Consider the following 115,343-nt stretch of genomic DNA (forward strand, 5'->3'; position numbering starts at 1 on the left):
GAGGGTAGCCCGTAGGGGAAACGTGAGCGAAACGTGGTCCGTCGGGTGAGACGTGGTGCGGGACGCCCGACGGGGTACCGCTTCCCAGGTGCGCGGGGTGCTACCTCGCAGGTATGACGGGATGTTCCTTGGGGGATCTTGAACCGCTCGACCGCTGTTCTGGGGCGCCCGGCCTGATTTCCTGTACCCATGCCGAACCTGGAAGCGGATCTGCGCAAGGCCCTCCGAGGCGACGTCGGCTTCGACACCACCTCCCGCGCCCTGGTCACCATGGACGCCTCCAACTACCGGCGGGTCCCGGCCGGGGTGGTGGCTCCGAAGGACGACGCCGACGTGGCCGCCGCCCTGGAGATCTGCCGGGAGCACGCAGTACCCGTAGTACCCAGGGGAGGGGGCACCTCCATCGCCGGGCAGGCCACCGGGACCGGGGTGGTGCTTGACTTCACCCGGCACATGAACCGCGTCCTCGACCTGGACCCCGCCACCCGTACCGCCGTGGTCCAGCCCGGCCTGGTCCTCGACCGCCTCCAGGACGCCGCCGCCCCGCACGGCCTGCGCTTCGGCCCCGACCCCTCCACCCACAGCCGCTGCACCCTCGGCGGCATGATCGGCAACAACTCCTGCGGCTCGCACTCGGTGGCCTGGGGGACGACCGCCGACAACGTCCTCACCCTGGACGTCGTCACCGCGCGCGGCGCCCGGCTGACCCTCGGCCCGGACTGGTCCGGTACCCCCGAGGGACTACGCCGGCTGGTCGACACCGAACTGGCCCGCCTGCGCACCGGCTTCCCCGAACTGCCCCGCAGGATCTCCGGGTACGCCCTGGACGCGCTGCTCCCGGAGAAGGGCGCCGACACCGCCCGCGCCTACTGCGGCTCCGAGGGCACGCTCGCGGTCCTCACCCGGGCCGCCGTGCGCCTCGTCGAGTCCCCGCGCGCGCGGGCCCTCGCGGTCCTCGGCTACGGCGACGAGGGCGGCGCGGCGGAGGCGGCGGCCGGGCTGCTGCCGTACGGGCCCCTGACGGTCGAAGGTATGGCGGCGGACCTCGTACCCAGGGCCTACGGGTTGCCCCGTGGGGGTGCCTGGCTGTTCGTCGAGACCGGAGGGGAGACGGCGGCGGAGGCCCGCGCGCGGGGCGAGGCGATCGTGCGGGCGGCGGACGCCGTCGACGCCGTGGTCGTGACCGACCCCGCCCGGCAGCGCGCCCTGTGGCGCGTCCGCGAGGACGCGAGCGGCACCGCGACCCGGATGCCGGACGGCACGGAGGCATGGCCCGGCTGGGAGGACTGCGCCGTGCCCCCGGCCCGCCTCGGCCCCTACCTGCGCGGCTTCCGGAGCCTGCTCGCCGCGCACGGACTACGGGGCACCCCCTACGGGCACTTCGGTGACGGCTGCATCCACGTCCGGATCGACTTCGACCTCCTCACCGGCCCCGGCATCGCCCGCTTCCGCCGGTTCTCCGAGGAGCTGGCCGACCTCGTCGTCGCCCACGGCGGCTCCCTCTCCGGGGAACACGGCGACGGCCAGGCCCGCGCCGAACTACTACCCAGGATGTACGGGGAGGAGATGGTCGCCCTCTTTGCGCGCGTCAAGGCCCTGTGGGACCCCGACGACCTCCTCAACCCCGGAGTACTCGTACGCCCAGCCCCGCTCGACGCGAACCTCCGCTTCGCCCCGCTGCCCCGCGAACCCGTCCCGGTCGTCTTCGGCTACCCGGACGACGACGGCGACTTCTCCGCCGCCGTCCGCCGCTGCGTGGGCGTCGCGAAGTGCCGGACGACGACGGCGTCGGGCCCCGCCGTCATGTGCCCGTCGTTCCGCGTGACCGGCGAGGAGGCGCACTCCACGCGGGGCCGGGCGAGGCTGCTGCACGAGATGCTCGCCGGTGAACTCGTCACCGACGGCTGGCGGTCCACCGAGGTCCGCGACGCCCTCGACCTCTGCCTCTCCTGCAAGGGCTGCCGCTCGGACTGCCCCGTCGGCGTCGACATGGCCACCTACAAGGCCGAGTTCCTTCACCACCACTACAAAGACCGGCGCCGCCCCGCCGCCCACCACAGCATGGGCCGACTGCCCCTGTGGCTGCGCTGGATCGCACGCACCCGCACCGCCCGACTCGTCAACTCCCTGGCCGCCGTATGGCCGTTGGCCGCGCTGGGGAAGTGGCTCGGCGGGGTCGCGCCCGAGCGGGAGGTCCCGCGTGTGGCGCCGGAGCCGTTCAGCCGCTGGTGGCGGCGCCGGTTCAAGGCGCTGCTGAAACGGGGGCGGACCGAGCGGCGGCTGCCGGGCGCGTGGCGGCAGCCGGGGGCGATGGTCGTCCTGTGGCCGGACACCTTCACTGAACACCTGTCACCAGACGTCGGCAAAGCGGCAGTTCGGGTGCTCGAAGCCGCCGGGATGACCGTGCTGCTGCCGCCGACCGTGCGCTGGAAGGGCGGAACGGCGCCGTGGACGGTGCGGCGGGGCAAGGTGTGCTGCGGGCTGACCTACGTCTCCACCGGCCAACTGGACCGGGCGCGTACGGTGTTGCGGGAGACGCTGGATCTGCTCGACCCGTACCTGATCCCGCCCGAGGAGCTGCGGGAGGAGGCAGGCGGGGGGTTCGGCGAACTCGGCGGCGAGGGCAGCGGCTTCGGTGAACTCGGCGGTGACGGCAGCGGCTTCGGTGAACTCGATGGCGAGGACGACGACTTGGCGCTCCCGCCCTTCGTCGTCCTGGAGCCCAGTTGCGCGGCGGCACTCCGCACCGACCTCCCCGAACTCCTCCCCGACGACCCGCGAGCCGCCCGCCTCGCCGCCCGCGTCCTCACCTTCGCCGAGGCGCTGGAGAAGCACGCCCCCGACTGGACGCCGCCCCGGCTCGGCCGGCCGGTCGTCGGGCAGACCCACTGTCACCAGCACGCGGTCCTCGGCGACACCGCCGACCGGCGCCTGCGTGAAGTCGCGGGTCTCAGCGGGGAACTGAGCGGTGGATGCTGTGGCCTGGCCGGTAACTTCGGCTTCGAGAAAGGGCACTTCGAGGTGTCCGCCGCCTGCGCCGAGGAGCAACTGCTGCCGTCCGTACGGGACGCGCCCGAGGACGCGGTCGTCCTCGCCGACGGCTTCTCCTGCCGGACCCAGCTGGAGCAACTGGCCGGGGTGCGCGGGAGGCACCTCGCGGAGGTGCTGGCCGAGGCGCTGGACGCGGAGAGGGACACCAAGTGACGTACGAGGAAGCCGAGTCGGTCGCCGTCCTCTCCGACATCCACGGCGTGCTGCCCGCCCTCGAAGCGGTGCTGGCCGAACCGGACGTCGCCGCAGCCGACCTGATCGTCCTCACCGGGGACATCGCCGCAGGGCCCCAACCCGCCGAAGTCATGGACCTGTTGAGGGAACAGGGTGACCGCGTGCGGTGGGTCTCGGGCAACGCCGACCGGGAACTCGTCGAGTACCGGCGCGGCCTCCGCGACGAAATCCCGGACCCCATAGGCCCGTTCGCGGCACACGCCCTGACCGAGGAGCACGTCGACTTCCTCGCCTCCCTCCCGACGACCCTGACACTCACCGTCGGCGGCCTGGGGAAGACCCTGTTCTGCCACGCAACTCCCCGCGACGACGAGGAGGTTGTCCTCGTCGACTCCCGCCCCGCCCGCTGGACCGAGGTCTTCGCCGGCCTCGATCCCGACGTCCGCACCGTCGTCTGCGGCCACACCCACATGCCCTACCTCCGCCTCGCCGAGGGCCGCCTCGTCGTCAACCCCGGCAGCGTCGGCATGCCGTACGGGCGCGCGGGCGCCCACTGGTGCCTCCTCGGGCCGGGGGCGGACCTGCGGGTGACGCCGTACGACGTCCCGGCGGCCGTGGAGCGACTGGTCGCGGAGTGCGGGTATCCGGGAATTACCGAATGGGCGGACACCTATCTGCACGCGCGGGTGACGGACGCGATGGCTATGGAGGCGTTCGGGCCGCGCGACGGGCGGCGGTCGCAAGGCGGCTGACAGCCGCAGGGCGGACGATAAAGGAAACACCCAGCTTTTCCAAGGGGATTCACAGTGCGTCTTTGCCAATTTTGCCGTTCAGGCGCGTGAGGGGCGTGTAGGTTTCTTGGTATCGGGTTCCGGACGCGGAATTCGACGAAATCGAAGGTACAGCGCAATCCCCCAAGGAGTCGGAATGAGCTTCAAGAAGCTTGCCCCGCTGCCCCCTAAGCCGAAGTCGAAGCAGCTCCCGCCGCCGCCCCCGCCGAAGCACAAGGCGAAGAAGAAGCCGCTGCCCAAGCCGATCCCCCGCCAGGACGGCTGATCCCAGCTGAACCCGAAAGGGGCCGATGGTGCACTGTCGGCCCCTTTCTCAGTTCACTCGCCCACCATCCGCAAATGGTGGGCCGGTGGTCAGGAAAGGGCGTGTCATATGGCCTACAGGAATAAGGGTGGCGGCGATCTCGATACCGATTCAGAATTCGAGGAATACGAATACGACACCCCGACCATTCCGTCCCGCGTCGCGTTCCGCCGTTTCTGGCCGCTGACCAAGGGCCTGCGGAAATGGCTGCTGCTCGTCTGGGTGTGCACGATCGTCGCCGCCCTCGCCGAGACCGAAGCCATCCTGCTCTTCGGCGAGTTGACCGACAATGCCCTCAACAAGGGCTCCCTGGACGCCTTCCGGGCACCGGCCGCGAAATGGCTGGCCGTCGCGATCGTCGGCGCGCTCGTCGCCTACGCGGGCAACTCCCTCGCGGCCTGGGCCACCGAACGCTTCGTGATGAGACTGCGCGAGCATGTCTTCGACCACGTCCAGCAGTTGCCCCCGCACTTCTTCCAACTCCACCGCCAGGGCGACCTGTTGTCCCGGCTCACGAGCGACGTCGAGGCGATCGAGACGATGGTCGTCTCCGGCCTCGTGGGCGCCGCCTCCGCCGGATTCAGCGCTCTCTTCTACGCCGCCGCCGCGTTCTGGCTGCGCTGGGACCTGGCCACCGCGACCTTCGTCCTCGCCCCGCTCTTCTGGCTCGCCGCCCGCCGCTTCTCCGGCTCCATCAAGGACGTCTCCCGCGCGGGCCGGGTCGCGGACGGCGCGATCACCTCCGTCGTCGAGGAATCCCTCGGCAACATCGTCCTCACCCAGGCGTACGGCCGCCGCGACGCCGAGCGGCGACGGCTGCACGAGGAGGCGACGGCGTGGTTCCGCGCCTCCGTCCGCTCGGCCAGGCTGAACGAGGCGTACGAGCAACTGGTGCAGGTCATCGAGACGGTGTGCGTGCTCGCGGTGATCGGGATCGGCGCCTGGGAGATCTCCACCGGGCGCATGACGCTCGGTCAACTCCTCGCGTTCGCCGCCTTCTTGGGCTACCTCTACCCACCCGTGCGCGGACTGGCCCAGCTCGGCCTCACCGTCACCGCGGCCACCGCAGGAGCCGAGCGGCTGATCGAGATCCTCGACGTGCGTCCCTCGGTCGCCGACCCGCTCCACGCCGCCGACACCGGCCGGCCGGACGGCGCGATCGAAGTCCGCGACGTCTCCTTCCGCTACCCCGGCGCGGAGCGGGACGCCCTCAAGGGGCTCTCCTTCCGCGTCAGCCCCGGCGAGCTGGTGATCGTCACCGGCCCGAGCGGCGCCGGGAAGTCCACGGTCTCGAAACTCCTCCTCAGGTTCTACGACCCCGACTCGGGAGACGTCCTCCTCGACGGCGTCCCCCTAAGGGGTTTCCCTGTCGCCCGGCTGAGGGAGTACGTCACCCTCCTCCCCCAGGAGACCCTGGTCCTGCACGACACCGTCCGCGCCAACATCGCCTGCGGCCGGCCCGGCGCCGGCGACCGGGCGATCGAGGCGGCGGCGCGGGCGGCCGACGCCCACGACTTCGTCGTCCGCCTCCCCGAGGGCTACGACACGAGGATCGACCCCGGCACCGCCCGGCTCTCCGGCGGCCAGCTCCAGCGGCTCGCCATCGCCCGCGCGATCCTGCGCGACGCCCCGGTACTGGTCCTGGACGAGCCGACGACCGGCCTCGACGCGATGTCCGCCCGCCGCGTGGTCAAGCCGCTGCGCCGGCTGACGGCCGGGCGGACGACCCTGATGATCACCCACGACCTCAACCTCGCCCCCGACGCCGACCGCATCCTCGTCGTCGACCGGGGGCGGGTCGTCGAGACCGGCCGCCATGACGAACTGCTGGCGCGCGGTGGCGCGTACGCGCGGCTGCACCGGTCGCAGAACAACGCGGTGATGGACACGGGGGAACTACGGATGCCGGTGTTCGCGGAGGAACCGGTGTTCGTGGAGGAGGGGACGGGCGGTGGCGGCGAGGGCGCCGGGTACTACGGGTACGACGCCTCCCCGCCCGCACCCGGCGGCATCCCCTGCACCCCGTACGACCCGTACAACCCCTACTACGGCCACGTCCCGCCCGCTCCCCAGGGCGACGGCACCTGGCCCGGCGCCTGACGGACATCTCACGCTCCGAGACAGCGGCAAACGTGGTTCACACGCCTGACCGAGTCCATTACCGTGGACTTGGAAGTGCACCATGATGAACTCAAGCCGAGCACCGGGACCGCCAGTGACCACCCCTGAACCGACGATCACGACCCCTAGTGGTGTACCCGGAGGACTCCGGAGGGACGGCGGCACCCCGGGCCGGGGTACGGCGCGCACCGGCGGAGCGGGGACGCTCGGCCCCATCGGGCTGGTGCTGGCCGGCGGCGTCTCGGTGCAGTTCGGCGGCGCCCTGTCCGTGCTGCTGATGCCGAAGACGGGCGCGCTGGGCGTGGTGACGCTGCGGCTGGTCGTGGCGTCCGTCGTGCTGCTGCTGATCTGCCGCCCCCGGCTGCGCGGCCACTCGCGCGCGGACTGGGGCACGGTGATCGTCTTCGGCGTCACGATGTCCGCGATGAACGGCCTCTTTTACCAGGCCCTCGACCGCATCCCCCTCGGCCCGGCGGTCACCCTGGAGGTCCTGGGTCCGCTGGCCCTGTCGGTCGTCGCCTCCCGCCGCGCGGTGAACGCCGTCTGGGCGGCCCTCGCCCTCGCCGGGGTCTTCCTGCTCGGCGGCGGGAGCTTCGACAGCCTCGACCCGGTCGGCGTGGCGTTCGCGCTGGCGGCGGGCGTGGCGTGGGCGTCGTACATCGTCTTCAGCGCCCGTACGGGCCGGCGCTTCCCGCAGGCGGACGGGCTGGCCCTGGCGATGGCTGTAGGGGCCATCCTCTTCCTGCCCCTGGGGATCATGGACGCGGGCACGAAACTGCTGCACCCGCAGACCCTGGGACTCGGCGCGGCGGTCGCGATCCTCTCCTCGGTCCTCCCCTACACCCTCGAACTCCTCGCCCTGCGCCGCCTGCCCGCCTCCACCTTCGCGATCCTCATGAGCCTCGAACCCGCCATCGCCTCGGCGGCCGGCTTCTTCATCCTCGACCAGACCCTCACCACGCTCCAGGCGCTGGCGATCGCCCTGGTCATCGCCGCCAGCATGGGGGCGGTGCGGACACAGGTGGGGCGGGGGAAGGCGAAGGTGGGTGGGGGCAGGGCGAAGGTGCCGGACGGCCCCACCGTCGGCTGAGCCGGCGGGGCCGTCCCCTACGGGAGTACCCGTATGACGTGAGAGGGCCGGACGGGATCTAGGTGGTCGGATGTGATCGAGGCGGCCGGCCACTCCGCGCCGGCCCCGGTGGACCGGCCGTCCCCTGCGGGGCGTACCCCGTAGGACCAGCGGGCGTACCCGTAGGACCGGAGAGGGACGGCCGGTACCCCTGGAGTACCGGGCTCAGCAGCCCCGGACGTCCTTCGTCAGCACCCCTTGCTCGGTCGCGAGCGCGTGGTCGTAGCAGACCCCGGGCCCGCGGACCCGGTAGCGCTCACCCGTGGTGGCGACGGCGTGCCGCTGGTCGCGGGCCACGCCGAGCGTGAAGGTGGCGTCGCCGCGGTACTCGTCGTCGGTCCGGGTCGCGCCGAGCGTCGCGCGGTCGCCGACGGACATGACCACGCGCAGCCGGTTGGCGCTGTCGATGGTCGCGCGCCCGTCGAGCGCGTAGGCGCGGTCGGTGCGGGAGACGCGCCCGCCGGTGGTCATGGCCTGGTGGTCGGTCCACTTGCCGGTCTGGTCGTCGGAGTTCTCGTCCGGCGTCCACGTGTGGTCGATCGCGGTGGTGAGGGTCCGCTCGACCGTCGTCGTGACCCGGCCGTGGGAGGTGTCGACGTACCCGGTGACCTTGAGCCGGTCCGCGCCGGAGGTCACCAGCTCGCGCCGCGCGCCGTCGGTGTAGTGGTTGCTCACCGCCGGCCCGGTCCGCTTGTACGACGTGACGGCGCCGGTCACGACCGCCTTGTGGGCGTCCTGCCAGACGAGGACGTTCGTCGGCGCGCTCCACCCGGTCTGCCCGGCCGGCACCCCGATCACCGACACGTCGACCTTGTGCGCCTTGCCGTCGTTCAGGACTCCCGCGAACGGCGTCAGGTCGTACACCAGAGGACGTACATCGAAGGAGTGGGGCGAGGGGATCACCGACCAGAGGTAGGGGGACCAGCCGCCGGTCCACACGTTCGGGTACGGGGAGGCGATCCCGGCGACCTTCCCGTCGACGCTGATCAGCACCTCGCGGTACGGCCCGTCGTCCCCGCCCTTGCAGGAGTACGACGCCGACGGGGTGACCGCCGAGTACCAGAACTCCTCGCAACCGCCGCCCGATCCGGTGGCGTACACCTCCGCGAGAATCCGCTCGGAGTTGCGCGGAACGGTCAGCGAGGCACCCGTCGTCACACTGTTGCCGTCGCTCAGAGGTATGACGCGGTCGGGAGCGGAGGAGGTACGGCCGGGCCGCGGGGCGTAGAACGTGAGAGTGACCTTGACATCGAGGACGCCCGTGTAGGTGTCGTCGACAACGTTGCCGATCAGCATGTCGACGGGCTGCGGGGTACTCAGGGTGTTCCCGTACTGGGTGACGTCCTTCTCGACGGACCAGTCGATCCCGTCCTGCGACGGCTCGGGCGTCGAGGTGCGCAGGACCTGGACGCCGCCGATGTCCAGGTACCCGAGCCGGTCGAACTGCCGCCCCTTCACGCTCCCGTCGAGGCGCAGCACGACCTTGGACCAGCGGCCGGGGGTGCCGCAGCCGGTCGGCGGGGTGTAGGTGCCGGTGTAGGGGGTGAAGTCCTTGAAGCGCGTCTGCGCGACGGTGACCGTGCAGGACCTGGTGTGCGGGGCGGCGATCGGCGGGGCGGCGGTGACGGGGTCGTGGTAGTCGGTCCCGAACTCCGCCGGCACGGTGGCGGCCGAGGCGCTGCCGAGGGACAGGCCGAACGCGGCGACCGCCGCCGTCAGCACGGTGACCGTCCGGGCCCGCCGGGTGCCCGGCCGGGCGGGGCCCGGGGCTCTGGCGGGTCTCATGGCTCGTATGGCTCTCATACGGCGCAGTGAACTGCCGGGGCGGGGCCGGGGCCAAGGGGAGTTGGGGAGGTATTGACCAATTTCGGGGTGTAAGCCGACCGAGCGGCAACGCGGCCGTGATCCGGCGCGGGAAATCCCGTACCCCGTGAGTACTACGGGAACTACAGTCGTCGGTCATGCCCGCACCCACCAGGACAGTCGAAGCCGCCGCCCTCGCCGACGCCTACTCCCTCGGTCCCGGTCCCTGGAGCGTCACCCCTGTGACCCGCGGTGCCCTCGGGCAGATCTGGAAGCTGACCGGCGCCGGCTCGGCCTGGGCGGTGAAGGAGATGCTGTTCGGGTGCGACGAGGAGCAGGTCCGCCGGGAGGCGGCGCTCCGGGACGCGGCGGAGCGGCTGGGCATCTCCGCGCCCCGCCTCCACACCAACCGCGACGGCGTCCACGTCACCCGGCTCGGCTCCTCCGCGTCCTCCGCGGTCAAGCTGTACGACTGGGTGGAGGGCGGCACGGCCGACGCCTCCGACCCCGCGATCCTCGACTGGTTCGGACGGACGGCGGGACTCATCCACCGCGCGGGGGAGGGCGCCGAGGGGCCGGTGGACGACTGGTACGAACGGTGCCCCGACGACGCCGAGTGGAAGGAACTGAGCGACAAGGTGCGGCGCGCCGGGCTTCCCTGGGCCGACGACCTGGACCGCTTCGTCAGGGACGTAGTACCTGAGCTGTCCGTCTGGGTCGGACCTTCGAGTGACGCCGATCTGGTGATGTCGCACTGCGACCTCCAGCCGCAGAACGTCCTGGTGGGCCCCGCGGGTCCCGTCCTGCTCGACTGGGACAACGCCGGCCCGCTCTCGGCCGAACAGGAGCTGGCACGCGCCCTGTTCGTCTGGTCGGGCGGCAACGAGCCGGACACCGGGCGGACCCGGCGCATCGTCCGGGCCTACCGCGCGGCCGGCGGCCCCGGCGTGATCCGAGGACCCCGGTCGTTCTCGATGCTCTTCGCGACGGCCGTGAACTACGTGCGTGTCCAGGCCGATTGCGCGGTCGAGCCGACGGTCACCGAGGAACAGCGGGTGTTCGGCGCCCGGCAGGCGGTCGCCTGCATGCGGACGATCCCGAGGCTGAGCGCGGTGAACCTGCTGGTCGACACGGTCGCGGCGGCAGACTGAACAAAGTCCGTACGGATCAAGGCTGTTGGCGCCCGCCGCCCCTCGGGTCCGGCGAGAGCCGACCGTCTCCGCACCCTGCCGCGCACCAATTCATGCAAGCACGCTTGATTGTTTCCACCCCCGCTGCCATGCTCGCCCCATGGCCGACCCCACCCCCGTCATCGACGACCTGCGCGCCGAGAGCGACGAACTCGACCGGCTGGTGGCCGAGTTGACCCCGGATCAGTGGAGACTGCCGACGCCGGCGGCCGGTTGGACCATCGCCCACCAGATCGCGCACCTCGCCTGGACGGACCGCTCCGCGCGCCTGGCGATGACCGACCAGGCGGCGTTCTCGCGGGAGTTGGAGAAGGCGATGGCCGCGCCCGGCGACTTCGTGGACAACGGGGCACGGGACGGAGCCGAGCGGCCGCCCGAGCGCTTGCTCGGGGGCTGGCGGGCCGAACGCGAGGCGCTGGAGAAGGTGTTGCGGACGGCACCGGAGCGTGGACGCTTCCCCTGGTACGGGCCGCCGATGTCGACCGCGTCCATGGCCACCGCCCGCCTGATGGAGACCTGGGCCCACGGCCTGGACGTGGCCGGCACGCTGGGCGTCACCCCGGTCCCCACCGACCGCCTCCGCCACATCGCCCGACTCGGCGTCCGCACCAGGGACTTCGCGTTCGGCGTGCACGGACTCGGGGCGCCCTTCGAGGAGTTCCGGGTGGAACTCACCGCGCCTTCGGGCGACTTGTGGACGTACGGCCCCGAGGACGCCGATCAGCGGATCACCGGCCCCGCGCTCGACTTCTGCCTCCTGGTCACCCAGCGAGCCCACCGATCCGACCTCGCGCTGAACGCCGAAGGCCCGGAAGCGGAACAGTGGTTGGGCATCGCCCAGGCGTTCGCGGGACCGCCCGGAGGCGGCCGTCCGCCGAAGTCGCAGGCCGCCGGACCGCCCGCCGGGGAGGCCGGATGACCCTCCGGATAGGCAACTTCTCAGGGTTCTACGGCGACCGTCTTGACGCCCTCCACGAGATGCTGACCGGAGGCGAACTCGACGTCCTCACCGGCGACTTCCTCGCCGAACTCACGATGCTCATCCTCGGCCGCGACCAACTCAAGGACCCCACCGCCGGGTTCGCGCGGACCTTCCTGCGCCAACTGGAGGACTGCCTCGGCCTCGCGCACGAGCGCGGGGTGCGGATCGTCACCAACGCCGGAGGGCTCAACCCGGACGGACTCGCCGACACCGTACGGGAGTTGGCAGACCGGCTGGGAGTTCCGGCCCGGGTCGCGCACGTCGAGGGCGACGATCTGCGCGGCCGTTTCCCCGACGCGCTCGCCGCGCACGCCTACCTCGGCGGGTTCGGGATCGCCGCGTGCCTGCGCGAGGGCGCCGACATCGTGGTGACCGGCCGGGTGACCGACGCGGCACTCGTCACCGGGCCCGCCGCCGCGCACTTCGGCTGGACGCCGGACGACCACGACAGGCTCGCGGGCGCGGTCGTCGCCGGGCACGTGCTGGAGTGCGGGACGCAGGCCACCGGCGGCAACTACGCCTTCTTCCGGGAGGCCGACGTCCGCCGCCCCGGCTTCCCGGTCGCCGAACTCCACGCCGACGGAAGCTGCGTGATCACCAAGCATCCCGGTACGGGGGGTCTGGTCGACGTCGGCACCGTCACCGCCCAACTGCTGTACGAGACGGGCGGCGCCCGGTACGCGGGCCCCGATGTGACCGCCCGCCTCGACTCCGTACGACTGGAGAGTGACGGGCCCGACCGGGTCAGGGCCGTAGGGGTGCGCGGGGAGCCGCCGCCCCCGGAGCTCAAGGTCGGCCTGAGCCGGATCGGGGGGTTCCGCAACGAGGTCGCGTTCGTGCTGACCGGCCTCGACATCGAGGCCAAGGCCGCGCTGGTGCGGGAGCAGATGGAGACCTACGCCTTCGCCGAGTCCCGCCCCGCCGAGGTGCGTTGGGACCTCGTCCGTGGCGACCGGGCCGACGCCGGGACCGAGGAGGGGGCCAGCGCGGTACTGCGGCTGGTCGTACGGGACGTACGGGAAGAGGCCGTCGGACGGGCGCTGAGCGGGGCCGCCGTCGAGCTGGCTCTCGGGAGCTACCCCGGGTTCCACGTGCTCGCGCCGCCCGGCAGGGGTTCCCCCTACGGGGTGTTCGAGGCCGCGTACGTGCCGCAGGGCGAGGTCGAGCACCGGGCCGTCCTCGACGGCGGACGGCGGATCGTCATACCTCCGGCCGCCGACACCCTCGTCCTCGAACCGGCCCCCGCCCCGGACCTGCCCCCGGCGCCGGCCCCAGGCCCGGTACTACGGGTACCCCTGGGGACGATCGCCGGGGCGCGCAGCGGTGACAAGGGCGGGGACGCCAACGTCGGGGTCTGGGTGCGGAGCGACGAGGCGTGGCGCTGGCTGGCGCACGAGCTGACGGTCGACAGGTTCCGCGAACTGATCCCCGAGAGCCGCGACCTCACCGTCACCCGTCACCTCCTCCCCGGCCTGCGCGCGCTGAACTTCGTCGTCGAGGGCATCCTCGGCGCCGGCGTCGCCGCCCACCACCGCTTCGACCCCCAGGCCAAGGCCCTCGGCGAGTGGCTGCGCGCGCGGCACGTCGACGTCCCGGAGGCACTGCTGCCGACGCGCTCACGCGCGATGCCGACGGCGGTGGCGGCCCCTGCCGACGCCGGGCCCACGCGCGGGCCGAAGGCCGCTTCCGCGCCCCCACCGCCCGCGCGCACCGAAGACGTCACGGCCCAGGGGGACTCACGGCACGCGCCGCTCCCTCGGGCGCTCCGGGCGGACGCCTCGACGGCCCCGGCGTCCCCACCGGAGGTCTCGGACGACGAGCCGCGCACCCCGGCGCCCGAGCGGCGCCCGCTGGACTCCCCGCGGACGCGGGTGAGCCGTTTCCGTCCCGCGACTGCCGCAGGACACCCGTCGAGTCACCGGGCCGCCCGGGAGCGCCAGCTGCTCCCCGTGGAAGCCTCCGACGGCCCGCCACCGCCGCCCCCGCCCCCGGAGCCCGCGACCGTCCTCGACGGCCCTTCACACCCCGCCCCGGCCCCCAGCGGCCTCTCACGCCCCGTTCCGGCCCCGCCGCCCCGGATCACCCCACCCCCACCCCCGAAGCCCGCCACGGACCCCCTGGAGGCCGCCCCGTGACCGTCCTGCCGACCGCCCTGGACGCGCACAGCCCGGAGCACCGGGCCAACCGCGAGGCGATGCGGGCGAAGCTCGACGAGTTGGCGGCCGAGCACGCGAAGGCGCTCGCCGGGGGCGGACCGAAGTACGTGGAACGGCATCGCGCGCGGGGGAAGCTCCTCGCGCGGGAGCGGATCGAGCTGCTGGGCGATCCGGACACGCCGTTCCTGGAGCTGTCGCCGCTGGCGGCGTGGGGGAGCGAGTATCCCGTCGGGGCGTCACTGGTGACCGGGATCGGGGTCGTCGAGGGCGTGGAGTGCCTGATCACGGCCAACGACCCCACCGTGCGCGGGGGCGCGAGCAACCCCTGGAGCCTGAAGAAGGCCCTGCGGGCGAACGACATCGCGCTCGCCAACCGGCTGCCCTGCGTGAGCCTGGTGGAGTCCGGCGGCGCCGACCTGCCGTCGCAGAAGGAGATCTTCATCCCCGGCGGCGCGGTCTTCCGGGACCTCACGCGGCTGTCGGCGGCGGGCGTCCCGACGATCGCCGTGGTGTTCGGCAACTCGACGGCGGGCGGCGCGTACGTGCCGGGGATGTCCGACCACGTGATCATGGTCAAGGAGCGCGCGAAGGTGTTCCTCGGCGGCCCGCCGCTCGTGAAGATGGCGACCGGCGAGGAGAGCGACGACGAGTCCCTGGGCGGCGCCGAGATGCACGCACGCGTGTCGGGCCTCGCCGACCACTTCGCCGTGGACGAGCGGGACGCCCTCCGCCAGGCACGCCGCGTGGTGGCCCGCCTCAACCACCGCAAGGCGTACGACGACCCGCCCCCGGCCGCGCCGCCCGAGTACGACGAGGAGGAGCTGCTGGGGATCGTCCCCGGCGACCTGAAGGTCCCGTTCGACCCGCGCGAGGTGATCGCCCGGATCGTCGACGCCTCCGACTTCGACGAGTTCAAACCGCTGTACGGGACGAGCCTGGTGACCGGCTGGGCGGCCCTGCACGGCTATCCCGTGGGGATCCTCGCCAACGCGCAGGGCGTGCTGTTCAGCCAGGAGTCCCAGAAGGCCGCCCAGTTCATCCAGCTGGCCAACCAGAGGGACGTCCCGCTGCTGTTCCTGCACAACACCACCGGCTACATGGTCGGCAGGGAGTACGAGCAGGGCGGCATCGTCAAGCACGGCGCCATGATGATCAACGCGGTGAGCAACAGCAGGGTGCCGCACCTGTCGGTCCTCATGGGCGCCTCCTACGGCGCCGGCCACTACGGCATGTGCGGGCGCGCCTACGACCCCCGGTTCCTGTTCGCCTGGCCGAGCGCCAAGTCGGCCGTGATGGGCCCTCAGCAGCTCGCGGGCGTCCTGTCGATCGTCGCCCGGCAGTCCGCCGCCTCCAAGGGCCTCCCGTACGACGAGGAGGCCGACGAGGGCCTTCGCGCCATGGTCGAGCGGCAGATCGAGTCGGAGTCCCTGCCGATGTTCCTGTCCGGCCGGCTGTACGACGACGGCGTGATCGACCCGCGCGACACGCGCACCGTCCTCGGGATGTGCCTCTCGGCGATCCACACCGCCCCTTACGAAGGCGCGCGCGGCGGCTTCGGCGTCTTCCGGATGTGAGGCCCAGATGATCTCCACGCTGTTGGTCGCGAACCGGGGCGAGATCGCCTGCCGGATCTTCCGCACCTGCCGTGAGCTGGGAATCCGAACCGTCGCCGTGCACTCCGACCCCGACGAGACCGCGCTTCACGCGCGTGTGGCCGACCGGTCCGTACGGCTGCCCGGAGCGGCGCCCGCCGAGACGTACCTGCGCGGCGACCTGATCGTGAAGGCGGCGCTCGCGGCCGGCGCGGACGCCGTGCACCCCGGGTACGGATTCCTGTCCGAGAACGCCGGCTTCGCGCGCGCGGTCCTCGACGCGGGCCTGCTGTGGATCGGCCCGCCGCCCGGGGCGATCGAGACGATGGCGTCCAAGACGCGCGCGAAGGCCCTCATGGGGCTCGCCCCGCTGACCGACGTGACCGAGGCCGACCTGCCGGTGCTGGTGAAGGCGGCGGCCGGGGGCGGCGGGCGCGGCATGCGGATCGTGCGCCGCGCGCGGGACCTCGCCCCCGCCCTGGAGGCCGCCCGTGCGGAGGCCGCGAGCGCCTTCGGGGACGGCGAGGTGTTCGTCGAGCCGTACGTCGAGCACGGGCGCCACGTCGAGGTGCAGGTCCTCGCCGACACGCACGGCACCGTCTGGGCGCTCGGCACGCGCGACTGCTCGCTCCAGCGGCGCCACCAGAAAGTGATCGAGGAGGCGCCCGCGCCAAGGCTCTGCGACGCCACCGCGCGGGAGCTGCGGGACCTGGCCGTACGCGCGGCGCGCGCGGTGTCGTACGTCGGCGCCGGGACCGTCGAGTTCCTGCTCGCCCCCGACGGCACGGCGCACTTCCTGGAGATGAACACCCGCCTCCAGGTCGAACACCCCGTCACGGAGGCCGTGTTCGGCCTGGACCTCGTCGCGGAGCAGATCCGCGTCGCCGAAGGGGCGGCCCTCGCGGATGAGCCCCCGCCCGCACGCGGGCACGCGATCGAGGCCCGCCTCTACGCCGAGGACCCCGCGCGTGACTGGACCCCGCAGACCGGCACCCTGCACCGCCTCGCCGTCCCGGAGGGCGTCCGCCTGGACACCGGCTACACCGACGGCGACGAGATCGGCGTCCACTACGACCCGCTGATCGCCAAACTCGTCGCCCACGCGCCCACGCGCGCGGAGGCCGTCCGCAAGCTGGCCGGCGCCCTGGAGCGGGCCGCCGTCCACGGCCCGGTCACCAACCGGGACCTCCTGTTGCGCTCCCTGCGCCACGAGGAGTTCACGCACGCCCGGATGGACACCGGCTTCTACGACCGCCACCTCACGGCCCTCGCCCACGCGTCCGCAGACCCCCTCGCCCCCCTCGCGGCGGCCCTCGCGGACGCGCACGGCCGCTCGCGCTTCGGCGGCTGGCGCAACGTCCCCGCGCAGCCGCAGCGCAAGCGGTACGAGACGGCCGGCGAGGAGCACGAGGTCGAGTACCGGCACACCCGCGCGGGACTGGAGGCGGACGGGGTGCGTGTCGTCCACGCCGACGCGGGGACCGTTGTCCTCGAAGCCGACGGCGTGCGGCGCCGGTTCGAGGTCGCGCGGTACGGCGCGCGCGTGTACGTGAACGGGACGGCCCTGACCGCGCTGCCCCGCTTCCCCGACCCGGCGCCCCAGCGCGCACCGGGCTCGCTGCTCGCGCCGATGCCCGGCACGGTCGTCAAGGTCGCGCCCGGCCTCGTCACCGGATCGGGTGTCGAGGCGGGAGAACCGGTCGTGTGGCTCGAAGCGATGAAGATGCAACACGCTATCACGGCCCCGGTCTCGGGAACGCTGACGGCGCTGGAGGTCCGGCCGGGACAGCAGGTGGAGGTGGGGGCCCTGCTGGCCGTGGTCGAGGGCCCCCGCGAGGACACCCCCGAGCGACAGGACGCAACCGAAGGAGCACCGTGAGCCCGGTCATCGAATCCGACGAGCACAAGGCCCTGCGCGAGGCGGTCGCGGCCTTCGGCAGGCACTACGGCCGCGACTACCTCACGAAGGTCATCGACGAGGGCCGCCACCCCACCGAGTTGTGGCAGGAGGCCGCGAAACTCGGCTACCTCTCGGTCAACCTGCCCGAGGAGTACGGCGGCGGAGGCGGCGGCATCGCCGAACTCGCCCTGGTCCTCGAAGAGCTGGGAGCGGCCGGCTCGCCCTTGCTGATGATGATCGTCTCCCCGGCGATCTGCGGCACGGTGATCGCCCGCTTCGGCACCGAGGCACAGAAGCGCGCATGGCTCCCCGCGCTCGCGGACGGCTCGCGCCTGATGGCCTTCGGTATCACCGAACCGGACGCGGGCTCCAACAGCCACCGCATCACCACCACGGCCCGCAGGGACGGCGCCGACTGGCTCCTCACCGGCCGCAAGGTCTTCGTCTCCGGCGTCGACGCCGCCGACGCCACCCTGATCGTCGGCCGTACCGAGGACGCCCGCACGGGCCGCCTCAAGCCCTGCCTGTTCATCGTCCCGCGCGACGCGCCAGGGTTCACCCGCCGCAAGATCGACATGGAACTGCACGGCGCGGAGAAGCAGTTCGAGCTGACCCTCGACGACGTCCGCCTCCCCGCCGACGCCCTCGTCGGCGACGAGGACGCGGGCCTCATGCAGCTCTTCGCCGGCCTCAACCCCGAACGCGTCATGACGGCCGCCTTCGCGATCGGCATGGGCCGGTACGCGCTCGCGCGAGCGGTCGAGTACGCGCGCGACCGCACTGTCTGGGACACCCCCATCGGCGCCCACCAGGCGATCGCCCACCCTCTCGCGCAGGCGCACATCGACCTCGAACTGGCCCGCCTGATGACCCAGAAGGCCGCCCATCTGTACGACGCGGGCGACGACACGGGCGCGGGCGAGGCGGCGAACATGGCGAAGTACGCGGCCGGAGAGGCGTGCGTGAAGGCCGTCGACCAGGCCGTCCAGACCCTCGGCGGCAACGGCCTCACGCGCGAGTTCGGCCTCGCCTCGCTGATAACGGTCTCGCGCGTGGCTCGTATCGCCCCGGTGAGCCGGGAGATGATTCTCAACTACGTCTCCCACCAGAGCCTGGGCCTGCCCAAGTCGTACTGACCGCCGCCCCTGTGCGAGGAGGAACCGTGTTCCGCAGCGAGTACGCAGACGTCCCGGCAGTGGAACTGCCCATCCACGACGCCGTCCTGGGCCGCGCCGCCGAGTTCGGCGACCTGCCCGCGCTGGTCGACGGCGTGGACGGCACGACCCTCAGCTACGAGCAGGTGGACCGCTTCCACCGGCGCGTCGCCGCCGCGTTCGCCGACGCGGGCGTGCGCAAGGGGGACGTGCTCGCCCTGCACAGCCCCAACACGGTCGCCTTCCCGATCGCCTTCTACGCGGCCACCCGCGCGGGCGCCTCGGTCACCACCGTCCACCCCCAGTGCACGCCCGAGGAGTTCGCGGGGCAGCTCCGCGACTCGGCCGCCCGGTGGATCGTCACCGTCTCGCCCCTGCTGGAGACGGCCCGCAGGGCGGCCGAACTCGCCGGCGGCGTCGAGGAGATCTTCGTCTGCGACGCCGCCGGCGGCCACCGCTCGCTGGCCGACATGCTCGCCACCCAGGCCCCCGAACCGACCCTCTACATCGACCCCGTCGAGGACGTCGCCGCCCTCCCGTACTCCTCCGGGACGACCGGCACCCCCAAGGGCGTCATGCTGACCCACCGCCAGATCGCCACCAACCTCGCCCAGTTGGCGCCCCTGATGCCGACGGGCCCCGGTGACCGGATCCTGGCGGTACTCCCGTTCTTTCACATCTACGGCTTGACCGCCCTGATGAACGCCCCCCTGCGCCTGGGCGCCACCGTCGTCGTCCTGCCCCGCTTCGACCTGGAGACGTTCCTTACGGCGATCGAGAGGCGCCGCATCACCGGCCTGTACGTCGCCCCGCCGATCGTCCTGGCGCTCGCCAAGCACCCGGCCGTCGAACGCTACGACCTGTCGTCCCTCACGTACGTCATCAGCGCCGCCGCGCCCCTGGACGCGGAACTCGCCGCCGCGTGCGCGCGACGGCTCGGCCTGCCGCCCCTCGGCCAGGCGTACGGCATGACCGAACTCTCCCCGGGCACCCACGTCGTCCCCCGGGACGCCATGCGCGAGGCGCCGCCCGGGACCGTCGGCAAGCTCATCGGCGGCACCGCGATGCGCGTCGTCTCCCTGGACGACCCCGGCAAGGACCTCGGCGTCGGCGAGGCCGGCGAACTGCTCTTCAAGGGCCCGCAGGTGATGAAGGGCTACCTGGGCCGCCCCGACGCCACCGACGCGATGATCGACGCCGACGGCTGGCTGCACACCGGGGACATCGGGTACGTCGACGAGGGCGGCTGGCTGTTCGTCGTCGACCGGGTCAAGGAACTCATCAAGTACAAGGGCTTCCAGGTCGCCCCCGCCGAACTCGAAGCCCTCCTGCTGACCCACCCGGACATCGCCGACGCCGCCGTCATCGGCGCCCACAACGCCGACGGCAACGAGATCCCGCACGCGTACGTGGTGCGCGCGCCCCGCGCCGAACACCTCTCCGAAGGAGAGGTGATGATGTACGTCGCCGAACGGGTCGCGCCCTACAAGCGCGTCCGCCAGGTCACGTTCATCGACGTGGTGCCCCGCGCGGCCTCCGGGAAGATCCTGCGACGGCAGCTGAGGGAGCGCGCGTGAACCCGGTCGGCCGCAGCCGCGAACGCGGCGTCGAACACCTCAGCCTCGACGCCGCGGCCACCCGCAACGCCCTTTCGGCGGACCTCGTCGGCGCCCTCACGGACGCGCTCGCCGACTGCGCGAAGGACCCCGGCGTACGGGCCGTCGTCCTCACCCACAGCGGGGGCACGTTCTGCGCGGGCGCCGACCTCAAGGACCCGCCCGCGCCGCGGGAGTTCGTGGGGCTGCTGCGCGCGCTCGTCGAACTCCCCAAGCCGGTCGTCGCGCGCGTGGCGGGGCACGTCCGCGCGGGCGGACTCGGGCTCGTCGCCGCCTGCGACGTCGCCGGGGCGTCGGCCGGGTCGACGTTCGCGTTCACCGAGGTGCGCATCGGGGTCGCGCCCGCCGTCATCTCGCTGCCCCTGCTGCCCCGCGCCGACCCCCGCGCCCTCGCGCGGTACTGCCTCACCGGGGAGTGCTTCGACGCCGCCGAGGCCGTCCGGGCGGGGCTCGTCACGGCGTCGGGCGACGACGTCGACGCCGTCCTCACGCCCGTGCTCGACGGACTGCGCAGGTCCGCGCCCGACGGGCTGGCCCAGACGAAACGGCTGCTCACGGCTAAGGTGCTCGAAGCCTTCGACCGGGACGCGGCCGAGCTGACGGCGCTCTCCGCGCGGCTGTTCGCCTCGCCGACGGCCCGCGAGGGGATGACGGCCTTCCTCGAACGACGGGATCCCGCATGGGTGTTGTGACCGCGGCCGACCGCGCGGCGGGCGAGCGCGTGCCCAAGCAGGACCGCAGCCGGGCGACCCGGCAGCGGCTCCTGGAAGCCGCCGTGGCCTGCCTCGCCGAGCACGGCTGGGCGGGCTCCACGGTCTCCGCCGTCGCCGAGCGCGCGGGCGTCTCCCGGGGCGCCGCGCAGCACCACTTCCCCACGCGCGAGGACCTGTTCACAGCCGCCGTCGAGTACGTCGCCGAGGAGCGGTCCGGGGCCCTGCGCGCGCTGTTCCCGCAGGGGGCCACCGACCGCGCGGCCGTCGTCGGCGCGCTCGTCGACCTCTACACCGGGCCCCTGTTCCGCGCGGCCCTCCACCTCTGGGTCGCCGCCTCCAACGAGGAGCAACTGCGGCCCCGGGTGACCGAACTGGAGGCCCGCGTGGGCCGCGAGACCCACCGCATCGCCGTCGACCTCCTCGGCGCCGACGAGAGCCGCCCCGGCGCGCGCGAGACCGTCCAGGGCCTCCTGGACATGGCCCGCGGCCTCGGCCTCGCCAACCTCCTCACCGACGACCGGGCCCGGCGCGAGCGGGTCGTGGGGCAGTGGGTGGCGTTGGTGGAGGCGGAGTTGGGGTGAGGGAGGGGCGTTGTCAGTGGGGGGTTCTACGGTGGTGGCATGGGAGATCGGTTTCAGGTGATCGTCGACCTCGAAGCGGGCGAGGCGGAGGCGGCCCGGCTCAAGGAGAGGGCCGTCGCGTGGCTGGTGGGGGAGGGGATCGTCGTGGCGGACGGGGCCGGGTACGCGGCCGGCCCCGGCTGGCAGCGGGCCGTGGACGACGACTGGGATCGGGAACCGGCGGGCGGGCTCGCCGTGCACGTGGGGCGAGGCGCCTTCCACAGCGGCGCGGACGCCCCGGCACACGCCCGCTGCCCGGCGTGCGCCGCCCACCGGGAGCTGGACGCGGACGGCTGGGCCTGGGCCAGCGAGGCGATCGAGACCTGGTCCGAGGCGGGCACCGCCACCCTCACCTGCCCGACCTGCACGCGGACCGCGTCCCTGCCGGACTGGGAGTGGGACAACGCCCCCTTCGCGTTCGGGCACCTGGCCCTGAAGTTCTGGGACTGGCCCGACCTCTCGGAGGCGTTCCGCGCGCGTATGGCCGCCGTCCTGGAGGGGCACCGCACGGCGTACCTCTGGGGCAAGATCTGACGCCTCCCGCGCGGGCGCCGGCTCACGGGCTCAGCCGCTCCACCCGCCACCCCCCGTCCGCCTCGCCGACGTACTGCAGCCGGTCGTGCAGGCGGTTCTCGCGGCCCTGCCAGAACTCGACCGACTCGGGGGCCACGCGGAAGCCGCCCCAGTGGGGCGGGACGGGCACCTGCTCGCCCTCGGGGTAGCGGGCGGCGAGTTCGGCGTAGGAGGCGTCGAGTTCGGCGCGGGAGGGGACGACGGAGGACTGGACGCTGGCCCAGGCGCCGAGCTGGGAGCCGTGCGGGCGGGTACGGAAGTACGCGGCCGTCTCGTCGCGCCCGGTGCGCCGGGCGACACCGCGCACGATGACCTGGCGGGCCATCGGGTGCCAGGGGAACAGGAGGGACACGTACGGGTTCTCGGCGAGGTCCTGGGCCTTGCGGGAGCCGTAGTTGGTGTAGAAGACGAAGCCCTGCTCGTCGAAGTGCTTCAGCAGCACCGTGCGGGAACTCGGCCGTCCCTCGGCGTCGGCGGTGGAGACGACCATCGCGTTCGGCTCGAACAGGCGCGCCTGCGCGGCGGCCTGCGTGAACCAGCGGGCGAACTGCTCCACCGGGGTGGCCGCCAGGTCGTCCTCGGCAAGACCCTCCGCCCGGTACTGCGTGCGCATCGCGGCGGGGTCGGGGGAAGCGCTGTCGTGGTCGTTCACGCGGTCATCCTGCCGCATCGGGGCCGGCCGGCGGGGTCGCTCGGCCGGATCACCCAGGGTGCCCCGCCGCACCACCCGGGACGCTCCGCCGGATCACCCGGGACGCCCCGCCGGATCGCGCGGGAGGCCGCCGTACGGTCCGGGCATGGCCCGGCGCGCCACCGGGCACCCTATGGATGGCACTCAGTGCCGTAAGACCTCCCCGAGGACGGCACCCGGGGATATGGTGCTGATGCCGCGCCGGCGGGACGTGATCGGCCCTCTGCGCGCCCCGCGTCGTCCCCAGGGCCAGGACCGCCCGCCCGGGCGACGCCGACCGTCCACACGCGCCCAGGCGCCCTGTCACCGCCGCACCCGCTCCACCGCACACAAGCATCCCGTCGCACACATCGAGGAGCCGCCTGATGTCCGACTTCGTACCCGGGCTCGAAGGAGTCGTCGCGTTCGAGACGGAGATCGCCGAACCGGACAAGGAGGGCGGCGCCCTGCGGTACCGGGGCGTCGACATCGAGGACCTGGTGGGGCACGTCTCGTTCGGCAACGTCTGGGGCCTGCTGGTCGACGGCGCCTTCGACCCGGGGCTGCCGGCCGCCGAGCCGTTCCCGATCCCGGTGCACTCCGGGGACGTCCGGGTCGACGTGCAGTCCGCGCTGGCGATGCTGGCCCCCGTGTGGGGCCTCAAGCCCCTCCTGGACATCGACGAGGCCCAGGCCCGCGACGACCTCGCGCGCGCCGCCGTGATGGCCCTCTCGTACGTCGCGCAGTCCGCGCGCGGGCAGGGGCGCGCGATGGTGCCGCAGCGGGAGATCGACAAGGCGCGCTCGGTCGTCGAGCGGTTCATGATCCGCTGGCGCGGCGAGCCGGACCCCAAGCATGTCGCGGCCGTCGACGCCTACTGGACGTCCGCCGCCGAGCACGGCATGAACGCGTCGACGTTCACCGCGCGCGTGATCGCCTCCACCGGCGCGGACGTCGCCGCCGCGCTCTCCGGCGCCGTCGGGGCCATGTCGGGCCCGCTGCACGGCGGCGCGCCCTCGCGCGTGCTCGGCATGATCGAGGAGATCGAGCGCACCGGGGACGCCGACGGGTACGTCCGCCAGGCGCTCGACCGGGGCGAGCGGCTGATGGGCTTCGGGCACCGCGTCTACCGCGCCGAGGACCCCCGCGCGCGGGTGCTGCGGCGTACCGCGCGGGACCTCGGCGCGCCCCGGTTCGAGGTCGCCGAGGCCCTGGAGAAGGCGGCCCTCGCCGAGCTGCACGCGCGCCGGCCCGACCGGGTGCTCGCGACCAACGTGGAGTTCTGGGCGGCGATCGTCCTGGACTTCGCCGAGGTGCCGGCCCACATGTTCACGTCGATGTTCACGTGCGCGCGGACGGCGGGCTGGTCGGCGCACATCCTCGAACAGAAGCGGACGGGGCGGCTGGTGCGGCCGTCCGCGCGGTACACCGGGCCCGGGGCGCGCAGCCCTCGGGACGTCGAGGGGTACGACGGCGCCCGCTGACGGCGGCGTGGGACCCGCGGCACCGGTGGAGGCGCCGCGGGCCCACGGAGCCGGTCCGGAGCGCTTACGCGGGCGTCAGCAGGCCCGCGTGGTGCCGCTCCGCCACGAGCGGGTGGGCCCGCAGCTTGCCCTTCAGCTCGTTGAAGCCGTACTCCGCGAACAGCGGGTTCGCCGGGTCGGTCGTCACGCCGGGGGCCGTCGAGGCGTGCGGGAAGAGCAGGGGCTCCACGCGCGCGTCCAGGCGCGGGTTGTAGAAGAACGGGATGGAGAAACGTTCCACCGCCGTCGGCGGGGAGACCACGCGGTGGTTGGTGGCGATCAGGTAGCCGTTGGTGGCGACCTCCAGGAGCTCGCCCAGGTTGACGACGAACGCGCCCTCCAGGGGCGGCACGTCGTGGAAGAGGCCGTCCTCGCGCTGCACCTGGAGGCCGCCCACCTGGTCCTGGAGGAGCAGCGTCAGGAAGCCGTAGTCCTTGTGCGCGCCGACGCCCTGGTCGGCGCCGTTCCCGGCGTTCCCCGGGTAGCGGACCAGCTTCAGGTGCGGGTGCGCGTGCTCCCCGAACGCCGCGTCGTAGAAGTCGGGCGCGGCGCCTATGGAGGCCAGCAGCTCGTGCAGCAGCTTCTCGGCGACCCCGCTGAGACGGTCGATCCACCGCAGGGCGGCCGTCCGCAGCTCGGGCAGCGACGCGGGCCACTGGTTGGGGCCTTCGAGCCACCAGTACGGCGGCTCGCCCGCGCCGGGCACGCGCGCGGGGCGCTCGGCGCCGATGTCGAGCTGGTCGCGCCAGTCCTGGCGGCCTCCGGTGCGCTCGTCGCCCGTGCGCGTGTAGCCCCGGAAGTGCGGCGAGTTCACGTTGTCCAGGGCGAGCCGCTGCGCCTCGGGCAGCGCGAAGAAGCGCCGCATCGCCGTCAGCAGGGCGGCGGTCTCCTCGTCCGTCACGCCGTGCCCCACGAGCTGGAAGAAGCCCACGTCGTGCGCCGCGCTGTGCAGGCGCGCGTGCAGTTCGGCACGCGCGCGGGGGCCCGCGTCGGCGGCCGAGAGGTCGATGATCGGGAGTTGCTGGTACGACGGGTTCGTCATGGTGCGTCCGTAGGTGTACGGGGACCGGGCCCGACGCCGTGGGTGGGGCGCGGGCACGGGTGCCGGTGAGCAGAGGTGAAGCCGAGGACGGCTGGAAAAGAGGGCTGGAGGCTCAGAGGGAGCGTCGACAGCCCATGCTCGTGACGCGGACGTAGTCCACGTGGCGGCGTCGAACGAGCGAAAGCATGGCGCCCAGGTTACTGCGCGGCGAACGATTCACACGTGGCGCGGATCACGCCCCCGGGAGGCGCCCGCAAACGCAGGCGACCCGCGAGCTGGGTTCCTCCGGGGAGGAGCCGGCCGGACGTGCCGGCAGCTCGCGGGTCGGGTGACTGCTTGGGACTGGGCCGGCTGCACGCGGTCTTCCGCGCGCGGGTCCGGCACCGCACAAAGTGGGTGACGGGCGCTAGCCCGCAGTCACCTCACGCGTCCGGTTTCCATACATCTGCCGAACCACCTCCCTTCTCGTGTGCCCCACACCCTAGGAAGGGCCTCCCGGACGGCTCAAGCGGTTTTTTCGGCACGGCTTTTCCTCGCGCTCTTTGGCACGCGCGCAAGGCCGCCCGGCGTCACAGCGCGTGCCCGCCCGCCACCTGGACGACCTGCCCGGTGATCCAGCGCGCCTGGTGCGAGGCGCGTCTGGACGGGCCCGGGAGCGACCGCGTTGACCCTGATGCCCCGCGGGCCCAGATCGAGCGCCGTGGCCCGTGTGAGCGCTTCCAGGGCCGCCTTGGAGGTGCTGTAGCCGAGCTGCCCGGGGAAGGCGCGGGCGGCGTCCGTGGAGACGTTCACGACGGCCGGCGGGGGACCGCTGACGTACCGCCGGGCCACCTCGGCGATCAGCAGGGCCGGGGCGATCGCGTTCACGCGGTAGTGCCGCTCCAGGGACTCCGCCGTCAGGGACTCCAGGTCGTCCGGGGTCTCGCAGTGCTCCGCGTTGTTCACCAGGACGTCAACGGGGCCGGACGCCGCCACCAGGCGGCGCACCTCGTCCGCGCGGGACAGGTCCGCGCCGATCGCGCGGCAGCCCTCGCTGAGTTTCCCCGTTTCCCCGCCAGCGCCACCGCCGTCTCCTCGCCGGGCGTGACGTGCGCCCAGGACACGCCCTCCGGGGCGAGCGGGTCCCGCGGCAGGTAGTGCACCGCCACGCGCGCACCTTGCGCGGCGAACGCACGGCTCACCGCCGCGCCGATGTTCCCCGCGCCGCCGGTCACCAGGACGTTCCTGCCGCTCAGCCGGGTGTCGATCATGCCTGCCTCCTGGAGGGCCGAAGTGGTTGCCGGCTTTCCATGGTCGAGGCGCACGCGTGCGACGACGGGGGAACCCGCGGTCGGCGAATCTTTCGCCGGGTTTCGGGAACACCGTGTGGGCTGTGTCACGTTCCAGTTGAATGAAAGCGAGTACGGAGGCAGTGCGTAGGGGGTCCAGGTGAGTGCTTCCCGGCGGAGCGGGACCACTGATGAGCTGGGCCCGGACGAGCCCGGAGGGGACGGGCCGTACGGGTTCGACCTGCTGGCCGCGCTGCTCGACGGGATGGACGCGGCACTGTGCGCGTTCGACGCCGACGGGGTCGTCACGCACTGGAACCGCGAGGCCGAGCGGATCCTCGGGTGGAGCGCCGAGGAGGCGGTGGGCCGGCGCGGGTTCGCGGGCTGGGCGGTGCGCAGCGCGGACGCCGAAGAGGTCGAGGGACGGCTGATGGCGGCCATGCACGCGGCCGGGCGCCAGGTGCACGAGTTCGCGCTGCTGACCAAGGACGGCGGACGCGTGCTGGTCCGCACCCAGTCGTCCGCCGTACGCGGGCCCGACGGCAAACCCGCGGGCCTGTACTGCGCCTTCAGCGAGGTGCACGCGCAGATCGACCTGGAGCGGTCCATCGCGCTCAGCGAGGCCCTGTTCGACGACGCCTCCTGGGGCGTCGTCCTGGTCGACGCCGACCTGCGCCCCGCCGTCGTCAACGCGCACGCCGCGCGGGCGCTCGGCACGGGCCGCACCGCCGCCCTGGGCCGCCCGCTGGGCGAACTGCTCACCTACGGCACCCAGGAGCTGGAGAGCGCCCTCACCCACGTCCTCGCGGAAGGCGCGCCGCCCGCGCCGGCCGAGATGTGGGTCGGCGTGCGCACACCGGACGGCGAGAAGCGGCACTGCTGGCGCAGCGGGTTCCTGCGGCTCGCCTCGCCGCTCGCGGAGGAGCCCGTGCCCCTGGGCGTCGGCTGGCTCTTCCAGGACGTCACGGAGGCCAAGCAGGGCGAGCAGGAGGCGTCCCTGCTGCGCTTCCGCACCAACCAGCTGCACCGCGCCGGGCGCGCCGCCGCCGAGTGCGAGGACCCCGCCGAGGCCGCGAGCGTCCACCTTGACTTCGCCCTCGCCGGGTTCGCCGACCACGCCCTCCTCGACCGCGTCCTCGGCGACCCGCGCGCGGACGCCGGCTTCGCCCTGCCGGTGCGGCTGGCGCGGGTCGCGGCGACGCCCTCCGCGGGGCCGGGGCCCAGCGTCCTCAGCACCCACCCCGGACTGCCCGTCGGCTATCCGGAAGGGCACCCGGCGCTCCAGTGCGTCGCCCGCACCGGGACCGTACGCGCCGGGGCCGGGAACATCCCCGCCGACCAGGCCCGCGTCTGGGCGCGCACCCGGCAGTGGCCCGAGGACACCGTCCACGCGCTCTCCACCGTCCTGCGCAGCCGCGGGCGCACGCTCGGTGTCGTCACGTTCCTGCGCGGGCGCGGGCGGACGGCCTTCGAGCGCTCCGACACGACCTTCGCGGAGGACGTCGCCGTGCGGATCGCGGCGGCACTGGATCTGGCGGACAGGGTGTAGGGCGGGGCTTTTCGCGGTGCCGGGGCGTTTGCACGGGGCCGTGGCGCGCACGCGTGTGGGGGCTTAGCGCACGCGGGGTCCTCGGCTGTGCCCGGCGTTCAGCTCCGGTAGAAGATCCGGTCGCCGTACTCGTCCATCACGCGCGCGTTCCACTCGTGTCCCCCGTCGACGTTGCCCGAGCGCAGCAGGGGCGGTTCGACGCCCCGGGCGGCGAGGGAGGCCGCCGCGGTGGCCGCGACCGCCTGGAGGAGGGCGGCCGTGACGACCGTGGAGGCGGGGGCGAAGGGGGCCGGGACGGCGTCCAGGGACAGCTCCGCGTCGCCCACGGCGACCTTGGAGTCCAGGACGACGTCGCAGTGGTCCTTCAGGAAGGTGCCGGAGGAGTGGCGGGAGGACGTCTCCGCCGCGTACGCGACGGACGTGACGCCGATGACCTTCACGCCGCGTGCGCGTGCCTGGAAGGCCATCTCGACGGGCAGCGGGTTGCGCCCCGACAGCGACACGACCACCAGGGCGTCGCCCGCGCGCAGCGGCGAGTTGTCCAGGACGACCGTCGCGAGCCCGTCGACGCGCTCCAGGGCGGAGCCCAGGGTCGCCGGGCGCACATCGACGCCGACGAGGCCCGGCATCGCCAGCAGGTTCATCACCGCCAGGCCGCCCGCGCGGTACACGAGGTCCTGCGCGGCCAGCGACGAGTGGCCCGCCCCGAACGCGAACAGCCGCCCGCCGGCGACGACCGTGTCGGCCAGCAGCTTCCCCGCCGCCTCGACCGCCCCGGCCTCCTCCACCCGCGCGCGCTCCAGCAACCCCACAGCCGCCTCGAAGAACCGCTCCCCGACCCCGCGCTCACTCATCCCGCAGCCCCTTCGCACCGTCCGGAGATCACACCCGCCCGTTCCGCCGATCACCGTGAGGTCTGGACCAGTGCGGTGTCAATACGGGGGCCGTGCGGCGCTGGGGCAACCGGCGCGGGTAAGGCGGCGGCCGGCAGGGAGAACCCCAGAGGCCGGCGCGGGCGCACGCGTGAGGCGGCGGTTTCGGCCGGAGAGACGGACGCCGGCGGCCCTGAGGGCGCTGGGGCTGTCGGTGCGGGGCCCCGGGCGGCCGGCGCACGCGCGGGGTGGGGCGGCGAGCCCGTACGGGACGGTGGTTCGGGTGCCGGTGCGGGCGGTGCCTATGCTGCCGGCGTCCCCGTGCCGTGCGGCGATCACGCGCGCGTCCGTGTGAGCACGCGCGCGGGCCCATGGACTCGTACGCCATGGCCGGCCTCCGCGTCCGCCCCGCACGCGTCCGCGCCCGGCGGCGAAGACCTGCCCTGGCATCGCGCGCGTGCGCACGGCTCGCCCCCGCTCACATCACCAGGGCCCGCGCACCCCACCCCGCGTGCGTAGCCGACGGCGCGTCCCTCCGGCCCCCGTCGCGCCGCCCCCCTTCCCGACCCGTCGACAGCGGGTCCGTCGAGGTCCGAGGGGGTGTGTGGTGGGCGGGGGACCTGTGGGAGCTGTTCTTCGGGGCGGGGTTTTCTCGGCGCGGCACGGTTGTCAGTGGTATCCGGCAGAATTGGGGGCAGGGCCAGCGCACGAGCCGGAGAGCCGTCGAGCCTTCGGCAGAGCTAATCGAGGGGCACGTATGTCCGGACTGATCGACACCACGGAGATGTATCTCCGCACCATCCTCGAGCTGGAGGAGGAAGGTGTGGTCCCCATGCGTGCCCGCATCGCCGAACGGCTCGACCAGAGCGGACCGACGGTGAGCCAGACGGTCGCGCGCATGGAGCGCGACGGCCTCGTCTCCGTGGCCACCGACCGGCACCTGGAGCTGACGGACGAGGGCCGCCGTCTCGCCACGCGCGTGATGCGCAAGCACCGCCTCGCCGAGTGCCTGCTGGTCGACGTGATCGGTCTGGAGTGGGAGCAGGTCCACGCGGAGGCGTGCCGCTGGGAGCACGTGATGAGTGAGGCCGTCGAGCGCCGCGTCCTGGAGCTCCTGCGCCACCCCACCGAGTCGCCCTACGGCAACCCCATCCCCGGCCTCGAAGAGCTCGGCGAGAAGGACGGCGCCGACCCGTTCCTGGACGAGGGCATGGTCTCCCTGGCCGACCTCGACCCCGGCACGGAGGGCAAGACGGTCGTCGTCCGGCGCATCGGCGAACCCATCCAGACGGACGCGCAGCTGATGTATACGCTGCGCCGCGCCGGCGTGCAGCCCGGTTCGGTCGTGAGCGTGACGGAGTCGCCGGGCGGCGTGCTCGTCGGCAGCGGCGGCGAGGCGGCGGAGCTGGAGGCGGACGTCGCGTCGCACGTGTTCGTGGCCAAGCGCTGATCCCGCCGGAAGCCGGCCGGCAGGCATGAGGCACTGAGCTGCGGGGCATGGTCAACTCCTGACCCGCTGGGGGTGGTTGGGTTCTCTTCGGGTGCCTCGAACCCGGAGAATTCCCTGTGTCGAATCGCAGCGCTCCGGCGCTGCGCGTGCAAGGCTGTCGCGTGAGGCATATGACCGGAGGGGGCGGGATGATGTGCCGCAGACGTGAGAAGGGCCCCGGTGCCGCAAGGCACCGGGGCCTGTCCTCCCCTGTGCTGACCCGGAGCCCCGAGCTCCCAGGGTCAGTCCCCTCGGACCGGTTTCCCCGACCGGCCCGCCTCCCGCAGAAGATCTCCCCTCGGCAGCGGCGATCATTCCTTGAGCAGGGTCACTCGAACGAGCGGTGTTGCCGCCGGAGACTCCATTTCTCGAATGTGCATTCGATACGCTGCGGATGAGGGGCCGCGGAAAGCGGAGGCCGTACTCCGGGAGGGCGGGAGCGGGCCGGCCGGTGGCGGGAGCAGGGCACGGCGGTAGTGGTACGACGGCAGACACGAAGCGGTTGACTCGGACCGGTGGGCTTGAGAGGGAGCGAGCGGGCCGAGCGGAGCCAGGGGGGTGCCAGGACCGATGGCGCGACGCATCGAGGTGATCGGAGCCGGTGGGGTACGCCTCGCGGCCTGGGAGTTCGGGGATCCGCCCAAGCCGATCCCGGACCAGCCGGGGTCGCCCGACGAGGCGGACCGACGGCTCCCGGGACGCGGGCCCACGGACAGCGGACACCCGGCCCAGGCCCCTGCGGGCGCCGCCGCCGGGGGAGAGGGCCGTACCGCAGACCCTCTTTCGGGTGACACCCACGCCGTGGACGGCAGTGCCGCAGGCGCCCCCGCCAAGGACACCCCCGGCGTCCTCTTACTGCACGGCCTCATGGGCCGCGCCTCGCACTGGGCGTCCAGCGCCCGCTGGCTCTCGGAGCGGCACCGCGCGGTCGCGCTGGACCAGCGGGGGCACGGGCAGAGCGAGAAGCTTCCGGAGGCCGCGTTCACCCGGGAGGCGTACGTCGAGGACGCGGAGGCGGCGCTCGAACAGCTCGGCCTCGGCCCCGCCGTCCTCGTCGGGCACGCGATGGGAGCGCTCACCGCGTGGCAGCTCGCCGCCAAGCGGCCGGACCTGGTCCGCGGGCTGATCGTCTGCGACATGCGGGCCTCCGCGCTCGGCGCCGCCTCCCAGCGCGAGTGGGCCGACTGGTTCAAGTCCTGGCCGGTGCCGTTCGCCACCCTCGCGGACGTGCGCAAGTGGTTCGGCGAGGACGACCCCTGGGTCGAGCGGCCCAACCCCGCGCGCGGGGCCTTCTACGCCGAGGTCATGCACGAGTCGGCGGACGGCTGGCGCCCCGTCTTCGAGCCCGACCAGATGCTCAAGTCCCGCGAGACCTGGGTCTACGACGCGCACTGGGAAGAGCTCGCGCAGGTCCAGTGCCCCGCGCTCGTGGTCCGCGGTCTCGACGGCGAACTCGGCCGCGCCGAGGCCCAGGAGATGGTCCGCGTCCTCCCGCGAGGCCAGTACGCGGAGGTCTCCGACGCCGGCCACCTCGTCCACTACGACCAGCCGGACGCCTGGCGCGCGGCCATCGAACCGTTCCTGGACGGCGTGTTCGCGCAGTGAGCGCGCGGCGCCGCCGAACGCCGCAGGGCCGCCGTCGTTGTCCGCCTCAAGCCGCGCCCGCGCCCGACGCAAGCCCGCACCCGCACCGGCGCCCGTCCTCGCCCCCGCGACTCTGCCGTCGCCCCCAGGCCGCGCACCGACTCCCGACCGCTCACCGGCTCCCCGTCCCGCCCGCCGGCTCCCCGTCCCGCCCCACGTCGCCCCGACCGCCCACGTCGCCCCGACCGCCCACGTCGCCCCGACCGCCCACGTCGCCCCGACCGCCCACGTCGCCCCGACCGCCCACGTCGCCCCGACCGCCCACCCGCCCCGACCGGTTCATCCCCGACGGACCGCCGCCCCCGCGCCCCCGCCCCGGACCGCCACCCCCAACTCCCGGCCTCCGCGCGCCCCTTCACGCTGAAGGCCGAGCCCCACCGACCCGGTCACCTCGACAACGTCGCGTTCCCGGCCCGGTGAGGCCCGGCCTGCCACAGATGGACCCGACCCCCGCCGAAGACGAACACCCGGCGGACGAAGGGGCGTTACCGATCCCGCCCACACGCGTAGGCAAGCGGGGAGATCAACTCCTCCGCGTCCGGCAGCCACCGGTTCGCGGCGGTGGGCCGGCAGGCCCACTGGACGGCCCGGGACCCGAACCGGGTCGGAGGCGCGGCCACGTACGAGCCCTCGCCCAGCACGTCGAGATCGAGCGCCCCGATCGACCAGCCGATCCGCCGCAGCAGATCCGGCACCTTGACCGAGGCCCCGGGCAGCACGAAGAACTGCATGCGCCCGTCGGGCGAGAGGGTCACGGGCCCGAGGGTCAGCTCCATGCGCTCCATACGCGCGAGCGCGAGGAACCCGGCCGTCTCCGGCACGGAGATCGCGTCGAACGTGCGCCCGGTCGGCAGCAGGATCGAGGCCATCGGCTGCTTCTGCCAGAGCCTGCGGGCGACGGTCGCGCTGCCCGTCGCCTGGGACGCCCAGTCGGGGCGCACAGGGTGTGCGCCGGGAGCGGCGCACTTGGCGTCACCGCAGGAGCACCGCTGTGCTCCGTCGACGGCTTCCAGCCAGGTGCCGGCGAAGACGTCCCAATGACGCTCCTCGGCATAGCGGACGGCGGTTTCCAGCAGCGTTTCCCCGCGCTGCTTCGGGATTTGGGTGGCTTCGGCGACGCCGGCAATGGTCTCTTCCACGGTGAGCACAACTCTAGCGGTCACGAGGGGTTACGCGTGCCCGAAAGCCTGGGCGGAAGCGGGCTCGCACGGGGGTCTGACGGATGTTCAAGTGCGCGGGGGAGAGCACCGGTTCGGCCTTCGGGGCGCATGGGTGCACGTCCGGGGGCGCGTGGCAGGAAAGCGCCGGGGAACGGGTAGGCACAAACCGGGGGGAACGGGGAGTCACGCTGAGGGGAAGGTTCCGCCCGGGAGTTGGGGCGACACTCCGGCAATCCTCGCAAGTCCCGCATTTTCGCCAAGTTCGCTGGGCACTGATCTTCACGGCCGGAATTTTTCGGTTACGGGTCCGGATCCTGAACCGCCGAACCCCGTACCACCAACGACCCGGAGCCGACCGGTGGAAGACACGTCAACTCGGTGCGTGGCAGGCACCGCAGCCGCAGGGGGTTACGCCATGGCCGCAAGGCCGCTTGTCGCGCGGCAGCCGAACGAACGGTTGCAGGCGCTCATCCAGGAGGCGGGGTGCTCGAACGCCGGGCTCGCCCGCCGGGTCAACATGTGCGGGGCGGAGCACGGCCTCGACCTGCGCTACGACAAGACGTCCGTGGCCCGCTGGCTGCGCGGACAGCAACCGCGGGGCAGGGCACCGGCGATCATCGCCGAGGCGCTGGGCCGCAAACTCGGCCGCACGGTCACGATCGACGAGATCGGCATGGCCAACGGCAAGAACCTCTCCTCGGGCGTCGGGCTCCAGTTCTCCCCGACCGTCCTCGGCGCCATCGAGCAGGTCTGCGAGCTGTGGCGCAGCGACGTGGGCCGGCGTGACTTCCTGTCCGGGTCCTCCGTCGCCGCGTCCGCGTTGGTCGAGCCCAGCCGCGACTGGCTGATCTCCGCGCCGGACGCGCAGGTCGCGCGGACGGCGGGCCCGCGCGTGGGGCAGTCGGACGTCGCCGCCGTCCGGGCCATGACACAGGCGCTCGTCGACCTGGACCACCAGTACGGCAGCGGGCACGTGCGCCCGGTCGTCGTCCACTACCTCAACAGCGTCGTCTCCGGGCTGCTCGCGGGGTCCTACCGGGAGGCGGTGGGGCGGGACTTGTTCGCGGCGGTCGCCCGACTGACCGAGCTGGCGGGGTACATGGCCGTCGACACGGGCCAACCGGGGCTCGCGCAGCGGTACTACATCCAGTCCCTGCGGCTCGCGCAGGCCGCCGGGGACAGAGGCTACGGCGGGTACGTCCTGGCCGCGTCGATGAGCCACCTCGCGGCGCAGCTCGGGAACCCGCGGGAGATCGCGCAGCTGGCGCGCGCGGCGCAGGAAGGGGCGCGCGGACGGGTCACCCCGCGCGCGGAGTCGATGTTCCACGCCGCCGAGGCACGCGGGCACGCGCTCCTGGGTGACGTCCGGGCGGCGCAACTGTCGTCCACGCGCGCGATCTCCGCGCTGGAGGCGGCCGAGACGGACACCGGGGACGACCCGCCCTGGATCGCCCACTTCGACGAGGCGTACCTCGCGGACGAGCTGGCGCACTGCCACCGCGACCTCGGCCAGGCGGACGCCGCCGCGCGCTGCGCCGAACAGTCCCTCGCCGGACACCCGACGACCCGCGCGCGCAGGCGTGCCATCGGGTACGTCCTGCTCGCCACCGCGCGGGTTCAGCAGCGCGAGATCGAGCAGGCGTGCCACACGGGCCTCAAGGCGGTCGAACTCCTGGAGACCCTGCGCTCCAACCGGGGCGCGGAGTACCTGGACGACCTCCAGCAGCGCCTGGAGCCCTACCGGGACGAGCCCGTCGTCCGCGAGTTCGGGGCCCGCCTCGACCTCCAGACGGCGGCCTGAACCGACGCTGAACCGCCGTACCGGTACCCGTGCGGCGGTCGGCGCTGTTAGTGACGTCACAGGACGGCAGGTCACGGTCTGAGCTGTGTGGTCCGGGGTTCGGGGAACCCGGTAGCGTGAGCCGACGACTGTCGTGAAGTCCCCCGTTCGGAGGAGTCCCCGTGGCGCAGAGTGGACAGGGCGAGGAGCCCTCGGCGCGGCCCGCGCGCGAAGGCATCGTGCTGCCCTCCGACGGCGGTGAGCCCCTGCTGCCGGGCATGACGGGCGCGTCGGCCGTCCCTCCGGCACCTCGGTACGCCCCCCAGCCCGACCCGTCCCCGGCACCCGGCCAGGGCTGGTCCCAGCCCGATCCCCAGCCGGCCCAGCCGACCACCCAGAGCTGGCCCCTCCCGCCCGAGGGCGGCGACTCCCCGGTGACGTACGGACAGGGGACCCCGTACGACCAGGGAGCTACAGGCCGCCAGTCCGCACCGGCCCCGTACGACCCGAGAGCCACAGACGGCCAGCCCGCCTCCGCCCCGTACGACCAGGGAGCCACGTACGGTCAGCCCGCCCCCTACCAGCAGACGTACGACCAGCCCGCGCCCGGCGCCTCCTACGGGCAGAGTGCGCCGCTGCCGCCCATGGACGAGGCCGCCACGCAGTACATCCCGCCCGTACGGGACGGCGGGTACCCGAACTCCGGGGGATTCCCGGGTTCTCCCGGAGACTTCCCGGGTTCCGAGGGGGCGACCCAGTACCTCCCGCCGGTTCCGGCCGTCGAGGAGGGTGCCACCCAGGTCCTCCCCCCGATCACCCCGGGCGCGCTGCCCCCCGAGTCCGGCCCGGCCCCGTACCCGGCCGGCGACTCAGCCCCGACGCAGGTCATCCCCCCGATACCGGCGGACGGCCGGCCCCCCGCAGGCTTCGAGAACCTGTTCCGCGACGCCCCCGCGCCCACGCCGGGCGGCCAGAGCGGTCCCGGCGGTCCCGGCATCCCGCCCCAGCAGCCCGCGTACGGCCAGCAACAGCCGCCCTACGGCCAGCAGCAGCCCCCGTACGCCGCCCAACAGCCTCAGCAGCCCCCGTACGGCCGTCAGCCGCAGCCGGGCCCCGCCCAGGCCCCGTACGCCCCGCAGGGCGCCCGCCAGGCCCCCTACGACGGCCCCGACGACGGACGCGGCAGGGGCGGGCGCACCCGCTCCAAGGTCCCGCTGATCATCGCGGCCGGCGTCGCGATCGCGGCCGTCGGCATAGGCGCGGGCGCGCTGATGGGCAGCGGCGGCGACGACAAGGACGCGAACAGCACGAACGTCGCGGTGTCCCAGGACGCGAGCCAGGGCGCCGGCGCGGCGGCCGGGGACGGCGCCGAGGCGCAGGCGCAGGCGCTGGACAAGCTCCTCGCGGACAGCGGCAGCAGCCGCGCGACGGTGATCGGCGCGGTCGCCGACGTCAAGGCGTGCAACGACCTGGAGAAGGCCGCCGCCGACCTGCGCGACGCGGCCAACCAGCGCAACGCCCTGGTGACCAAGCTGTCCGCGCTGTCCGTCGACAAGCTCCCCGACCACACGGCCCTCACCGACGCCCTCACCAAGGCGTGGCAGGCGTCCGCCGCCGCCGACGACCACTACGCCGCCTGGGCCGACCAGGTCGCCGGTGACAAGAAGAACTGCCGCAAGGGCCAGGCCCGGACGACGTCCGAGACCGCGCAGGGCAACAGGGAGAGCGGCACCGCCACCCAGCAGAAGGGCAAGGCGGCGGCGCTGTGGAACGTCATCGCGAAGAAGTACGGGCTGACGGAACGCCAGCCGACGCAGCTCTAGGCGCGGCTCCGGGCACGCCTACGCGCGTGCCTCACTTCAGGCTTGCCGCCTGGAGTGACTTCGTCACGTCCAGGAAGCCGCTGCGCGCGGCGACCAGGCGGCCGTCGCGGACGACCTGGAGGGTGACGTCCGCGTTCACCATGCGCGGGAAGCCGACGGAGCCGAGGCGGCCGGAGAACTCCCAGTTCAGGGTGGGGGTCAGACCGCCGGTGTCGACCTTGAGGCCGTCGTCCAGAGCGCTCTTGAGCGAGTCGGCCGTCACCTTGCCGCCCTTCAGGGACGCGACCGCCTGGCGCAGGACCGTGAACGCGAGGTAGGTCGTCTGGACGCCCGTGTCCTCCGCGTCGATGCGGGTGTCGGAGAACGCCTCCTCCTTGATGATCTTCTTCAGCTCGTCCCACCGGGGGTCGCTCGCGACGGGGTACCAGCCGGTGACGTACGACCCCTCGTACGGCCCGTCGGTCCCGCCCGTCGAGTCGATCTCCGTCTGGTCGACGCTGCCCAGGACGGACGCCGTGCGCACCGCGGGCCAGTCGTCGCGGACGCGGCGGAACGAGTCCATGAAGATGCTGGTCCGGTCGCCGAGCGCGGGGACGACGCAGCCCTTCGCGGACGTCGCCCCGCCGGTCGCCTCGCGCAGCGCGGCCTCGGCGGCCGTCCCGTACTCTGTCGCGTCCTCGGCGGCCCGCTGGTCCTTCGAGGGGCTGTGCCCGCCGGTGTCCAGGCCCGCGTCCAGCATCACGGGCTGTGTGTCCCCGGCGATCGTGTCGGGCCGCACCAGCGCGATCCGCCCGCAGGTCTTCGCCAGCTCCTCGCCGAGCCCCGCGAGCAGCGCGGGCTGACCGCCGTTGACCGGGTACGACAGGGGGCTCGTGAACTCGTCCTCGGTGACGCCGTACCCGCCTATGTAGGGCACGCCGCCGCCCTCCAGGGGCGGGAAGAACGACTTCGAGTACTGGCTGTAGGAGCCGACGACCGCGACGGCGCCCTCCTTGACGGCCCTGCGCGCGCACGTGGCCGCGCCGACGGTGTCGTTGTGGTCGTTGCAGGTCAGGACCTTGAGCGGACGTCCGTCCAGGCCGCCGTTGTCGTTGATCCAGCGCGCGTACGCCTGCGCGAAGGCCGGCATGCCCGGCTTGTTCGTCGCGCCGGTGCCCTGCGGTGCCCACGTCATGACGACGACCGGGTCGTCCCCGGCACCCCCCGTGGTACCAGGGACGACCCCGCATCCGGCGAGGAGCGACGCACCGGCCACCAGCGTCGCCGTTCTCGCTCTGACGGACCTGGTGAAGCGGCCGGTCCCGGGGAGGTAGGAGCTGCGCGTGCGTCGCCTGCCGGTCATGGGCACACACGCTTCCGCCACATTCCCAACTCGGAAGTGACCCTTGGTCAACGTGTGGTGACGCGGAAGTGAATTGCGTGGGGGGTGTGGGGTGGGGCGGCCGGTGGGGCGGGGGTGCGGGTCGGCGATCATAGGATTCATGACCTTGCAAGGACCGGAGAACCCTTCCCGTCGGGGCCGTCGCTCATCCACCATGGGCGTCATGCCACTCAACGACATGCCGTGGTGGCGCTGGCGCAGCAATGTGCGCTCCGCGCTGCACATGCTCTCCGACCCCGGCTTCCAGCGGAGCGTCTGGCTCACCGGAACCGAGGGGTACGGCGACGTCACCGACGCCGTCTACCGCCTCGTCGAGGACACCTGGCTCGACAACTGGTCCGCCGAGAAATACGTCGGCACGATCTTCCGCGACTCCCAGGAGGCGGCCCTCGTCGACACGGCCGTCCTGCGGGTGCTGCGGATCATGCACCAGGTGGGGCCGGACGCGCCCGTCTCCGCGTACCTCGACCATCCGGGGTGGGGGGAGGCCGTGCGGGCCGCCCGGGACGCGCACGTGCGTATGGCTGTCGCGGACGGGGAGGATCCGGAGGGGGCGCCGCAGACGTTGGAGGTGCTGCGGATAGTCACGCGGGCGGGGTAGGCGGGGGCTTACGCACGCGCGCGGGGTGGGCGGATGGTTGCGCACGCGCGCGGGGCGCGAGGGTTCGGGTACGCGCGGGGTGGAGGGTTCGGGTACGCGGGCGGGCGCGTGTGCAGGCGGACGTGTGCGGTACGCGGGCGCGTGCCGTGTGGTGCGGGCGCTCGTCAGGACGGCCCGCCGCCCACCCACTGGAACCCCCCGGGCTCCCGGGCGGACGTGTGCGACCCTGTGACCCATGAACGCGCAGTCCAGCCCCGCCGCCCCGGCCCAGCAGTACGTCCTCACCCTCTCCTGCCCCGACAAGGCCGGCATCGTGCACGCGGTGTCCAGCTACCTGTTCATGACCGGGTGCAACATCGAGGACAGCCAGCAGTTCGGCGACCACGACACGGGCCTGTTCTTCATGCGCGTCCATTTCTCCGCGGAGGCCCCGGTCACCGTCGACAAGCTGCGCGCCAGCTTCGCCGCGATCGGTGACTCGTTCCACATGGACTGGCAGATCAACCGGGCCGACGAGAAGACCCGCGTCGTCCTGATGGTCAGCAAGTTCGGGCACTGTCTGAACGACCTCCTCTTCCGCGCGCGTACGGGCGCGTTGCCGGTCGAGATCGCGGCGGTCGTCTCCAACCACACCGACTTCGCCGAGCTGGTGGGGTCGTACGGCATCCCCTTCCACCACATCCCGGTCACCAGGGACACCAAGGCCGACGCGGAGGCCCGCCTCCTGGAGATCGTCCGCGAGCAGGACGTCGAACTGGTCGTCCTCGCGCGCTACATGCAGGTCCTCTCCGACGACCTCTGCAAGCAGCTCAGCGGCCGGATCATCAACATCCACCACTCCTTCCTGCCGAGCTTCAAGGGCGCGAAGCCGTACCACCAGGCGCACACGCGCGGTGTGAAGCTGATCGGCGCGACGGCCCACTACGTCACCGCCGACCTCGACGAGGGGCCGATCATCGAGCAGGAGGTCGAGCGCGTCGGGCACGACGTCACGCCGGACCAGCTCGTCGCGATCGGCCGTGACGTCGAGTGCCAGGCGCTCGCGCGCGCGGTGAAGTGGCACGCGGAACGCAGGATCCTGCTGAACGGGCGGCGCACGGTGGTGTTCGCGTAAACGGTGGTGTTCGCGTCGTGAGGGGGCGGGCGGGGCTGGTCCGGCGGCGGGTGCGTCGTGGCCGTCCGCGCGGTTCTGCGAGCCTCTGAGACGCCGGTTCGCGGTGTGTTCCAGGGACGCGGGCCCGTGGGCTGGGGACGCGGGCCTGTGGCGCCGTATGCGGCTCCGCCGTACGGGCGCGGGCGGCACCTCTCCGGCACGGGCGGGTGAGCGACAAGGCCCCCGCCTCGCCCCCCCGGCGCCCCCGCGCCTGCCGACGAACCGCTACCTCCGGCTACATCCGGCTCAGCGCCGCCGCGGCGAACAGCACGTCCCTGATCGCCTCCCGGTCCCCGACCTGCCCGGCCGCCGCGTCCTCGGGGGCGATGTGGCCGGCCGCGAGCTGGCAGAACTCGACGTCGTCGAGGGCGACGTGCGCGACCTCGTGCTCGGCGGAGCCGACGGCCGCGGGCGAGTCGAGGGGGATGAACCACTCGCCCCCGCCAAGGCCCTCGATCTCCAGCCGGAGGCTGCGGCCGGGGTGCCCGGCGGGCACGAGATGCCGTGTGCGTCCGGGCGCCGCGAGCCCGGCCCGCCGCCGCTCGGCGAGCGCGCCCGGCAGCAGCCGCGCGGCCAGCTCGATCATGGCCCGCAGATGACGCGGCGCCGGCGGGTCGTAGGGGTAGTCCACGGCCTGCGCGATGTCGTCCGCGTGGACCCAGCACTCGAAGGCCCGGTCGAGCAGCGCGTCCCGGAGGGGCAGCGTGAAATCCCCGTAGGACACCCCGAGCCCCCCGGCGGAGCCGCCCGTGAAGGACGCGGTCCGCACGATGTCGTGGGCCTGCGCCCGCCAGGGCCCCCGCACGGTACGGGTGTGCGGGAACCGGGACGTCCGCCAGGCGAACTCGGTCCGCTCGACGGGCCCGCACGGCGTCTCCTCGCCCCGGAGGGGGTCGTCGAGCCCGAGGGCGACGGCGACGAGCCCGTCGACCGCGTGGAGGTGCGCGATGACCCCGGCGACGGTGGTCCGCCGGCTCTCCTTCCGCTCCCCCTCGAACCAGCGCAGGCGCACGGGCGCGTGCCACTCGGAGTCCCCGAAGTCCTGGAGCAGCGCGTCGAGCCGGGCGGCCTCCGCGTCGTACGGGAGGGCCCAGCCGGGCACGGGGATGCGCGGCGGACGCCGTTCGAGACAGCTCGCGAGGACCCGCGTCCGCAGCCCCGGATCGAGGTCGAGCGGTTCGGGACGCTGGAGCAGCCCGACGGCCTCCCGCAGCCGCCGCGCCTCGTCCGCGCAGGGCCCGCACCCGCCCAGGTGCTCCTCGACGGCCTCGGCCTCCTCCAGGGAGCAGGCCGCCAGCGCCCAGGCGCCCAGCAGTGACTTGAGCACCGGGTGCTCCAGGGGTGTCGGCGGTACGGGGACGGCACCGTCGCCGCCCTCGCCTTCCTGTCGGACGGTGGCGTCGGCGCCGGAGCCGGCGGGCGCGCCCGCGGGGTACGCGCCGTCGTCCTCCACGGCCGCGCGCGGCAGCGGTATCCGGGGCGGCGGCCGGCCGGGGAGCTGGTGCTCGTCCGGGTCGAAGGGGTCCTCCGCGTGGCGGTCGGCGCCGGTCATGCCGCACCTCCGTATCCGGGGGGCGCCCCGGGCGACGCGCTGTCGTGGGCGGTGGACAGCAGCTGGAGGCCGAGGCGGAGCCGGCGGCGGGCCTCGTCCTCGGTGACGCCGAGGTCGGCGGCCGTCTGGCGGTAGTCGCGGCGCTGGAAGTAGGCGAGTTCGAGGGCGCTGCGCAGGGGCGTCGGCATGGACTGGACGATGTAGTCGGCGCGGGCGGCCACCGAGGCGTGCCGTACGCGGTGCTCCAGCTCCTCGGGGGTGCCGGCGCCGCCGTGCGCCAGGTCGGCGGTGCCGGTGTCGCGCAGGTGCTGGACGGCGAGGCGGTGGGTGAGGCCGGCGAGCCAGGTGCGCAGGGGGCCCTGCTTGGGGTCGTAGGCGTCGGGGTGCTCCCACACGTGCGTGAACACCTCGCGCGTGATGCGGTCGGCTCCCCGCTCGTCCCCGAGCACGCGGTGGGCGAGGCCGTGCACGAGCGAAGCGAACCGGTCGTACAGCTCGCCGAGCGCCGCCGCCTCGCCGCGCGCCAGCCGCTGCTGCATCTTGCGGTCCCAGCGGGGCGGTGCGTCCTTCTTCGCCATGCGGCCCCCTCTTACTTACCCGTGTCTCCGAGCCCGGCCTGCCTGTGTGTCTGAACTGCCTGACTGCCTGCGTGTCTGCCTTTACCTCGAATGTAGTCGGCCCCTCCGACATCGCCGCTTCTTTGTCGCATTGTGCGCCGCTGACCTGTCGCGAGGTGATAAAGGAGCCCTCTCCGCACGCCGCATACCCTGACCCGACACGATCAAGCCACGACCGAAGCTGATCGATTCTTGATCGATGGGGCCCGAATGTGATCCGGTGATGCGCCCCGCGCGTATGCCAGGTGCATCGAACAGGAACGAATCCGATGGGAACAAGCCTCCTTCGTTCGGTGTCCGTTTCCGGCCCGGAGTTTCGGGGAACGGCCGCTGGGCAGCCGCGCTGCATGAAGCGACCGGAAGCGTAGGGACCGTTTCCGCAGTGGGGTCCGCTTCCGTACCGGCGAGCGAAGGGCGTGGTGGTGGCGATCAAAGTGAGCGGTGAGGAGCGGGGCCGCTGGGCCGTGCTCCATGTGGCGGGCGAACTGGACCTGGTCACCTCGACGACCCTGCGCCGGCGCGTCCACGACGAGGTGGCCGAGGGCCGCCACCACCTCGTCCTCGACCTCTCCGGCGTCCGTTTCTGCGACTCCAGCGGCGTCGGCGTCCTCATCGCCGCCCGTCGGCTCCTGCGTTCCTGCGGCGGCCGGCTGCGCCTGGTCCTGCCCGCGGGCGGCGGCCAGGACGCCCACGTCAACAAGGTCTTCGGCGCGCTCGGCGTGCGGCGGCTGTTCGACGTGTACGGGACGCTGGACGAGGCGACGACGGAGGAGGAGCCGAGCCAGGTCTCGGCGTAGGGGCAGGGCCCGGTCGGCGCCCCTGAAGGGCCTCCTCGGCCGCTACAGCGTCTCCTTGGCCGCGGACACGAAGCCGGTGATCCGCGCCCGCGTGCTGTCCCGGCGCGCGTCCATCTCGTCCCGGTCGGGTGCCTTGTGCAGCTGGTCGATGTGGTGCAGCGCCTCCCGCGCCAGCTCGACGAGCTTGTCGTCCGGCGCCACCATCTGTACCCGGAACAGCGCCTCCTGGACGACGGACCGCAGCTCGTACCCGTTCATCCGCGCCGCGGTGACCTCCTCGCCCGGCCCGTCCTCGTGTTCCCGGAACCACCGGTCCACCAGCGCCCGCCGGTAGTTGACCAGCGCCCCCGCGTAGGCGGAGTAGACGTCCATCCGCTCGGCCCGCGCGCGCTCGTCACGCGCGAACCGCTCGGTCCGCTCGGTGGCCCGCACCTGGAACCGGTGGGTGAGCCCCGCGCCGAGCAGGGTCCCCAGGACCGCTATGAGACTCGCCGCCAACGTTTCCACGCCGCACAGTTGATCACACCGCCTCCTCCGCGCCGCCCGCGTACCGTTCCCGCAGCTTGTACTTGAGGACCTTGCGCAGCGTCTCGTTGCGCGGCAGCGCGTCCACGACCTCCAGGCGCTCCGGCAGCTTGTGCGGCGCGAGCCCCTGTTCGCGCAGGTAGGCGACGATGCCCGCGAGGTCCAACTCGCTGTCTGCTGAGGCCGGTTCCACCACCGCGCACACCAGCTCCCCGCGCTCCGCGTCCGGCAGCCCCACCACCGCGGCCTCGCCGATGCCCGGGTGCGCGGCGAGCAGGTACTCGATCTCCTTCGCGGAGACGTTCTCGCCCTTGCGGATGATGACGTCCTTCCGGCGCCCGGTGAGGACGAGGTGGCCGGTCCCGGTGACGTATCCGAGGTCGCCGGTGCGCAGGAACCCGTCCGCGTCGAACGCCTCGGCGGTCTGGGCGGGGTCCAGGTAGCCCTGGCAGACGGCCTCGCCGCGCAGCCGCACCTCGCCGTCGACGACGCGGATCTCCATCCCCTCGGGGGGCCTGCCCTCCGTCGTCGCCAGGTTCTCCGCCGTGTCGTCCGGCGCGCCCATCGTGATCATCGGTACCTCCGTCATCCCGTAGCCGTGGGTCAGCTGCACCTCCATCTCCCGCACCACCGCGTGGTACACCTCCGGCGGTTTCGGCGCCCCGCCGCCCGCGAGGAGGCGGAGCGTCGGGATCACCTTCGTCCCCGGCTGCTTGCGCTGCTCCGCGAGGAACATCGAGTAGAACGCCGTCGACCCGCCCGCCACCGTCACGCCGTGCCGCCGGTACTCCGCGAGCGCTTCGGGGAGGGCGAACCGCTCGAACATCACGCCCGGGAAGCCGTAGAGCAGGAGCATCACGGTGTAGTCGGGCCCCGCGATGTGGGCGTACGGGAAGGCCATCGACCCCACGTCCGTCTCCGACAGGCGCAGTGCGTGGGCGAGGCACGCCCCGCCGGCGATGAGCGAGCGGTCTGTGTGGAGAACTCCCTTGGGGTCCGAGGTCGTTCCCGAGGTCCAGTAGATCCACCGAACGGAGTAACCGTCCCTCGGCGGGGGCGGCAGCACGGCCGGATCCCCGGCGGGCAGCGAGTCGTACGCCTCGAAGACCCCCTTCGCGCCGAGCCGCCGGGCCATCGCGCCGTGGTCGAAGTCCCGCCAGACGCCCGGCACGGCGAAGAACTCGGCCTTCGACTCGCGCAGCGCGAAGCCCACCTCGCGGTCGCGGTAGAAGGGGATCACCGGGCTCTGGACGGCGCCCAGGCGCGCGAGCGCGAAGGACAGGACGGCCGTCTCGATGCGGGTGGGGAGCTGCCAGGCGACGACCGTGCCGGGGCGCACGCCCATGCCGTACAGGCCGGCCGCCGTGCGCTCGGCGCCCTCGCGCAGCTCGCCGAAGGTCAGCGTGCGGTTCTCCTGGAGGAGGACGGGGCGGTCGGGGGTGAGGGCGGCGCGGCGGTCGAGGAGTTCCCAGAAGGTGCGGGCGGAGCTCAGGGCGTGCGCGGTGTCGGTCACTTCGGCCCCCTGCATGGCTGACGGGTCGTCAGATCGTAGGGGTGCGCGCCTTGTCGGTCCAGGGGTGCGGGGCTAGTCTGCGCGGTGACGACCAGATCTGACGGTCCATCAGAAATCGGGAGTGGGGGCCTCATGGGCGAACTGCCGCGCATCGTCAGCGTCGACGACCACGTGATCGAGCCGGCGCACCTCTTCGAGACCTGGCTGCCGGCCAAGTACCGCGCGCGCGGGCCGCAGCCGCTGACCGCCGGGATCGGCGAACTGGCCTACATCGGCGGCAGGTACCAGATCACCATGGACCCGGACGGGCCGCCCGCCGACTGGTGGATCTACGAGGGCCTGAAGTTCCCCTACAAGCGCGTCATCGCCGCCGTCGGCTTCGACCGCGACGACATGACCCTGGAGGGCATCACGCGCGCGGAGATGCGCCCCGGCTGCTACGACCCCGTCGAGCGGCTGAAGGACATGGACCTCAACCACGTCGAGGCCAGCCTGTGCTTCCCGTCGTTCCCGCGCTTTTGCGGGCAGACCTTCGCGGAGGCGCAGGACAAGGAGGTCGCCCTCGCGTGCGTGCGCGCCTACAACGACTGGATGGTCGAGGAGTGGTGCGGCGACAGCGGCGGACGGCTCATCCCGCTGTGCCTGATCCCCCTGTGGGACATCGGCCTCGCCGTCGCCGAGATCCACCGCAACGCCGCGCGCGGGGTGCGCGCGGTGACGTTCTCCGAGATCCCCACCCACCTCGGCCTGCCGTCCATCCACTCCGGCTACTGGGACCCCTTCTTCGCCGCCTGCGAGGACACCGGGACGGTCGTCAACATGCACATCGGCTCGTCCTCCCAGATGCCCGCCGCCTCCCCGGACGCGCCCCCGGCCGTCCAGGCGTCCCTGTCCTTCAACAACGCCATGGCCTCGATGATGGACTTCCTCTTCAGCGGCGTCCTGGTGCGCTTCCCGCGCCTCAGACTCGCCTACTCCGAGGGGCAGATGGGCTGGATCCCGTACGCCCTGGAGCGTGCCGACGACGTCTGGGAGGAACACCGCGCGTGGGGCGGCGTCCGCGACCTGGTCCCCGAGCCGCCGTCGACGTACTACTACCGGCAGATCTTCTGCTGCTTCTTCCGCGACAGACACGGCGTCGCCTCCCTCGACGTCGTCGGCCGGGACAACGCCACCTTCGAGACGGACTACCCGCACGTCGACTCGACGTTCCCGCACACCAAACAGATCGCCCTGGACCACGTGAAGGGCCTCGACGACGAGACGACCTACAAGCTGATGCGCGGCAACGCGATCCGCATGCTCGGCCTGGACCTCGACAAGTAGCCCGCATGGACCTCGCGTACACGCCCGAGGAGGAGGAGTTCCGCGCGCGCCTGCGCGCGTGGCTCACGCGAACCCTGCCCCTGCTGCCGCCGAAGCCGTCCCCCGACGACTGGCCCGCCCGGCGCGCGTACGACCTCGGCTGGCAGCGCAGGCTGTACGACGCCGGGTACGCGCACGTGCACTGGGACGCCTCGCCGACCGTCCGGCTGATCTTCCTGGAGGAGACCGAGCGGGCCGGCGCGCCCTACGTGGGCGCCAACTTCGTCGGCCTCCTGCACGCGGGGCCGACGATCGCCGCCGAGGGCACGCCCGCCCAGCGGGAGCGCTGGCTGGAGCCGATCCTCAAGGGCGAGGAGGTGTGGTGCCAGGGGTTCAGCGAACCCGATGCCGGCTCCGACCTCGCCTCCCTGCGCACACGCGCGCGGCGCGACGGCGACGTCTACCGGGTCACCGGCTCCAAGATCTGGACGTCCCACGCGGAGGTCGCCGACTGGTGCGAACTCCTCGTGCGCACCGACCCGGACGCGCCCAGGCACCAGGGCATCACCTGGCTCGCGATGCCCATGGACGCCCCCGGCGTGACCGTGCGGCCCCTGCGCACGCTCGCCGGATCCGCCGAGTTCGCCGAGGTGTTCCTCGACGACGTGCCGGTGCCGGTCGCGAACCGGGTCGGCGCCGAGAACGACGGCTGGCGCGTCACGATGGTCACCCTCTCCTTCGAACGCGGCACCGCCTTCGCCGGCGAGGTGGTCGCCTGCCGCCGCGTGCTGGCCGAACTCGCCCGCGAGGCACACGGGAACGGCCGCTGGGACGATCCGGCCCTACGGCGCCGTCTGGGCCGCCTGGAGGCCGAGTTCCGGGCGCTGTGGCGGCTCGTCCAGTGGAACGTCGGCGAGGCCACCGAGAACGGCGTGCCCGGCGCGGGGGGCTCCGTCTTCAAACTCCGCTACTCGCACGCGCGCCAGCAGCTCTACGACGCCACCGCCGACGTCCTGGGCGACGCCGCCCTCGACCTCGACCGGCCGTGGGTGCTGGAGCGGCTGTCGTCGCTGTCGTACACGATCGCGGCGGGGACGTCGCAGATCCAGCGAACGATCGTGGCGCAGCGGGTGCTGGGGCTGCCGAAGGGGCGGTGAGGGCGCTGTGACGGGCTGTTTTCCGGAGGGACGCTGTCTGGAGGGGCCGTGCGTTTCCAGCTGACCGACGATCAGCGGGCCCTGCGCGCGGGCGTGCGTGAAGTGCTCGCCCGGCGCTTCGGCCCCGACGCGCTGCGGGCCGCCGTGGCGCGGCCCGGGCTCGACCGGGAGCTGTGGCGCGCCCTGGGGGAGGCCGGGTTCTTCGCGCTGCGCCTGCCCGAGGCGCGGGGCGGCGTCGGACTCGGGCTGCCGGAGGCCGTGCTGGCCTTCGAGGAGGCCGGGCGGGCGTCCCTGCCGGGCCCGCTGCTCGGCACGCACCTCGCGGCCGGGACGGTGCCCGGGGCGGCCGAGGGCGAGACGGTCGTCGCGGTGGTCGACGGGGCGCTCGTCGAGTGGTGGGACGAGGCGGACGTCGTCGTCGGGGAGGGCGGGGCCGGGGCCGTCCCGATGCGGTCGGTCGATCCGCTCACGCCGCTGCGCCGCGTGCCCGACGCGGTCGCGTGCACGGCCGATCCGGTCGCCGTCCTGCTCACCGCCGCCGAACAGCTCGGCACCGCCACGCGCGCGTGCGAACTCGCCGTCGGCCACGCGCGCACACGCGAGCAGTTCGGGCGCCCCATAGGCGCGTTCCAGGCGGTCCAGCACCTGTGCGCCGACCTGCTGGTCCGCACCGAGGTCGCGCGCTCGGCGGTGTACGCCGCGTCGGTCACCGGGGACGCCGCCGACGCCGCCGCAGCGCGCGTGCTCGCCGACGAGGCCGCCGCCCAGGGCGCCCGGGACTGCCTCCAGGTGTTCGGCGGGATGGGGTTCACCTGGGAGGCGGAAGTGCATCTGCTCCTCAAGCGCGCCTGGGTGCGCGCGAGGCGTTCGGGCGGGGCGGAGCAGAGCGAGGAACTGCTCGCGCGGGCGCTGCTGTCCGGTACGGACTGACACCCCTGTGGCCTGCCGGGACGACGGGAGCACCGCGACCGGACGGACGGATGTCGACGATCGTGGCACGCGCCCGTGACGGAGGGTCGATACCGGGTTGTGTCCCGCGCGTGACCCGTCACGGTGCGGAGTCGGTGATCCGCTCCGGTACCGTCGGAGGATGCGCGTGGTTCCGGTCGTGAGCCGCCCCGGTGTCGCCTGTCCGACCCCCTCGGAGGTGGGTCGCACAGTATGCCGCACGGGTACTCCTTCGCGCGGGAATATGCCCGAAGCGCTTGTTCGGGTGACGGAACGTCAACCAAGCTGTCCTGCAAGGGAATCACGTTCTGTCACGGTGCCTCTGGCCCTTGTGGGGGTCATGCGGGAAATGGCTACGATCGTGGCCCTCGTCGTCATGGTGGGCACGTCGCCGTCGTGGCGCGCGGTCATGTGTCCGCCGGTTCGGATGGTGTGAGCGGTGCAGGTGCTTCAAGTGCAGCTGGAGATCCGGCCCGACCCCGCAGAGGTGGGGCGGGCCCGCAGATGGGCCTGCGCGCGCCTTGCCGGGTCGCCCTTGGCCGACGACGACGCGCTCGCCGAGACGCTGGCCCTGATCGTCTCCGAACTGGTCACCAACGCCGTCGTGCACACGGGTCGGCCGGCCGTCCTGAGCCTCTGTCTGCCCGGTGAGGCGCCCGAGGCCGCCGAGGGCGCCACGGTGCGCCTGGAGGTCGCCGACGGCAGCGAGCGGGCCCCTGTGCCGCGCTGCGCGAGCGAGGAGGCCACTGGCGGGCGCGGCCTCGCCCTCGTCGACGGGCTCGCCGACCGGTGGGGCTGGGCCGCCGAGGGGGCGGGCAAGCGGATCTGGTGCGAACTCGACCGCCCCGCGCGGGCGCAGGGGCGCTCGGTGGCGGAGTGCGGGCGGGCGCTGGGGATCTTCGAGGGGCTGGCTTTCGGGGTGGTGTGACGCGGGGCGTCCCGCGCGCGGGTGCGCTTGCGGCCGCTTCCCGGGCGCGGAGCCGTGCCCCGCAGGGGGCCGGTGCGCCCGGACGTGCTTCTGTGCGCGCCCGGCGCGAAGCGGTCGTACATCCACAAAACCCTGTGGGGGTGTTGACGCGACGTGTCCGTTTGATCACGCTTGTGGTCAGCGATTCGCCGCGAGGGGACGGCGAGGGCTTCGGCGACGAAAGTCCTCGGCGAGTGTGGGTCGTTGATTCGGCGCCGGTTCTCTCTCAGGGCGAGAGGACGTGGGGCGGGCGCGCCGAGTCCGGACGGCGGCGCGCGGTGCCGTGCTCGGGGCGGGCGCGGCGTGCCGCCGTCCGGAGTGCCGTGGGGCGCCGTCCAGGGCGGCGCCGGTCAGAGGATCGCCACCGGGGCCACCGGGGTGCCCGTCGCGCCGACGAACGGCTCGGGCGTCGCCGACAGCAGGAACGCGTACCGCCCGCTCTCTCCACAGGCTGTGGACAACTCCTCCAGGTTCCAGTTCTGTCCCTGGAGCATCCCCATCTCGACCAGGTCGAGCGCGTGCACCGGCAGCCACAGGTCCTCGATCTCCGGGGGGAAGATCTCGAAGGTCAGCGTGTCGTTCGCGACGGCCGCGACGTCCCGCGCGTGGAACCACTCCGGCGTCCGCACCGACAGCCCCGGTGACGGGTACGCGTACGCGTGCCGGTCCCCGGCGAGATACACCTGCACCTGACCCGTCCGCACCAGGACGACGTCGCCCGCGCGCACCCGCACACCGGCGAACTCCTCGGCCGCCGACAGGTCCTCCGGCGTCACCGCGTGCGCGCCGTCCAGCCGGTCGACGCCCCGCGCGCGGGCGACATCGAGCAGCACGCCGCGTGAGACGAGGTGCCGTACGGTCGCGATGCCGCTGAACTCGGCGCCCCCGTGTGCGGTGACCGTGCTCGCCGGGCGCCCGTTGTAGATCCGCCCCGAGTGCGAGACGTGCGTCAGCGCGTCCCAGTGGGTGCCGGCCTGCAGTCCCATGGTCACCGCGTCGTCGCTGCACGCGACCGTGCCGGGGCCGAAGATCTCCTGGTTGATCTGCGTCATCGCGTGCAGCGGGTTGACCCGCCCGGGGATCGCCCCGGTCTGCACGCCGTCCTCCTTCAGGGGCAGCGCGAGCGGGATCCGGCGGCCGTCGCGCACCTCGGCGGCGGCCCGGCGCACGACGTCGCCGGTGATCAGGTTGAGCGTGCCGATCTCGTCGTCCGCGCCCCAACGCCCCCAGTTGTTCACCGACTTGGCGATCTCGTGGAACTCCTCCGGCAGTGCCATCCGGTGCCTCCCCGGGGCTTGTCCTCGGCGGTCAGCCGCGCCATAAAATCTAACGGTCCGTCAGAAACCGTGGAAGGGGCGGGGCGTGGGGAACTTCTTGGCCGGCAAGGTCGTCGCCGTCACGGGCGCGGGACGGGGCATCGGACGAGCCGTCGCGCACGCGGCGGCGGCCGAGGGCGCGAAGGTCGTCGTCAACGACTACGGCGTGGCCGTGGACGGCGCGTCGCCCACCAGCGAGGTCGCCGAGGCCGTCGTCAAGGAGATCGTCGCGGCCGGTGGCGAGGCCGTCGCCGTCGCCGACGACATCTCGACGATGGCGGGCGGGCAGCGGGTCGTCGATGTCGCCGTCGACACGTACGGGCGGCTCGACGGGGTCGTCTGCGTCGCCGGGATCCTGCGGGAGCGGATGCTGTTCAACATGACCGAGGAGGAGTGGGACCCGGTCGTCGCGACGCACCTCAAGGGCACGTTCACGGTCTTCCGGGCCGCCTCCGCCGTCATGCGCGGGCAGGGCTCCGGCGCGCTCGTGGGGTTCACCAGCGGCAACCACCAGGGGTCGGTCTCCCAGGCCAACTACAGCGCCGCGAAGGGCGGGATCATCTCGCTGGTGCGCAGTGCGGCGCTCGGCCTGCACAAGTACGGGGTGATCGCCAACGCGGTCGCGCCGGTCGCCCGGACGCGGATGTCGGCCGGGGTGCCGATGGAACTCGCGGAGATGGGGGAACCCGAGGACGTCGCCGCGATGGTGATTTTCCTTTTGTCGGATCGCGCACGGGACCTGTGGATAACCGGCCAGGTCTACACGGTCGCCGGTGCCAAGATTGCGGTGTGGGCACAGCCGAGGGAAGTGCGGGCGGCGTTTTCCGAGGCGGGCTGGACCCCTGAGCGGATCGCCGAGGTGCTGCCGGGGAGCGTGGGGACGGAACCGATGCCGATGCTGGAGAAACTGGCGGAGATGAGGAGAGCGGCCGCGGAGGGAAAACGGCCCAACGCGTGAGGGGAAGGGAGGGACCGTGGATTTTGAATTCGGCGCCGAGGACGAGGAATTCCGTGCCGAGGCGCGGGCCTGGCTCTCGGCGCACGTCCCTTCGGCCGGCGACCGGCGCTCCTGGGAGCGCGCGCTGGGCGCCGCCGGACGGATCGGCATCGGGTGGGGCGAGGCCGGGTACGGCAACCGGCCCGAGCCCCTGACACGGCAGGTCGTGTGGGCCGAGGAGTACGCGCGCTCGGGCGCCCCCGCACGCTCCGGGCACATCGGGGAGAACCTTCTGGCGCCCACGCTCCTCGCGCACGGAACTCCCGCGCAGAAAGCCAGATTCCTGCCCCCGGTCGCCGCCGGTGAAGAATGGTGGTGCCAGGGTTACAGCGAACCCGGCGCGGGATCCGACCTCGCGGGAATACGCACCCGCGCCGAACGGTGTCCGGGCGGATTCCGGATCACCGGCCAGAAGATCTGGACCTCGCTCGCGCACGAGGCCGACTGGTGTTTCGTACTCGCCAGGAGTGACCCGGAATCCGTGCGGCACAAAGGGCTCACTTTCCTGCTCGTCCCCATGGACCAGCCCGGCCGGATCGAGGTGCGGCCCATTCGGCAACTGACCGGGACGAGCGAGTTCAACGAGGTGTTCTTCGACGGGGCGTTCGCCGCCGGGGAACACGTCGTCGGAGCGGAGGGCGACGGCTGGCGGGTCGCCATGAGCCTGCTCGGCTTCGAACGGGGCGTCTCCACCCTCGCGCAACAGATCGGGTTCGCCGAGGAGTTGGGGCGGGTGCTGCGGGAGGCCGTGGCGTCCGGCGCCGTCGCCGACCCCGTCGTGCGCGAACGGCTCGTGCGCGCGTGGGCCGAGCTGCGGGTCATGCGGTGGAACGCGCTGCGGACCCTGGGCGGCGCGCAGGAGGCGGGCGCGACCAGCGTCGCCAAGCTGCTGTGGGGCGGCTGGCACCAGCGGCTCGGCGAGCTGAGCGTGCTGGTGCGGGGCGCCGGGGCCGCGGTCGGGCCCGAGCCGTGGACGCCCGAGACGCCGTACGCGCTGGACGAGGCGCAGCGGAGCTTCCTGTTCGCGCGGGCCGACACGATCTACGGCGGTTCGGACGAGGTGCAGCGCACGATCATCGCCGAGCGGGTGCTCGGCCTACCCAGAGAGCGGGTCGTCCGATGAGGGGTGTCGTGTTCGACGGGAGCCGGGCCGAGGTCGTGCGGGACCTCGACGTACGGGAGCCGGGGCCCGGGGAGGTGCTGGTCGCGATCTCCGCCGCCGGGCTCTGCCACAGCGACCTGTCGGTCGTCGACGGCACCATCCCGTTCCCGGCACCGGTCGTCCTCGGGCACGAGGGCGCCGGAGTGGTCGAAGCCGTCGGCGCCGGGGTGACCCACGTCGAGCCCGGCGACCATGTCGCCCTCTCCACCCTCGCCAACTGCGGCGCCTGCGCGGAGTGCGACCGGGGCCGGCCCACCATGTGCCGGCACTCCATAGGCCGCCCCCAGCGCCCCTTCACGCGCGGGGGCGCGCCGGTCCACCAGTTCGCCGCCAACTCGGCGTTCGCCGAACGGACCGTCGTCAAGGCCGTCCAGGCGGTCCGTATCCCGAAGGACGTCCCGCTGACCTCGGCCGCGCTCCTGGGCTGCGGCGTGGTGACCGGAGTGGGGGCCGTCCTCAACCGCGCGCGCGTCGACCGGGGGGACAGCGTCGTCGTCATCGGCACGGGCGGCATCGGCCTCAACGTCCTCCAGGGCGCCCGCCTGGCCGGGGCGCTGCGCATCGTCGCCGTGGACGCGAACCCGGCGAAGGAGCCGGTGGCCCGCACCTTCGGCGCGACCGACTTCCTGACCTCCGCGGACGGCGTGCGCGATCTGCTCCCCACCGGCGCCGACCACGTCTTCGAGTGCGTCGGCCGGGTCGAGCTGGTCCGCGCGGCGATCGGTCTGCTCGACCGCCACGGCCAGGCGGTCCTTCTCGGTACCCCGCCGCCCCACGCCGAGGCGTCCTTCCCCGTGACCTCCCTCTTCCTCGACAAGTCCGTCCTGGGCTGCCGCTACGGGTCCTCCCGGCCGCAGCGCGACATCCCCCTCTACGCCGAGCTGTACCGGGCGGGGCGGCTGCTGCTGGACGAACTGGTCACGCAGACGTATCCGGTGGAGGACTTCGAGAAGGCGAAGCAGGACGCGGAGGCGGGGAGGGTGGCGCGGGGGGTGCTGGTGTTCTGAGGGGGGTGGGGCCGCGGGATGGCATGTGCACACGCAGAGTTATCCACAGGCCGAGGAGAGATCACGGAGCGTTGTCAGTCCCTCCGCCTACCGTTGTCGCATGAGTGGTCGAGACCTCGCCGCCCCGGAAGGTGCGGCGGTAGGCGGAGGGGGTGACACCGAGGGCGGTCTGCAGGTGCTGGCGCATCGACTGGGCGGTGCCGAAACCGGCGGCGCGGGCGATGTGGTCGACGGAGAGATCGGTGGATTCGAGGAGATGACGGGCATGTCCGACGCGTTGGGCGGTGAGCCACTGGCCGGGGCTGACGCCGGATTCCTCGCGGAAGCGGCGGGTGAAGGTGCGCACGGACATCGACTCCTGGGCGGCCATGTCGCGCAGCTGGATCGGCTCGTGGAGGCGGGCGAGGGCCCACGCGCGTGCGGCGGTGGTGCTGGCCTGGCGGGCGTCGGGGACGGGGCGCTGGATGTACTGGGCCTGGCCGCCGTCGCGGTGCGGCGGGACGACGGTGCGCCGGGCGACCTCGTTGGCGACGGCGGCGCCGTGGTCGCGGCGCACGATGTGCAGGCACAGGTCGATGCCGGCGGCGACACCGGCCGAGGTGAGGATGTCGCCGTCGTCGATGAACAGGACGTTCGGGTCGACGTCCACCTGCGGGAAGAGGTCCTGCATGTGGGCGGCGTCGAACCAGTGGGTCGTCGCGCGGCGCCCGTCGAGACGGCCGGCGGCGGCCAGGACGTACGCGCCCGTGCAGATCGACGCGATCCGCGCGCCGGGGCGGACGAGGGCGAGCGCGGACTCCAGCTCCGGGGTGAGGACGCCCTTCTCGAAGACCGGCCCCAGCTGGTACGAGGCGGGGACGATGACGGTGTCGGCGCCGGCCAGCGCCTCCGGGCCGTGCTCGACCATGATCGAGAAGTCGGCGTTCGTGGCGACGGGGCCCGGCGGGCGGACCGAGCAGGTGACGACGTCGTACAGCTGGCGCCCGTGCGCGTCCTGGGGCATGCCGAAGATGCGGTGGGGGATGCCGAGTTCGAAGGGGATGATGCCGTCGAGGGCGAGGACGACCACGCGGTGCGGGCGGAAGGGGCGTGCGCCGCCGGCGTGGCTCGGTGCTCGGTCGGGGGTCCGGCTCGGCGTCCGTTCGCTGTCCTGACTCATGGCCCGATCCTAGCGAACAGTGTCCTTCGGGCCAGTCGTAGCGGGGGAGACCGATGATCGAAACTGTGTGGCGTGAACCAGACAACCCAGACCGCGGCAGCCGGAGAAGACGCGAGCACCGCGACCGCCGCGAGCACCGCGACCGCCGGGCAGGAGCAGACGCCGCACGGGAGACGGCGTGTGCACCGCGCGTGGTTCGTGGCCGCCGTCACCTTCGTCACGATCATCGGCGCGGCGGCGTTCCGCTCCCTGCCGGGCCTGCTGTTCGACCCGCTCCACGAGGAGTTCGGCTGGTCGCGCGGGACGGTCGGGGCGGCCGTCTCCGTCAATCTCGCGCTGTACGGGCTGACGGCGCCGTTCGCGGCGGCGCTGATGGACCGCTTCGGCATCCGCCGGGTCGTCGCCGTCGCGCTGACGGTGATCGCGATCGGCTCCGGGCTGACCGTGTGGATGACGGCGGCGTGGCAACTGATGCTGTACTGGGGCCTGTTGGTGGGCCTCGGCTCGGGCTCGATGGCGCTGGCGTTCGCGGCGACCGTCACCGACCGCTGGTTCACCGAGCGCCGCGGCCTGGTCAGCGGCATCCTCACGGCCGCGTCCGCGTCCGGGCAGCTGATCTTCCTGCCGGCGCTGTCCTGGATGGTGACGCGCTACGAGTGGCGCCCCGCCGCGGTGACCGTCGCCCTCGCCGCCCTGGTCGTCGTCCCCTTCGTCTGGCTGCTCCTGCGCGACCATCCGGCCGACGTCGGCCTCAAGCCGTACGGCGCGCGGGAGTTCGTCGCCAAGCCGCCGCCCGTCACGGGGGCCGCGCGGCGGGCGGTGACCGTGCTGTTCAAGGCGGCGCGCACCGGGCCGTTCTGGCTGCTCGCGGGCACTTTCGCGATCTGCGGCGCCTCGACGAACGGCCTGATCCAGACCCACTTCGTGCCCGCCGCGCACGACCACGGCATGCCCGTGCCCGCCGCCGCCTCGCTCCTCGCGGTGATCGGCGTCTTCGACATCGTCGGCACGATCGCCTCCGGCTGGTTCACCGACCGCTTCGAGGCGCGCCGCCTGCTCGCCGTCTACTACGCCCTGCGCGGCCTCTCGCTCCTGTTCCTGCCGATCCTGCTCGCGCCGTCCGTCCACCCGCCGATGATCTTCTTCATCGTCTTCTACGGCCTCGACTGGGTCGCCACCGTCCCGCCCACGCTCGCCCTGTGCCGCGAGCACTACGGCGACGACTCCGCCATCGTCTTCGGCTGGGTCCTCGCCTCCCACCAGCTCGGCGCGGCCCTCGTCGCCTTCCTCGGCGGCGTCGCCCGCGACACCTTCGGCTCCTACGACGTCGTCTGGTACGCGTCGGGTGCGCTGTGCGCGGCGGCGGCGTTGATGGCGCTGGTGATCCGGCGGGGGGTGAGGGTGCCGGGGGTGGCGACGGCGTGATGCCGTGGCCGGCGTGCCCCCGGGGCGGACCTCGGAGGACTCGCCCCGGGTGAAGCCGCGGCCCTCAGAGGAACTGCCCCCGGTGGAACAGCAGGGGGGCGCGGTTCTCGTCCGGGGTGTCCAGGGACTCCACCCGGCCGACGACGATGAGGTGGTCGCCGCCCGTGTGGACGGCGTGGATGGTGCAGTCGATCCAGGCGAGGGTGCCGGCGAGGCGGGGGGAGCCGGTGGTGGGGGCGGGGGTGTGGGGGACGCCGGTGAACTTGTCGGGGCCGGGGCGGGCGAAGGCGCGGCAGAGGGCGGACTGGTCGGCGGCGAGGACGTTGACGCAGAAGACGCCCGCGCGGGCGATGCGGGGCCAGGTCGTGGACGTCCGGGCGACCATGAAGACGACCAGGGGCGGGTCGAGGGACAGGGACGAGAAGGACTGGCAGGCGAACCCGGCGGGTGGTGCTCCTTCCGTGAGGGCCGGTGCCGTGACAACGGTCACCCCGCTCGCGAAGTTCCCGAGCACTCGTCGGAAGACGGCCTGATCCACCGGCGCGCGCTCGCCGTCCTGCACGCACCGCAGCTCCGGGCGCGGGCCCGGTGTCGTCCCGGGCGATCCGCCGCCCGGGAGGGCCTTCAGATAGCGGACTGCGGCAGCCGCAGCGCCTGCGTGTCCCATCATCTGACCATTGAAGCTGACGGAGCGTCAGGTGGGAAGGGGTGGTGGACGCTCCTTCGCGCGCCCCGCTTACGCTCCCCCTCATGGGGTGGGGAACCTTGCGGGCGGTCCGGTTGAGCTGGACGCCTGCCGATACGCATGTGGCCGCCGCGACGGCGTCCGGGCAGATACCGACCGTCTGGGGGTATCTGGGGACGGCGGGCTCGCCCGAGTTGTTCGTGCTGTTCGGGGATCCCGACCCGGGCGACGTGCGGATTCTCAGGCCCGTCTGAGCCTCTTCCCAGGCGGGTCTGAGGTTCAACGTCCCCTGAACTTCGGGCTCCGGCGTTCCACGAACGCCCGTAGCCCGTCCCGCGCGTCCGACGTCGTCATGTTGATCTCCTGCGCGGCGGCCTCGGCGGCGAACGCGGTGGCGCGGTCGGAGTCGAGGGAGGCGTTGAGGAGTTGCTTGGTGAGGGCGAGGGAACGGGTCGGGGCGGTCGCGAGCCGGGCGGCCCACTCCTGCGCCGTCTTCGCCAACTCCCCGTCCGGGACGACCCTGTTGACCAGACCCAGGCGCTCGGCCTCCGGAGCCGTGAGCGGGTCGCCGAAGAACATCAGCTCCTTGGCGCGGTGCGCACCGATCAGCCGGGGCAGCAGATACGCGCCGCCGGCATCGGGCACGAGCCCGCGCCGCACGAACACCTCGATGAAACGGGCCGATTCGGCGGCGAGCACCAGATCGCAGGCGAACGCGAGATGCGCGCCCAGCCCGGCCGCCGTCCCGTTCACCGCCGCGATCACCGGCTTCTCGCAGTCCAGCACGGCGGCGATCAGCCGCTGCGCGCCCCGCCGGAGCGTGCGGGCCACGTCGCCGGGAAGAACCTCCTTCGACGTCCCGCCCCGCAGGTCCGCTCCCGCGCAGAAGCCGCGCCCGGTGCCGGTCAGTACGACGACGCGGACGTCGGGGTCGGCCGAGGCCGCCTCCAACAGGCCGATGATGTCGTCCCGTTGGGCGGGGGTGAGGGCGTTGAGGGAGTCGGGGCGGTTGAGGGTGATGCGGGTGATGCCGTGGTCGTCGGTGGAGTGGAGGAGGGGAGGAGGGACGGGGGTGGGGTTGGTCTGGGCGGGGTCGGGGGCAGCGGGATCGGGCTCGGGCGGGCCGGACTTGGCGGTGCCGGGCGTCGCCGGGCCGGGGTCGGCTGTGCCGGACTCGGTGGTGCTGAGGGGGATCGCCGGGGCGGGCTCGGCGGTGTCGGGCGTCGCCGGGTCGGACTTGGTGGTGTCGGGCCCGGTGGCGCCGGACTCAGGCGGGTTGCCGGTCCCGTCACCCCCCGCCCGCAACTCCCCGCCCCAAATCCCGCCCCCCACAGGCCCGTTCGGCGGCTCCCCCCTCACCGGCACACCGCCAGCGCGTCCAACGCCACCGCACCCTGCCCCCGGGGCAGCACGAACAGTGGGTTGATGTCCAACTCCGCGAGGTCGTCGACGAGTTCGAGCGACATGCGCTGGACCCGCAGGATCACCTCGACCAGCGCGTCCAGGTCGGCCGGTGGACGACCCCGGACCCCGCCCAGCAGCGCCCGCCCCCGCAGATCCTCCAGCATGTCCCGCGCCTGCGTCTCGCCGAAGGGCGGCACGCGTACGGCGGTGTCGTGCAGGACCTCGACGAGGACCCCGCCGAGCCCGACGGTCACCGTCGGCCCGAACAGCGCGTCATGGCTGATGCCGACCACCATCTCGACGCCCCGCTCGACCATCTGGCAGACGAGGACGCCGTCGAGGGACACGTCCTCGTACCGGGCGATGTCGGTCAACTCGCGGTAGGCGTCGCGGACTTGGCTGGCCGAGGTGAGGCCGATCCTCACCAGGCCCAGCTCCGTCTTGTGCGCGATGTCCGCGCCGGACGCCTTCATCACGACCGGGTAGCCGACGAGGCCGGCCGCCCGTACGGCCCCCGCCGCGCTGGTCACCAACTGCTCGCGCGGCACCCGGATCCCGTACGCGCGAAGCAACTGCTTGGCCGCGTGCTCGCTCAACTGCTGGCCGGGCCGCATCAGTTCGCGGGCCTTGCGGAAGGAGGGCGAGGGGGTGCGGGGGGCCTGGTCGAAGGGGGAGCGGTAGTCGCGGGTGAAGCGATGGTGGTCGAGGTAAGCCTTCACAGCCGTGAGGCAGTTGGGGACCGTACGGAACGTCGCGACCCGCCGCGACCCCAACAGGACGTCCCGGTACGCCTGTTCGGTGCCGACCGGCGACCCCCACACCACGCACACCAGCTTGTCCGTCTCCTCGGCCGCCGCCACCAGGTCTTCGACGAGCCGGTCACTGAGCGGCGGGAACGGCCCGGTGATCGGGCAGATCAGCACGCCGACGGACGGATCGGCGAGGATCGCGTCGACGATCTTGCGTCCCCGGTGGTCGCCGACCGGGTGTCCGCCGTTGTCGACGGGGTTCGCGACGCTCAGGAACTCCGGTATCCACTGGTGGAGTTCGGCCTGTTTCGCGGCGGACAGGGACGGCAGCCGCAGCCCGGCCGTCGTCGCGAGGTCGGCGACGTGGGCGCCGGTCCCGCCCGAGATCGCGTACACGGCGACGCCGTCCGCGACGGGCGGCTTCGCGCGGGCCAACAGGGTTGCCGTGTCCTGGAGTTCGTCGAGCGCGTCGACGCGGATCACGCCGTACTGGCGCATCGCGGCGTCAACTACATCGTCCGCGCCCGTGAGTTTGCCGGTGTGGGAGGCGGCCGTGCGGGCGCCGGTCTCGGTGCGGCCGACCTTCACCGCGACGACGGGCACCTTGCGGCGGGCGGCGCGGTCGGCGGCGAGCAGGAACGCGCGGCCGTCCTTCAGGCCCTCGACGTAGCAGGCGATCGCGCCGGTCTCGGGCCGCTCGGCGAAGTACGAGATGAAGTCGGCGGTTTCGAGGTCGGCCTCGTTGCCGGTGGGCGCCCAGTGGGAGAGCCGGACGCCCAACTCCTGGAGGGAGAACACCGGTCGGCCCTGGTGACCGGACTGGGTGATCAGGGCGATCGCCGGTCCGTCGAGGTCGTCGCGGAACTCCTCGAAGGCGTTCAGGTTGGTGTTCGGGCCGAGCAGCCTGAGGCCCGCGCGCTCGACGGCCGCCGTCAGCCTCGCCTGCGCGGCGGCGCCCTCCTCGCCGGTCTCGGCGAATCCGGACGCGAAGGCGACCGCGAACTTCACCTTCGTCTCGGCCAGTTGCTCGATCACCGGCAGCGGGTCGGACACCAACAGGACGGCCAGATCGACCTGTTCGGGCAGTTCGGCGACCGTCGGGACGCACGGGATGCCGAACACGGCGGGACGGGTGGGGTGCACCGGGTGCAGCCGGGCCCCCACCCGCTTCGACCAGGCCAGCAACTGCCTGGTGATCCCGGTGTTCGGCCGCCCCTCGGCGTCGGACGCGCCGACGACGGCGACCGACTCGGGCCGGAAGAAGCGCTCCAGATCGGGCACGTCCGCGTACAGCGGGCGCCCGCTGACGTCCATGCCGTCCACATCGGCCGGACGGCCGTGCACGGCGGGGCCGGGCTGCTCGCCGCACGCGATGACCCGGGCCCGGCGGGAGTCGGTGGTGAGGGTGCCGTGGGTTGATCCAAGCATCGGTCCGCCCGTCTCCTGTGTGAGACCGAGCCCGTCGAGTTCCGAGTACACCGAGTGCCCCGAGTGCACGGACAAGGTCCGACTTAACTGACGCTCTGTCAGATTACAGAACTGATGGTGCGTCAGGAATGGAGGTGCGGTGAAAGCTTGGCGAGCGTCCGGGCGGGGCGGTCAGTCGGACGGCCCACCCTCGAAGCCGTACACCGTGAAGTCCGCGACCGGCCGGTAACCGATGCGCTGGTACAGGGCGTTGCTCGTCGGGTTCGCCAAGTCCGTGAAGAGCAACACCTCTTGGACGCCGGTCTCCCGGGCCCGGCGGCTCGCCTCGGCGGTGGCGGCGCCCGCGTAGCCCTTGGCGCGGTGCTCGGGCGGCGTGTAGACGGTGACGATGCGGATCTGGTTCGCGATCGGGTCGGTGGCGCTCACCATCGAGACCGGGGTGCCGTCCGGGGTCTCCCAGAGCGTGAAGGAGCCGGCGGCGATGCGGGCGGTCAGGAGGGAGTCGGCGATGGAGTGCGGGACGCCGACGTCCTTCGCGAAGTCGTCGTTCCAGACGCGCAGTTGTGCGTGGTCCGCCGGGGACGCGGTGCGGGGGCGGCCGGGCGGGGCCGGGCTGGGTGTCGTCAACTCCTCCAGTCGGTAGAGGCGTTCGCGGCGGGACACGGTCGCGGTGGCGTTCGTCTCGCGCCGCCAGGCCGCCACGAACGCCTCCGCCGTGTCCGCCTCGGAGGTGATCCCGGCCAGCGGGTGACGGTGGGTCAGGAGGGCTTCGACCAGGGACTCGGTCCGGCGCGGGGTGAGCCGGGTGACGTTCAGAGGGAAGGGCGGGGTGTGGAAGAGGGCGGCCACCACCTGGCCGTCCGCGTCGGTCAGGGTGCCGAAGAGGGGCTGCCCGTCGCCGTACAGCCCGGTGCCCTGGGTGCGCAGGTTCTCGGTCACGGTGAGCGGGACCGTGTGCTGGGCCGGGCGGGAGCGCAGGAACGGGCCCGCCGTGGTGAGGAATTCGGTCAGGTCGTCGGTCAAGTGCCAGTGTTCGTCGGTCATATGTGCTCCCAGTTCGGTTCGGGGTCGGTGGCGAGGCGGGCGTGCAGGTGCATGTGGCGGAACGCGTCGTGGCGGCCGGCGGCGAAGGTGGCGTCGCGCAGGGTGCCCTCAAGGCGGAAACCGCAGCGGACGGCGACCCGGCAGGAGACGTCATGGCCGTCCGCGTGGTCCAACTCCAGGCGGTGCAGGCCGAATTCGGTGAGCGACCAGCGGGCCGCGACGGCGAGGGCGCGGGTGGCGACGCCCCGGCCCCGCGCCTCGGGCAGCACCCAGTAGCCGACACGCGCGGTCCGCATGACGCGGTTGACGGCGTTGAGCCCGATCTGCCCCAGCGTCTCGCCCGTCCCGGCGTCGGTGACGCGGAACGGCACGCTCGTGCCCTGCTCGGCGCCCTCGACCTTCGACCGCAGGTGAGCGCGGGCCGTGTCGAGGTCCGTGACCGGCATCAGCGGGGTGTTCCAGCGGCGGAACTCGTCGTCGGACTGGCCGCGCAGCCAGGCGTCCACGTCGGCCTCGGAGGCGGGGTCCCAGGGGCACAGGGCGAGACCGTGGCCGTACAGGAGGGGTACGGGGCCTGCGGGCACGGGGTCCGCGTGCGGGGAGTCGTCGGCTCGGGGCATGCGGTCATTGAAACCGCGTCCCTCCGGAGAGGCACCCCATTTGATCTACGCCTCTCGATCTACGCCTCCGGCGCCACCTCTCGCGGGGTACTTCTGGAGGGGTACCCCAGGAGCGGTATCCCCGGAGCAGTACCACCGAAGCGGTACGGGCGATCCCCTAGGCCCGGCCCGGCCCGAACACCGGCACGCCCTCCCGGAAGGCGACCGCCAGCTCCATGCCGGGGCGTAGCTCCGAGGCCGTACACCCCACGATCTCCGTCATCATCCGGGGGCCCTCCACCAGGTCCACCACCGCCGCGATGTAGGGGGTGCGGTCCCGGAACGGCGGGAGGTCGTTGCGGTGGACCGCCGACCACGTGTAGAGGCTCGCCCGCCCGCTCGCCTCCTCCCAGACGACGTCCTCGCTCCAGCAGTGGGGGCAGAACTCGCGGGGGTAGTGGTGGGGGCGGGCGCAGGTCGTACAGCGCCGGATCAGCAGCCGCCCTTGTGCGGCGGCCTCCCAGTAGGGGCGGGTGAAGGCGTCGGTCTCAGGTATGTCGTACCTCGGGGGTACGGGGCTCCCGGCCACGGCTCAGAACCACCCGAGCGCGCTGTCCACCGACCAGCTCTGCCATGACATCCCGAACAGTCCCACCACCGAGATCAGCCCCATCATCGAGTTCTGCCCCTGCTCGGCCCAGTCGTGGATCATGAGCACGAAGTACAGGGCGTTCAGCAGCAGCCCGCCGACCAGGGCGACCGGGGTGAGGAACCCGAGGATCAGCCCGAGCCCGAGGGCGAGTTCGGCGTAGGCGACGACGTACGCCATGAGGCGGGGCCGGGGCGTGACGGCCGCCGCGAAGCCGCTGCGGACGGCCGTCCAGCGGTGTTTCTCGGCGATGCCCGCCGCCCAGGTGATGCCGCCGCCCTGGAACCAGGTCTTCTTGTCCTTGTGCCGCCAGCTCTCCAGCCACCACAGCCCGAGCCCGATCCGCAGCACCGCCAGCCACTCGGCGCCGTCGAGCCAGATCGTGTCCATGGGGCTCCCTGCGGGGTCGGGGCGAACGGGGCCGCGTCGGGGCGGACAGGGTCGCGCGAATCTGACGGTACGTCAGTTCTAGGGGTGGGCTCGGGGTTTGGCAAGAGGTGGCCGGGGCCCCTGCCGCGCCGCACCGGTCGCCGCCCGCACATCCGTTGCACTTCTCTTTACATCCGTGATCAATCCGCAACCAATTCCGGTCTTGACCGATACCCATCAACCCGGCGCGTGATTACGCTCGCGACTATGGCACAGCCCAGCGAATCCACAGCGCCGATACAGTCCCGGCACACGGCCCCCACCCCGGCCGACCGTCCCGTCTACATCATCGGCGGCGGACCGGGCGGCCTCGCGGCGGCGTACGCGCTGAAGGCGAAGGGGATCCGGGCGGTCGTGCTGGAGAAGGCCGACCGGCTGGGGGACTCCTGGCGGCGCCACTACGACCGTCTGCATCTGCACACGACCCGTCGGCTCTCCGCGCTGCCGGGGCTGCCGATGCCGCGCAGGTTCGGCCGCTGGGTGGCCCGCGCGGACGTGGTCCGGTACCTGGAGAAGTACGCCGAGCACCACGAGCTGGACATCGTCACCGGCGTCGAGGTCTCCATCGTCGAGCGCACCCCCGATGGCACCGGCTGGCTCCTGAGAGCTACGGGTGGACGGGAGCTGACCGGTTCGGCGGTGATCGTCGCGACCGGCTACAACCACACCCCCTACCTCCCGGGATGGACAGGACGTGAGTCGTACACCGGGCCCCTGACGCACGCCGTCGAGTACCGCAACGGCGCCCGGTACAAGGGCAAGGACGTCCTCGTCGTCGGCGTCGGCAACACGGGCGCCGAGATCGCCGTGGACCTGGTGGAGAACGGCGCGGCCCGGGTGCTGCTGGCCGTGCGGACGGTCCCGCACATCGTGCGGCGCTCGACGGCCGGCTGGGCGGCGCAGTACACGGGGATCCTCGTACGCCGCCTGCCCGCCGCCGTCGTGGACCGACTCGCCCGCCCCATGGCCAAGTTGAGCATCCCCGACCTCTCGGCACACGGGCTGCCCCGGCCCGACACCGGGCTCTACAGCCGGGCCAAGGCGGGCGCGATCCCGGTGCAGGACGTCGGGCTGATCAGCGCGATCCGCAAGGGCAAGGTCGAAGTCGTGGGCGCCGTCGAGGGGTTCGAGGACGGCGAGGTGCTGCTGGCCGGCGGACAGCGGGTGCGCGTCGACGCCGTCGTCGCCGCGACCGGCTACTCCCGGGCGTTGGAAGGGCTCGTGGGCCACCTCGGCGTGCTGGACGCGGACGGGCGGCCGGTCGTGAACGGGGCGCGGTCGCCGAAGGGCGCGGCCGGGCTGTACTTCACCGGGTTCGTCACGCCGATCAGCGGCACGTTCCGCGAGGTGGGGCTGGACGCGGAACGGATCGCCAAACGGATCGCCAAGGACAGGCGAGCGTAGAAGACCTCAACTCATCGCAGTAGTACGGGTGTTGTGCATGTGTCGGATGTGGCGGCCGTTGCGGTGTGCGAACTCTGTCGGCCGTCCCCTCCGGTCACCACAATGTGCGGGCAGAACATGAGCAGTGTTCAGGTTTTCTGCGCCGTCCCCGGAGGCCGTACGTGGCAAGTGAAAGACAGTTCTCCCGCCGCACGTTGATCGGGGGCGCGGGCGCCCTCACCCTGGCCGCGACGGCGGCCGGCCCGGCCTCCGCGTCGGCGGCGACCGCCAAGCGTGACGTGGACGTCGCGATCGTCGGCGCCGGGCTCGCCGGGCTGACGGCGGCCCGCGACCTGGTGGCGGCCGGTAAGTCCGTCGTCGTCCTGGAGGCCCGCGACCGCGTCGGCGGCCGGGTGCTCAACCTCCGGCTCGCCAACGGTCAAGTCACCGAAGGCGGCGGCGAGTTCATCGGCCCGACGCAGACCCGCATGAAGGCGCTCGCCGACTCCCTCGGCGTCGAGACCTTCGCGACCTACAACACCGGCGACAACCTCCTCTACAAGGACGGCAAGAGGACCCCCTACGCCACCGGCGGCCCGCTCGGCTCCGTGCCGCCCGTCGACGTCGCCGGACTCGCCAACGCGGCCATCGTGCAAGCCTCGTTGAACGACATGGCCAAGCAGGTCCCCATAGACGCGCCCTGGACCGCGCCCAAGGCCGACGAATGGGACCGCCAGACCTTCGAGACCTGGCTGCGCGCCAACGCCGTCGTCCCGTCCGCCAAGTTCCTTCTGGACGTGGCCTGTACGTCGATCTTCTCGGCCGAACCGCGGGAACTCTCCCTGCTGTTCGTCCTGTACTACATCGCCGGAGCGGGCGACGCCGACCACCCCGGCACGCTGGAGCGGCTGACCGAAACGGCGGGCGGCGCCCAGGAGTTGAGGTTCGTCGGCGGCTCACAGCTCGTGCCGGTCAAGCTCGCCGCGACGCTCGGCGACCGCGTCGTGCTGAACGCGCCGGTCCGCTCGATCACCAAGTCCGGTGCCAGGTACGTCGTTTCGGCGGACGGCGCGACGGTCACCGCGTCCCGCGTCGTCGTCGCCGTGCCCCCGCCGCTCGCCGCGCGCATCTCCTACGACCCCCTGATGCCCGCCTCCCGTGACCAGCTCACGCAGCGCCTGCCGATGGCGTCCGTCGCCAAGGCGATCGCCGTCTACGACACGCCCTTCTGGCGGGCCGACGGTCTCAACGGGCAGGTCGTCAGCGACAGCGGCGTGATCAGCTCGACGTTCGACAACTCCCCGCCGGACGCCTCCTTCGGCGCCCTCATGGGCTTCATCGAGGCTGACAAGGCACGGCAGTTGGACGCGGCGAGCGAGGCGGAGGTGCGGGCGGCGGTCCTCAAGGACCTCACCACCTACTTCGGCCCCAAGGCCGCCGCGCCGACCTCCTTCGCCCTGCACCGCTGGAACAACGAGCAGTACACGCGCGGCGGCCCCGTCTCCATCGCCGCGCCCGGCGTACTCACCCAGTACGGACGGTCGTTGCGTGCCCCGGTCGGCGGAATTCACTGGGCCGGGACGGAGACGTCCGTGTACTGGATGGGGTTCATGGACGGCGCCGTGCGGTCGGGCGAGCGGGTGGCGAGGGAAGTCCTCGCGGCACTCTGACGGGCCGTCAGTCACCGGGCCGTGTCAACTCACGGCCACAGCAGTGCTTTCTCCCAACTCCCCCGCGCCCGCCGGTACTCCAGCCGGACATGCCTGCGCCGCTCGTCGCCCTGGAAGAACTCCACGGCGTCCGGCGTGAGCCGGTACAGCGTCCAGGTCGGGGCGGGGGCGTCCGGATCGCGTACCGCCCGCTCCCACGCCTCCTCGGAGGCGGCGGCCAACTCGCCCACGGACGAAAGGACTTGGCTCTGCCTTCCGGTGAGCGCGGCGGCCAGCGCGCCCGTCGAGCGGGCGTGCAGATCCGCCTGGGACTCCGTGTCCGGGGCCGTCGTCACCCGGCCCCGGACACGGACCTGGCGGCCGAGCGACGGCCAGTAGAAGGCGAGGGCCGCCTGGGGCCGCACCGCCAGCTGCCGCCCCTTCCGGCTGGTCGAGTGCGAGGCGAACGACCAGCCGTGGTCCTCGTCGGCGCCGTGCAGCATGACGATCCGCACGTCCGGGGCGCCGTCCTCGTCGGCCGTCGCGAGCGACACGGTGTGCGGCTCGCGCTCGCCCGCCGCCACGGCCTCGGTGAACCAGCGCTCGAACAGGGGCAGGGGGGTGTCCGGGGCGGCGTCGGGGTCGAACGGCGGGAGGCTGGTGGCCTCGGGCGCCCAGACCCGGAGGGTGCGCAGGAGACGGGGAAGGTCGCTGGTCATGGGCCGATTATCGAACGGACCCCGTACGACTCCGGAGCTACGGGGCTCACCGCTGCCGGAACTGCACCCCCGTCGACTGCACGACGTTCGCCTTCACTGCGATCCCGTCCACGACCAGCTGCTCCCCGTAGATGTCGGTGATCCGCAGCGACCCGCCGCACCCGGCGCCCTGCTCCGACAGGAAGTAGTTGTAATCGGTCCGCGCGAGCCGCAGCCACGAACCCCCGCTGCGCACCTCCAGGCGGGCCACCGGGTTGCGGTGCCCGATGACCATGATCCCGCACCAGTACTGCGAGGACCCGGTCTTGTAGCGCACGGACAGGTTCCCGTCGACACCCGGGCTGACCAGGCTCCACGAGATCGGGATCCGCCCGGTGGACAGCGGCGCCAGCTTCGCGAACGCCTGCTGGCTCAGGTCGAGTTGACCGGGCGCGCAGGGCGCCGGGCACTCGTTGGTGATCCGCACGGTGATGGCGGCGCCGCCCGCGTTGACCCGCACGTACGCGCCGCACGCCTTGGACGTCTCGTAGTCGGCGGTGTTCATCGCGGCGGTCATGACGTCGCTCGTGGGCCCGAAGGAGCAGGCACCGTCGCCGTTGCCGATGTCGTACGCCGTGGCGACGCCCTGGTACGTCCGGCCGGGCTCGATACGGCCGGCGAGCGGGGCGTCGGCGCTTCCGGCGGCGGCGACGGTGCCTGAGCCCGACCCGCCGCCCGCACCGGAACCGGCTCGCGCGCGGACGGGCGGGGTGGCGGTGGGCGTGGGAGAGGGCTTCGCGGCGGGGGCGGACCCGGAGGGCGAGGCCGAGGGGGAACCCGTAGTACTCGGGGTGGGGGATACCGAGGAGGTAGGGGAGGGGCTGCCCGAGGGGTACGGGGACTGCCCGGACCGCTCCTCCACGACGCTCCCCGCACCGGCGCGCGCCTTCGCGTCGTTCTCGTCACCCCCGTGGGACCCGCCGCCCGGCCGGAACGCGACGACCAGCGAGACCACCAGGGCGATGCCCGCGACGGCGATGACGGATATGAGGGCGCCGGACAGGCGACGGGGCCGGCTGCGCCGGTGCGATGTGGATACCACGCGTAGTCCTTAGGTCGGGTGGGGCTACTCCTCAGTGGCCACAGGTCCCCCAAAGGTTGCCGGGCCGATCGTATGAATGTCCCGCCCGTCTCGGGGCCCGTACGGGGGATTCGTCGAAAGACACATATTTATGCCTTTCTGGTTAATTAAATCCCGATGGTAAGAGATAGCCGTTGTGACGGGAGTCTTCGCTGGTGAGCCAAGAGGCGGGAGCAGTTGATGAGGCGTCAGAGAACGTCCGCGCGCTGGAGAGGCGGCGGCTCGGACAGGCCGCGTTCCCGGCATTTCCTGGCCGCCGTGGTGGCCGTCCTCGCGCTGTTGCTGTCCTGGCTGCCGCCCGTGTGGGCGCCCGTGGCGGCGGCGGTCCCGGCGGGGTCGGAGTATCCGGCGAACTGGTCGATCAGCGGTAACACCGCGACCGGCACCACGCCGAGCGGTGTCGTCGTCACCGCGACCGTGGGCGGGGCGGTGAACGCGCCTACGCAGGGCGACATCATCTTCACCGGCACCCGTCCGTCGTACCTCCCGAGCGGTACGTCGGCGCTGCGGCTCGGCATCGCGAACTGCACCAACACCGCGACGAGCGGCTGTGGTTCGATCACCTACACGTTCTCGCAGCCGGTGAGGACGCCGATCCTCTACATCGGTGCCGTGGGCGGGTACACCTCGTCGACGACGATCGCGAGCTATCACGACCACCCGGTCACCCTCGCGTCCGGCACGTTCAGCCTGGACTCGTCCGGTTCGCAGAGCCCTCGCATGGGGATCTGGAACGGCTCAAGCACCGTGGGTATCGTCAACCCGCAGCAGTACGTGGGCACTTCTCCGGGCGACGGATCGAGCTGCGGCATCTTCGGCTGCGGCGCCTACGACATCGCCACGACGACCCCGACGATCACCAGCCTGACCCTGTACTACGGGTACGAGGGCAGCGGCAACAACCTCGACGGGTTCAACCAGATCCTCGGCATCACCCCTGCCACCACCTCCCTCTCCCTCACCAAGTCGGCCTCCCCGAGCCAGATCGCGAAGGCCGGGGACACGGTCACGTACTCCTACCAGGTGACCAATACCGGAGAGGTACCTGTCACCAACCCCAGGATCAACGAGTCCTCCTTCTCGGGTACGGGCACCAAGCCGTCGGTCTCCTGTCCTACGGGTTCCCTCGGGGTGGGCGCGTCGGTCACCTGCACGGTGACCTACACGGCGACCCAGGCGGACGTCGACGCGGGCCGGGTCACCAACACGGCGACGGCGACGGCGACCCCGCCGAGCGGTATGACGGCGCCGGTCTCGAACTCCTCGACGGCGACGGTCACGGCCACCCAGAATCCGGCGCTGACCGTGGAGAAGACGGTTGCCGAGACGGGCGACCTGAACGCCGGGCAGACGCTCCACTACTCGTTCAAGGTCACCAACACCGGGAACGTCACGCTGAGTCCGGTCAGGATCAACGAGACCGCGTTCACCGGCAGTGGCGGCACCCCCACCGTGACCTGTCCCAACGTCCAACTGGCGCCCGGCACTTCGCTGACCTGTACGGCGACGTACACGGTGACGCAGGCGGACGTCGACGCGGGGACGATCTCCAACACCGCGACCGCGACCGGGACTCCGCCGAACAACGGCACGCCCGTCACCTCGACTCCGTCGACCGTCGTCGTCCCGTTCACGGCCAGGCCGGCGCTGACGGTGGCGAAGACGGCGGACAAGCAGAACGTCGTCGTCGGTGACGTGATCACCTACTCGTACAAGGTCACCAACACCGGCAACGTGACGATGAGGAACGTCTCCGTCGCCGAGGGCACCTTCTCGGGCACCGGCACCAAGCCGACGCCCTCGTGCCCGGCCGCCGCGAGTTCGCTCGCGCCGGGTGCCTCGGTGACCTGCACGGCGACGTACACCGTCACCCAGGCCGACGTGGACGCCGGGAAGATCAGCAACGCGGCGACGGCATCGGGGACGCCCCCTAATACCACCACCCCCATCACCTCACCCCCGGGTACTACGACGGTGACGACGTCCCAGAGGCCCGCGCTGACGGTCGTCAAGACGTCCGACCGCACGGACCTGGTCGTCGGGCAGACGGTGACGTACTCGTTCAAGGTCACCAACACCGGCAACGTCACCCTGAAGAACGTCACTCCCAAGGAGGGCACCTTCAGCGGTACGGGCACCATGTCGGCGATCTCCTGCCCGGCCGCCGCGAGTTCGCTGGCGCCCGGCGCGTCGGTGACCTGCACGGCGACGTACGTCGTCACCCAGGCGGACGTGGACGCGGGCAAGGTGACCAACACGGCGACCGCGACCGGCGTTCCGCCGGGGACGGACACGCCGGTCGAGTCGCCGCCGAGCCCGCCGAACACCATCACCGGCACGCAGAAGCCCGCGCTGACGGTCGTCAAGACGGCCGACCGCACGGACCTGGTCGTCGGGCAGACGGTCACGTACTCCTACAAGGCCACGAACACCGGCAACGTCACCCTCACCAACCTGACCGTCGACGAGGGCAGCTTCTCCGGCACCGGCACCATGTCGGCGATCACCTGCCCCGCCAACTGGCTGGCGCCGGGCGCGTCGACGACGTGCACCTCGACCTACACGGTGACGCAGGCGGACGTGGACGCCGGGAAGCTCACCAACACGGCGACGGCATCGGGGACGCCCCCTAATACCACCACCCCCATCACCTCACCCCCGGGTACTACGACCATCACCGGGACCCCGAAGCCCGCGCTGACCGTCGTGAAGTCCGCCGACCGCACGAACCTGGTCCTCGGGGACACCATCACCTACTCCTTCAAGGTGACCAACACCGGCAACGTCACCATGCGGGACATCGCCGTCCAGGACAGCGACTTCACGGGCACCGGCACGCTCTCCGCGATCTCCTGCCCGACGACGACGCTGGCGCCGGGCGCCTCGACGACCTGCACGGCGACGTACAAGGTCACGCAGGCGGACGTGGACGCGGGCACGCTCTCCAACTCCGCGACGGCGACCGGCGTTCCGCCGAACAGCACCACCCCGACGAACTCCCCGCCGTCCACGACGACGGTCCCCGGGACGCAGACGCCGTCCCTGAAGGTCGAGAAGTCCTCCGACCGCACGGACCTGGTCGTCGGTGAGACGGTGACGTACTCGTTCAAGGTCACCAACACCGGCAACGTGACGCTCAAGAACGTTGCCGTGCAGGAGGGTTCGTTCTCCGGCACGGGCAGCATGTCCGCCATCTCCTGTCCCGCCGGGGCGAGTTCGCTCCCACCGGGTGCGGCGGTGACGTGCACGGCGACGTACGTCGTCACGCAGGCGGACGTGGACGCGGGCAAGGTGACCAACACGGCGACGGCCAACGGCGTCCCGCCGGGCACGACCACACCCATCGACTCGCCGCCGAGCCCGCCCAACACGATCACCGGCACCCAGAAGCCGGCGCTGAAGGTCACCAAGGCCGCCGACAAGACGGTCGTGGCCCTCGGGGACGTCGTCACCTACACCTTCACGGTGACCAACACCGGGAACGTGACGATGACGGACGTCGCGATCAAGGAGGGGGACTTCAGCGGTACGGGGACCATGTCGGCCCCGGTCTGCTCGGACGGCGCGAAGTCGCTGGCGCCCGGCGCGTCGACGACCTGCACGGCGACGTACACGATCACGCAGGCCGACGTGGACGCCGGCAAGGTCACCAACTCCGCCACCGCCAACGGCGTTCCGCCGAACAGCACGACGCCGGTGGACTCGCCGCCGACGACCACCACGGTGACCGTGGACCAGAAGCCCGCGCTGAAGGTGGAGAAGTCGAGCGACCGTACGGACCTGGTCGTCGGGCAGACGGTCACCTACTCCTTCAAGGTCACCAACACCGGCAACGTCACGATGGCGGACGTGTCGGTGAAGGAGGGCGACTTCAGCGGTACGGGGACGATGTCGGCGATCACGTGCCCGGACGCGGCGAAGTCGCTCGCGCCCGGTGCCTCGGTGACCTGCACCGCGACCTACGTGGTCACGCAGGCGGACGTGGACGCGGGCAAGCTCACCAACTCCGCGACCCCTACGGGTACGCCTCCGGGTAGCACGACCCCGCAGGACTACCCCCCAGGTACGTCAACCCTGACGGGTACGCAGACGCCGGGCCTCACGGTGGTCAAGACGGCCGACAAGACGGACCTGGTCGTCGGGGAGACGATCACGTACTCCTTCAAGGCGACGAACACGGGGAACGTCACGCTGAAGGACGTCACCATCAAGGAGGGCGACTTCAGCGGTACGGGTACCCTCTCGGCGCCGAGCTGCCCCGATGCGGCGAAGTCGCTCGCGCCCGGCGCCTCGGTGACCTGCACGGCGACGTACGTCGTCACGCAGGCGGACGTGGACGCGGGGACGATCACCAACTCGGCGACGGGCACGGGTGTTCCGCCGGGGACGACCACGCCGATCACGTCGGACCCGTCGACGGCGAAGGTGCCGGGGACGCAGACGCCGTCGCTGAAGGTGGAGAAGTCGTCGGACCGCACGGACCTGGTCGTCGGGGAGACGGTCACGTACTCGTTCAAGGTGACCAACACGGGCAACGTCACGCTGAAGGAAATCGCCGTGAAGGAAGGCGAGTTCAGTGGGTCGGGGACCATGTCCGCCGTCACCTGCCCGGCCGGTTCGCTGGCGCCGGGTGCGGCGGTGACGTGTACGGCGACGTACACGGTGACGCAGGCTGATGTGGACGCGGGCAAGGTGACCAACACGGCGACCGCGACCGGTGTTCCGCCGGGGACGGACACGCCGGTCGAGTCGCCGCCGAGCCCGCCGAACACGATCACGGGGACCCAGAAGCCGGCGTTGGAGGTCGTGAAGGCGGCCGACAAGACGCAGGTGGTCCTCGGGGACGCGATCACGTACACCTTCACGGTGACGAACACCGGGAACGTCACTCTCAAGGACGTCACCATCAAGGAGGGCGACTTCAGCGGTACGGGGAGCATGTCGGCCCCGGTCTGCTCGGACGGCGCGAAGTCCCTGGCGCCGGGCGCGTCGACCACGTGTACGGCGACGTACACGGTGACGCAGGCGGACGTGGACGCCGGGAAGATCACCAACTCGGCCACCTCGACCGGCGTACCTCCGCAGGGGGACACGCCCGTCACCTCGCCGCCCGGGACGAGCACGGTGACCGTGGACCAGAAGCCGGGGCTGAAGGTCGAGAAGACGGCCGACAAGTCGGACCTGGTGGTCGGGGAGACGGTGACGTACTCCTTCAAGGCGACGAACACCGGGAACGTCACGCTGAAGGACGTCGCCGTCAAGGAGGGCGACTTCAGCGGGACGGGGACGATGTCCGCGATCACGTGCCCGGACGGGGCGAAGTCGCTGGCGCCCGGCGCGTCGGTGACCTGCACGGCGACGTACGTCGTCACGCAGGCCGACGTGGACGCGGGCAAGCTCACCAACTCCGCGACGGCGACCGGCGTTCCGCCGAACACGACGACGCCGATCGAGTCGCCGCCCACGCCCTCCACGATCGACGGGACCCGGACGCCGGGCCTGAAGCTGGAGAAGTCGGCGGACCGTACGGACCTGGTCGTGGGCCAGACCGTCACCTACTCGTTCAAGGTCACCAACACCGGCAACGTCACGATGAAGGACGTGGCGGTGAAGGAAGGGGACTTCAGCGGTACGGGTGAGCTGTCGGAGATCACGTGCCCGGACGGTGCGAAGTCGCTGGCGCCGGGTGCGTCGGTGACCTGCACGGCGACGTACGTCGTCACGCAGGCGGACGTCGACGCGGGCAAGCTCACCAACTCGGCGACCCCTACGGGCACGCCTCCGGGTAGCACGACCCCGCAGGACTACCCCCCGGGTACTACGACCGTGACCGGTACTCCGGAGCCCGGTCTGAAGGTGGAGAAGAGCGCCGACAAGTCGGACCTGGTGGTCGGGGAGACGGTCACGTACTCCTTCAAGGCGACGAACACCGGGAACGTCACTCTCAAGGACGTCACCGTCAAGGAGGGCACCTTCAGCGGTACGGGGCAGCTCTCCCCGATCACGTGTCCGGACGGTGCGAAGTCGCTGGCGCCGGGTGCGTCGGTGACCTGTACGGCGACGTACGTCGTCACTCAGGCCGACGTGGACGCGGGCAAGGTGACCAACACGGCGACCGCGACCGGTGTTCCGCCGGGGACGGACACGCCGATCGAGTCGCCGCCGAGCCCGCCGAACACGATCACCGGTACTCCGGAGCCAGGTCTGAAGGTGGAGAAGAGCGCCGACAAGTCGGACCTGGTGGTCGGCGAGACGGTCACGTACTCCTTCAAGGCGACCAACACCGGGAACGTCACCCTGAAGAACGTGACCATCCAGGACGCCGACTTCAGCGGTACGGGGACGATGTCGGCGATCACGTGCCCGGACGGGGCGAAGTCGCTGGCGCCGGGTGCGTCGGTGACCTGCACGGCGACCTACGTCGTCACCCAGGCGGACGTGGACGCGGGCAAGCTGACCAACTCCGCGACCGGGACCGCCGTTCCGCCGGGTACCAACACGCCGACGTCCTCGCCGCCGGCGCCGCCGGTCACGATCACCGGGACGCACAAGCCCGGTCTGACGGTGGAAAAGACCGCCGACAAGAATGAGTTGGTGGCCGGCGAGACCATCACCTTCTCCTTCAAGGCGACCAACACCGGGAACGTGACGCTGACGAACGTCACCGTGCACGAGGGCGACTTCAACGGCACGGGCGTCCTGTCCGCGCCGACCTGTCCGGACGCCGCGAAGTCGCTGGCGCCGGGTGCGTCGGTGACCTGCACGGCGACCTACGTCGTCACCCAAGCCGACGTCGACGCGGGGCAGTTGGAGAACTCCGCGACCGTGACCGGCGAGCCGCCGCTCGGCGGGGACCCGATCACCTCGCCGCCGGGGACGACCAAGGTGCCGTCCGACGCGCGGCCGGGGCTGACGGTCGTGAAGTCGGCCGACAAGAACCGGCTCGTGGCGGGTGAGACGATCACCTACTCGTTCGTGGTGACCAACACCGGCAACGTCACGATGAAGGAAGTCGCCGTGCAGGAGGGCGAGTTCACTGGGTCGGGCACTCTGTCAGACGTCTCCTGCCCGGACGGGGCGAAGTCGCTGGCGCCGGGCGCGTCGGTGACGTGCACGGCGACGTACGAGGTCACGCAGGACGACGTCGACGCCGGGACCATCGACAACTCGGCCACCGGCACCGGGGTTCCGCCCGCCGGGCCGCCGTACACCTCGCCGCCCGGCAGGACCACGGTCCCCACGGACCCCAAGCCGGGCCTGTCGGTGACGAAGACGGCGTCGCCCGACCGCAAGGTGAAGGCCGGCGAGACGATCACGTACTCGTTCCTGCTGGCCAACACGGGCAACGTGACGCTGCTCGACGCGCGGCCCGTGGAAGGGGAGTTCACCGGCACCGGCAAGATCTCCCCGATCAACTGCCCCGACTCGGCGGCCAAGTTGATCCCCGGGCAGCGCGTCACCTGCACGGCCACCTACCAGGTGACCGAGGCGGACGCGAAGTCCAGCCGCATCACCAACGCGGCGACGGGAACGGCCCGCGTCCCCGGCGGCAACCCGCCGCCGCAGCCGCCGACTTCGACCGTCACGGTGACGACGGAGCCGCCGCCGACGCCGGAACTCCCGGAGACGGGTGAGGACTTCAGCCCGGTGCTGATCGGCCTCGCGGTGTCGCTGGCCGCGGCGGGTGGGGTGCTGCTGCTGGTGGTGCGGCGCCGACGCGGGTAGTGGTGACCGTGTGAGAAACGGGGCGTCCGCCGGTTGGCGGGCGCCCCGTTCGGCGTTGGGGGGAGGCGGGTTCAGAGGAGGTGGTCGGCTTTTCCGGCCTTGATTTCGAGGATGAGGGCGCGGAGTGCTTCGCGGGAGTCGGTGAGGGGGGTGTCTTCTTGTCCGGCGACGGCGATGTAGGCGTTGCCGGAGGTGTCGGTGCCGAGTCTGAAGCAGGCGGAGCCTTCCTGGCAGAACGGTTCTTCCCAGGTGATGTCGCTGTGCATGGTGGTCCTCAAAGTTCTCGGGCGACGGTGAGGATGAAGTCGCGCGAGGCGGCCGGTGGCAGTGCGGCGGAGTCCATCCAGGTCATATGTGCACGGTACTTCGCGAGTTGGGCGTCCGCGTCGGTGAATACGGGGCCGCTCGTGGAGTCCAGCTGCACGGTGTCGAGCTGGGGGACGGGGCCGTCCGCGTACGCCATGGTGTGCCCGGCTCCGGGGAAGTCGATCACGGTCATCGGGATGACGCGGACTTCGACGGTGTCGCGCTCGGACTGCTCGGCCAGGTAGATGAGTTGGTTCCTGGTGGCCTCGATGCTGCCGAAACGCATGCGCAGGGCGGCTTCGTGGATGTACGTGGTGAGGGAGAGCGGGGCGGGCCGGTCGAAGACCTGCTGCCGGGCCATGCGGTGGGCGACCCTCAGCTCGACCTCCAAGCGGCTGATGGGGATCAGCCCCGCGCCGAAGATGCCGCGTGCGTACTCCTCGGTCTGGAGGAGGCCCGGCGGGTGCATGAACTGGACCGCGCGAAGCCGCGTGGTGTGCCACTCCAACTCCGCGATGTCCAGCAGGCCGGCGGGCAGTGAACCCCGGTACTGCTCCCACCAGCCGCGCTCCTTGTGCTCGGCCATGGCGACCAGTGCGCTGACGTAATCCTCGTCCGTGCACTCGTAGTTGCAGGCGAGTGTGCGCACCCGGTCGGCAGAGAACGTGCGGATGCCCGACTCCATGTTGGACAGGCGGGTCCGGTCGATGCCGAGGAGTCCGGCCGCGTACTCGGTGGTGACGTCCGCCGCCATGCGCATCTTGCGCATCTCCATGCCCAAGCGCCTCTGCCGCTGGGTCGGCGTGTTCCTCGTGACCATGCTGCCCCTAACGCGCGTGTGATCGGCCCAAGTCTGCCGTGGGCAAGGTAGTCCAGTCCAACACGGGTGGGGTAATTATTCGAGAACCGATGGACAGTTAACGGAACAACTCCCTACATTCAGTCGTGGCTCGATCACAGAGCCGTCTCAATCCCCACGTGCCACAAGGGAGTTGCCGTGCCCATCGACATGCCCGGAGACGGGATCTGCCGGTCCCCCCGCCTCGGCCCCACCCAACTCGCCTTCATCCCCTGCCTCCCCACCGACCTCCGCTACAGCTTCACCCTCCCCGCCGACCTCCAGACCCCCGGCGTCGCCCGCCACGCCACCCGCGCCATCCTCAACGTCCACTCCCTCACCGCGATCACCGACGCCGCCGTCCAGACCGTCAGCGAACTCACCACCTGCGCCTGCCGGTTCACCCCCGGCAAGGAGATCTACCTCTCCCTCCGCTACCGCGAGGACGCCCTGTACGTCACCCTCTTCGACGACCACCCGCAGCACACCAACCGCCACCTCAAGTCCGCCTGTGAAGACCACCGTTGCACCTCGCTCGACCTCCTCGACCGCGTCATCGGCGCCTGCCGGGGCGACTGGGGCATCGGGCCCGCCAGCGCCTTCAATGGCGGCACGAAGATGTGGGCCACCCTGCCGAGGGAGGGGGCGGAGAGGTACTCGAAGGGGTGAGGGGGGTCACCGCCCCAGCACCACCGTCCCCGACGAACAGAACCACCCGCCCGTCCCCGAGGCCACCCCCAGCCGGGGCAAGTCCCCCTCCCGCCCCCGGACTTGCCTCGCGCCCGCCTCGCCTCGCAGTTGCCGGACCGCCTCGACCAGGAGGAACAGCCCCCGCATACCGGGGTGTTGGGCGGAGAGGCCGCCGCCGTCCGTGTTGACGGGCAACTCGCCGCCCTCGACGAGGAGCCGGCCCTTGTCGACGAAGGCGCCACCCTCACCCTTGGCGCAGAAGCCGAGGTCTTCGAGGGTCACCAGTGTCATATAGGTGAACGCGTCGTAGATCTCGGCGAAGTCGATCTCACCAGGGCCAACTCCCGCCCGCTCGAAGGCGATCCGGCCGCTCACCGCGGCCGGGGAGACCGTGAAGTCCGCCCACTCCGACATGCTCGCGTGCGAGACGTGCTCCCCGCTGCCCAGCACCCAGACGGGGGTCGAGCGGCAGTCCCGCACGTACTCCTCGGCCGCCAGCAGGATCGCGGCGCCGCCGTCCGAGCGGATGCAGCAGTGCAGCTTGGTGAAGGGGTCGGCGATCAACTCCCCGTCCAGGACGTCCGCTTCGGTGATCGGCGTCCGGAACATCGCCTCGGGGTTCAGGACGGCGTTCGCGCGGGCCTGGACCGCGACCGACGCCAACTGCTCGACGGTGGTGCCGAATTCGATCATGTGGCGCCGCGCGGCCATCGCGTACTTCGCGATCAGCGTGTGCCCGTACGGCACTTCGAACTGGCTCGGCCCCCGGCCGCCGAACGACAGCGTGCCGGTGCGCCGCCCCGCCCGCACGTCCGCCCGCGCCGTCGAACCGTAGGCGAGGAGGACGACGTCGGCGTGTCCGGCGGCGATCGCGTCGGCGGCGTGCGCGGCCATGACCTCCCACGTGGAGCCGCCGACGGACGTCGAGTCGACCCAAGTCGGCCGCAGGCCCAGGTAGTCGGCGACCTCGACCGGCGCGAGCGTGCCGAGTCCGGCGGACGCGAAGCCGTCGACCGCGCTCCGGTCCAGACCGGCGTCGGCCAGCGCGCGCCGGGCCGCCTGGGCGTGCAGGGCGTAGGGGGTCGTGTCGTCGAGGCGTCCGCAGTCGGAGAGGGCCGCGCCCACCACAGCTACCTTGCGCGTCATGAAATCTGACGGTACATCAGATCGGCTCTCTTCAATATGCGTCGGCACTTTGGTATGACGAGTCGTCAGATCCTGGACCCTGGGGGACCCGTGGACGCCAGCCTCACCGCCGAACAGCACGAGATCCGGCGCACCCTGCGCGAACTCCTCGGAAAACGCTGCGGCTCCGCCGAGCTGCGGGCGGCGGTCGAGACCCCCGCCGGACACGACCCCGCCCTCTGGGACGCCCTCGCCACCCAACTCGGCCTGCCCGGACTCGCCTTGCCGGACAAGTACGGCGGGGTCGGCTGCGGCACACTCGAACTCGCCCTCGCCGGAGAGGAATTGGGGCACGCGCTCGCACCGTCCCCGCTGCTCGCGACCTCCGTCCTCGCCGCCCCGCTGATCCTCGCCCTCGGCAGTGCCGCGCAACGCGAGGCCCACCTGCCCCGCATCGCCGCCGGACGGCTCACCGCCACCCTCGCCGCTCCCGTCGACGCCCTCGCCCTGACCTGCGGGAACGACGGCGACTGGGCCGGAGGCGGGCGCGCCGGGGGCGTCCAGGCCCGGACCCGTGACGGTGGCTGGCGGCTCTACGGGGAGGCCGTGCGCGTCCTCGACGGGCACAGCGCCGGGCTGCTGGTCGTCGCCGCGCACTGCGGCGGGTTCGCCCGGTCCCGGGTGCGGCTGTTCCTCGTCCACGGGGACGCGCCCGGCGTGACGCGGGTGCGGCATACCGCGGTTGACGTCACACGGCCACTCGGGCGCGTCCAACTGAGGGATGTTCCCGCCGAGTTGCTGGGGGACGACGTCGACGTCCTGGGTCCGCTCGCCTCGGCCGGGGAGGTGTTCGCGGCGCACCTCGCCTGCGAAGCCGTCGGCGCGGCCGGGCGCGTGCTGGAGATGACCGTCGAACACGTCAAGCGGCGCGAGCAGTTCGGACGTCCGATCGGGTCCTTCCAGGCCGTGCAGCACCGGCTCGCGGACGTCTACGTGCGGGTGCAGGCCGCGCGGTCGGCCGCGTACTACGCCGCATGGGCGGCCGGACGGGAGGCGGTTGGCGGACTCGCGCTCGCGCAGGCCCTCGACGCGCTGCGGCTCGCCGCCGCCGAGGGGATCCAACTGCACGGCGGCATCGGGTTCACGTGGGAGCACGACGCGCACCTGTACTTCAAGCGGGCCGCCGGCGACGAGGCGCTGTTCGGCCCGGCACACCGGCTGCGCGCGCACGCCGCCGACACCGCCCACGTCTTCACGGAAAAGGGAGTGACCGCGTGACCAGCTTCGGCGTCCGGATCGTCCAACGCGTCTCGTCCACACGGGTGTTCAGCCGAGTCGGCCCGCGCGTCATCCCCGCGCTCGACCGCGCCGTGCACCGGCTCAGCCGGGGCAAGGTGCTGCTGAGCGCGCAACTGCTGCCGGGCACGATCCTCACCTCGACCGGCGCCCGCAGCGGGCTCGCCCGCCGCACACCGCTCGCCTGCATGCCCGAGGGCGACGGGAGTTGGCTGCTCGTCGGCTCCAACTTCGGCCGCCCGGGGCATCCTTCGTGGACCGCCAACCTCATCGCCCACCCGAAGGCGTCGGTCAACTGGAAGGGCACCGAAATCCCGGTCACCGCCCGGCTGTTGACGGGCGCGGAACGGGACGCCGCATGGCGGGCGGCGCTCGCCTTCTGGCCGCCGTACGCGACGTACCAGGCGCGGATCGACCGCGAGATCCGCCTGTTCAGGGTCACGGCGTCGTGACGGCAACGGGCGATGGCCCACCCAGGTGAACCACCGCCCGCTGAGACAGGACGAGTCAGGTCTGCACGCCTACTTCGTCGGCTTCTTGCCGGTGATGCCGAGGTGCACCAACAGCGCCAGATTCGGCTTGAGTTCGGCCTGCTTCACGCCCCAGGTGGTGAAACCCTTCTGGTGCGAGGCGACGGCGGCCAGCATGGCGACGAGGGAACCGGCGACCGCCGCCGGGTTCACGTCCTTGTCGACCCTGCCCTTGGACTGCAACTCCGCGACCGTGTCCGCGAGGGAGTTGTTCACCGAGTTCAGGATCTTCATCCGGAGCTTGTAGAAACGCTTGTCGCCCTCGGCCGCCCCGAGATCGACCACCCGCAGGATCGCCTCGTTCTTCCGCCAGAACTCCAGGAAACCGTCCACGAGTTCCTGCGCGGTCTGCCAGCCGGCCTTGCCCACCCACGAGCGGCCCGCGAGGAGTTCGGTCAACCCCGCGCCCTCCGCCGCCATTTGCTCGGCGATCTCCAGGACGGCGCCCTCGACGTCCGGGAAGTACTGGTAGAAGGTCGCGGGCGAAGTACCCGCCTTCCGGGCCACGTCGATGACCTTGACGTCCCGGTAGGGAGAGGAGCTGAGCATCTCGCTGAGGCAGTCCAGCAGCTTCTGCCGCGTGGCCTGCCCACGCCGACCGGCTACGCGGCCGTCGACGGTACGCACTTGTCCTGTCATGCCGTCAGCTTACCGAGGGGTGATCGGAGCGCGATTCGGCCGATCCAAATGGGGTGCGACCCGCTCCCGGGGAGGGTCCCGCTGGTCTGCGCGGTGCGGGCCGCGCCGTTACTTTGGGCGCATGGCCGAAAACAGGGCATCGGGGTACGGAGAGGGTGGCGCCGCGGGCGCCTTCGGTGAGGGCGTCCCCTGCTGGGTCGACGCCCAGCTCGGCGACCTCGACGCGGGGAAACGTTTCTACGGTGAGCTCTTCGGGTGGACCTTCACCGAGCCCGACGACCCCGGGATGGCCCACGGCGGCGCCCTGTGGGCGCTCAAGGACGGCCGTCCGGTCGCCGCCCTCACTCCCAAGTCCGACGGACGTATGCCCACCGTCTGGACGGTCTACTTCGCCGCCCCCGACATCCGCCGTACCACGGGGCGCATCATCGCCGTCGGCGGGCAGGTCGTCATGGCCCCCTTCCCCGTCGGGCGGCTCGGCACCGCCGCCCTGGTCACCGACCCCGAGGGGGCCGTGTTCGGCCTCTGGCAGGCCGGGCGCCACGCCGGCTTCGGGGCCCGTCACACCCCTAGTACTTTCGTCTGGGCCGAGCTGTACGCCCGGGACATCGAGACCGTGAACTCCTTCTACGGCGGGCTCTTCCACGAGGCCCTGTTCGGCCCCGACGCCCGCCCCGACTTCGGCCGGGCCCCCGTCTCCGACGTCTTCCCCGCCGAGATGCCCCCGCACTTCGTCGTCCACTTCGGGGTCGAGGACTGCGCCGTCGCCGTCCGGACCGTCGTCCGGCTCGGCGGGCGGGTCCAGGCGGGGCCGTTCCCGACGTCCTACGGGGTCGCCGCCGTCGTGTCGGACAATCAAGGGGCGTCGTTCGCGTTGTTGCAGCGGTGAGAGTCGCGGTTTCGGCACTTTCGGCGTCGGATCAGGGGTGTCTCGGGGGTACGACAGGGTCGAAACCTGCGGGTTACCACCGTTGGACCAGCCTTGATCCGGAGGAATTGTTCCGATAGATGGATTGACGCCCCATTTTTCACCGGGTTCGCAACCGGCCGCCCGGCCAGGAAGAATCAGGGGTGCGTGCCGCCATGGCGGTGCGGTGGTGAGACGCTGCACGGGGTCGCGTGGAAACGTGGCTAGCGCGGCCCGTACGGGGAGGTGGCAGGCAAGTGGTGGATCAGCTGACGCAGCACGATCCGCGGCGGATCGGGCCGTTCGAGGTGCTGGGACGGCTGGGGGCCGGCGGCATGGGGCTGGTCTATCTGGCGCGCTCCGCGTCGGGCCGGCGCGTGGCGATCAAGACGGTGCGCACCGAGCTGGCCGAGGACCAGCTCTTCCGCGTGCGCTTCACGCGCGAGGTCGAGGCGGCGCGCGCCGTCAGCGGCTTCTACACGGCGGCCGTCGTCGACGCGGACCCGCGCGCGGCCGTGCCGTGGCTGGCGACCGCGTACGTTCCCGCGCCCTCCCTCGAAGAGATAGTGAACGACTGCGGGCCGCTGCCGGCCCAGGCGGTGCGATGGCTGGCGGCCGGCGTCGCGGAGGCGCTTCAGTCCATCCACGGGGCGGGGCTCGTGCACCGCGACCTCAAGCCGTCCAACGTCCTCGTCGTCGAGGACGGCCCCCGGGTGATCGACTTCGGTATCGCCTCCGGGGTCTCCAACACCCGTCTGACCATGACGAACGTGGCCGTGGGCACCCCCGCGTACATGTCGCCGGAGCAGGCGAAGGACTCGCGCAGCGTGACCGGGGCGAGCGACGTGTTCTCGCTCGGGTCGATGCTCGTCTTCGCCGCGACCGGGCATCCGCCGTTCCACGGCGCGAACCCGGTCGAGACCGTCTTCATGCTGCTGCGGGAGGGCCCTGACCTGGAGGGACTGCCGGACGAGCTGCGGCCCCTCATCGAGTCGTGCATGCAGATGGAGGCCACGGCCCGGCCCAACCCGGCCGACCTCCAGGCGCAGCTCGCGCCGCACCTGTTCGGGTCCGGGTCCGACGACAGCGGGACGGCCTCGGCCTGGCTGCCGGAGAAGGCCGTCACGATGATCGAGACCCGTAGGGGCGGACGGCCGCCCAGACCGGCGGGTGGCGGGTCCGGGCGGGGCGGGGTCAACCTGTCGTCGCGGCCGGCGCTGCCGCCTCCGCCGTCGCACGATCCCGTAGTACCCGCAGGACCCGTAGGGGGCGCCGGGGGTGCTGGGGGTCCCGGGGGTGCCGCGGGGCCCGCCAGGGGACCCGTAGCCCCCGTAGTACCCCCGAGGCCCGCCGGACCCGCGCCGTTCCCCGCGCCGGTCGGCAGCCCCGACACCGGACCCGTACGACTCGCGGGGGCCCCGGTCCCCATCGGACCCGGCCCGCGCATCTCCGACATCCGGGCGACCGCCGCCGTCCGCGCCCCCGTGCCCGACCCGGGCCTCACGGGGTCCTGGACGCGGGTACGGCCCGGCGCGGCCGGAGCCGCCGGGGCCAATGGGGTGGATCCCGTAGGGGCGGCCCCCGGGGCCGGTGGAGTGACCGGCGCGCCCGCGCTGCCCGCCCCGCCCTCGGAGGCGCCGCCCGGCTGGCGGCCGTGGCGGTTCCGCATGTCGAACGACGTGTGGGGGACGCCCGAGGTCGACGGCGACCTCGTGTACGTCACCTCCTTCGAGGTGCACGCGCTGGACGTCGCTACCGGCCGGCGCCGGTTCAAGACGCGCGACGTCGCCTGGTCGATGGCCGTCGCGGACGGCCGCGTCCACGCCTCCGACGGGCCGACCCTCTTCGCCCTCGACGCCCGCGAGGGCGGTGACCTGTGGCGGCTGCCCGCCGACGCCTGGGTGTACTCCCTCAAGGCCGAGCGCGGCACCATCGTCACCGGCACGCGCGGCGGCGGGGTGCAGGGCTGGGAGGCGTCCAACGGGCAGAAGCTGTGGGAGATCGGCGGCTGCCAGACCGACTTCGAGGCGCCCGAGGCCGGGCCCGTGCTGCACGACGGCACCGTGTACGTCTGGCAGGACGCCCGGCTGCGCGCCCTGGAGGCCCGTACGGGTGACGAACGCTGGTCGTACCCCATCGGCGACGCGGCCTCCTGCGGGGGCGTACCCGTACGGGTAACCCCCGCGGGGGACGGGAACGTGTACGTCTCCGCGGGTACGCGGGTGCTGTCGATCGACATCGCGACGGGGATGGTGCGCTGGCACTTCGAGGCGCCGGCCGCGTTCCTGTCGCCGCCCGCCTTCGTGCCGGGACCCGCGGTCACCGGGGGCGGGGTCTACCTCGCCGACTACCTCGGGACCGTCTACGCGCTGGACGCGGCCGACGGGCGTGACCGGTGGCGGATCGCCACCGAGGCGCGGTCGTCCATCGACCCCGTGCTGGTGGCGGCCGGGCACGTGCACGTGGGGAGCGGGAAGGGGCTCTACACGCTCGACGCCGTGACCGGGACGCCCAAGTGGCGGTTCCAGGCCGGCGGGGACATCGTCGGGTCGCCCGCCGTCGCCGAGGGGCGGATCCACTTCGGGTCCACCGACTGCCTGCTCTACACGCTCAAGGCCGACGACGGTCGGCTGCGGTGGAAGCTCGCGACCGGCGGGGAGATCACTGGCTCTCCGGTCGTACGGGACGGGGTCGTGTACGCGTGCAGCAAGGACCGGTGCGTGTACGCGCTGGACGCGGAGAAGGGGACGGGGACGGCTCGGCCGGCGTAGGGGTCGGCGGGCGGTGGTCGGTGAGCGGCGGTCGGTGGGCGGCGGTCGGTGGGGCCGGGCCGGTATGACGGGGCCTGGCCCTCGGGTACTACGGGTATTACGGGCCGTGCAGCCCCGTCGTGGGCTGGTGACATGGTCGTGACAGGGATTCCCTAGGGTGGGGGCATGCGACGACGGGGGCACATCTTCAGGCTGACGGCTGTCTCGACGCTGGTCGTGCTCGCGCTCACGGGGTTCTCCAGTGGACGCGGGCACGGGAGCGGGAGCCACAGCGGGGGCGGCGGTGGCGGGTGCAGCAGCTCGCGCCAGGACCACGACAGCTCGTCGTCGACGTCGGGCGGCTCGTCCGGGGGCTCGCACTACCGGGACTACGACGATGACGACAGCACCGGCTCGACGGGCGGCGGTTCGTCGAGCAGCGGCTCGTCCACGCGCACGAGCGTCGTGCAGGACGCCCGCGTCAGCCTCGTCGAGTGCGCGACCCGGAAGAAGCCGTACGCGACCGTGAAGATCACCAACCCCAACTCGACGCTCGACCGGTTCGAGATCACCGTCCGGTTCCTCGACGCGAGCGGGGCGGTGGTCGCCGCGCCGCTGACGAACGAACTCGTGAGCGGCCGGAAGACGGAGGACGTGCGGATCCTCGTCGGTGACGCCGCCCTCGCCGCGAAGGTGGCCCGCTGCGAGGTCCGGGCCACCGCCCCGGCGGTCTGAACTACGCCTGCTCGTCCCGCAGTTCGCTCAGGAACTCCACGAGCAGCCGGTTCACCTCGGCGGGCCGCTCCTGCTGGGTCCAGTGACCGCAGCCCGGCAGGACGACCGGCGGACGCCGCAGCCCCGGCACCAACTTCGGGAGGTTCGCGATGAGTTCGGGCGCGCCGGGGAAGTAGGCGACGGGATCGCGGTCGCCGTACGCGAAGAGCGCGGGCACCGTGATGGACGCGCCCGCGAACGCGGCGGTCAACTCCCAGTTGCGGTCCAGGTTCCGGTACCAGTTGAGGCCGCCGGTGAACCCCTCGGCGAAGCCCTTCGCCAGCTCGTCGAGGTCGAACTCGGTGAACCAGTCCGGCTGTTCAGTGGGCGCCGCAAGCTGCTCCAGCCACGCGGTGCCGGGCTCGATGAGGGCCTGGTGGATGCCGGGCTCGCCCGGGGCGTCACCGGAGAGCGCGTACACGAAACGCCGCAGCGTGGCCTTCGGGTCCCGCCCGAACTCCTCGTCCGCCACCCCGACTTGGTTGAAGTACGTCCAGTAGAAGCGGCCCGCGTACGCCGCCTTCACCAGCTCCAGAGGCGGGTGCTCGCCGCGCGGCGCCGGGGCGACGCTGAGCCCGGCGACACCGCGCACGACATCCGGCCGCAGCAGCGCCGTGTGCCAGGCGACCGGCGCGCCCCAGTCGTGGCCGACGACGAACGCCGTCTGCTCGCCGAGCGCGTGGATCAGCCCGACCACGTCCCCGACCAGGTGCAGGATGCTGTACGCGGTGACGTCGGACGGGCGGTCCGAGGCGCTGTAGCCGCGCTGGTCCGGGGCGACGACGCGGAAGCCGGCCTCGACGAGCGGGGCGAACTGGTGTCGCCAGGAGTGCCAGGACTCCGGGAAGCCGTGCAGCAGGACCACCAGCGGGCCCTCGCCGGCCTCGGCGATGTGGAGGTTGACGCCGTTCGTCTCTATGGTGCGGTGCTGGATCATGAGGCTCAGTTTATGGGCGCGTTCCCGACCGGAAATCGGTTCCTTTTCAGCGGATTCGGAAATTCTGGGTTCTTTTTGTGAAAAGTTGATTCTGTCGGTCGGCCGGGAGATTTCCCAGCGCTATCAGGTGCGGGGCCTGCGCGAAACCGTGCGCCAGCGCCGCCTCCCGCGCCGACCACAGCGCCCGCACCGTCCCCTGCACGCCCTCCGGCGGATATCCGGCGAGCACCCGCGCCCGCTCGACGGCGATACCCAACGCCCCACCCGTATCGGTGAGTTCGGAGATGAGGCCCACCTCGTACGCGCGGCGCGCGGAGACCCGTTCCGCCGTGCCCATCAGCATCATCCGCGCGACCTCGCCGTACGGCATCCGCTGCGCCATCAGCACCGACTCGTACGCGCTGACCATTCCGTACGTGGTGTGCGGGTCGAAGAACTGCGCGCTCTCGCCGGCCACGACGAACTCGCTCTCGCCCAGCAGGTAGAAAGCGCCACCGCACGCCATTCCCTCGACGGCGGCGATCACCGGTTTCCACAGGTCGTTGGATTTGGGGCCGATGCGTAGAAGCGGATCGTCCTGCATATAGGGGGAGTTGGGCTGTGGTACGACGGCGTCGCGGTCGAGGCCGGTGCAGAAGGCGCGGGTGCCGGTGGCGGTGAGGGCGATCGCACGGACGGTGTCGTCGAAGCGCAACGCCCGCCAGATCCCCGTCAGCTGACGTGCCGTCGGCAGATCGATCGCGTTGAGTTTCTCCGGGCGGTCGAGCGTGACGACCGCGACACCGGACTCCTTGTCGGTGTCGAGGCGGGCGGTCATACCAGCGTCCACTGGGGGAGGCCGTCGGCCGGGAACACCGCCTGGACGCGCGCGCCGATCCGGATCCGGTTCGGATCAAGGGAGTTGAGCGGGGCGCCGGGGTGGGTGACGACGTTGCCGACCAGGCGGACGCGGGGGGCGTCGTCGAGTTCGACGAGGACGACGTTGTAGGGGGCCTGGGCGGCGTAGTCGGGCAGGAGGGGCGGGTGGGGGAGGACGTACGACCAGATGCGGCCCCGTCCCGAGGTGAGCCGCCAATCCGACGCGAACGAACGGCAGTTCGGGCAGCAGGGGCGGGGCGGGAAACGGGGCTCGGCGCACCGCGCGCAGGTCTGGACGCGGAGTTCGCCCTGCGCCGCGTACTCCCAGAAGGGGGCGCCGTCGGTGTCGTGGAGCGGGGTCAGCATGGGCAGGTCCCTCAACTCGTAGGCAGGTCGGCCGGGTTGGCTGTTCACGTCCTCAGCAGCAGGGCGGAGGTGGGGACGCCCTCGCCCGCCGTGACGAGGCAGGTCGCGGCGCCGGGGACCTGGGCGGTGCTGGTGCCCCTGAGCTGCTTCACGCCCTCGTTGATGAGGTTGAAGCCGTGCACGTACGCCTCCGACAGGCCGCCGCCGCCCGTGTTGACCGGCAGCCGGCCGCCGAGTTCCAGCGCGCCGCCCTCGGTGAACGGGCCGCCCTCGCCGCGCCCGCAGAAGCCGTACCCCTCCAGGGAGAGGGGGACCAGCGGCGTGAACGCGTCGTAGATCTGGGCCACATGGACGTCCGCCGGGGTGAAGTCGGCCTGTTTCCACAGGTGTCGAGCGGTCGCCCAGGAAGGTCCGGTGAGCGGGTCGTCGTTCCAGTAGTTGACCATGCCGTGGTGCTGGGCGGGCAGGCCCTGGGCGGCGGAGTGGATGTAGACCGGCCTGCGGCGGCAGTCGCGGGCGCGCTCCGCCGAGACGACGACGCAGGCCAACGCCCCGTCCGTCTCCAGGCAGTTGTCGAACAGGCAGAGGGGTTCGCTGATCCAGCGCGAGGTCATGTACATCTCGCGGGTGAGCGGGCGGTCGTACATGATCGCCGCCGGGTTCTGGTTGGCGCGGTTGCGGCAGGCGAGGGCGACGTTGAAGAGGTGGTCGCGGGTCGTGCCGTACTCGTGCATGTGGCGGCGGGCCAGCATCGCGATCTCGTCGGCGGGGCGCAGCAGGCCGAAGGGGCGCGTCCACTGGGCGGGTGTGGGGAGTTGGGCCGTCGTGTTCGTCCACGGGCGCGGGCCGCTGCCGCGTTTGCGTGAGCGCCAGGCGACGCCGACGCTCGCCTGGCCGGCGGCGATCGCGGTGGCGAGGTGGGCGACGGTCGCGCACGAACCTCCGCCGCCGTAGGGTGACTTGGCGAAGAAGGTCAGGTCGCCGAAGCCGACCGCCTTCGCGAGTTCGACCTCGTCCGTCTCCTCCATCGTGTACGAGGCGAGGGCGTCCACCTCGGCGGGGGAGATCCCCGCGTCGTCCAGCGCGGCGAGGACCGCGCGGCAGGCGAGGGTGCGTTCGTCCTCCGGGAGGTGCTTGGCGAAGGCCGTCTGGCCTATGCCGACGATGGCTGTCGCGTCCTTGATTCCGGCCATGTCCCCCTCCCGGGCAGGCTGCTGACAGTGCGTCAGATTACCGCTAATCTGACGGGTCGTCAGCTCCTGTCTCCCGTCTCATCGGAGGCCGTTCATGTGGCAGAGCATTCCCGAGCTGGTGCGTTGGTCGGCCGAGAAGTACGGGGAGGCCGAGGCCGTGGTCGACGGGCGGGTCCGGGTCTCCTACCGGGAGCTCGGGCGGCGGGTGGAGCGGGCGGCGGCGGCCTGCGCCGCGACGGGGCTGCGGGCCGGGGACCGGGTGGGGATCTGGGCGCCGAACTCGCTGGAGTGGATCGTCGCGGCGCTCGGGGCGGTGTCGGCGGGGGGTGTGCTGGTGCCGCTCAACACGCGCTTCAAGGGGGCCGAGGCGGCGGACGTGCTGCGGCGCAGCGGGGCACGGCTGCTGTTCGTGACGGGGACGTTCCTGGGGACGTCGTACGTCGCGTCCCTGCGGAGGGCGGCGGGGGAGGGGGCGGGGACGGGGCCGCTGCCGGGGCTGCCGGAGCTGCGGGACGTCGTGGTGCTGGCGGAGGACGCGCCGGAGGGGTTCCGGGCGTGGGGGGAGTTCCTGGCGGGCGGGGAGGGGGCGGCCGGGGGGCTTACGGGTATGACGGGTCCCGGCGGGGGCGCCGGAAGTACTACGGGTACTACAGGTCCCGGCGATGCCCCCGGAGGTACTACGGGTACTACGGGTTCCGGCGGGGGCGCCGGAGGTACTACGGGTATTACGGGCTCCTCCCCCTCCGACATCATCTTCACCTCAGGTACTACGGGTAGCCCCAAGGGTGCCGTCATCACCCACGAGCAGACCCTCCGGGGCTACGACGCGTGGAGCGAGCTCGCGGGGCTGCGGGAGGGGGACCGGTACCTCGTCGTGAACCCCTTCTTCCACACGTTCGGCTACAAGGCCGGGGTGATCGCCTGCCTGACGCGGGGCGCGACGATCATTCCGCAGCCGGTGTTCGACGTGACGACCGCGCTGGCGAACATCGCGGCGGAGCGCGTCACCGTCCTGCCCGGCCCGCCCACGCTCCACCAGTCCCTGCTGGACCACCCCGCGCGGGCGTCGTACGACCTGTCGTCGCTGCGGCTGGTGGTGACCGGCGCGGCCGTCGTCCCGCTGCGGCTCGTGGAGCGGCTGCGCGACGAGCTGGGCGTCGCGACGGTGCTGACCGCGTACGGGCTCTCCGAGGCGAGCGGCATCGTCACGATGTGCCGGCGCGGCGACAGCCCGGAGGTGATCGCGACGACGTCGGGCCGCGCGATCCCCGGCACGGAGGTCAGGGTGGCGGACGCGGCGGGTGCCGCGCTGCCGCCGGGCGAGCCGGGGGAGGTGCTGGTACGGGGCTTCAACGTCATGCGCGGGTACTACGGGGACGACAGGGCGACCCGGGAGGTGATCACCCCGGACGGCTGGCTGCGTACCGGAGACGTAGGGGTCCTGGACGAGGCCGGCAATTTGCGGATCACCGACCGGATCAAGGACATGTTCATCGTGGGTGGTTTCAACGCCTACCCGGCCGAGATAGAGCAGATCCTGGGGCTGCATCCGGCCGTCGCGGACGTCGCCGTCGTCGGCATACCGGACGCCCGCCTTGGAGAGGTCGGCAAGGCGTACGTCGTGCGGCGGGCGGGTTCTGTGACGACCGGGGACGATCTGATCGCCTGGGCGAGGCGTGAGATGGCGAACTACAAGGTGCCCCGACTTGTCGAGTTCGTGGGCGAGTTGCCCCGGAATGCGAGCGGGAAAGTGGTCAAGGGGCTGTTGCGGACCTGAGGGGAGAAGTTGCCGGAAACCGTCGCTCCCGCAACCGCCGTGCTCCCTGGTGGCGTGAAGGGTGCGTGAGGGAGGTGTGCACTCCCGCGTGCCGCCGTGTGATCGGTGCTTCCTGTTGCTGACGCGTCAGGTGTCAGCAAGGCAAACTGAGCAGGTCAACAGGGAGCGCCCAGGGAGACCTTGATGGACGACCGAGTACCGCGCGTGCCGGGACAGGGGCGCCGCGACCCCTCGGACGACGAGGACGCGGCGAGTCTGAGGTTCGGTGTGCTCGGGCCGGTACGGGCGTGGCGGGACGACGGCCCGCTGCCCACCGGTTCGCCCCAACAGCGCGCTGTGCTCGCGACGTTGCTGCTGCGCGAGGGCCGGACGGTGACCCCGGGTGAACTGATCGACGCGCTGTGGGGCGAGGATCCGCCGTCGCAGGCGCTGGCAGCGCTGCGGACGTACGTGTCCCGGCTGCGGAAGGTGCTGTCGTCGCGCATGCTGGTCAGCGAGGCCGGGGGCTACGCACTGCGGGACCCGGACGGCGCCGTCGCGCTCGACCTCACGGCGGCACAGGCGCTGTCCGAGGACGCGGAGAAGGCGTGGGCGTCCGGCGATGTCCGGGCCGCGCGCGACCGGTTGAACCACGCGCTCGGCCTGTGGGAGGGCGAGGCGCTGGCGGGGGTGCCGGGACCGTACGCGGAGGCGCAGCGCGTCCGCCTGGAGGAGTGGCGGCTCAAACTCATCGAGAACCGGCTCGACCTGGACCTGGAGCTGGGCAGACACGCCGAAGCCGTCTCGGAGTTGACCTCCCTCACCGCCGAACACCCCCTCAGAGAGCGGCTGCGCGAGCTGCTGATGCTCGCGCTGTACCGAAGTGGCCGTCAGGCGGAGGCACTCGCCGTGTACGCCGACACGCGCCGCCTCCTCGCCGAGGAGCTGGGCGTCGACCCCCGCCCCGGCCTGCGCGACCTCCAGGAACGCATCCTGCGCGCCGACCCCGCGCTCGCCGAACCCGAGGCACCGGCCGCCGAAGCCCCCGTCGTACGTATTCTGCCCGCTCAACTCCCCGCTTCGGTACCGGATTTCACCGGGCGCGAGACGCTGGCCCGGGAACTGGGCGAGGCGTTGGTGGCGGAGTCCGGCGCCGAGCAGCGGGTGATGGCCGTCTCTGCGGTCGCCGGGATCGGCGGCGTGGGCAAGACGACGCTCGCCGTGCACGTCGCCCACCAGGCCCGATCCGCCTTCCCCGACGGGCAGTTGTACGTCGACCTGCAAGGCGCGAGCTCGCGTCCCGCCGACCCGCAGGCCGTCCTCGGCGCGTTCCTGCGCGCCCTCGGTACCGCCGACCCGGCGATCCCCGACTCGCTCCAGGAGCGCGCGGCGCTGTTCCGCACGCTGCTGGACGGCCGCCGGGTCCTCGTCCTGCTCGACAACGCCCGGGACGCCGCCCAGGTACGGCCGTTGCTGCCGGGCACGGCCGGCTGCGCGGCGCTGGTGACCTCGCGCACGCGGATGGTGGACGTCGCCGGGGCGCACCTGATCGACCTCGACGTGATGGCTCCGCACGAGGCGCTGGACCTCTTCACGCGCATCGTCGGCGCCGAACGCGTCGCGTCCGAACGGGAGTCGGCGCTCGACGTCGTCGCGGCGTGCGGTTTCCTGCCGCTCGCGATCCGTATCGCCGCCTCCCGGCTCGCCGCCCGGCGCACCTGGACCGTGTCGGTGCTCGCGGACAAACTCGCCGACGAGAGACGCAGGTTGGACGAACTCCAGGCGGGCGACCTCGCCGTGAAGGCCACTTTCGAGCTGGGCTACGGGCAGTTGGAGCCCGCGCAGGCCCGCGCCTTCCGTCTCCTCGGCCTCGCCGACGGCCCCGACATCTCGCTGGCCGCCGCCGCGGCCGTCCTCGACCTCCCGGCGGACGACACCGAGGACCTGCTGGAATCCCTCGTCGACACCTCGCTCCTGGAGTCGGCGGCGCCCGGCCGCTACCGCTTCCACGACCTGGTCCGGCTCTACGCGCGGGCATGCGCGGAACGTGACCAACTCCCCGCGAGCGAACGGGAGTCGGCGCTCGCCCGGCTGCTGGACTTCTACCTCGCGACGGCCGCCGGGGTGTACGCGATCGAGCGGCCCGGCGACCGGCTGGTGGAACAGCTGGAGCAAACCGCCTACCCCGGGCTGAAGTTCGGGGACCGGCACGACGCGCAGGACTGGCTGTACGCCGAGGCGGGCGCGCTGCTGTCCTGCGTACGCCAGTCCATCGGCGACGGCAGACTGCGCCGCGCGGTCGACCTGCTGTGGGTCGCGAAGGACCTCGCGGAGTCCGGGGCCAACGCCCGCGAGTACGAGGTGGCCGCCAACGAGGCTCTGCAGCAAGCCCGTTCGGCCGACGACCGGCACGCGCACGGCCGGGCGCTGATCACCCTCACGGACGTCCATCTCGTCGCCGGCCGCTTCGACCGGGCCGACGCCGCGGCCGTCGAGGCGCTGCGGGTCACCGACGACGCCGACGACCCCGTCCCGCGCTGCTGGGCGCCCAACACCCGGGGAATCATCGCCCTTTACCAGGGGCGGCACGCGGAGGGCGAGCGGCATCTCACGGTCGCGTTCGACAACTTCCGCGCCAACAAGAACCGGGCGGGCGAGGCGAGCGTCCTGTGCAACCTCTCCCGCATCCACCTCGCGACCGGCCGCGTCGACAGCGCGGTGACGCTGGCGCACCAGGGCATCGGCATCTACGACGAGACCGGCAACGCCCTGCGCGGCGCCAACGGCCGGTACGCGCTGGGGCTCGCGCTCACCGAGAGCGGGCTGCTGACCACCGCCGCCGAGATCCTGCGGGACGCGCTCGACGTCTTCCGCGACAGCCGCCAGCGCCTGTGGGAGGGCATGACGCTGTTCCGGCTCGCCGAGGTCGACCTCGCCGCCCACCGGCCCGCGCAGGCCGCCGCCCACGCCGACCTCGCGCTGACCGTGCTGCGCGGCATCGGCGGCGAGTGGCGCCGGGGCCTGGTCCTCACGGTCCTCGGCCGCGCCCTCAGCGGACTCGGGCAGGCCGGCCGCGCACACGTCTGCTGGACCGAGGCTCTGGGGATCTACGAGGAGCTGCGGGCGCCGGAGGCGGAGGAGGTACGGGGGCTGCTGGACCTGTCGGCGGTGGTGTAGGGGTACTACGGGACGCCTCCCTCGCCGGGGTACTACGGGGTGCCCCCTGAGGGTTCCCCCTGAGAGATGCCCCTGGCATATGGAACCGGACGTTCATAGAACGTTTATCGCCCCCTGACATGCTCTTACCAACGAACGGCCGGACCGGGGGGAACGGCCGGAGTCGTTGAGAGCCCGTCCGGCGACACACGGGGGAGTAGCCGGACGGGCGTTCCATCCACGGGGGACTCCATGGGGGGCGTGGGGGGAACGGCCGCGGTGGCACGGAGGGGGCGCCGCCGCGGCCGAAGGGACCCTTTGCCGCACCAGTAGCTGACGCACCGTCAGATCGGCGCTACCGTGACCGACATGGAGAACACGACAGAGTTCCCGCTGATCATCTCCGTCGACGACCACACCGTCGAACCCGCGCGGGTCTGGCAGGACCGGCTCCCGAAGAAGTTCCTCGACACCGGCCCGAGAGTCGTCCGGGCGCCGCTGAAGGAAATGACCTTTCTGGGCGGGCACTTCAAGCCCGTGATGGGTGAGAAGGGCGACGAGGGCCCGCTCGGCGACTGGTGGCTCTTCGAGAACCTGCGCCGCCCGCTCACCCGCCTCGACACCGCCGTCGGGTTCAGCCGCGACGAGATCCGCCTAGAGGTCATCACCTACGACCAGATGCGGCCCGGCTCCTACGACGTGCCCGAGCGGCTGACCGACATGGACGTCAACCACGTCCGGTCGGCGGTGTGTTTCCCCACCTTCCCGAGGTTCTGCGGCCAGACCTTCACCGAGGCGAGCGACCGTGAACTCGGGCTGCTGTGCGTCCGGGCGTACAACGACTGGATGGTGGAGGAGTGGTGCGGCCCGCAGGCGCGCGGCCGGCTGATCCCGCTCACCCTGATCCCGTTGTGGGACGCCGAGTTGGCCGCCGCCGAGGTCCGCCGCAACGCCGCACGGGGCGTGCGCGCCGTCGCGTTCTCCGAGATCCCGCCCCACCTCGGCCTGCCGTCCGTGCACTCCGACGCCTGGGACCCCTTCCTCGCCGCGTGCGACGAGACCGGCACCGTCATCGCCATGCACATCGGCTCCAGCAGCCGCATGCCGTCCACCTCCAAGGACGCGCCCCCGGCGGTCGGTTCGACCATCACCTTCGCCAACTGCTGCTTCTCCATGGTCGATTGGCTGATGAGCGGTAAGTTCGAACGCTTCCCGAACCTCAAAGTCATGTACGCCGAGGGCCAGATCGGCTGGATCCCCTACATCCTGGAGCGCGCCGACGTGGTGTGGGAGGAGAACCGCGGCTGGGGCGGCGTCGCCGACAAGGTGCACCGGCCGCCGTCCGAACTCTTCGCCGACCACGTCTACGGCTGCTTCTTCGACGACGCCTTCGGGCTGCGCAACCTCGACGCGATCGGCGTCGGCAACGTCCTCTACGAGACCGACTACCCCCACTCCGACTCGACTTGGCCCAAGTCGCGCGAGGTCGGCGAGGCCCAGATGGGCCACCTCGACGCCGACACCGTCGACCGCATCGTCCGCCGCAACGCCATCGACCTGCTCGGCCTGACCGCCGACGGCCTCTGGCCGGGCCCGAGATGACCCGCCGCCTCGCCTACGGCATCCAGCTCCCCGTCCAGTCCCAGAGCCGCATCTACGTCGAACCCTGGGAACTCGACGCCGGAGCGGCCGAGTTGACGGCCGTGGCGCGCGCGGCGGACGAGGCGGGGTTCGCGTACGTCGCCTGCTGCGACCACGTCGCGATCCCGCGCCGCCTCGCGGACGCCATGGGCACCGTCTGGTACGACCCCGTCGCCACCCTCGCCCACCTCGCCGCCGTCACCACCCGCGTGCGCCTGCTCAGCCATGTCGCGGTCGCCGCGCTGCGCCATCCGCTGCTCACCGCCAAGCAGTACGCGACCGTCGACCACCTCTCGGGCGGCCGGCTGATCCTCGGTGTCGGAGCGGGCCACGTCCAGGAGGAGTTCGCGGCCCTCGGCGTCGACTTCGCCCGCCGGGGAGCCGTCCTGGACGAGACCCTGGACGCCCTGCGCGCGGCTCTGGGGCCGGACGAATTCGTCAGCCACCAGGGCGAGTTGTACGCCTACGAGGACCTGGGCCAGCGCCCCCGCCCCGTCCAGGCGCACGTACCCGTCTGGGTCGGCGGCTCCTCGCCCGCCGCCGTCCGCCGCGCCGCCCTCAAGGGCGACGGCTGGCTGCCGCAGGGCGATCCGCGCGACCGGCTGCCCGCCCAGATCGAGACGATCCGGCAACTCCGGTCGCACGACGGTGAGTTCACCGTCGGGGCCATCGCCGAACCGCTGTACGTCGGGGAGCCCGGCTGGGACGTCGGACGCCGTACGCTCACCGGAAGGCCCGAGGCGCTGGCCGACTCACTGGGCGAGTACGCCGAGTTGGGGGTGGACCAGATCCAAGTCAGGTTCAGAAGCAGGTCCGTTGACGAACTCACCGACCAGATGGGGATGTTCGGCACGGAGGTGGCGCCGCTCCTCACGTCTGTGAGGCAGCTCTCTTGAATCTTTGAACATGTCCACGCCGGGCTGCGTATGTACGAACGTACGGACGTCGCGGTTCCGGCGGAAGGACCCCCCGCAGTGAGATCCTCCGAAAGGCTCTCCGTAGCACTGGCCTGCGCGGACGGCACCAGCTGGCCGCACGCCGACTGGCCCGCGCCGGACGACTCGTACGTGGGCCGGGTCTGGCAAGTGGCCCCGCCCTACCGTACGTTGGCCGCCGTCCCGCTCGACGTCGTCCTGCTGAACTGTGTCGAACCCGCCCACGCCCTGCCGGAGTTGACCGGTGCCCTCGCCGGGCGCGGCATCCCGGTGATCGTGGTGAGCGGGCGGCGGGACGTCGAGACGGTCGTCGGGGTCTTCCGGGGCGGCGCGGGCTATCTGGTCGACGGCGACTACTGCACCTGCATGCTCTCCTCGGCCGTCATGGCGGCCACCGTCGGCCACACCTACCTGTCCCCGGCCGCCTGCGCCGCGCTGCGCGAAGGGGCCCGCGAGGAGCCCGCCGGAGGGGGTGCGGTGGACCGCCTGCGGGCCCTGCTGTCGCCGCGTGAGCGGCAGATCATGGAGCTGCTGTCGACGGGCCTCGGCGCCCAGGAGATCGGCTTACGGCTACGGCTCAGCGAGAAGACCGTGCGCAACAACCTCAGCAACATCTACGCGAAACTCGACGCCCGCGGGAGCACGGACGCGGTCCTGCGCTGGCTGGGAGCCACGCCCGTGCTTCGCACCTGAGAACGATCTCTTCCAGACTCTTCTAGACGGGGTTGATCTCGGCCAGCGGGATTTCCACGTCCGTCACATTGGCACCGGCCTCGTCGAGTCCGGGTTCCACGCGGATGCTGTTCTCGGAGTTCAGGATGCCGTTCGCCTGAGGCGTCCCGCACTTCACGTTCCGCAGCCACAGACGTCCGTCGGGAGTTCCGTTCTTCAGGATCTGCGGATAGAAGACGTGAACGCTCGTGGCGCCCTCGCTCGGTGAGAAGAACACTTTCTGGCCGTCCTGTTCCTCCTTGTACGTGGCGCGGAGGAAACCGCTGACGTCCGTGCGCTTCGCCGACCACATGAAGAAGGCGATGCTGTCGGGCTGGACGGTGTCGGTGCGCGAGAAACTGAGCCCCGTCGTCTTCTCGTCCCGGGTGATGTTGATCTCCGAGGTGCTGAACTGGACGCCGACCTCGAAGACAGAACTCGCGAGTTTCGTTCCGCCCTCCACGGTGAAGCCGTCCTCCAATTCGATGCTGCGGGTCACCGACGTGCTGACCGCGAACTCCTTCGACGCGGCGGTCGTGTTTCCGCAGTTGTTCGTCACCGGGGAGACGCGCTGATTCGGACCGAGGCTGTTCGCCTTGAACTGCACGTCGACGAACTCGCAGTTCTCCAGTTTGTCGGAGTCCGCCGCGCAGTCGGCCGTCACCTCGCTGGCCGTCGCCGCGCCGGCGGAGTTCATCAGCGGGATCGCGACGGCGAGCGCGGCCACCGGGGCGAGGGCGAGGGTGATGCGCTTCTTGCGGCTGCGGTGCTTTCTGGTGCGGGTGCCCATGACAGTCTCCAGGGGGTGTAATGGCTGGTGGAAAGGGTTCAGCAGTCTTCGAGGACGGCCTTGGAGACGCCGTCGACGACGCCCGGGGCGCCGGCCGCGCCCGGCAGCATGTGCGGGCCCTCGACGATGTCCGGGGCGACGAAGTTCTTCTCGGGAGTGGCGTTCGTGGCGAAGCCCGCCTCGCGCGCGTCGATCCGGACGCGCCATTCGCCGGTCATGCGCTGCATCTTCGGCGTGAATTCCATGTGAAGCACCTTGCCGACCGGAACCTCACGCTCTTCCGTGTCGCTCGCGGACGCCGAATCCACGGTCATGTCCAGGGTGCCCTTGTGCTTCACCCACGAGCCGCTGAGGGCACCGAAAAGACCGCCCCCGCCGCCCTGCTGGGTCACGGTGTACTTTCCCTCTCCCTGGGCCACGGTCGCCGACCAGCTGATCTTCACCTTGGACGGTTCCGTGGCGCCCGGCTCGCAGTTCGGGAAGTCGATCGAAGCCTTCTCGGTGGGCCCGTCGAAGGTCTCGAAATTCGTCTCGACGAAATCACAGTTGTCCGCCGCGAAACCGTCCCCGAGGCCCCCGCCGAAGTCGCTGGTCGAGCGCTGCTTCCCATTGAGGACCGCCGAGCGCTCGCACATCGCCATGATCTGCTCCGGCGTCTTCTCCTCACCGGCCGCGTTCGCCGACGGAAGCAGCGTGACGATGACACCTCCGGTTGCCAGCGCGGCACCTATCGCGACGTATCGGACCTTCTTGTTCCGGAGCTTTCTCTTGGCCATCCCTTGTTCCTTCCTTGAAGACTTCTTTGTCTGCCGCGAGACGGATTATCGGAGGCTTTCGGCGGGCGCCGACAGGGTCAAATATCCCGACTCCTGACCCTGTGACATTGCTCACGCAATGTGCGCACAGGTATCTGACGAGTCATCAGGTACGGCGTTACGATGCTGACCTCCACCGACGCCGAGGGGGTCCCATGGACAGCACGGGCAAGTTGGACGGCCGGGTCGTGATCGTCACGGGCGCGGCCCGGGGGCAGGGCGAGCAGGAGGCACGCCTCTTCGCCACCGAGGGGGCACGGGTCGTCGTCGCGGACGTCCTCGACGAACAGGGCAGCGCGCTCGCCGCCGAACTCGGCTGCCACTACGCGCACTTGGACGTCCGGGAGGAGGACTCCTGGCGTGCGGTGCTCGCCGCCGCCAAGGACGCGTACGGGCGCGTGGACGGGCTCGTCAACAACGCCGGCATCCTGCGCTTCAACGCCCTCACCGACACCCCGCTCGACGAGTTCATGCAGGTCGTCCGGGTCAACCAGGTCGGCTGCTTCCTCGGCATCAAGACGGTCGCCCCCGAACTCGCCGACGGCGGCACGATCGTCAACACCGCGTCGTACACGGCGCTCACGGGCATGGCGGCGGTCGGCGCCTACGCCGCCAGCAAGCACGCGATCCTCGGCCTGACCCGGGTCGCCGCGCTGGAGCTGGCCCCGCGCGGCATCCGCGTCAACGCGATCTGCCCCGGCGCGATCGACACCGCGATGTCCAACCCCTCGCTGCTGGACCCGAGTTCGGACCCCGAGGAGACGTCGAAGGCGCTGGACGGCCTGTACCGCAAGCTCGTTCCGCTGGGCCGCATCGGGCGCCCGGAGGAGGTGGCGCGCCTCGCGCTGTTCCTGACGTCGGCGGACTCGTCGTACATCACCGGGCAGCCGTTCGTGATCGACGGCGGGTGGCTGGCCGGGGTCTCTGTGATCTGAACCGGCGCATCTGACTGGCCGTCAGCTATTGACGGTGTATGCCCGCGGTGTCAGAGTCGGCGGCAGTCCATGAGCTGACGGTGTGTCAGATAACGGCTTGGGGTGGTGAACCTCCTTGGAATTCGGGCTCTTTGTTCAGGGGTATGTCGGCAAGCGGGGCGAGACGGATCCACTGGCCGAGCACAAGGCGCTGATGGAGGAGACCGAGTACGTCATCGAGGCGGACCGGTCGGGCTTCAAGTACGCGTGGGCGTCGGAGCACCACTTCCTCGACGAGTACTCCCACCTCTCCGCCAACGAGGTCTTCCTCGGCTACCTCGCCCACGCCACCGAACGGATCCACCTCGGCTCGGGCATCTTCAACCCGCTCGCGCCGGTCAACCACCCGGTGAAAGTCGCCGAGAAGGTCGCCATGCTCGACCATCTCACCGGCAACCGCTTCGAGTTCGGCAGCGGACGCGGTGCCGGCTCCCACGAGATCCTGGGCTTCATGCCGGGCGTCACCGACATGAACCACACCAAGGAACTGTGGGAGGAGACGATCGCCGAGTTCCCGAAGATGTGGCTCCAGGACGAATACGTCGGATTCCAGGGAAAACACTGGCAGTTGCCGCCCAGGAAGGTCCTGCCGAAGCCGTACGGCAAGTCCCACCCGGCGATGTGGTACGCGGCCGGCTCACCCCCCTCGTACGCCATGGCGGCCCGAAAGGGCCTGGGCGTCCTGGGGTTCAGCATCCAGAAGGTCTCCGACATGGAATGGGTGCTGGAGCAGTACAAGACGGCGATCGTGAACGCCGAACCCGTCGGCGACTTCGTCAACGACAACGTGATGGTGACGACGACGGCGATCTGCGCGCCCACCCACGACGAGGCGATCCAGGTCGCGGTGAGCGGCGGACTGCACTACCTGCCGTCGCTCGTCTTCCGCTACCACGACACCTTCCCCCGCCCCGAGGGCTTCCCCGTCTGGCCCGAGACGCTGCCCGAGTACACCGCCGAGTTCGTCGAACTCCTCATCGAGGAAGAGCTGTTGATCTGCGGCGACCCCGACGAGGTACTGCGCCAGTGCAAACGCTGGGAGCAGGCGGGCGCCGACCAGCTGAGCTTCGGACTGCCGGTCGGCGTGCCCAAGGAACAGACCCTCCAGACGATCCGGCTGATCGGCGAGCACGTCATCCCGAAGATCGACACGGACCCCGTGCACCGGACCACGCGGTTCCGTCAGGGAGCGTGACCGCCCATGCTCGACCATGTCATCAAGGGCGCCACGGTAGTTGACGGCACCGGTGGCCCCGCCCGCGTCGCCGACGTCGGCATCCGCGACGGCCGGATCGCCGTCGTCGGCGAAGTCACCCAGGAATCCAGGGCGGTTGAGGACGCCCACGGGCTCGTCCTGTGCCCCGGGTTCGTCGACCCGCACACCCACTACGACGCCCAGCTCTTCTGGGACCCCTACGCCACCCCCTCGCTCAACCACGGCGTCACCACCGTCGCCGCCGGGAACTGTGGCTTCACCCTCGCGCCCCTCCACCCAGAACGGCCCCAAGACGCCGACTACACACGGCGGATGATGTCCAAGGTCGAGGGCATGTCCCTGGTCGCCCTCGAAGAAGGGGCGCCCTGGAACTGGCACTCCTTCGGCGAGTACCTGGACGCCCTCGACGGCCGCATCGCCGTCAACGCCGGTTTCATGGTGGGCCATTGCGCACTCCGTCGGCACGTGATGGGCGCCGACGCCGTGGGCGGACAGCCGTCCGAAGCCCAACTCCACGCACTCGTCGGTCTGTTGCACGAGGCGATGGACGCCGGAGCCTGGGGGTTCTCCACCACCCAGTCCAGCACCCACTCCGACGGCGACGGCAACCCCGTCGCCTCCCGGCACGCGCTCCCCGCCGAACTCGTCGCCATGGCACGAGCCGTGGGCGAACACGAGGGCACCCAGATCGAGGCGATCGTCGCCGGCTGCCTCGACCAGTTCAGCGACGCCGAGATCGACCTCCTCGTCGACGTGTCCGCCGCCGCCGGACGCCCGCTCAACTGGAACGTCCTCACCATCGACGCCCAGGTCCCCGAACGCGTCCCGCGCCAGCTGTACGCAAGTGAGCGCGCCCGTGAGGCCGGTGGCCGCGTCGTCGCGCTCACCATGCCGATCCTCACGCCGATGAACATGTCGCTGGGCACGTTCTGCGCGCTCAACCTCATCCCCGGCTGGGGCCCGATCCTCGGCCTGCCGATTCCCGAACGCATCGAGAAACTGGGCGACTTCGACGTCCGCGCCGAGATGCTGCGGCGCGCCCGCTCCAAGGAGGCGGGCGTCTTCCGCAGGCTCGCCGACTTCGGACGGTACGTCATCGGCGACACCTACAGCCCGCGCAACGAGGGCCTGACCGGACGCGTCGTCGGCGACATCGCCGCCGAACGCGGCCAGGACCCCTTCACCACCCTCGTCGAGATCTGCTCCAACGACTGTCTGCGCACGGTGCTTTGGCCGATGCCGCGCGACAACGACCCCGCCTCCTGGGCGCTGCGCGCCGAGACCTGGCGGCACGAGGACGTCCTGCTCGGCGGCTCCGACGCCGGGGCCCACCTGGACCGCATGTGCGGGGCGCCCTACACGACCCGCTTCCTCGGCGACTGCCTGCGCGGACGGAAACTCGTCGCACTGGAACAGGCGGTGAAGATGCTCACCGACGACCCCGCGCAACTCTTCGGACTGCGCCGCCGTGGGCGGATCCAGGAAGGGTTCCACGCGGACCTCGTCCTCTTCGACCCCGAACGCATCGACGCCGGAAAGGCCACCCTCGTCCACGACCTCCCCGGCGACAGCCCACGCCTCGACTCCAAGGCGCTCGGCATAACCGCCGTCTGGGTCAACGGAGTCGAGGCCATCCGCGACGACGTCGTCACCGGCGCCGTCCCCGGCAAGGTGCTGCGCTCCGGCACCGACACCCGCACCGTGAGCACCAAATGACCGACGGACAACGGCTGTTCGTCGGCGGCGAGTGGACCGAACCGGACGGCGGACACTACGAGGTCATCGACCCCGCGACCGAGGACGTCGTGGGCCTCGCGCCCGAAGCCTCCGCCGCGCAGGCCCGCGACGCCTGCGCGGCGGCCCGCGAGGCGTTCGACGGCTGGTCGCGCACCCGCCCCGAGGAACGGACCGCCGTCCTGGCCCGCGCCGCCGAACTGATCCTGGCCCGGCGCGACGAGTTCACCGACCTCGCGCGCGCCGAGACCGGGGCGACCACCGCGACCGTCCGCTCCATGCAACTCGCCGTCGCCGCCGCCCGGTTCAGGCGCTACGCCCGCGTCGAACCCACCGAATGGGCCATCGCTCCGCAGATCAACGAGGCCGGGCCGATGGGCAAGGCCGCCGTGATGGGCGCACTGGCGGTACGGCAGCCCGTCGGCGTCGTCACCTGCGTCACCTCCTACAACAACCCCTGGGCCAACCCCGCCGGGAAGATCGCGCCGGCGCTCGCCATGGGCAACACGGTCGTCGTGAAACCGGCGCCGCAGGATCCCCTGTCCGTGTACCGGATGGCCGAGGTCCTGGAGGCCGCCGGGGTGCCGCCCGGGGTCGTGAACGTCGTGTCCGGCAAGGGAGTTGAGGTCGGCGAGGCGACCGTCTCCTCGCCCGACGTCGACATGGTGAGCTTCACCGGGTCCACCGCCGTCGGCATGCGGATCGGCGAGGTCTGCGGGCGCGGCATGAAACGGCAGCTCATGGAACTCGGGGGCAAGGGCGCGGCTTTGGTGTTCGACGACGCGGACCTCGGCTCGGCCGTCGCGGGGATCGGGACGACGTTCTCCTTCTACAGCGGGCAGATCTGCACCGCGCCGACCCGGGTACTGGCCCAACGCGGGGTGTACGAACGGGTGGTTGAACAACTGGCCGCGTATGCCGGGCGGTTGACGCTGGGGGATCCCCGGCGGGCCGGGACCGTCATGGGGCCGGTGATCAGTGCCGCGCACCGGGAGCGGGTGCGGGGGTACGTCTCTTCGGCCGAGGGCGAGGGGGCAACGGTCGTCGAGGCCAAGGGGGTTGAGCTTCCCTCGCGGGGCTTCTACGTCGGGCCGGTCGTTCTCGCCGACTGCACCCACGCGATGCGGGCCGTCCGCGAGGAGATCTTCGGGCCCGTCGTCGCCGTCGTCCCCTTCGACGACGAGGAGGAGGGCATCGCGCTCGCCAACGACTCCGAGTACGGGCTGATCGACTACGTCTGGTCCGGCGACGTGGCGCGCGCCTTCCGGGTCGCGCGGCGGCTGCGGGCCGGGGGCGTGGGGATCAACACCGTCGGGCGGAACATGGAGGCGCCGTTCGGGGGGTTCAAGAGGAGCGGGGTGGGACGGGACGTGGGGTCGTACGCGCTGCACGCGTACAGCGAGGTGCAGGCGATCGTGTGGCCGGGGTGAGGGTAGGGGGTAGGCAGGGGTGGGGGCGCCTGCGCGGTGAGGGTCGGCCGCTCGGGGCGTGCGGGGCGCGTACGAGGGCGGGCGCCGGGGCTGAGTGACGCGTTTTGGGTGGTGGGATCGGCGGTTTTCCGCCGGGCGTAGCTCTGAGGTATGGGGCACTATCGGGACATGGGTGATACAGCGGGCGTGATGGTCGCGGTCGACGGTGGTCAGCTCTGGGCCGAGGAGCGGGGGAGCGGGGAAGGGCCGCCGCTGGTACTGCTCCACCCGGGGGTGGGGGACTCCGAGATCTGGGACCCGGTGCTGGACGCGCTGGCCTCGCGGCGCCGGGTCATCCGGTACGACGTCCGGGGGTACGGGCGGTCCCCGGCGCCGGAGGGGCCGTACCGGCAGGACGCCGATCTCGCCGTGCTGCTCGACCACTTCGGCGTGACGCGGGCCGTGCTGGTCGGCAACAGCATGGGCGGGTCCACGGCGATCGCGTACACGCTGGACCACCCCGAGCAGGTGGCGGCGCTCGGGCTGCTGGTCCCCGGGGTGGCGGGTTACCCCGAGCCCGATCCGCCCGAACTCGCCGCGCAGGTCGAGCCGTTGGCGCTGGCCGGGGACCTCGACGGGCTCGCCGACCTGGCGATGTCGTGGTGGGGCGGGGCCGGGACGCCGCCCGACACCGAGGCGCGACGGCTGCTGCGCGGAGTGCTGAAAGGGTGGTTCACCTCGTACCAGCACGAGCAGCAACTACCGTCCTGTTTCGAGCGGTTGGGGGAGCTGACCCTGCCGTGCTCGCTGCTGCTGGGGGAGTTGGACCAGCGGGTCGTCGTCGACCGGAACGAGGTCATCGCCGCGCGGATCCCGGGGTGCCGGCTCGTGCGGGCGGGCGCGTGCGACCACTTTCCGACGCTGCGGGTGCCCGGGGCGGTCGTGGAGCTGGTGGAGGAGCTGTATCTGCGGCTGGGGTGACGGGGGCTACGGGTACGACAGGGTCACCCCTCGTCGAGGTCCACCCGGACCGTCAGCAGGTCGGTGCCCATGACCCGTACCGCCGTGCTGTTCAGCCTCGGCAGGCTCCGCAGGCGGGCCACGGCGTCGTCGTCCGGGAGGAGGTACGCCGTACCGGCGTGCCAGCGGCCCTTGATCCGGATCCTGACCCTCGGGTCGGCCTTGATGTTCCGGACGTACTGCGAGCGCTCACCGAACTCCGACACCAGCCAGAACGAGTCCCCGATCCGGCGCCCGCCCAGCGGGGTGCGGCGGGGGAGCCCCGAGGTCCGGCCGGTGGTCTCCAGGACGGGCTGGAGAGGGAGCCTGCGCATGAGGGGGTTCAGGCGGCGCTGGACGGCGGTGGTGATCCGGAAGCGGCGGTCGGCGAGGGTGGGCATCGGGGGTCCTGAGGGTCGGGGCCGGGATCCCGGCCGATGGGTGGGGCGGGGCTGGCGGGGTGGTGCGGGTGGAGAGGCGGTGGGGGCGGAGAGGGCAGAGAGGGCGGTGTGGGGCACGGTTCGTGTCACTCCCGTACCCCGCAGGTATCCCCGCCGATTGTCCCCCTAGGGCCGGTCACCGTCGCGCCCCCGGGCTCGCCCAGCGCGGCCGCCCCCACAACGCCGCCGACCTCCGCAGCGCCGCCGACTCCCGCAGTGGCGCCGACCCCTCAGCGCCCCCGCCCCAGGAACACCGGATTGGTCAGCGCCGCCAGCGCCCCCGGCAGCGTCGGCCCCGTCGCCGGGTGCCGGACCTCCGCGCGGACGTACGCCGCGTACGACGGCGTCGTCCGCCACTCGAAGACCCCCGACCCCGAGTCCCCTACGGGACCCCCGGTGAACAGGACCCCCTCGTCGGTGACGAGACGGACCGTGCACCCCGTAACCCCTGAGACCTCCACCCGTACGACCACAGGGGTATCCGGGGCGACGGGCAGCCGCTCCCCGATACCGGCGTGCTCGCCGCGCGGCCCGCTCACGGCGAGGGCGACCGAGACGTCCTTGGACTCGGCGATGTAGGAGCGCCCGGCGCGGATGCCGTCCTGGATCGCGCGCCGCGTCAGGTCGTCGGCGAGGACGACGGTCTGGGGGAGCCCGACCACGTCGGGGTCGCGGTGCGCGTCGCTGCTGCCCATGGCCGGGAGCCAGGCGCGGCCCTCGCGGACGGCGGCGACGAGCGTCGCGTCCCAGGAGGCGAGCGCGACCTCGTCGTCCGGGGTGTAGGGGCCGTTCCACACCTCCACCGCGTCGGCCTCGCCGAACCCGAACTTCCAGGCGCAGCCGATGCAGGTGGCGTGCGGGTGAGCGGGGACGACGAGCCCGCCGGCGCGGCGGATCTGGCGGGCGAACCGGGCGAAGCGGTTGTCGCGGGCCCGGTAGCGCCAGTCGACGAAGGTGCCCGGGTCGGTGCCGAGCGCGACGACGTGGCCGTTGCGCGTGGTGATCTCCTCGCCGAGCAGGATCAGCAGGTCGTCACCGGCGTGGTCGGCCCAATGGGGGTGCCCCGCATGGGTGTTGTGCTCGGAGGTGTTGATGAAGTCGAGCCCCGCCGCCCGCGCCAGCGCCGCGATCTCGGCGGGGGTGCGGCGGCCGTCGGAGTACCAGGAGTGCAGATGGCAGTCGCCCCGGTACCAGGCCCGCCCCCGGCCACGCGCCCGCTCCGGCGGGTAGACGGCCCTAGGGGATGCCCCGTACGACCCGGACCCGGACCCGGCCCCGGCCTCCGCCCCCGAACTGGCTCCAGCCCCGGCTTCGGACCCGACCCCGGCCCCGGCCCCCGACCCGGACCCGGAGCTGTCCCCGGCTTCCGACCCGGACTCGGCCCCGGCCACCGACCCGGAACCCGCCCCCGCCCCATACGTGAGGGTGACAGTGATCTCGTACGACACCCCCTGCGGCGCCACGGTGTACGGACCCAGCGCGACGGACCAGGTGCCGGGACGGACCGGCCCCGGCAGATAGCCGGGCGTCGCGTCGTCGGCCCGCACGAAGAACTCCGTACGGGCACCCCCGGACCAGCCCCGGAAGCCCTGCCCGCCGAGTTCCGTGCCGCGTTCGTCGAAGAGGCCGATGTCCAGGGCGTTCCCGGTGGTCCCGGCGGGGACGGCGGGCCGGTCATAGGTGTACGACACCCTCAACTCGGCGACCCCCGGCGGGATTTCGACCGGCACGTACACGAAGTCCGGTGCCCCGGCGGGCAACGTCCCCCGCACGGTCCGCGTCTGCTGCCCGGCCCCGCCGGTCGTCTCACCGGCCCGCGGGCCCCCGACGCGCTGTTCCTCGGCGGAGGCGAAACTCACACCTCCGAGCGTCATCGCCGTGGCCGCGCCCGACACGAACAGGGCACGTCTGCCGATCTCGTGAGCGTCCTCGCACATGGGGCCAGTGTGGAGGAGAGGAGTGAACTCGGGGCGTCCTGAAGGGAATCGGGGAGTGAGGTTGCCTGAGGCATGGGTGCGAGAGGTCGATCCCCCGTTGGCCGTACGGGTAATGTGCGAGTAAATACCGGGTCGAGCGGGGCTGGTCCGGCGTCCGACCAACGCCGCGCCGTGACGTCTCATATCCCCTACGACCCGTAGTACCCGCCCCGACCGGACGGGAGTCGGACAAAACTGGGGGAAGTCGCACATGAGCGCCGTCACGGATTCATATCCGTTCGCCGTCCCGGTGGGCGTGGAGATACCGGAGCGGCTGACCGGCCGCGAGTGCGAAGTACTGCGCGGCCTGGCGAAAGGCGAGTCGAATCGCGTGCTCGCCCGGCGGTTCGAGGCGAGTCTGGCGGCACCGCACCACCGCGAGGCGCTGGCCGTGGCCGACAACGGCTGACGAGGCATCCTCGGCATCCTGATGGTCGCGGCGCAGATCTGCCTCGCCTGCTTCCCGCTGGGCGTCCTCGTGCCGGCGCTGCGCCCCTGGGCCGCCGCCGCGGGGGTGACCGGCTTCGCGCTCACCATGATCGCCCGCGACCTGGTCTTCCTCTCCGGTGTCCTCGACCGCGCCCTCGCCCGGTCCCGCACGCATCTGCACCGGCTGCGCAGGCCCGCCGACCACCGGCGACGGCCACCGCCGCGGCCACCCCCACAACGGCCGCCGCGACCGAGGCGGACAGCGAGGCGAACGGGGCGACACCCCGGCCGGAACCCCGGCCGGAATCCGTCTGAGACAGGAGACGAGAACTATGGGAACACCGACGTGCCTGCTGGGCGGCGCGGGTATCAGCGAGCGGATCAGCCACGGCCACGACGCCGGGCGGTACGTGGAGATCGGCTCCCTCACGAAGGTGTTCACGGCGACCGTGCTCGCCGAGCTGGTGAAGGAGGGCACCGTCGGGCTCGACGCCCCTCTGGAGGACTGCATCGGGTCCGTCCCGAGGGGTACGGGTATCACCCTGAGGAACCTCGCCGAGCACACCTCGGGACTGCCCCGGCTGCCCGTAGTACCCGTAGCACCTCCGAACGACCCCTACGCCACGTTCACCCCGGCCGCCCTGGCGGACGCGCTCGGCGCGCTGGACCGGCAGATCACCGGGCGCCAGGGCGAGACGGAGTACTCCAACTACGGGTACGCGGTGCTCGGCCACGCCCTCACGACCGCCACGGGGCGCACGTACCAACAGCTCGTCGACACGTACGTCCTGGCCCCCCTGGGGGTTGAGACGGGCGCCGTCACCGCGCACCCCCCGGCCGGCGAACGGCTCGTCCCGCGCGGGCTGTTCGGGCGGGCCCGGCCGCTGTGGGACCTGACCGGGCCGATCCTGCCCGCCGGCGGACTGTGGTCCACCTGCCGGACCCTGGCGGACGTCGTCGTCGCGCTGCTCGTCGAACGCAGGCTCGGGGAACCGGCGCTCGCGTGGCAGCGGGGGCCGTCGGTCGTGTGGCACAACGGGGCCACGCGCGGCTCGTCCGTGGTCGCCGCCGTCCACGACGACGGGCCGTGGCTGGTGCTGCACCGGCTCGGGGAGCCGGACGAGACGGACCGGCTGGCCATCCAGACGCTGAAGGCGGCCCTCCCGGCGATGTGATTCCGACCAGTCGGTATGGACAGTTCGGGCCACTCCGGGTACAGATGGGGGCATCACCCGCGCCATGCCCCCCGTACGCCCGGAAAGGCGGCCGTATGCGTATCTCGGTCACGATCTTCCTCACCGACGAGACCATCACCCCGACGCGTCTCGCCCGCGAGCTGGAGGAGCGCGGGTTCGCCGGCCTCTACCTCCCCGAGCACACGCACATCCCGGTCGAGCGCACCACCCCCTACCCCGCGGGTGGGGAGCTACCCAGGGAGTACGGGAGAACCCTGGACCCGTTCGTGGCGCTCGGGCAGGCCGCCGCCGTCACCGAACGGCTCGGCCTCGGGACCGGGATCACGCTCGTCGCGCAGCACGACCCGATCGGCCTCGCCAAGCAGGCCGCGACGCTCGACCACCTCTCCGGGGGACGGCTGACGCTCGGCCTCGGGTACGGGTGGAACGTCGAGGAGGCCGCCGACCACGGCGTCGAGTGGCGGACCCGGCGGGAGCTGGTGCGCGACCGGATGGCGCTGATGCGGGCGCTGTGGGCCGACGAACCGACCGGCTACGACGGGGAGTTCGGGAGCGTGCGGCCGTCCGTCGCGTACCCCAAGCCGGTGCGGAAGCCGCGCGGGCCGGTCGTCGGGCCGCGCACGCTCATCGGCGGCGCCGCCGGGCCCAAGCTGTTCGCCCACATCTGCGAGTACGCCGACGGCTGGCTGCCGATCGGCGGACGCGGGCTCGGGGAGTCGCTGCCGGCCCTGCGGACGGCCTGGGAGCGGGCGGGGCGCGAGCCCGCGCACCTCCAGGTGGTGCCGTACGCGGTGGTACCGGAAGAGGGAAAACTCACGTACTACGGGGACTTGGGGATCGAGGAGACCGTCGTGCAGCTGCCCCCGGCGGGGGAGGCCGAGGTACTACGGGTACTGGACGGGCTGGCCCGGTTCCTGTGAGGGCCGGGCGCAGGACGGCGGACCCGTAGTACCCGTAGTACCCCCACGCCCCCCACCAACCCCGCCCGCACTCCCCACCGACCCCCGCACCTCTGATCAGCCCGAACGTATGCTCAAAGGATGACGACTTCCGCGACCTCGGGAACCGGCCCCACCGAGAACTCCATGCGTCGCGCCCTCAAACGCGCCCGGGACGGCGTCGCCCTCGACGTGTCCGAAGCGGCGGTGCTGCTCCAGGCACACGGCGAGGCGCTTGACGACCTCACCGCGTCCGCGGCCCGGGTGCGTGACGCGGGACTCTCGGCGGCCGGCCGGCCCGGAGTCATCACGTACTCCAAGAGCGTCTTCATCCCCCTGACCCGCCTGTGCCGTGACAAGTGCCACTACTGCACCTTCGTCACCGTGCCGGGCAAACTCCGCCGTGCCGGGCACGGCATGTTCATGTCCCCCGACGAGGTCCTGGACGTGGCCCGTAAGGGTGCCGCCCTAGGGTGCAAGGAAGCCCTGATCACCCTCGGGGACAAACCGGAGGACCGCTGGCCCGAGGCGCGCGAATGGCTCGACGCGCACGGCTACGACGACACCATCGCCTACGTCCGCGCCATCTCCATCCGCATCCTGGAGGAGACCGGCCTGCTGCCCCACCTCAACCCCGGTGTGCTGTCCTGGACCGACCTCCAGCGCCTCAAGCCCGTCGCGCCCAGCATGGGCATGATGCTGGAGACGACGGCCACCCGCCTGTGGTCCGAACCCGGAGGCCCCCACTACGGGTCCCCCGACAAGGAACCCGCAGTCCGTCTACGGGTACTGGAGGACGCCGGACGCTCCTCCGTCCCCTTCACCTCCGGCCTGCTCATCGGCATCGGCGAGACGTACGAGGAGCGCGCCGAGTCCGTGTTCGCGCTGCGCAAGGTCTCCCGCGCCCACCACGGCATCCAGGAACTGATCATCCAGAACTTCCGCGCCAAGCCGGACACGGCGATGCGCGGCATGCCGGACGCGGAACTCGACGAACTCGTCGCCGCCGTCGCCGTCGCCCGCCTGATCCTCGGCCCCGCCGCGAACATCCAGGCCCCGCCGAACCTGGTCGACGGCGAGTACGAGCGCCTGATCGCCGCCGGCATCGACGACTGGGGCGGGGTGTCGCCCCTGACCATCGACCACGTCAACCCCGAACGCCCCTGGCCGCAGATCGAGGAACTGACCCGCCGCTCCCAGGCGGCCGGCTTCGAACTGCGTGAACGCCTGTGCGTCTACCCCGAGTTCGTGACCCGGGGAGAACCCTGGCTCGACCCCCGGCTCCTCCCGCACGTCCGCGCCCTCGCCGACCCCGAGACCGGCCTCGCGCTCCCCGACGCCGTGGTCGAGGGCCGCCCCTGGCAGGAACCCGAGGAGGTCTTCGAGGCCCGGGGCCGCACCGACCTGCACCGCACGATCGACACCGAGGGCCGGACGTCCGACCGCCGCGACGACTTCGACGAGGTGTACGGCGACTGGTCCGCCCTGCGCGAGGCCGCCGCCCCCGGCATGGTCCCCGAACGCATCGACACCGACGTCCGCCAGGCCCTCGCGACCGCCGCCGACGACCCGACGAAACTGACCGACGCCGAAGCGCTCGCCCTCTTCCACGCGGACGGCCCCGCACTGGACGCGCTGACCCGAATCGCCGACGACGTACGGAAGTCGGCGGTCGGCGACGACGTCACCTACATCGTCACCCGGAACATCAACTTCACCAACGTCTGCTACACCGGCTGCCGTTTCTGCGCGTTCGCGCAGCGCCGCACGGACGCCGACGCCTACACCCTCTCCCTGGACCAGGTCGCCGATCGCGCCCAACAGGCATGGGATCTCGGGGCAGTTGAGGTCTGTATGCAGGGCGGCATCCACCCCGACCTGCCCGGCACCGCGTACTTCGACATCGCGCGGGCGGTGAAGGAACGCGTCCCGGGCATGCACGTGCACGCCTTCTCGCCGATGGAGGTCGTCAACGGAGCGACCCGCACCGGGCTTTCGATCCGCGAGTGGCTGACGGAGGCCAAGGCGGCGGGACTTGACACCCTGCCCGGCACGGCCGCCGAAATCCTCGACGACGAGGTCCGCTGGGTGCTCACCAAGGGCAAGCTGCCGGCCGCGACCTGGATCGAAGTCGTCACCACCGCCCACGAGTTGGGGCTGCGGACGACGTCGACGATGATGTACGGCCACGTGGACCAGCCGCGCCACTGGCTCGGCCACCTCCGCACGCTCGCCGGGATCCAGCAACGCACCGGCGGATTCACGGAGTTCGTGACGCTGCCGTTCATCCACACCAACGCGCCGGTGTACCTGGCGGGCATCTCGCGCCCCGGCCCGACCATGCGGGACAACCGCGCGGTCACGGCGATGGCGCGGCTCCTGCTGCACCCGTGGATCCCCAACATCCAGACCAGCTGGGTGAAGTTGGGCACCGAGGGGGCGGCCGAGATGCTGCGGTCCGGGGCCAACGACCTCGGCGGGACGCTGATGGAGGAGACCATCTCGCGGATGGCCGGCTCGTCGTACGGGTCGTACAAGTCGGTCCGGGACCTGATCGCCGTCGCGGACGCGGCCGGACGCCCGGCGAAGCCGCGCACCACCCTGTACGGGGAGGTGCCGCAAGAACGGCAGCAGGCCGCGCGGGCGTCCGACGGGCACCTGCCGGAGCTGTTGCCGGTGCTCGACTGACCACCCCGGGGCGCCCGTTGGTGATCATGGGCCGGTGCCGGTGAGGACCGGTACCGGCCCGCCGGACAGGCGCTCCACAGTAGGATGATCCGACCCCCGACGTGCGGGGGTCGGAGACTGAGGAGTTGCGTGCCCGTGCCTGCCCTGCGGCTTCCCTCGTGGGTCTGGGTCACCGGTCTGACGGCCGGAGCGATCGTCGCCGTGGGCTTCCTGGCGCTTGAGGCGGACAACGGCGTGCACCCTCACCCGACGGCCGCGGCGAGCCCGAAGCCCGCCGCGTCGCCCAAGCAGTCGGTGACCCCCGAGGCGCCCCCTAGTACTCCGGGACTGCCCGAGAAGTCGGGCACGGGGCGCCGCATCGTCTACTCGCTCTCCGCGGACCGGGTCTGGCTCGTCGACGCGGACGACCGGTCCCGGCGCACGTTCACCGTCTGGCCCGGGACGGTCGACCCCGCGCCCGGCACGTACACGATCTCCGTGCGGACCCCCGCGACCACCGGTTCCGACGGGGTCGCCGTCGAGCACGTCGTCTACTTCACGGTCACGTCCGGCATCAACATCGCCTTCTCCAACGCCGTCGACGGCTCCTCCCCGCCGCCCGCCCCCGCCGGCACCCAGACCGGCGGCATCCGCCTCCACAAGGAGGACGGCGCGGCGCTGTGGGCGTTCGGCGCGACGGAGACCCGGGTCAGGGTCGTCGAGTAGCTCGCGAGTCGTACGGGGACGACGGCCTCAGCAGGCTTCAGCAGATGGACATGGTGTTGAAGTCGAACGTCGCCTCGTTCGGGAAGTTCCAGATGACGTTGGGGTCGGCGGGGGCCTTGTACGTGCCCACCTTGGGCCCCGTGAAACGGACTTCGGCTCCGCCCGTCTGGTTGTTGAGCACGGAGAGCGCGTCGACGAAGTTCGAGAGCGACCGCGTACCGCACCTGTAGAGGTGGAAGATGCTCTGCTTGCCGTCGCCCTGACCGACCGACACACAGGCGATCCCCGATGCCAGGGCGCAGATCTTGAGCGCCCTGTCGGCATCGGCACCACCCGGGATGTCCCGCTCCACGTACTCCCCCGAGTGCAGGGGGGAGATCCCCGGCGTCCACGCGTTCGCGGCGGCCTGCGCCGGTGCCTGCGCGGCCATCGGAAGAAGGAACGCGGCGATCAGCGTCCCGACCGTCGCAGCGGCTCGTTTCCTCGGTCCCATGTGGTCTCCTCTGTAGTCGCAACCGGTGACCCGAACCGTAGACCGCACCAGGGACGTCGTGACCCTGACAGCTATCAGGGTGGGCAACTCGGGGTGCGTCCACCCCTACCCCCGCTCCAACTCCACCCCACCCCGCGGATACCGGGCCAGCCACCCCGGCGCCGCCCCCGCAGGGTTGTGCAGCGCCGGCCCCTGCGTCATCTCCATCGCGAAATCATCGGCGAGTTCCAGCAGCGTCGGCCGCCCCTCCAACTCCGCGAGCCAGGCCGGCGGGAGCGCGGTCTCGCCGTGGAGGGCGCCGAGGAGGGCCCCCGTGAGGGAGGCGGTCGCGGCGGAGGGCGCGCTGTGGTTGACGGCGAGCCGCAGCCCGTGCCGGACGTCCTCGGCGACCAGCGCGCAGTAGACGGCGGCGGCCAGCAGCCCCGGCGCACTGCCCGCCCCGGCCAGCTCCTCGACACGCGCGGCGGTCGGCAACCCCTGCCGCACCGCGCCGAGCGCCCGCTGAAGCGCCTCGGACACGGGGTCGTGACCGGGCCGCGCGGACAGGTGGGACAGCGCCCGCTGCACCGCGCTGTCGAGACTGTCGCCCCTGGCCAGCGCGTGCACGGTCACCGCGTACGCGCCCGCCGCGAGGTAGGCCGTGGGGTGGCCGTGGGTCTGCGCCGCGCACTCCACCGCGAGCTGCGCGACCAACTGCGGCTCCCAGCCGACCAGCAGACCGAACGGCGCCGAGCGGCCCAGCGCCTCGGGCCCGTCCGCCGTCGGGTTCTTCGGCGTCTCCAGGGTGCCCATCCGCTCGTCGCCGAGCCCGAGCAGCAGGGGCCGGGTCGGGTCGCGGCGGGCGTACAGCCACTCCTCGCGGGCCAGCCAGCCGTCGTCCTTGCGGCGCAGGTCGGGGCCCCAGTCGCGCTGCGTCGCCGCCCAGCGCAGATACGCGCGATGTAGGTCTGTGGGGGGATGCCAGGCGCCGGTGTCGCGGCGGACCTGGGCGCGGATCAGGCCGTCGACGGTGAAGAGGGTGAGCTGGGTGAGATGGGTGATCGCGCCGCGCCGGCCGTACGCGGGGATGAGGTCGACGACCCCGTCAGCCCCGTACGTCTGAAGTATCTCCGCCCCCGAGGCCCGGTCCACCGGAGCCCCCAGGGCGTCACCCAGGGCCCCGCCCAGCAGTGTGCCGCGCACCCGGCTGCGGAAGTCCTGCTGTTCCGTACGGCCCCAGATGGGCCCGGCTGCCGTACTCACCACCAAGCCTCCCTGGGGACCGTCCGCCGTCCGTACG

Annotated in this window: 93 protein-coding genes and 1 pseudogene; 57 read left to right on the forward strand and 37 right to left on the reverse strand. The window is 72.2% G+C overall.

All coding sequences use genetic code 11. The annotated features are described in order from the left end of the window. Positions 1–189 precede the first annotated feature (189 nt). From IAG44_RS23090 to IAG44_RS23105, 5 genes are all read left to right on the forward strand, one after another. Entirely contained in the window at positions 190–3,204 is a 3,015-nt protein-coding gene (locus IAG44_RS23090; protein WP_187748971.1) for an FAD-binding and (Fe-S)-binding domain-containing protein, read from the forward strand. After that, complete coding sequence (locus IAG44_RS23095) at positions 3,201–3,977, forward strand: metallophosphoesterase family protein (protein WP_187748972.1); 777 nt, start codon at positions 3,201–3,203, stop codon at positions 3,975–3,977. Before IAG44_RS23090 ends, IAG44_RS23095 begins: the two co-directional genes overlap by 4 nt. 175 nt (positions 3,978–4,152) lie before the next feature. Further along, on the forward strand, positions 4,153–4,281 hold the full coding sequence (locus IAG44_RS44315) for a hypothetical protein (RefSeq protein ID WP_281404300.1): 129 nt from the start codon (positions 4,153–4,155) through the stop codon (positions 4,279–4,281). A gap of 108 nt (positions 4,282–4,389) precedes the next feature. Beyond that, positions 4,390–6,420, forward strand: coding sequence for an ABC transporter ATP-binding protein (locus IAG44_RS23100; protein ID WP_187748973.1), 2,031 nt, complete (start codon positions 4,390–4,392; stop codon positions 6,418–6,420). Positions 6,421–6,502: 82 nt separating this feature from the next. Next, positions 6,503–7,531: an EamA family transporter gene (locus IAG44_RS23105; RefSeq protein ID WP_187748974.1), complete on the forward strand. Its 1,029-nt coding sequence runs from the start codon at positions 6,503–6,505 to the stop codon at positions 7,529–7,531. A gap of 204 nt (positions 7,532–7,735) precedes the next feature. Here IAG44_RS23105 and IAG44_RS23110 read toward each other — a convergent pair whose 3' ends face one another. Further along, positions 7,736–9,355, reverse strand: coding sequence for a peptide-N4-asparagine amidase (locus IAG44_RS23110; protein ID WP_187748975.1), 1,620 nt, complete (start codon positions 9,353–9,355; stop codon positions 7,736–7,738). Between the two features lie 176 nt (positions 9,356–9,531). On the opposite strand from IAG44_RS23110, the gene IAG44_RS23115 reads away from it, so the two are divergent. The 10 genes and pseudogenes from IAG44_RS23115 to IAG44_RS23160 all read left to right on the forward strand — a co-directional run bounded on the left by IAG44_RS23115 (position 9,532) and on the right by IAG44_RS23160 (position 21,830). Then, complete coding sequence (locus IAG44_RS23115; RefSeq protein ID WP_187748976.1) at positions 9,532–10,524, forward strand: phosphotransferase enzyme family protein; 993 nt, start codon at positions 9,532–9,534, stop codon at positions 10,522–10,524. A gap of 139 nt (positions 10,525–10,663) precedes the next feature. Then, the gene (locus IAG44_RS23120; RefSeq protein ID WP_187748977.1) at positions 10,664–11,482 is read left to right on the forward strand and encodes a TIGR03084 family metal-binding protein; all 819 of its coding nucleotides are present in this window, start codon (positions 10,664–10,666) and stop codon (positions 11,480–11,482) included. Continuing rightward, positions 11,479–13,152 (forward strand): annotated as a pseudogene (locus IAG44_RS23125) (acyclic terpene utilization AtuA family protein); the annotation flags it as partial. The gene IAG44_RS23120 and the pseudogene IAG44_RS23125, both read left to right, overlap by 4 nt. 524 nt (positions 13,153–13,676) lie before the next feature. Then, entirely contained in the window at positions 13,677–15,275 is a 1,599-nt protein-coding gene (locus tag IAG44_RS23130; RefSeq protein ID WP_187748978.1) for an acyl-CoA carboxylase subunit beta, read from the forward strand. 7 nt (positions 15,276–15,282) lie between these two features. Beyond that, positions 15,283–17,172, forward strand: coding sequence for an acetyl/propionyl/methylcrotonyl-CoA carboxylase subunit alpha (locus IAG44_RS23135; RefSeq protein WP_187748979.1), 1,890 nt, complete (start codon positions 15,283–15,285; stop codon positions 17,170–17,172). Beyond that, entirely contained in the window at positions 17,169–18,329 is a 1,161-nt protein-coding gene (locus IAG44_RS23140) for an acyl-CoA dehydrogenase family protein (protein ID WP_187748980.1), read from the forward strand. Before IAG44_RS23135 ends, IAG44_RS23140 begins: the two co-directional genes overlap by 4 nt. A gap of 26 nt (positions 18,330–18,355) precedes the next feature. After that, the gene (locus tag IAG44_RS23145; protein ID WP_187748981.1) at positions 18,356–19,924 is read left to right on the forward strand and encodes a 4-coumarate--CoA ligase family protein; all 1,569 of its coding nucleotides are present in this window, start codon (positions 18,356–18,358) and stop codon (positions 19,922–19,924) included. Beyond that, a complete protein-coding gene (locus IAG44_RS23150) occupies positions 19,921–20,655 on the forward strand; it encodes an enoyl-CoA hydratase family protein (RefSeq protein ID WP_187748982.1) in 735 nt (244 codons plus the stop codon). Before IAG44_RS23145 ends, IAG44_RS23150 begins: the two co-directional genes overlap by 4 nt. Further along, positions 20,643–21,257 (forward strand): TetR/AcrR family transcriptional regulator, encoded by a 615-nt coding sequence (locus tag IAG44_RS23155; RefSeq protein WP_187748983.1) that lies wholly within the window; start codon positions 20,643–20,645, stop codon positions 21,255–21,257. The genes IAG44_RS23150 and IAG44_RS23155 overlap by 13 nt, the downstream gene beginning before the upstream one ends. A gap of 39 nt (positions 21,258–21,296) precedes the next feature. Then, positions 21,297–21,830 carry a hypothetical protein gene (locus tag IAG44_RS23160; RefSeq protein ID WP_187748984.1) on the forward strand — a complete coding sequence of 178 codons (534 nt, stop codon included), beginning with the start codon at positions 21,297–21,299 and terminating at the stop codon, positions 21,828–21,830. Between the two features lie 22 nt (positions 21,831–21,852). Here IAG44_RS23160 and pdxH read toward each other — a convergent pair whose 3' ends face one another. Then, positions 21,853–22,539, reverse strand: coding sequence for a pyridoxamine 5'-phosphate oxidase (gene pdxH / locus IAG44_RS23165; RefSeq protein ID WP_187748985.1), 687 nt, complete (start codon positions 22,537–22,539; stop codon positions 21,853–21,855). Between the two features lie 386 nt (positions 22,540–22,925). Here pdxH and IAG44_RS23170 point away from each other — a divergent pair, with 386 nt between their 5' ends. Continuing rightward, the gene (locus tag IAG44_RS23170; RefSeq protein ID WP_187748986.1) at positions 22,926–24,023 is read left to right on the forward strand and encodes a citrate synthase 2; all 1,098 of its coding nucleotides are present in this window, start codon (positions 22,926–22,928) and stop codon (positions 24,021–24,023) included. A gap of 64 nt (positions 24,024–24,087) precedes the next feature. Here IAG44_RS23170 and IAG44_RS23175 read toward each other — a convergent pair whose 3' ends face one another. The 3 genes from IAG44_RS23175 to IAG44_RS43685 all read right to left on the reverse strand — a co-directional run bounded on the left by IAG44_RS23175 (position 24,088) and on the right by IAG44_RS43685 (position 26,354). Then, positions 24,088–25,104: an isopenicillin N synthase family dioxygenase gene (locus IAG44_RS23175; RefSeq protein WP_187748987.1), complete on the reverse strand. Its 1,017-nt coding sequence runs from the start codon at positions 25,102–25,104 to the stop codon at positions 24,088–24,090. A 504-nt stretch (positions 25,105–25,608) separates the two neighbouring features. Further along, complete coding sequence (locus IAG44_RS43680) at positions 25,609–26,091, reverse strand: SDR family NAD(P)-dependent oxidoreductase (RefSeq protein WP_343075747.1); 483 nt, start codon at positions 26,089–26,091, stop codon at positions 25,609–25,611. Continuing rightward, a complete protein-coding gene (locus IAG44_RS43685; RefSeq protein WP_246562002.1) occupies positions 26,046–26,354 on the reverse strand; it encodes a hypothetical protein in 309 nt (102 codons plus the stop codon). The genes IAG44_RS43680 and IAG44_RS43685 overlap by 46 nt, the downstream gene beginning before the upstream one ends. A gap of 178 nt (positions 26,355–26,532) precedes the next feature. Here IAG44_RS43685 and IAG44_RS23185 point away from each other — a divergent pair, with 178 nt between their 5' ends. Then, positions 26,533–27,921 carry a PAS domain-containing protein gene (locus tag IAG44_RS23185; RefSeq protein ID WP_187748988.1) on the forward strand — a complete coding sequence of 463 codons (1,389 nt, stop codon included), beginning with the start codon at positions 26,533–26,535 and terminating at the stop codon, positions 27,919–27,921. Positions 27,922–28,019: 98 nt separating this feature from the next. Here the strand turns inward: IAG44_RS23185 and IAG44_RS23190 are convergent, their stop codons facing one another. Next, positions 28,020–28,775 carry an SIS domain-containing protein gene (locus IAG44_RS23190; protein WP_187748989.1) on the reverse strand — a complete coding sequence of 252 codons (756 nt, stop codon included), beginning with the start codon at positions 28,773–28,775 and terminating at the stop codon, positions 28,020–28,022. Positions 28,776–29,550: 775 nt separating this feature from the next. Between IAG44_RS23190 and IAG44_RS23195 the strand changes: the two genes are divergently transcribed. Together IAG44_RS23195 and IAG44_RS23200 are read left to right on the forward strand one after the other, a co-directional pair. Next, positions 29,551–30,243, forward strand: coding sequence for an iron-dependent transcriptional repressor DtxR (locus IAG44_RS23195; protein ID WP_187748990.1), 693 nt, complete (start codon positions 29,551–29,553; stop codon positions 30,241–30,243). A 609-nt stretch (positions 30,244–30,852) separates the two neighbouring features. Then, on the forward strand, positions 30,853–31,887 hold the full coding sequence (locus IAG44_RS23200; protein ID WP_187748991.1) for an alpha/beta fold hydrolase: 1,035 nt from the start codon (positions 30,853–30,855) through the stop codon (positions 31,885–31,887). A gap of 524 nt (positions 31,888–32,411) precedes the next feature. Here the strand turns inward: IAG44_RS23200 and IAG44_RS23205 are convergent. Continuing rightward, entirely contained in the window at positions 32,412–33,074 is a 663-nt protein-coding gene (locus tag IAG44_RS23205) for a bifunctional DNA primase/polymerase (protein WP_187748992.1), read from the reverse strand. 427 nt (positions 33,075–33,501) lie between these two features. Between IAG44_RS23205 and IAG44_RS23210 the strand changes: the two genes are divergently transcribed. Together IAG44_RS23210 and IAG44_RS23215 are read left to right on the forward strand one after the other, a co-directional pair. Next, entirely contained in the window at positions 33,502–34,887 is a 1,386-nt protein-coding gene (locus IAG44_RS23210; RefSeq protein WP_187748993.1) for an NsdA family TPR-like regulatory protein, read from the forward strand. Between the two features lie 161 nt (positions 34,888–35,048). Then, positions 35,049–36,689, forward strand: coding sequence for a chromosomal replication initiator protein DnaA (locus tag IAG44_RS23215; protein WP_187748994.1), 1,641 nt, complete (start codon positions 35,049–35,051; stop codon positions 36,687–36,689). 31 nt (positions 36,690–36,720) lie between these two features. On the opposite strand, the gene IAG44_RS23220 is transcribed toward IAG44_RS23215, so the two are convergent. Further along, positions 36,721–38,031, reverse strand: coding sequence for an ABC transporter substrate-binding protein (locus IAG44_RS23220; RefSeq protein ID WP_187748995.1), 1,311 nt, complete (start codon positions 38,029–38,031; stop codon positions 36,721–36,723). Between the two features lie 139 nt (positions 38,032–38,170). Here IAG44_RS23220 and IAG44_RS23225 point away from each other — a divergent pair, with 139 nt between their 5' ends. Next, positions 38,171–38,671, forward strand: a complete 501-nt coding sequence (locus IAG44_RS23225) for an SCO4402 family protein (protein ID WP_187748996.1) — start codon at positions 38,171–38,173, stop codon at positions 38,669–38,671. Between the two features lie 235 nt (positions 38,672–38,906). Next, on the forward strand, positions 38,907–39,785 hold the full coding sequence (purU, locus tag IAG44_RS23230) for a formyltetrahydrofolate deformylase (protein WP_187748997.1): 879 nt from the start codon (positions 38,907–38,909) through the stop codon (positions 39,783–39,785). Between the two features lie 274 nt (positions 39,786–40,059). On the opposite strand, the gene IAG44_RS23235 is transcribed toward purU, so the two are convergent. Continuing rightward, a complete protein-coding gene (locus IAG44_RS23235) occupies positions 40,060–41,376 on the reverse strand; it encodes a zf-HC2 domain-containing protein (protein WP_187748998.1) in 1,317 nt (438 codons plus the stop codon). Continuing rightward, on the reverse strand, positions 41,373–41,954 hold the full coding sequence (locus tag IAG44_RS23240; protein ID WP_187748999.1) for an RNA polymerase sigma factor: 582 nt from the start codon (positions 41,952–41,954) through the stop codon (positions 41,373–41,375). The genes IAG44_RS23235 and IAG44_RS23240 overlap by 4 nt, the downstream gene beginning before the upstream one ends. A 455-nt stretch (positions 41,955–42,409) precedes the next feature. Between IAG44_RS23240 and IAG44_RS23245 the strand changes: the two genes are divergently transcribed. Continuing rightward, a complete protein-coding gene (locus IAG44_RS23245) occupies positions 42,410–42,790 on the forward strand; it encodes an STAS domain-containing protein (protein ID WP_187749000.1) in 381 nt (126 codons plus the stop codon). Between the two features lie 42 nt (positions 42,791–42,832). On the opposite strand, the gene IAG44_RS23250 is transcribed toward IAG44_RS23245, so the two are convergent. Together IAG44_RS23250 and IAG44_RS23255 are read right to left on the reverse strand one after the other, a co-directional pair. Beyond that, the gene (locus tag IAG44_RS23250; RefSeq protein ID WP_187749001.1) at positions 42,833–43,297 is read right to left on the reverse strand and encodes a hypothetical protein; all 465 of its coding nucleotides are present in this window, start codon (positions 43,295–43,297) and stop codon (positions 42,833–42,835) included. A 13-nt stretch (positions 43,298–43,310) separates the two neighbouring features. Continuing rightward, a complete protein-coding gene (locus IAG44_RS23255; RefSeq protein WP_187749002.1) occupies positions 43,311–44,828 on the reverse strand; it encodes a class I adenylate-forming enzyme family protein in 1,518 nt (505 codons plus the stop codon). A 132-nt stretch (positions 44,829–44,960) separates the two neighbouring features. Between IAG44_RS23255 and IAG44_RS23260 the strand changes: the two genes are divergently transcribed. From IAG44_RS23260 to IAG44_RS23275, 4 genes are all read left to right on the forward strand, one after another. Continuing rightward, on the forward strand, positions 44,961–46,154 hold the full coding sequence (locus IAG44_RS23260; protein WP_187749003.1) for an amidohydrolase family protein: 1,194 nt from the start codon (positions 44,961–44,963) through the stop codon (positions 46,152–46,154). A 5-nt stretch (positions 46,155–46,159) separates the two neighbouring features. Then, entirely contained in the window at positions 46,160–47,290 is a 1,131-nt protein-coding gene (locus tag IAG44_RS23265) for an acyl-CoA dehydrogenase family protein (protein ID WP_187749004.1), read from the forward strand. Positions 47,291–47,338: 48 nt separating this feature from the next. Continuing rightward, positions 47,339–48,220 (forward strand): acyl-CoA dehydrogenase family protein, encoded by an 882-nt coding sequence (locus IAG44_RS23270; RefSeq protein ID WP_187749005.1) that lies wholly within the window; start codon positions 47,339–47,341, stop codon positions 48,218–48,220. A gap of 472 nt (positions 48,221–48,692) precedes the next feature. After that, the gene (locus IAG44_RS23275; RefSeq protein WP_246562003.1) at positions 48,693–49,166 is read left to right on the forward strand and encodes an ATP-binding protein; all 474 of its coding nucleotides are present in this window, start codon (positions 48,693–48,695) and stop codon (positions 49,164–49,166) included. A 389-nt stretch (positions 49,167–49,555) separates the two neighbouring features. Here IAG44_RS23275 and IAG44_RS23280 read toward each other — a convergent pair whose 3' ends face one another. After that, positions 49,556–50,482, reverse strand: a complete 927-nt coding sequence (locus tag IAG44_RS23280; RefSeq protein ID WP_187749007.1) for a cyclase family protein — start codon at positions 50,480–50,482, stop codon at positions 49,556–49,558. Between the two features lie 85 nt (positions 50,483–50,567). Here IAG44_RS23280 and IAG44_RS23285 point away from each other — a divergent pair, with 85 nt between their 5' ends. The 3 genes from IAG44_RS23285 to IAG44_RS23295 are packed head-to-tail and all read left to right on the forward strand — an operon-like array spanning position 50,568 to position 53,687. Further along, entirely contained in the window at positions 50,568–51,479 is a 912-nt protein-coding gene (locus tag IAG44_RS23285) for an SDR family oxidoreductase (protein ID WP_187749008.1), read from the forward strand. Positions 51,480–51,495: 16 nt separating this feature from the next. Beyond that, on the forward strand, positions 51,496–52,641 hold the full coding sequence (locus IAG44_RS23290; RefSeq protein WP_187749009.1) for an acyl-CoA dehydrogenase family protein: 1,146 nt from the start codon (positions 51,496–51,498) through the stop codon (positions 52,639–52,641). Further along, complete coding sequence (locus IAG44_RS23295) at positions 52,638–53,687, forward strand: Zn-dependent alcohol dehydrogenase (RefSeq protein ID WP_187749010.1); 1,050 nt, start codon at positions 52,638–52,640, stop codon at positions 53,685–53,687. Before IAG44_RS23290 ends, IAG44_RS23295 begins: the two co-directional genes overlap by 4 nt. 61 nt (positions 53,688–53,748) lie before the next feature. On the opposite strand, the gene IAG44_RS23300 is transcribed toward IAG44_RS23295, so the two are convergent. Further along, positions 53,749–54,846 carry a GlxA family transcriptional regulator gene (locus IAG44_RS23300; protein ID WP_187749011.1) on the reverse strand — a complete coding sequence of 366 codons (1,098 nt, stop codon included), beginning with the start codon at positions 54,844–54,846 and terminating at the stop codon, positions 53,749–53,751. Between the two features lie 180 nt (positions 54,847–55,026). Here IAG44_RS23300 and IAG44_RS23305 point away from each other — a divergent pair, with 180 nt between their 5' ends. Beyond that, the gene (locus IAG44_RS23305; RefSeq protein ID WP_187752831.1) at positions 55,027–56,271 is read left to right on the forward strand and encodes an MFS transporter; all 1,245 of its coding nucleotides are present in this window, start codon (positions 55,027–55,029) and stop codon (positions 56,269–56,271) included. A gap of 64 nt (positions 56,272–56,335) precedes the next feature. Here IAG44_RS23305 and IAG44_RS23310 read toward each other — a convergent pair whose 3' ends face one another. Continuing rightward, positions 56,336–56,938, reverse strand: a complete 603-nt coding sequence (locus tag IAG44_RS23310) for a flavin reductase family protein (protein ID WP_187752832.1) — start codon at positions 56,936–56,938, stop codon at positions 56,336–56,338. 83 nt (positions 56,939–57,021) lie between these two features. On the opposite strand from IAG44_RS23310, the gene IAG44_RS23315 reads away from it, so the two are divergent. Continuing rightward, entirely contained in the window at positions 57,022–57,210 is a 189-nt protein-coding gene (locus tag IAG44_RS23315) for a hypothetical protein (RefSeq protein ID WP_187749012.1), read from the forward strand. Between the two features lie 25 nt (positions 57,211–57,235). Here the strand turns inward: IAG44_RS23315 and IAG44_RS23320 are convergent, their stop codons facing one another. The 6 genes from IAG44_RS23320 to IAG44_RS23345 form a co-directional block, all read right to left on the reverse strand. After that, positions 57,236–57,985 carry an enoyl-CoA hydratase/isomerase family protein gene (locus IAG44_RS23320; protein WP_187752833.1) on the reverse strand — a complete coding sequence of 250 codons (750 nt, stop codon included), beginning with the start codon at positions 57,983–57,985 and terminating at the stop codon, positions 57,236–57,238. Positions 57,986–58,311: 326 nt separating this feature from the next. Next, positions 58,312–60,537 (reverse strand): acetate--CoA ligase family protein, encoded by a 2,226-nt coding sequence (locus IAG44_RS23325; RefSeq protein ID WP_187749013.1) that lies wholly within the window; start codon positions 60,535–60,537, stop codon positions 58,312–58,314. A 171-nt stretch (positions 60,538–60,708) separates the two neighbouring features. Continuing rightward, a complete protein-coding gene (locus IAG44_RS23330) occupies positions 60,709–61,581 on the reverse strand; it encodes a GNAT family N-acetyltransferase (RefSeq protein WP_187749014.1) in 873 nt (290 codons plus the stop codon). Then, positions 61,578–62,201 (reverse strand): GNAT family N-acetyltransferase, encoded by a 624-nt coding sequence (locus IAG44_RS23335; protein ID WP_187749015.1) that lies wholly within the window; start codon positions 62,199–62,201, stop codon positions 61,578–61,580. Before IAG44_RS23335 ends, IAG44_RS23330 begins: the two co-directional genes overlap by 4 nt. Before the next feature lie 157 nt (positions 62,202–62,358). Beyond that, a complete protein-coding gene (locus IAG44_RS23340) occupies positions 62,359–62,769 on the reverse strand; it encodes a Zn-ribbon domain-containing OB-fold protein (protein ID WP_187749016.1) in 411 nt (136 codons plus the stop codon). 3 nt (positions 62,770–62,772) lie between these two features. Then, positions 62,773–63,219 (reverse strand): DoxX family membrane protein, encoded by a 447-nt coding sequence (locus tag IAG44_RS23345; RefSeq protein ID WP_187749017.1) that lies wholly within the window; start codon positions 63,217–63,219, stop codon positions 62,773–62,775. Positions 63,220–63,465: 246 nt separating this feature from the next. Between IAG44_RS23345 and IAG44_RS23350 the strand changes: the two genes are divergently transcribed. Beyond that, positions 63,466–64,662, forward strand: coding sequence for a flavin-containing monooxygenase (locus tag IAG44_RS23350; RefSeq protein WP_187749018.1), 1,197 nt, complete (start codon positions 63,466–63,468; stop codon positions 64,660–64,662). Positions 64,663–64,823: 161 nt separating this feature from the next. Next, positions 64,824–66,311 (forward strand): flavin monoamine oxidase family protein, encoded by a 1,488-nt coding sequence (locus IAG44_RS23355; protein WP_187749019.1) that lies wholly within the window; start codon positions 64,824–64,826, stop codon positions 66,309–66,311. Between the two features lie 29 nt (positions 66,312–66,340). On the opposite strand, the gene IAG44_RS23360 is transcribed toward IAG44_RS23355, so the two are convergent. Beyond that, positions 66,341–67,009, reverse strand: coding sequence for a pyridoxine/pyridoxamine 5'-phosphate oxidase (locus IAG44_RS23360; RefSeq protein WP_187749020.1), 669 nt, complete (start codon positions 67,007–67,009; stop codon positions 66,341–66,343). 46 nt (positions 67,010–67,055) lie between these two features. Then, entirely contained in the window at positions 67,056–68,090 is a 1,035-nt protein-coding gene (locus tag IAG44_RS23365; protein ID WP_187749021.1) for an expansin EXLX1 family cellulose-binding protein, read from the reverse strand. Between the two features lie 219 nt (positions 68,091–68,309). Here IAG44_RS23365 and IAG44_RS23370 point away from each other — a divergent pair, with 219 nt between their 5' ends. Beyond that, complete coding sequence (locus tag IAG44_RS23370) at positions 68,310–75,854, forward strand: DUF7507 domain-containing protein (protein WP_187749022.1); 7,545 nt, start codon at positions 68,310–68,312, stop codon at positions 75,852–75,854. Between the two features lie 71 nt (positions 75,855–75,925). On the opposite strand, the gene IAG44_RS23375 is transcribed toward IAG44_RS23370, so the two are convergent. Both IAG44_RS23375 and IAG44_RS23380 read right to left on the reverse strand, forming a co-directional pair. Next, positions 75,926–76,120 (reverse strand): hypothetical protein, encoded by a 195-nt coding sequence (locus IAG44_RS23375; protein ID WP_187749023.1) that lies wholly within the window; start codon positions 76,118–76,120, stop codon positions 75,926–75,928. Positions 76,121–76,128: 8 nt separating this feature from the next. Beyond that, complete coding sequence (locus IAG44_RS23380) at positions 76,129–76,935, reverse strand: helix-turn-helix domain-containing protein (protein WP_246562004.1); 807 nt, start codon at positions 76,933–76,935, stop codon at positions 76,129–76,131. Between the two features lie 222 nt (positions 76,936–77,157). Here IAG44_RS23380 and IAG44_RS23385 point away from each other — a divergent pair, with 222 nt between their 5' ends. Further along, positions 77,158–77,667 (forward strand): ATP-binding protein, encoded by a 510-nt coding sequence (locus IAG44_RS23385; protein WP_187749025.1) that lies wholly within the window; start codon positions 77,158–77,160, stop codon positions 77,665–77,667. A 6-nt stretch (positions 77,668–77,673) separates the two neighbouring features. On the opposite strand, the gene IAG44_RS23390 is transcribed toward IAG44_RS23385, so the two are convergent. Then, positions 77,674–78,834 carry a thiolase C-terminal domain-containing protein gene (locus tag IAG44_RS23390; protein ID WP_187749026.1) on the reverse strand — a complete coding sequence of 387 codons (1,161 nt, stop codon included), beginning with the start codon at positions 78,832–78,834 and terminating at the stop codon, positions 77,674–77,676. Between the two features lie 90 nt (positions 78,835–78,924). Here IAG44_RS23390 and IAG44_RS23395 point away from each other — a divergent pair, with 90 nt between their 5' ends. Both IAG44_RS23395 and IAG44_RS23400 read left to right on the forward strand, forming a co-directional pair. Beyond that, positions 78,925–80,091 (forward strand): acyl-CoA dehydrogenase family protein, encoded by a 1,167-nt coding sequence (locus IAG44_RS23395; protein ID WP_187749027.1) that lies wholly within the window; start codon positions 78,925–78,927, stop codon positions 80,089–80,091. Next, positions 80,088–80,561, forward strand: coding sequence for a nitroreductase family deazaflavin-dependent oxidoreductase (locus tag IAG44_RS23400; protein WP_187749028.1), 474 nt, complete (start codon positions 80,088–80,090; stop codon positions 80,559–80,561). The genes IAG44_RS23395 and IAG44_RS23400 overlap by 4 nt, the downstream gene beginning before the upstream one ends. A gap of 69 nt (positions 80,562–80,630) precedes the next feature. Here IAG44_RS23400 and IAG44_RS23405 read toward each other — a convergent pair whose 3' ends face one another. After that, positions 80,631–81,266, reverse strand: a complete 636-nt coding sequence (locus IAG44_RS23405; protein WP_187752834.1) for a TetR family transcriptional regulator — start codon at positions 81,264–81,266, stop codon at positions 80,631–80,633. A 133-nt stretch (positions 81,267–81,399) separates the two neighbouring features. Between IAG44_RS23405 and kbpA the strand changes: the two genes are divergently transcribed. The 3 genes from kbpA to IAG44_RS23420 all read left to right on the forward strand — a co-directional run bounded on the left by kbpA (position 81,400) and on the right by IAG44_RS23420 (position 85,670). After that, positions 81,400–82,167 (forward strand): AfsK-binding protein KbpA, encoded by a 768-nt coding sequence (gene kbpA, locus IAG44_RS23410; RefSeq protein WP_187749029.1) that lies wholly within the window; start codon positions 81,400–81,402, stop codon positions 82,165–82,167. Positions 82,168–82,442: 275 nt separating this feature from the next. Continuing rightward, the gene (gene afsK / locus IAG44_RS23415) at positions 82,443–84,956 is read left to right on the forward strand and encodes a protein serine/threonine kinase AfsK (RefSeq protein WP_187749030.1); all 2,514 of its coding nucleotides are present in this window, start codon (positions 82,443–82,445) and stop codon (positions 84,954–84,956) included. 165 nt (positions 84,957–85,121) lie between these two features. Then, the gene (locus IAG44_RS23420) at positions 85,122–85,670 is read left to right on the forward strand and encodes a hypothetical protein (RefSeq protein WP_246562006.1); all 549 of its coding nucleotides are present in this window, start codon (positions 85,122–85,124) and stop codon (positions 85,668–85,670) included. Between the two features lies 1 nt (position 85,671). On the opposite strand, the gene IAG44_RS23425 is transcribed toward IAG44_RS23420, so the two are convergent. From IAG44_RS23425 to IAG44_RS23440, 4 genes are read right to left on the reverse strand one after another with little or no spacing between them, the layout of a single operon-like run. Then, positions 85,672–86,646 carry an alpha/beta fold hydrolase gene (locus tag IAG44_RS23425; protein WP_187749031.1) on the reverse strand — a complete coding sequence of 325 codons (975 nt, stop codon included), beginning with the start codon at positions 86,644–86,646 and terminating at the stop codon, positions 85,672–85,674. Between the two features lie 46 nt (positions 86,647–86,692). After that, the gene (locus IAG44_RS23430; RefSeq protein WP_187749032.1) at positions 86,693–87,463 is read right to left on the reverse strand and encodes an enoyl-CoA hydratase/isomerase family protein; all 771 of its coding nucleotides are present in this window, start codon (positions 87,461–87,463) and stop codon (positions 86,693–86,695) included. Next, on the reverse strand, positions 87,460–87,870 hold the full coding sequence (locus IAG44_RS23435; protein WP_187752836.1) for a Zn-ribbon domain-containing OB-fold protein: 411 nt from the start codon (positions 87,868–87,870) through the stop codon (positions 87,460–87,462). Before IAG44_RS23435 ends, IAG44_RS23430 begins: the two co-directional genes overlap by 4 nt. Before the next feature lie 44 nt (positions 87,871–87,914). Then, a complete protein-coding gene (locus tag IAG44_RS23440) occupies positions 87,915–89,063 on the reverse strand; it encodes a lipid-transfer protein (protein WP_187749033.1) in 1,149 nt (382 codons plus the stop codon). 94 nt (positions 89,064–89,157) lie between these two features. Between IAG44_RS23440 and IAG44_RS23445 the strand changes: the two genes are divergently transcribed. From IAG44_RS23445 to IAG44_RS23465, 5 genes are all read left to right on the forward strand, one after another. Continuing rightward, the gene (locus tag IAG44_RS23445) at positions 89,158–90,840 is read left to right on the forward strand and encodes a fatty acid--CoA ligase family protein (RefSeq protein WP_187749034.1); all 1,683 of its coding nucleotides are present in this window, start codon (positions 89,158–89,160) and stop codon (positions 90,838–90,840) included. Between the two features lie 183 nt (positions 90,841–91,023). Next, complete coding sequence (gene afsR / locus IAG44_RS23450) at positions 91,024–93,996, forward strand: SARP-family global regulator AfsR (RefSeq protein ID WP_187749035.1); 2,973 nt, start codon at positions 91,024–91,026, stop codon at positions 93,994–93,996. A 348-nt stretch (positions 93,997–94,344) separates the two neighbouring features. After that, positions 94,345–95,577 (forward strand): amidohydrolase family protein, encoded by a 1,233-nt coding sequence (locus IAG44_RS23455; RefSeq protein ID WP_246562008.1) that lies wholly within the window; start codon positions 94,345–94,347, stop codon positions 95,575–95,577. Next, positions 95,574–96,512 carry an LLM class F420-dependent oxidoreductase gene (locus IAG44_RS23460; RefSeq protein WP_187749037.1) on the forward strand — a complete coding sequence of 313 codons (939 nt, stop codon included), beginning with the start codon at positions 95,574–95,576 and terminating at the stop codon, positions 96,510–96,512. Before IAG44_RS23455 ends, IAG44_RS23460 begins: the two co-directional genes overlap by 4 nt. A 78-nt stretch (positions 96,513–96,590) precedes the next feature. Continuing rightward, positions 96,591–97,244: a response regulator transcription factor gene (locus IAG44_RS23465; RefSeq protein WP_187749038.1), complete on the forward strand. Its 654-nt coding sequence runs from the start codon at positions 96,591–96,593 to the stop codon at positions 97,242–97,244. 22 nt (positions 97,245–97,266) lie between these two features. On the opposite strand, the gene IAG44_RS23470 is transcribed toward IAG44_RS23465, so the two are convergent. Beyond that, positions 97,267–98,052, reverse strand: a complete 786-nt coding sequence (locus IAG44_RS23470) for a hypothetical protein (protein WP_187749039.1) — start codon at positions 98,050–98,052, stop codon at positions 97,267–97,269. Between the two features lie 38 nt (positions 98,053–98,090). Beyond that, on the reverse strand, positions 98,091–98,828 hold the full coding sequence (locus tag IAG44_RS23475) for a hypothetical protein (protein WP_187749040.1): 738 nt from the start codon (positions 98,826–98,828) through the stop codon (positions 98,091–98,093). Positions 98,829–99,022: 194 nt separating this feature from the next. Here IAG44_RS23475 and IAG44_RS23480 point away from each other — a divergent pair, with 194 nt between their 5' ends. The 5 genes from IAG44_RS23480 to IAG44_RS23500 all read left to right on the forward strand — a co-directional run bounded on the left by IAG44_RS23480 (position 99,023) and on the right by IAG44_RS23500 (position 105,181). After that, complete coding sequence (locus tag IAG44_RS23480) at positions 99,023–99,802, forward strand: SDR family NAD(P)-dependent oxidoreductase (protein WP_187749041.1); 780 nt, start codon at positions 99,023–99,025, stop codon at positions 99,800–99,802. 115 nt (positions 99,803–99,917) lie between these two features. Further along, entirely contained in the window at positions 99,918–101,036 is a 1,119-nt protein-coding gene (locus tag IAG44_RS23485; protein WP_187749042.1) for an LLM class flavin-dependent oxidoreductase, read from the forward strand. Between the two features lie 6 nt (positions 101,037–101,042). Beyond that, positions 101,043–102,773 carry an N-acyl-D-amino-acid deacylase family protein gene (locus IAG44_RS23490; protein WP_187749043.1) on the forward strand — a complete coding sequence of 577 codons (1,731 nt, stop codon included), beginning with the start codon at positions 101,043–101,045 and terminating at the stop codon, positions 102,771–102,773. Beyond that, a complete protein-coding gene (locus tag IAG44_RS23495) occupies positions 102,770–104,221 on the forward strand; it encodes an aldehyde dehydrogenase family protein (protein ID WP_187749044.1) in 1,452 nt (483 codons plus the stop codon). The genes IAG44_RS23490 and IAG44_RS23495 overlap by 4 nt, the downstream gene beginning before the upstream one ends. Positions 104,222–104,389: 168 nt before the next feature. After that, on the forward strand, positions 104,390–105,181 hold the full coding sequence (locus tag IAG44_RS23500; protein ID WP_246562010.1) for an alpha/beta fold hydrolase: 792 nt from the start codon (positions 104,390–104,392) through the stop codon (positions 105,179–105,181). Between the two features lie 23 nt (positions 105,182–105,204). Here the strand turns inward: IAG44_RS23500 and IAG44_RS23505 are convergent, their stop codons facing one another. Further along, complete coding sequence (locus IAG44_RS23505; protein WP_187749045.1) at positions 105,205–105,600, reverse strand: nitroreductase family deazaflavin-dependent oxidoreductase; 396 nt, start codon at positions 105,598–105,600, stop codon at positions 105,205–105,207. 269 nt (positions 105,601–105,869) lie between these two features. Continuing rightward, positions 105,870–107,576, reverse strand: coding sequence for a CehA/McbA family metallohydrolase (locus IAG44_RS43690; RefSeq protein ID WP_246562012.1), 1,707 nt, complete (start codon positions 107,574–107,576; stop codon positions 105,870–105,872). 250 nt (positions 107,577–107,826) lie between these two features. Between IAG44_RS43690 and IAG44_RS23520 the strand changes: the two genes are divergently transcribed. From IAG44_RS23520 to IAG44_RS23540, 5 genes are all read left to right on the forward strand, one after another. Then, complete coding sequence (locus IAG44_RS23520; protein WP_187749046.1) at positions 107,827–108,024, forward strand: helix-turn-helix domain-containing protein; 198 nt, start codon at positions 107,827–107,829, stop codon at positions 108,022–108,024. A gap of 352 nt (positions 108,025–108,376) precedes the next feature. Continuing rightward, complete coding sequence (locus IAG44_RS23525; protein WP_187749047.1) at positions 108,377–109,219, forward strand: serine hydrolase domain-containing protein; 843 nt, start codon at positions 108,377–108,379, stop codon at positions 109,217–109,219. Between the two features lie 95 nt (positions 109,220–109,314). After that, on the forward strand, positions 109,315–110,160 hold the full coding sequence (locus IAG44_RS23530; protein WP_187749048.1) for an LLM class F420-dependent oxidoreductase: 846 nt from the start codon (positions 109,315–109,317) through the stop codon (positions 110,158–110,160). Between the two features lie 120 nt (positions 110,161–110,280). Next, positions 110,281–112,866: a bifunctional FO biosynthesis protein CofGH gene (locus IAG44_RS23535; RefSeq protein ID WP_187749049.1), complete on the forward strand. Its 2,586-nt coding sequence runs from the start codon at positions 110,281–110,283 to the stop codon at positions 112,864–112,866. Positions 112,867–112,995: 129 nt separating this feature from the next. Beyond that, on the forward strand, positions 112,996–113,571 hold the full coding sequence (locus tag IAG44_RS23540) for a hypothetical protein (protein WP_187749050.1): 576 nt from the start codon (positions 112,996–112,998) through the stop codon (positions 113,569–113,571). Between the two features lie 37 nt (positions 113,572–113,608). Here IAG44_RS23540 and IAG44_RS23545 read toward each other — a convergent pair whose 3' ends face one another. Both IAG44_RS23545 and IAG44_RS23550 read right to left on the reverse strand, forming a co-directional pair. Beyond that, a complete protein-coding gene (locus tag IAG44_RS23545; RefSeq protein WP_187749051.1) occupies positions 113,609–114,064 on the reverse strand; it encodes a hypothetical protein in 456 nt (151 codons plus the stop codon). A gap of 105 nt (positions 114,065–114,169) precedes the next feature. Continuing rightward, positions 114,170–115,306: an ADP-ribosylglycohydrolase family protein gene (locus IAG44_RS23550; protein WP_187749052.1), complete on the reverse strand. Its 1,137-nt coding sequence runs from the start codon at positions 115,304–115,306 to the stop codon at positions 114,170–114,172. Positions 115,307–115,343: the final 37 nt, after the last annotated feature.

It is taken from the genome of Streptomyces roseirectus (assembly GCF_014489635.1).
Lineage (GTDB): Bacteria > Actinomycetota > Actinomycetes > Streptomycetales > Streptomycetaceae > Streptomyces > Streptomyces roseirectus.

What these genes read in the sequence shown, in the direction of transcription:
- IAG44_RS43685 (WP_246562002.1), bottom strand. Translation starts at nt 26,354, where the DNA reads ATGATCGACACCCGGCTGAGCGGCAGGAACGTCCTGGTGACCGGCGGC.
- IAG44_RS23265 (WP_187749004.1), top strand. Translation starts at nt 46,160, where the DNA reads ATGGACCTCGCGTACACGCCCGAGGAGGAGGAGTTCCGCGCGCGCCTG.
- IAG44_RS23280 (WP_187749007.1), bottom strand. Translation starts at nt 50,482, where the DNA reads ATGGCACTGCCGGAGGAGTTCCACGAGATCGCCAAGTCGGTGAACAAC.
- IAG44_RS23100 (WP_187748973.1), top strand. Translation starts at nt 4,390, where the DNA reads ATGGCCTACAGGAATAAGGGTGGCGGCGATCTCGATACCGATTCAGAA.
- IAG44_RS23475 (WP_187749040.1), bottom strand. Translation starts at nt 98,828, where the DNA reads ATGGCCAAGAGAAAGCTCCGGAACAAGAAGGTCCGATACGTCGCGATA.
- pdxH (WP_187748985.1), bottom strand. Translation starts at nt 22,539, where the DNA reads ATGCGGCAGGATGACCGCGTGAACGACCACGACAGCGCTTCCCCCGAC.
- IAG44_RS23260 (WP_187749003.1), top strand. Translation starts at nt 44,961, where the DNA reads ATGGGCGAACTGCCGCGCATCGTCAGCGTCGACGACCACGTGATCGAG.
- IAG44_RS23480 (WP_187749041.1), top strand. Translation starts at nt 99,023, where the DNA reads ATGGACAGCACGGGCAAGTTGGACGGCCGGGTCGTGATCGTCACGGGC.
- IAG44_RS23420 (WP_246562006.1), top strand. Translation starts at nt 85,122, where the DNA reads ATGCGACGACGGGGGCACATCTTCAGGCTGACGGCTGTCTCGACGCTG.
- IAG44_RS23505 (WP_187749045.1), bottom strand. Translation starts at nt 105,600, where the DNA reads ATGCCCACCCTCGCCGACCGCCGCTTCCGGATCACCACCGCCGTCCAG.
- IAG44_RS23295 (WP_187749010.1), top strand. Translation starts at nt 52,638, where the DNA reads ATGAGGGGTGTCGTGTTCGACGGGAGCCGGGCCGAGGTCGTGCGGGAC.
- IAG44_RS23240 (WP_187748999.1), bottom strand. Translation starts at nt 41,954, where the DNA reads ATGGCGAAGAAGGACGCACCGCCCCGCTGGGACCGCAAGATGCAGCAG.
- IAG44_RS23495 (WP_187749044.1), top strand. Translation starts at nt 102,770, where the DNA reads ATGACCGACGGACAACGGCTGTTCGTCGGCGGCGAGTGGACCGAACCG.
- IAG44_RS23190 (WP_187748989.1), bottom strand. Translation starts at nt 28,775, where the DNA reads ATGAGTGAGCGCGGGGTCGGGGAGCGGTTCTTCGAGGCGGCTGTGGGG.
- purU (WP_187748997.1), top strand. Translation starts at nt 38,907, where the DNA reads ATGAACGCGCAGTCCAGCCCCGCCGCCCCGGCCCAGCAGTACGTCCTC.
- IAG44_RS23175 (WP_187748987.1), bottom strand. Translation starts at nt 25,104, where the DNA reads ATGACGAACCCGTCGTACCAGCAACTCCCGATCATCGACCTCTCGGCC.
- IAG44_RS23195 (WP_187748990.1), top strand. Translation starts at nt 29,551, where the DNA reads ATGTCCGGACTGATCGACACCACGGAGATGTATCTCCGCACCATCCTC.
- IAG44_RS23380 (WP_246562004.1), bottom strand. Translation starts at nt 76,935, where the DNA reads ATGGAGATGCGCAAGATGCGCATGGCGGCGGACGTCACCACCGAGTAC.
- IAG44_RS23390 (WP_187749026.1), bottom strand. Translation starts at nt 78,834, where the DNA reads ATGACGCGCAAGGTAGCTGTGGTGGGCGCGGCCCTCTCCGACTGCGGA.
- IAG44_RS23375 (WP_187749023.1), bottom strand. Translation starts at nt 76,120, where the DNA reads ATGCACAGCGACATCACCTGGGAAGAACCGTTCTGCCAGGAAGGCTCC.
- IAG44_RS23090 (WP_187748971.1), top strand. Translation starts at nt 190, where the DNA reads ATGCCGAACCTGGAAGCGGATCTGCGCAAGGCCCTCCGAGGCGACGTC.
- IAG44_RS23445 (WP_187749034.1), top strand. Translation starts at nt 89,158, where the DNA reads ATGTGGCAGAGCATTCCCGAGCTGGTGCGTTGGTCGGCCGAGAAGTAC.
- IAG44_RS23105 (WP_187748974.1), top strand. Translation starts at nt 6,503, where the DNA reads ATGATGAACTCAAGCCGAGCACCGGGACCGCCAGTGACCACCCCTGAA.
- IAG44_RS23335 (WP_187749015.1), bottom strand. Translation starts at nt 62,201, where the DNA reads ATGCCCCGAGCCGACGACTCCCCGCACGCGGACCCCGTGCCCGCAGGC.
- IAG44_RS23520 (WP_187749046.1), top strand. Translation starts at nt 107,827, where the DNA reads ATGAGCGCCGTCACGGATTCATATCCGTTCGCCGTCCCGGTGGGCGTG.
- IAG44_RS23545 (WP_187749051.1), bottom strand. Translation starts at nt 114,064, where the DNA reads ATGGGACCGAGGAAACGAGCCGCTGCGACGGTCGGGACGCTGATCGCC.
- IAG44_RS23460 (WP_187749037.1), top strand. Translation starts at nt 95,574, where the DNA reads ATGACCCGCCGCCTCGCCTACGGCATCCAGCTCCCCGTCCAGTCCCAG.
- IAG44_RS23435 (WP_187752836.1), bottom strand. Translation starts at nt 87,870, where the DNA reads ATGCTGACCCCGCTCCACGACACCGACGGCGCCCCCTTCTGGGAGTAC.
- IAG44_RS23425 (WP_187749031.1), bottom strand. Translation starts at nt 86,646, where the DNA reads ATGATCCAGCACCGCACCATAGAGACGAACGGCGTCAACCTCCACATC.
- IAG44_RS23200 (WP_187748991.1), top strand. Translation starts at nt 30,853, where the DNA reads ATGGCGCGACGCATCGAGGTGATCGGAGCCGGTGGGGTACGCCTCGCG.
- IAG44_RS23525 (WP_187749047.1), top strand. Translation starts at nt 108,377, where the DNA reads ATGGGAACACCGACGTGCCTGCTGGGCGGCGCGGGTATCAGCGAGCGG.
- IAG44_RS23300 (WP_187749011.1), bottom strand. Translation starts at nt 54,846, where the DNA reads ATGAGTCAGGACAGCGAACGGACGCCGAGCCGGACCCCCGACCGAGCA.
- IAG44_RS23490 (WP_187749043.1), top strand. Translation starts at nt 101,043, where the DNA reads ATGCTCGACCATGTCATCAAGGGCGCCACGGTAGTTGACGGCACCGGT.
- IAG44_RS23155 (WP_187748983.1), top strand. Translation starts at nt 20,643, where the DNA reads ATGGGTGTTGTGACCGCGGCCGACCGCGCGGCGGGCGAGCGCGTGCCC.
- IAG44_RS23110 (WP_187748975.1), bottom strand. Translation starts at nt 9,355, where the DNA reads ATGAGACCCGCCAGAGCCCCGGGCCCCGCCCGGCCGGGCACCCGGCGG.
- IAG44_RS23430 (WP_187749032.1), bottom strand. Translation starts at nt 87,463, where the DNA reads ATGACCGCCCGCCTCGACACCGACAAGGAGTCCGGTGTCGCGGTCGTC.
- IAG44_RS23225 (WP_187748996.1), top strand. Translation starts at nt 38,171, where the DNA reads ATGACCTTGCAAGGACCGGAGAACCCTTCCCGTCGGGGCCGTCGCTCA.
- IAG44_RS23170 (WP_187748986.1), top strand. Translation starts at nt 22,926, where the DNA reads ATGTCCGACTTCGTACCCGGGCTCGAAGGAGTCGTCGCGTTCGAGACG.
- IAG44_RS23325 (WP_187749013.1), bottom strand. Translation starts at nt 60,537, where the DNA reads ATGCTTGGATCAACCCACGGCACCCTCACCACCGACTCCCGCCGGGCC.
- IAG44_RS23500 (WP_246562010.1), top strand. Translation starts at nt 104,390, where the DNA reads ATGGGTGATACAGCGGGCGTGATGGTCGCGGTCGACGGTGGTCAGCTC.
- IAG44_RS23120 (WP_187748977.1), top strand. Translation starts at nt 10,664, where the DNA reads ATGGCCGACCCCACCCCCGTCATCGACGACCTGCGCGCCGAGAGCGAC.
- IAG44_RS23160 (WP_187748984.1), top strand. Translation starts at nt 21,297, where the DNA reads ATGGGAGATCGGTTTCAGGTGATCGTCGACCTCGAAGCGGGCGAGGCG.
- kbpA (WP_187749029.1), top strand. Translation starts at nt 81,400, where the DNA reads ATGGCCGAAAACAGGGCATCGGGGTACGGAGAGGGTGGCGCCGCGGGC.
- IAG44_RS23315 (WP_187749012.1), top strand. Translation starts at nt 57,022, where the DNA reads ATGGGGTGGGGAACCTTGCGGGCGGTCCGGTTGAGCTGGACGCCTGCC.
- IAG44_RS23345 (WP_187749017.1), bottom strand. Translation starts at nt 63,219, where the DNA reads ATGGACACGATCTGGCTCGACGGCGCCGAGTGGCTGGCGGTGCTGCGG.
- IAG44_RS44315 (WP_281404300.1), top strand. Translation starts at nt 4,153, where the DNA reads ATGAGCTTCAAGAAGCTTGCCCCGCTGCCCCCTAAGCCGAAGTCGAAG.
- IAG44_RS23330 (WP_187749014.1), bottom strand. Translation starts at nt 61,581, where the DNA reads ATGACCGACGAACACTGGCACTTGACCGACGACCTGACCGAATTCCTC.
- IAG44_RS23350 (WP_187749018.1), top strand. Translation starts at nt 63,466, where the DNA reads ATGGCACAGCCCAGCGAATCCACAGCGCCGATACAGTCCCGGCACACG.
- afsR (WP_187749035.1), top strand. Translation starts at nt 91,024, where the DNA reads ATGGACGACCGAGTACCGCGCGTGCCGGGACAGGGGCGCCGCGACCCC.
- IAG44_RS23210 (WP_187748993.1), top strand. Translation starts at nt 33,502, where the DNA reads ATGGCCGCAAGGCCGCTTGTCGCGCGGCAGCCGAACGAACGGTTGCAG.
- IAG44_RS23470 (WP_187749039.1), bottom strand. Translation starts at nt 98,052, where the DNA reads ATGGGCACCCGCACCAGAAAGCACCGCAGCCGCAAGAAGCGCATCACC.
- IAG44_RS23370 (WP_187749022.1), top strand. Translation starts at nt 68,310, where the DNA reads ATGAGGCGTCAGAGAACGTCCGCGCGCTGGAGAGGCGGCGGCTCGGAC.
- IAG44_RS23220 (WP_187748995.1), bottom strand. Translation starts at nt 38,031, where the DNA reads ATGACCGGCAGGCGACGCACGCGCAGCTCCTACCTCCCCGGGACCGGC.
- IAG44_RS23310 (WP_187752832.1), bottom strand. Translation starts at nt 56,938, where the DNA reads ATGGGACACGCAGGCGCTGCGGCTGCCGCAGTCCGCTATCTGAAGGCC.
- IAG44_RS23535 (WP_187749049.1), top strand. Translation starts at nt 110,281, where the DNA reads ATGACGACTTCCGCGACCTCGGGAACCGGCCCCACCGAGAACTCCATG.
- IAG44_RS23360 (WP_187749020.1), bottom strand. Translation starts at nt 67,009, where the DNA reads ATGACCAGCGACCTTCCCCGTCTCCTGCGCACCCTCCGGGTCTGGGCG.
- IAG44_RS23115 (WP_187748976.1), top strand. Translation starts at nt 9,532, where the DNA reads ATGCCCGCACCCACCAGGACAGTCGAAGCCGCCGCCCTCGCCGACGCC.
- IAG44_RS43690 (WP_246562012.1), bottom strand. Translation starts at nt 107,576, where the DNA reads ATGTGCGAGGACGCTCACGAGATCGGCAGACGTGCCCTGTTCGTGTCG.
- IAG44_RS23135 (WP_187748979.1), top strand. Translation starts at nt 15,283, where the DNA reads ATGATCTCCACGCTGTTGGTCGCGAACCGGGGCGAGATCGCCTGCCGG.
- IAG44_RS23440 (WP_187749033.1), bottom strand. Translation starts at nt 89,063, where the DNA reads ATGGCCGGAATCAAGGACGCGACAGCCATCGTCGGCATAGGCCAGACG.
- IAG44_RS23530 (WP_187749048.1), top strand. Translation starts at nt 109,315, where the DNA reads ATGCGTATCTCGGTCACGATCTTCCTCACCGACGAGACCATCACCCCG.
- IAG44_RS23455 (WP_246562008.1), top strand. Translation starts at nt 94,345, where the DNA reads ATGGAGAACACGACAGAGTTCCCGCTGATCATCTCCGTCGACGACCAC.
- IAG44_RS23235 (WP_187748998.1), bottom strand. Translation starts at nt 41,376, where the DNA reads ATGACCGGCGCCGACCGCCACGCGGAGGACCCCTTCGACCCGGACGAG.